The sequence below is a fragment of the Thalassospira sp. genome (genome assembly GCF_048059015.1).
Taxonomy (GTDB): Bacteria; Pseudomonadota; Alphaproteobacteria; order Rhodospirillales; family Thalassospiraceae; genus Thalassospira.
The window spans coordinates 173,015-288,013 of the sequence record NZ_JBLLNT010000006.1; the positions used below are offsets into that span (position 1 = coordinate 173,015).

Consider the following 114,999-nt stretch of genomic DNA (forward strand, 5'->3'; position numbering starts at 1 on the left):
TAAAGTGACGCATGATGACGAAAACGGACCCGTTTCCCGATCAGGGTACGGCCCGGCAATGCGGACCCCCGGCCTCCTGCGTGGAGACGATTTATGACTTCAAATACGCTCAAACTGAACCGTGCCGAAATCGACACGGACGCGACCGAGCAGTTCAAGGCACAGGCAAAACGCCTGCGCAAAGCCTTGGCCGCACGCGATGTATCGATCTCGCATGCCGGGTCGCTCGAACTTCTGGCCCAAAGCCACGGCTATCGCGATTGGAACACGGCGATTGCCATGGCACGTCGCAATATCCCGACCAATGTGTCAGACCTTGGCATTGGCAAACGCTTTGCCGGATCATATCTTGGTCATGCGGTGACCGGCCTGATCCGATCCATCAATGCGACTGCAACACCCGGTGTATTTCGGGTGGAGGTGCATCTGGATCATGCTGTGGATGTGGTGGAATCAAAACGCTTTAGCGGCTATCGCCAGCGCATCGCATCACGCATTAACGAGCATTGCGAACCGGTCCTGACCAACGGGACGCCCGGTCCCGGTCTTTCGATTGATCTGCTGCTGCGTGATTCTGATCCGCAGTGACGCGGTTTATCGATGCGATAAACGAAAAGTACTCCGGCAGCTTCAAGGTTGCCGGAGTTTTTTTAGCCGCCCGTCATGCTCATATGGCGACCGACGGCCGGCTTCTGGCCTTTGCGGTCGATGACGAAATCATGGCCCTTGGGTTTGAGGTCCATGGCAGCATCCAGCATTTGATCAAGCGCGCGCGGGTCGCCGGTGCGAAGGGCGGCGCGCAGGTCAACATGGTCTTCTTGGCCAAGGCACATGTAAAGCGTGCCGGTGCAGGTCACGCGTACCCGGTTGCAGCCTTCGCAGAAATTATGGGTGAGCGGCGTGATGAAGCCCAAGCGTCCGCCGGTTTCGGCCACCGTGGTATAGCGGGCCGGGCCCGGCGTTACGTATTGGGACGGGATCAGGGTGTATTCCTGTTCCAGACGTTCGCGCACGACGGTCAGCGGCAGATATTGATCGGTGCGATCACCATCAATGTCACCCAGCGGCATGGTTTCGATCAGGCAAAGATCAAAGCCCTCCTTACCGCACCAAGCGACAAGGCGTGACATTTCATCTTCGTTGAAATTGCGAAGGGCCACCGTGTTGATCTTGATGCGAATGCCAGCTTCCTTGGCAGCTTCAAGACCGGCGAGCACCTGTTCAAGGCGGCCACGGCGGGTGATTTCGGTGAATTTCTGGGAATCCAGACTATCAAGCGAGATGTTCAGGCGCTTTACACCAAGGCGGGCCAGATCATCGGCATAGGTGGCAAGCTGGCTGCCATTGGTGGTCATGGTCAGTTCATCAAGCGCGCCGGTCTTAAGATGGCGCGACAGATCGGAAATCAGATCCATGATGCCACGGCGTACCAGCGGCTCCCCACCGGTCAGGCGCAATTTGCGCACACCGCGTGTGATGAAGGCCGTGCAAAGCTGATCAAGTTCTTCAAGGGTGAGAACTTCGGACTTTGGCAGGAAGGTCATGTTTTCCGCCATGCAATAGGTGCAGCGGAAATCACAGCGGTCCGTTACGGAAACACGCAGGTACGAAACATGCCTGCCATATTTGTCGATCAGCGGTTTGGTCATGGCGTTGAACTAACAGCGTCCTGGTTCGCGGGGCGTTATATTTTTGTCATGCGACTGTCGCACAGCAAAGGGTCGTTTGACCAGAATGTTTAGATCGCGCGTTATCACCTTTCCGTCAGGTGAAAACGAACAAGCCGCGCCAGAAAAAACGGGCGCGGCTTTAATCTAGGTCGCTGTTGGGTAACCGCAAGGTAAATGCAGCTTATCCAGCGTGCTTTGCCATATCGGCATCGATCGATTTGATCACTGTGCGAAGGGTTGCGACATCTTCGCTGCCCATTTTGGCAACCAGTTCGGCGGCATGTTCGGGAACAGCCAACATCTCGCGGACATCACCAAACAGGGCATCAAGCAGGCGGATGCAGTGTTCTTCGGTGAATTCCCACGGGGTGTCGCCATGAACAAGGTTGTCATTGACCAGCTGCAGCAGCCATTTCTTGCGATGTTCGTAATCGCGGAAATGAAGCGCCATGCGGGCAAAGACCAGATTGATGCGGATCTTGACCGCAGGTTCCTTGCCAAGGTGATCCCAATATTCATACGGATCGCGCAGTTCGTCGTCTTCGTCGGCATGGGCTTCGATGATCGCGTGAATTTCGCGGTCAATTTCCTGAAGCATATCCATGCCGACCATCATGCGGATGACCTTGAAAAACGGCTGCAGGATGTTGCGCGACAGCGCGCCATGTTCCAGATCGCCTGCTTGGCTGCCTTCAAGAAGGTGGTCAAAGCGCGATACCAGCAAACGCCCGAACGGATCATGGCGGACAGCGGCATGTTCGCGGGCCTTAACAGATTCAAGGTCGCTTTCAAGTACGGCCCAGGCCCCGTCAAACAGGTCTTCCTTGTCGCGAAGGCCGTCAACCGCCTTCAGGATTTGTTCTTCGGTGATCGATCCGCCGTTGTTGCGCGCAAAATGCACAAGCCCTTGGGCAAAATGTTCCAGCACCGTAAACGCTGCGACATGGTGGCGTTGCTTGAAACTGTCACGTGGTGGTTTATTGGCTGCAATCATGGAGTTTCCAGACCTTCAATTAGACTGTTGCGCATCGGTCAGGCTCATCTATCTCGTCTGATAGGGGCCATTTTATACGCCGAATTCATTAACAATTCGAACTGAGCAATTCGTGTGCCAAGCAACGTCGTTTGGTGGTCGGCTGTCCGTCGATCGCCTATTCGTAACCGGCAGCAGCCTCGACGATTTCGAGAACCACATAGCGCGGACGAATGATCTGGCGACCGGCTTCTTCGAAATTGACCGCGATTCGGTCTCCGTCGACGGCCTGAATACGGCCAAGTCCCCAATCAGGCTGGTTGGGATGACGAACGATGGTGCCAGGGGTCAGCAGGAAATCCATGGGGTACTCTGTCTTTAAGGTAACTGGTCTATATATAAGCCGTTCTTGGCAAAGGTACAATTTGCCAGTGTATTTGCACCGGCCAAACAAGGTGCCAAAGAAGGGCAGGCGGCAAATTTTGCCGGGCAGTTTGGGCTTAATTTTCGCTGCCGCTAAATAAGCTCTTAACATATCACGGTCAATCTTGAGCCTTCCGGATCAACCCTTTGCGCGGCGGCCAGACCTGTGGTTGCGCGGTGATCGTCATTTCCATGACCAAAGGGTGATTGAGGGGTCGGGTATTGCGTTTTGGGGACGCAATGCAGTGAAGAAAAATCGAAATACCTTGGAGAACCCGCGTAATGGTTCAGGACATCGCCCTTGAAATGACGCTGATCGAGCTGATCAGTTCGCGCATTTGTCATGATCTTGTCGGTCCGGTCGGGGCCGTCAATGCCGGGGCGGAGCTGATGGGCGAAGACGGCGTTGCCGATGACGAGGCGCTTGCGCTGATGCGCAAAAGTGGCCTTGAAGCGGCACGGCGTCTGCAATTGTTCCGTCTGGCCTTTGGGCGGGCGGGTAACAGTGTCGATACCGCATCCATGCGCGACGCAGCAGCCCAGACCTATGCGGCCGAGGGCAAGGTAGACCTTGATTGGCCGAACCTTCCGATTGATCCATCGCATGGACGAGTCGTGCTCAACATGGTTATGCTCGCCCGTGAAGCCTTGCCATTTGGTGGCGATATCTCTGTTTCCTACGACTCCGGTCAAACAACAGTAATTGCTGAAGGAAAGCGCGCGGCTTTGCGACCGGAGGTTATGAACGTATTGGAAAAAGAAGTATCCGCCGATGCACTTGATCCGCGTACGGTACATGCGTTTTTCGTGCGGAATTTGGCTAATCGGACGGGTGGGGCGCTTTCTGTCTTGCAACAGGATGGAAATATTGCATTGATCTACGGATAAAAAATTGACCTGCGGGTCTGGTAATAACGTGTGCTAGCTTCTACGTAAGTAACCGATGTAGCATGTGTTTCTCGCCATCCGCGTGTAAATGGGAGTTCCAGTTCCGGCAAGCGAATGTCTGTTGGAGATTTGGAGGGGGTATATGGACGATCTATTAAGTGAATTTCTGACCGAGACTTCAGAAAGCCTTTCGACACTTGACGTCGAGCTGGTGAAGCTGGAACAGAACCCGAATGATCCGGACATTCTGTCCAACATTTTCCGTCTGGTTCATACCATCAAAGGGACTTGCGGCTTCCTCGGCTTGCCACGCCTCGAAGCGGTGGCGCATGCCGGCGAAAACGTCTTGGGGAAAATCCGTGATGGTGAATTGGTCGTTACTGCAGATGCGGTGACGCTGGTCCTTGAGTTCATCGATACGATTAAATATCTCCTTGGCGAGCTTGAACAGAACGAGGCAGAACCGGATGGCAATGATGCCGATCTGATTGCGCGTCTGAACCACTTCGCCGATACTGGCACGATCATGGGGGGTGCTGCACCAGCAGCCGAAGCCGCCCCGGCCGAAGAAGAACCGGCCGAAGAAGTGCCGATGACGGATGACGAAAAACTGCAGGCCGCATTTGACGCCGCAGAATACGATCCCGATTTCGTTGCACCGGACGAAACCCCGGAACCCGAAGAAAAGCCGGCACCGGCCCCTGCCGCTGCACCGCCTGCTGCTGCGAAATCACAGGCCGTTGCCGCGGCAAAGAAACCAGCCGAGCAGCCAAAGGCAGAAGCCCCGCGCGCAGAAGCCAAGGAAAGCTCGGTTGCAGCCCAGACCATTCGTGTGAATGTCGAGCTGCTTGAAAACCTTATGACGCTCGTTTCCGAGCTCGTCCTGACCCGTAACCAGCTCCTGCAGATGGTTCGTGGCAAGGATGACAGTGAATTCACCGTTCCGTTGCAGCGCCTGTCGCACATCACTACCGACCTTCAGGAAGGTGTGATGAAGACCCGTATGCAGCCGATCGGTAACGCTTGGGCGAAACTGCCGCGTATCGTTCGCGACCTTGCCCTTGAGATGAACAAGAAGATCGATCTGCAGATGATCGGTGCTGACACCGAACTGGATCGTCAGGTTCTTGAACTGATCAAGGATCCGCTGACCCACATGGTGCGAAACTCTGCTGACCATGGTCTGGAAGACATTCCGGGCCGTCGTGACGCGGGCAAGCCTGAAACCGGTACGGTTACGCTGAACGCGTATCACGAAGGTGGTCACATCATCATCGAGATTTCCGATGACGGTCGTGGTCTGAACCTTGAGCGTATCAAGGCCAAGGCAATTGCCAACGGGCTGACCACCGAAAGCGAACTTGAAGGTATGGGTGAACAGCAGATCCAGCAGTTCATCTTCAAGCCGGGCTTCTCGACCGCGGAAAAGGTTACCTCGGTATCCGGTCGTGGTGTGGGTATGGACGTTGTGCGTACCAACATCGAAAAGATCGGTGGTACGGTTGAGCTGAAATCGGTCGAAGGCCGTGGTTCGACCTTTATCATCAAGATCCCGCTGACGCTTGCCATCGTATCGGCTCTGATTGTCGAAAGTGGCGGCGAACGCTTTGCAATTCCGCAGATCAGCGTTCTGGAACTGGTTCGTGCATCGAACAATTCCGAACATTCGATCGAACGCATTCACGACACGCCGGTCCTGCGCTTGCGCAACCGTCTGTTGCCGCTGGTTACACTCAAGAAAATCCTTGGGCTTGATACCAGTCAGGAAAGTGACGATGCAGTCGATGAAGAAGCATTCATCGTTGTCGCACAGGTTGGTACCTATTCGTTTGGTATCATCGTTGACCGCGTCTTTGACACCGAGGAAATCGTGGTCAAGCCGGTCGCACCGATCCTGCGCGATCTGTCGCTGTTCTCGGGTAACACCATCCTTGGCGATGGTAGCGTGATCATGATCCTTGATCCGAACGGCATTGCGACCCGCACCGGCGAAATCACCGTTGGTGGTTCGCAAGGCGTGGAAGGCAAGGCGAAATCGGATGCTTCGGATCGCGAAACCACCTCGATGCTGGTCTTCAGGGCTGGTGGCAACGAAGTCCGTGCGGTTCCGCTGGCACTTGTTGCCCGACTTGAAGAAATCGATGTCGAGAATATCGAACATTCCAACGGTCGTCCGCTGGTTCAGTATCGTGGCAAGCTGATGCCGCTGGTCTTTATTGATGGCAGCTATCAGATGAAGTCCGAAGGACGTCAGCCGACCCTGGTCTTCCAGGATCGTGAACGTACCATGGGTCTTGTCGTCGATGAGATCGTCGATATCGTCGATGATGTTCTCAATGTCGAGTTGACCGCAGATCAGGATGGTCTGGTTGGTTCTGCCGTGATCGATGGCAAGGCAACCGATCTGATTGATGCCGGTTACTATCTTGAGCTGGCATTTAGTGACTGGTTCGGTACCGAAGACAATGGCGGCGAAAAGAAGCGTGTTCTTCTGATCGATGACAGTCCGTTCTTCCGTAACCTTCTGACACCGATGCTTTCGGTCGCCGGTTTCCGTGTGACTGCAGTTGAAAACGCAGAACAGGCCATGGAACTTAAAAACCGTGGTACACTGTTTGACGCGATCATCAGCGATATCGAAATGCCGGGCATGAACGGCTTTGAATTCGCCGAAGCGCTGCAGGATGACGAGCTGTGGGGTGAGGTTCCGATCATTGCCCTGTCCTCGCATACCAGCGAAGAAGATTTCGAACGCGGTCGTCAGGTCGGTTTTAGCGACTATGTCGCGAAGTTTGACCGTGATGCACTGGTCTCGACCCTCGTCCAGACCTTGAGCAGCATGTAATCGGGAGATAGTTTTATGAGCGATAAGAACGCACTCGTCCCGAGCCACGACAAAGCCGGTGCGCTTGACCTTGGCGGTGACAGCCAGGATTTCGTCACCGCGAATATCGGCAAACAGCTTTTCGGTATTCCGGTGCTGACGGTTCAGGATGTGCTTGGTCCGCAACGCATCACCCGTATTCCGCTGGCACCGCCTGAAGTTGCGGGTTCGCTGAACCTGCGCGGTCGTATCGTCACCGCAATTGACGTGCGCAAGCGTCTTGGTCTTCGTGACAAGGAAAGCGAAGATCCGGGCATGAGCATCGTTGTTGACCAGGGTGGCGAGCTTTATAGCCTGATGGTTGATCAGGTTGGCGAGGTTCTCAGCGTCCCGAAAAAGGCGTTCGAGCAAAATCCGGCAACCCTGGATCCGCGTTGGCGCGAATTCAGCGACGGCATTTTCCGCCTCGACAAGAAGCTTCTGGTAATTCTTGATGTTCCGCGATTGCTTGATTTTAATTCGTCCGTCAAGCAGGCTGGATAAATCGATTTTGCGGGCACGTAATGTGCCCGCAACTTGCCGTTGTGGCTTAACGACCTAAGTAAGCGAGAAGGAAGTCGATGAAGAGTTGTCTCGTCGTCGATGATTCGAAAGTCATCCGAATGGTGGCGCGCCGCATCCTCGAAGAAATCGGATTTGCGGTTGTGGAGGCAGTAGACGGACAAGAGGCATTGGAAAAATGCCTTGAATCCATGCCTGAGGCAGTTCTGCTGGACTGGAACATGCCAGTTAAAAGCGGAATTGAATTTTTGCGCGAACTGCGCGCAACGCCGGGAGGCGATGAGCCTGTTGTTGTGTTCTGTACAACTGAAAACGATCTGGAACACATTCAGGAAGCCATTACCGCTGGTGCGAACGAGTACATCATGAAACCGTTCGATAGCGAGATCATTCAGGCAAAGTTTGAACAGGTCGGCCTGATCTAGGCTGACCTGTGCTTCGCGCCTAGCCAGCCTTTTTAACTGATCTCCAGACTCAAGCGGGGACGCTGCCACGTGCAAGAGACGCCTACCCATTCGCCATACAAAGTCCTGATCGTGGACGATTCCGCCATTGTGCGCGGGCTCGTAACACGCATGATGACCGAAGACGAAGAAATCGAAGTCGTCGGCTCGGTCAATAATGGCGAAGAAGCATTGGCTGTGATGGAAGGCGGCGGCATCGAAGTCGTTGTTCTTGATATCGAAATGCCGGTGATGGACGGGTTGACGGCTTTGCCCAAACTGTTGGAAATGGATCCGACAGTCCGCGTGATCATGGCGTCCACGCTTACCAAGCGAAACGCCGATATCAGTTTCCAGGCGATGACATTAGGGGCTGTGGATTATATCCCCAAGCCAAGCTCATCAAAGGATCTGAATGTCGGCGAAGGTTTCCGCGCCGAACTTCTTGATAAAGTCAAAGCCTGGGCCGAACAGCGTCGCAAGATGCTTGAGGCAGAAGAAGCATCTGTGATGCCCGAAAGCCCGGCACCGGCCGAAGTGGCCGCGCCGGAGCCTGTTGATGTTGCTGATGCCGAACCTGCCAAGGACGGTGATGTATCTGGCGATGCTGGAGCCGGTACCAGTGATGGCAAGGCCGCAGCCTTTAGGGCTGAGATGTCGGTCGAACATCAGCAGCTTCACAAACAAGGTCGCATTCAGCGCAAACGCTTTACCGCAGAGCTGCGCCCGCGCCCGATGCAGCAGCATCCGCGCCCGCAATCCATGCAAATGCGTCAGATGCCCCAGCAGCCAGCCCCTGCACCGCAGGCACCAGCCGCTGCAAGCGCACCAAGTGAAACAACCGGTCCCGCAGCAAAGGCTGCTGCGACCACGGCCGCGACAAGCACCACAAACCGTTCATCAGCATCGCAACGCGATCCGGGTCGTTTGATCCGTGATGCTGCCGTTGCCGCAGGTGGATCGCGCACAAACACCGCAAGTGTCCAACGCAGCGCATCGGCAGCGCCTGTCGCACGGGTATCAGCCCCGGCGCAAAAGCGCGCCGCGCCAGCCGCACCTGCGCCGCAAAAGGCCGCACGTGCGCAACAGATGCGTGGTGGCAGTGCACCTGCACCGGCAAAGCGCCCGAATATGCGTGGCGCGGTTTCGTTGTTGCCGGAAAAAAGATTGAATGTTGAGGCGATCGCGATTGGCAGTTCGACCGGCGGGCCGCAGGCATTGTTTGAAGTGCTGCGCGGGCTTGTTGGTGTGCGTCAGCCGATCTTTATCACACAGCATATGCCAGCGACCTTTACCACCATTCTGGCAGAACATATTACGCGCCTGACCGGGCTTAAATGTCAGGAAGGGCAAAACAACATGCCGGTTGTTGGCGGGCAGGTTTATCTTGCACCGGGCGACTACCACATGACGGTTGAAGGTCGGGGTGGCTCACGCCATTTGATGTTGAACCAGAACCCGCCTGAAAACTTCTGCCGCCCGTCGGTTGATCCGATGTTGCGCAGTCTGGTGGCGAGCTATGGTGGAAATATTCTCACCGCGATACTGACCGGAATGGGTCAGGATGGTATGTTGGGCGGTCGCGACGTGGTGAATGCCGGGGGAATGGTCGTGGCCCAAGACGAACAAAGCAGCGTTGTATGGGGGATGCCAGGTGCGGCAGCACATGCCGGTATCTGTTCTGCGGTTTTGCCGGTTGGCGGAATTGCGGCCTATATCAAGAAATTTGCGGGGGGTCGGTAACCCATAATGATGAAGCCGGAAGACTTCGATTTCGTAAGCAGACTGATAAAGTCCAAATCCGGGCTCGTTCTGAGCGAGGATAAGACATATCTGCTCGAAAGCCGGCTGATGCCGATTGCGCGTAAGCGCGGCCTGAAAGATTTGACCGCACTTATCGGTGCGTTGCGCGGTGGTGACCGCAATCTGGTCGAAGAAGTCGTCGATGCAATGACGACCAATGAAAGCTTCTTCTTCCGCGATACCAAACCGTTTGATCAATTCCGCCATGTGGTTCTGCCGCACATGATCAAGGAGCGTGCCTCCAAGCGCACCCTGCGTATCTGGTGTGCTGCGGCGTCCTCGGGCCAGGAACCCTATTCGCTGGCGATGATCCTTGATGAATTTAAAACCCAGCTGGCTGGCTGGCGTGTTGAAATCATCGGCACAGACATTTCGCGTGAAATCCTGACCAAGGCACGTGCCGGTCTGTATTCCCAGTTCGAAGTCCAAAGGGGCCTTCCGATTGGTCTTCTGGTCAAATACTTCCAGAAGAAAGAAGACCAGTGGCAGATTTCCGCCGATATCCGTTCCAAGGTTCAATACAAGGAATTCAACCTTCTGGAAGATTTCCGCCCGCTTGGACAGTTTGACGTCGTCTATTGCCGTAACGTTCTGATTTATTTCGATCAGCCGACCAAAAGCGATGTTCTGGCCCGTATTTCGGCGCTGATGCCTGATGACGGTTTCCTGTTCCTTGGTGGTGCGGAGACGGTTCTGGGCATTTCGGACAAATTCAAACCGCTTGCCCGTCAACGTGGCATTTATCAGCTGAACCGTCCAGGCGCACCGGATGTCGATCTGACCGCGCTTGAAAAGGCGCAGGCTGGCGGTACGGCTGCTGCAAGCAGTGGGGCGGCCGCAGGTGGCTTTGCCTTCCCGAAACCAAAGCATATGCAAAATGCGGCTGGTACGGGTACGACCGGAACTGCTGGTACCACGGCACCGCGTCCGACAAGCACGACTGGTTTGGGCGCACGTCCGACCACAACCGGGCTTTCGGGATCAACCACGCGTCCGACAACGACCGGAACAACGGGCACGACAGGCAGCACCTATAGCCGCCCGGCAAATTCGACCGGCACCGGTTCGACGACCCGTCCGGGGAGCACAGGTACAACTGGCACAACGGGTAGTTCGTTCAGCAAGCCGTCAGGAACGACTGGTACAGGTTCAACGACCCGTCCGGGCACGACAGGAACAACCGGGACTACCGGTTCGACCTATCGCCGTCCACTGGGGACCGGCACCAGTGGAACACCGCCACGGCCAACGACAGGTACGGGAAGCACGAGTGGTTCATCAGGCACCACGCGCCCGTCCTCGACCTTTGACCGTTCACGTTTTGGCAAGCCGGACGACAAGAAGTAGCCGGCAGCCGGTTCTTGACCGACTGTTTTGTTAAACAAAAACGTCGGATAGAACCATGATCTCATCATCTGATAGCACAAATGCTTCACGCTCGGCGCTGACACAGCTTCAGCGCCGACGCAAGTTTGTGATCGCATTGTTCGCGGTGATCTTACTGTTTGCATTGCCATTGACCCATTCACTGGTAAGCGGGCCGCTCGCCCTGCATGAATGGGTTGAGGTTACGGGCCTTGGCATGATTGGCGTTGCGATCCTGGGGCGGGGTTGGTGCACGCTTTATATCGGCGGGCGCAAGGCGCAGTCCCTAACCGATGTCGGACCTTATTCGATCAGCCGCAATCCGCTTTATCTGTTCAGCTTTATCGGGGCGGCCGGCATTGGTGCACAAACCGGTAGCATGCTGATTGCGGTGCTTTTTGCCGCTGGTGCAGTTGCGATCTTTTTGCCGGTGATCCTGCGCGAAGAACGCGCGCTTGAGGAACTCTTTGGTGCGCCATTCATCCGTTACAAGGAACGTGTTCCGCGCTTTGGGCCTGCATTTTCGCGCTGGAAAGATGCCGACACCATCGAAGTGCGCCCGAAACTGGTGTGGCGCACATTACGTGATGGGCTGGTGTTCCTGATGTTCATTCCGCTGTTTGAAGCGATCGACTGGCTTCAGGCAGAAGGTTTTATTCACCCGTTAATTCATTTGCCGTGATCGGGTGAGCTCAAAAACAAAAACGCCCCGGTGCAGGCCGGGGCGTTTTTTGTGGAGCGGGCACTGTTGTCAGATCCATGCGCAAGATGCGCAAAGGACATGTCACGTGTCAGGCCGCAGCACTGTTGGTATCCGGGTCGCGCAGGACATAGCCCCGGCCCCAGACCGTATGGATGTAATTGTCGCCTTTGGTTGCAGACTGGATTTTCTTGCGCAGTTTGCAGACAAAGACGTCAATGATCTTGAGTTCCGGCTCGTCCATACCGCCATAAAGGTGGTTGAGGAACATTTCCTTGGTCAGTGTCGTGCCTTTACGCAGCGACAGCAGTTCAAGAATGCCATATTCCTTGCCGGTCAGATGCAGCGGCGACCCATCGACATCGACGGTGCGTGCATCCAGGTTGACGTTAAGCTTTCCGGTCGAGATCATCGATTGTGCATGACCACGCGAACGGCGAACAATCGCCTGAATACGGGCCAGTAATTCGACCTTGTCGAACGGTTTGGTCAGATAGTCATCCGCGCCAAAGCCAAGGCCTTTGACCTTGTCTTCGGTTTCGGTCAGACCTGAGAGGATCAGAACCGGCGTATCGACGCGTGCGTCACGCAAACGTCGGAGGACCTCATAACCGTCAATATCCGGCAGCATCAGGTCCAGAAGAATAATGTCGTAGTCGTAAAGCTTACCGATCTCGAGCCCATCTTCCCCAAGATCCGTCGTATCGATCACCATGCCTTCGGATTTCAGCATCAATTCGATGCTGTCAGCATAGGTGTTATCATCCTCAACAAGCAGCACCCGCATGTCTCTGCTCCGTTACAGTGTTCCGCAATTAGCCCGTGTTTATTCGATTATGCGACAAGCGCCCCAACGATTGTCGTTTGGGATTTGGATCCCCATTCCGTTAACGATACGTTGCTTTGCGACTCGTGGCAAGCAGGCGAGTCGCAACTTGTTAACTTTTTTTCGTCTCAAGAAGCGACTCGAGGGCGGAATGCGAGTTTTCCCAACGGTTTGCGGCGTTAACCAGACGGTCGCGCGCAAACAAAATTTTTGGCGTTTTGTCGTCTACACGGCTTTTTAATACCGGTTATGACAATATATTTGGTACGACGCGGCGCGATTTGCCACCCCTTCGCCACTCGGCGTTGCGAATTACCCGTGCTAGAATAACCAGGTTCCAACCGCAGGCTGAGAAGATCTGATACGTGTTCCAGATTGGTCGTAACATCATTGCCGAACTTCGTCGTATTCCTGACTATCGTGTTGTTGGGCGGGTCACGGCTGTGTTGGGGCTGCTTGTTGAAATTGGCGGTGTCGAAGGCGCACTGTCGGTTGGCGACCGTTGCAAGGTCAAACGCCGCGATGGCAAACCGGTCATTTGCGAAGTGGTTGGTTTCCGCAATGAACGCGCTCTTTTGATGCCGTTTGGCATCCTTGATGGCATTGGTATCGGCTGCGAGGTCGAACTGGGCGATACCCAACCGCAGGTCTATCCCGATGAAAGCTGGTTGGGGCGCGTGGTCAATGCATTTGGTGAGCCTGTCGACGGCAAGGGACCGCTGACCGAAGGAACGCGTGCGTATCCCATTCGCAACATGCCGCCATCGGCCCATTCGCGCCAACGCGTTGCTGGCAAGATTGATCTGGGCATCCGGGCGATGAATACGTTCCTGACCTGTTGCCGGGGGCAACGTATGGGCATTTTTGCCGGGTCGGGTGTTGGTAAATCCAGTTTGCTGTCGATGATGACGCGCCATACGACATCGGATGTGTCGGTTGTTGGTCTGATTGGCGAACGTGGCCGTGAAGCACGCGAATTCATCGAAGATGATCTGGGCGAAGAAGGTCTGCGCCGGTCGGTCGTTGTCGTGGCAACGTCCGATGAACCACCTCTGATGCGCCGCCAAGCGGCCTATATGACCATGGCTCTGTCGGAATATTTCCGCGATGTCGGGCGTGATGTGCTCTGCATGATGGACTCAGTCACTCGCTTTGCCATGGCACAGCGTGAAATCAGTCTATCGGTGGGCGAGCCACCTGCGTCCAAAGGTTATACTCCAACCGTCTTTGCCGAATTGCCGCGTCTTTTGGAACGTGCAGGGCCGGGTGGACCGGGGCAGGGATCGATCACGGGGCTGTTCACGGTCCTTGTTGATGGTGATGACCATAACGAACCGATTTCTGATGCGGTACGCGGTATTCTTGATGGCCACGTGGTGCTTGATCGCAGCATTGCCGAACAGGGCCGCTATCCGGCGATCAATATTCTGCGCAGCGTGTCGCGTACCATGCCCGGCTGCAACAGCGAGGAAGAAAACCAGATCGTTGCCCGCGCGCGTCAGCTTCTCGCAACCTATGACGATATGGCCGAACTGATCCGACTGGGTGCGTATCGTCAGGGAACCGACCCCAAGGTCGATGAGGCAATCCATTACTTCCCGCTGATTGAAGAGTTCCTCAAACAGCGTAAAACCGAATGCACACGCCTGAACGAAGGCTATATGGAGCTTGCTCGCAGGCTTGATCTTTTGGCACCTGAGCCCGAAGACCCGCGCATTGCCAAGGGGCTTCAATCCCAGCAAAACGCCGCACGTGCAGCCGCCGCTGCACCGCAGGCGGGTGCGATGATGGGCGATCGTCCCGCACCACCGCCGTCAACCGGGCCAACCGTCAACAGTCGATCCAAACGCGATGGCGGTCGGGACTTGAACGAAGCCAAACGCGCCCTTCGCCGCGAGAAGAAAGATGGCGGCTCGTAATTCCATGCGTGACATCTTCCATTCCGGTCAGGGGAGCTAACCCATGGCCAAGAATTTCAAGACACTTGTGCGGATGCGCAAATGGGCCCTTGATGAAAAGCAACGCGAACTGGGCGAGATGCTTGGTGTGCTGGGTAATCTTGAGGCCGAAAAGGCTGCCCTTGAACAGGCGATCATTGCCGAACAAAAGATCGCGGCAGAAAACCCGGAACTTGCCGGGTTTGCCTATGGTGGCTTTGCCAATGCGGTGATTGCCGAACGCGAAGCCATCACCAAAATGATCGCCGCCCAGGAAGAAAAAATCGACACCTTCCGCGATGTCGTCGCCGATGCGTTCAAGGAACTCAAAACCGCCGAGATCGCCGAACGCAACCGGGCTGATGCCGAACGCGCGGAAGAAGAAAAGAAAGAACAGGACGAGCTTGACGAGATCGGCACACGTTCGGCAACCCGCGATGATGGGCTTATTTGACGACTACGTTTGTAGTACTTGGGGTCGGACCTTCATCCAAAAGCTTTTCGATAAATGCCGCGATGTTGTTTTTAGCCGCGCCCTCGTTTGCCAACCTTAGTCGTTGAATTGCGAACGGCGAATCTCCGAACGTTGCGGTATGGCTCGCCGGTACCTCCTGATCGAAAACCACGCTTTCAGTGTTGTTATCGATCACTTCATATCGAATTCGGGTTTCGACAGTGAAATTGAGGCCGAACAAAGGTTGATCAACTTCAAGAAGCGTCGCGCGAACTTTGTAGTTGGAGGCGCCTTCATCTTCACCGAGAAGGCCTGCATTCTTTAACGAAGCGATCAACGCCTTCTTGAAGGCGTCGCTGCTGATCTCAGATGTCCACAAAGGGTTCGTCTCTTCGCCGCCATCGACGTGAGCAACAGTAATACTCCGATTCCAAGCCGAGTTCTCAGATTTGACCGTGTCGATGCCGTCTGTGACGACCATGTTTTGAAATTCGGCCGGAGATGCACAAGCAGTAAGAACTGCTAAAGCGCAAATTGAAAGGAGTTTCGTCAGCTGTAAATTCATTGTCCGCTATACCGTAAAATTAATGACCATTTTTTCGAAGTTTTTCTGATGTCTCAGCGGACTAGACAACAGCTTATCAACACGTTCAAGTGGAATTATGACAATTTTTTCTCGCTAAAGTTATTAGGCCGAAATCTTCACCCCGGTATCAATCCCTGTCACGTCGCGCAATTCATCGGGTGTGAGCGAAAACACGGTTTTGGGCGTGCCTGCGGCAAGCCAGATCGTGTCCTTTGCCAGAAGCTTTTCATCAATCAGAGTTTCAACCGGGTGGGCATGACCAAAGGGTGGAACGCCGCCAATGGCGTAGCCGGTATGCTCGCGGACCTCTGCCGCATCTGCCTTGCGGATCGACAATCCCAGAAGGCTTGCGACCTTGTTTAAGTCCACCTGATCCGCACCATTCATGATGATCAGGATCGGTCGGGATTTCTCGGTCATGAAGACCAGTGATTTGCCAATATCACTGATGTCACAGCCAATCGCATTTGCCGCATCTGCAGCCGATCGGGTGCCATCGGGAAACTCGAATACCTCGACATGGCCAAGGTTGTTTTCCTCGAACGCGTTTTGCAGGCATTGGGGCGGGGCAACTTTTTTCATCAGGCGTTCTCTTCTGCGCGGCGTTTGAGTTTGCGTTTGCGGTTCAAAAGATTAAGCGTTTCGACCGACAGGCTAAAGGCCATGGCGAAATAGATGTAACCCTTGGGCACATGGATTTCGACACCATCAAGAAGAAGCACAAAGCCAACCAGGATCAGGAATGACAAAGCCAGCATCTTGACAGAGGGATGCTTTTCAACAAAGTCGCCAATCGACTTGGCTGCTGCCAGCATCACAAGGACCGAGACAATCACCGCAATCACCATGATCGAGATGTGATCAACAAGGCCGACTGCGGTAATCACGCTATCAAGCGAGAAGATGATATCAAGCAGCATGATCTGCACGATGGTCATGGCAAAGCCTGACATGATTTTACCCGGTCCGTGTTCTTCGGGTTCGTCAATGGTGTGATGGATTTCCTTGGATGCCTTGGCGATCAGGAATAACCCGCCAACAATCAGGATAAGATCACGTCCGCTGATTTCCTGTCCAAAGGCACTAAATAGAGGGGTTGTGAGTTGCATGACCCAGGCAATCCCGGCGAGAAGCGCCAAACGCATGCCCATGGCCGCCAAAAGCCCGATCCGGCGTGCGGATGCTTGCTGATGTTGCGGCAGCTTGGAAACGATCACGGACAGAAAGACGATATTGTCGATGCCCAGAACAATTTCCAATGCGGTTAGGGTGGCAAGACCCATCCACATATGCGGATCGCTCATCCATTCGAACATGATTTGAACCCCAATACAGGTCTGGCGTGTGGTGGTGGCTTTTAACGCAACGGATTTATCGTGTGATTCATCGCACTCTAACGCAAGCGTGAATTGATTTTACCTTTCGAGTGCGGAAAAAATGACGATAACAAAATCAAACAACTAACCAAACTGATCCCCATATGTGACGGGAAGATGGTGGTTGGTCATCAGGTGAAAAGGATTGTCCGGAATGCGTTCAAAAATGCGCAGCTTAGTCTCAGCTTTGGCATTGGCCACAGGCGTTACCACCGCCACCGTTTCGGTTCCGGCCTTTGCCGATCCCGCACCTGATGTTGGCAATTGGCAATCGGTTCTTGATCAGGCGCATGGCCAAACCGTTTATTGGCATGCCTGGGGTGGGGAGCCGCGCATTAATGATTACATCGCCTGGGCTGGTGAACAGGTGCGTGAACGCTATGGCGTGGAAGTCGTTCAGGTCAAACTGACCGATACAGCCGATGCCGTGACCAAGGTTCTTTCGGAAAAGACCGCCGGGGTGAATGACGGCGGGGCTGTCGACATGATCTGGATTAACGGCGAAAACTTTGCCGCGATGAAGCGCAACGAGTTGCTGTTTGGTCCGTGGGCCGAAGACACGCCGAACTTTGCCTATGTCGATGTTGAAGGCAAACCAACCGTCATTAATGACTTCACCATCCCGACTGACGGTCTTGAAGCCCCGTGGGGCATGGCGCAGGTCAGTTTCTATTACGATACCGCCAAACATGATGATGTGCCTAAATCAGCACAGGAGTTGCTGGAATGGTTGGTCAAGCATCCCGGGCGTTTTACCTATCCGCAGCCACCCAACTATATGGGGTCGACATTCCTTAAACAGATTCTGACTGAACTGGTCGAAGATCCCAAAGTCCTTCAGCAACCAGCTGACGAAACCAATGCCGATGCGGTATTGGCGCCACTTTGGGGTTATCTTGAAGACCTGCAACCGCTTTTGTGGCGCAGCGGCCAGGCCTATCCGCAAAATGGTGCATCCATGCGTACCCTTCTTGCTGATAACGAGGTCGACATTGCGTTTTCCTTTAGCTCCGGCGAAGTGTCATCCGCAATCGAGGCGTTTGAAATCCCCGATACCGTGCGTTCCTACGTGTTTGATAGTGGCACGCTTGGCAATACCAACTTTGTTGCCATTCCCTATAACGCGTCAGCAAAGGCCGGTGCGGTTGTTCTGGCCGATTTCCTGATGTCCCCAGAAGCCCAGCTGCGTAAGCAGGACCCGCAATATTGGGGGGCTGATACGGTGCTTGCGATGGATAAGCTTCCGCAAGATATGCAAGATGCCTTTGCCAATCTTGATCTTGGCATTGCGTCCCTGTCACCGGCCGAGCGTGGCACGGTTCTGCCTGAACCGCATCCAAGCTGGATGTCGCTTGTCGAAACGGAATGGCAGAAGCTTTACGGCGTTGTGCAATAATCGCGCATGCTGCGATTTTTCCCGATCCTGACAATTGTGCTTATGATCGGCCCGGTATCTGCCGGGCTGATCGGCACTTTATTGCCTGCCTTCGGGATATTACCCGCCTTGGGGGGCGATCAGCTTAGTCTTGATCCATGGCGGATGCTGTTTGCCCAGCCGGGGCTTGGTTCTTCCATCCGGCTTTCATTGCTAAATGGCCTTTTGGCAACGGCGATTTCGGTTTCGATCGTTTTGCTGTTTTGTGCCGCATGGCAGGGCACGCGCATTTTCCGTGCGATGCAACGCATCCTGTCGCCAATTTTATCGGTGCCCCATGTGACGGCAGCATTTGGCTTGGCGTTCCTGATTGCGCCATCAGGCTGGATTGCGCGCGTGATTGCGCAATTCACCGGCTGGGAACGGCCCATTGATATCGCGATCATCCATGATCCGCTTGGTCTTGCCATGGTGGCCGGGTTGGTGACCAAGGAAATCCCGTTTCTGTTTCTCATGACACTGGCGGCCTTGCCACAGGCTGATACAGATCGTACAGCCCAGATCACGGCGACCCTTGGCTATGGTCGGATTGCCGGATGGTTCAAGGCAACCCTTCCGATCATTTATCGCCAAATTCGTCTGCCGATCCTGGCTGTTCTGGCCTATTCGACCTCGGTCGTTGATGTGGCAATGATTTTGGCACCAACCACGCCGCCGCCCTTGGCTGTGCGCATTCTTGGATGGTTGGCGGACCCTGATCTTAGTATGCGGTTTATGGCATCAAGTGCAGCTGTATTGCAGCTGATCCTGGTTGTGATTGCCATGGGCATCTGGATTGCAGGGGAAAAGGTTGTCGCTGTCCTTGGGCAGCACTGGGCCGAAGACGGGAATCGCTTCAAACGCGATATGGGCCTGCGTCAAACCGGTGCCATCTTGGCCATCATTGCCGCCGGCGCGGTGGTGCTTGGGCTTGTAATCCTGACGATCTGGAGTGTGGCGGGCTTTTGGGCCTTTCCCGATTTATTGCCGCGCGGGTTTAGCTTGCGCCTTTGGATGCGGGAATTTGGCACGATTGGATCGAACCTTTGGGCGACATTGTTGATTGGCATTCCGGCTGTTCTGATTGCAGTGGCGTTGGTGCTGGCGTGCTTGGAAAATGAAGTTCGCATGGGGCACGGACCGCGCAAACGTGCGATGTGGCTGATTTATTTGCCGTTATTGGTGCCGCAGATCAGTTTCATGTTTGGTCTACAGGTGTTTTTCACCCTGATCAATCTGGAACGGACATTAACCTCGGTGGTGCTGGCACATCTGGTGTTTGTCTTGCCGTATGTGTTTTTGTCGCTGTCTGATCCGTTCCGTGCACTTGATCCACGCTTTGGCCAGGCCGCCCTGTGTCTGGGCGCATCGTCTGCGCGCGTTTTCTGGAAGGTGCGATTGCCACTTCTGACGCGCGCGGTACTGACTGCCATGGCGGTGGGGTTGGCTGTGACGGTCGGGCAGTATTTGCCAACACTTCTGATCGGAGCCGGGCGGTTTGCCACGGTTACGACCGAGGCAGTTGCGCTGGCATCGGGCGGTGATCGCCGGATGATCGGGATTTATGGATTGCTGCAAATGGTGTTGCCGTTTGCCGGCTTTGCCTGTGCATTATTGATACCGGCATTTTTGTTCCGCCATCGGCGGGGCATGAATGCGCAAAGCAGGGGATGATGGATGCCTGATGGTATCAGAGTTGGGTTAGAGCTTCGCGATGTGCGCATTGCCCTTGATGGACGCGAACTGGTTGCGGTCGATCTGACCATTGCGCCGGGCGAAGTTGTGACCCTAATGGGGCCAAGCGGGTCGGGGAAATCCAGCCTGCTTGGGCATATCTGCGGGACCTTGCCCGACGCGTTTGATGTGAGCGGGCAGGTGGTGCTTGATGGTGCATCGCTTGATCGATTGCCGCCCCAGGATCGTCATGTCGGTATTCTGTTTCAGGATGATTTGTTGTTCCCCCATCTTTCGGTTGGCGGCAATCTGGCCTTTGCTTTGCCAGCATCGATCAAGGGGCGGGCCAACCGCCGCGAACGGGTTGAGAAGGCGCTTAAAAGTGCGGATATGGGTGGCTTTGCCGATCGTGATCCGGCGACCTTGTCCGGTGGGCAGCGCGCGCGTGTTGCCCTGATGCGGGTGTTGCTGTCAGAACCCTGTGCATTGTTACTAGATGAGCCGTTTTCAAAGCTTGATAGCGGCCTTCGCGATCAGATCAGAACATTTGTGTTTGATCTGGCGCGCAAGAATGGCCTGCCGACCCTGATGGTGACGCATGATCCAGAAGACGGGGAAGCCGCCGGTGGCCGGGTGATCAAGCTTGGTTAAATTGCACTGATGGCATGCATCAAATTTGCTGGTATCGGGCATGGATTGGCCCTATAGCATCTTACCGCAAAAGAATTGTCTTTGGGGCCGGGGCATCTAATACCGGTCCTGCGCGGCATGGAGTATGTCGTCAATGTTCCCAGAAGAAATGTTTGCCATCGTCCCGAATGCATTGGACGCAGCGACCTGCGATCGCCTGATCGACGGGTTTGCCCATGAAATGGATGAAGGCGGTTTGGTTCAGGGACAAAGCGCAAGCCATATCCGCCGATCAAAGATCACCTGGTTCAACGAAGAACAGGAACCGGTCGTATCGCGCCGTATCATTGATATGGTCGCTGATGTGAACCGCAATGTGTTTGATTTTTCGCTGACCGACTTTGCCGAAGATGCGCAGATTGCCTGCTATGCCGGGGATCAGCGCGGCCATTATGACTGGCACAGTGATGTTGGCGCATCCGAAGTCGCGCGGCGTCGCAAACTGACCATGGTGATCCAGCTTTCAGAACCCGATCAATATGAAGGCGGTCAGTTGCAGCTTAACCCGGCGGGCAACATCATTGATGCGCCGATGGAGCGGGGCTCGGCCATCTTCTTTCCGAGCTTTGTCTTGCACCGGGTTGCCCCGACGACATCAGGCGTACGTTATTCGCTAACCCAATGGGTGCATGGCAACCCGTTCCGCTAAGGGATAAGGTTAGTAACGCTCCAGCCGGTCAAGAAGACGCGGGTTGCCCCATTTGGGTTGACGGTCCTCAAGGGCGGTTTCGTGGTGGAAGATCTGATCATTGTCTGCGGTCTGTTTGTCCAGACGCAGGCTGATCCAGCGCGGGACCAGCTCGTTATTGAAATCTTCCATCAGCAGTACAGCCGCACTTTCGAAATTCTCGAACGCGATGCTTGAGACTTCGGCGTAATATTCCGCAAGGCTGTCGGTTTTCAGGATCAGACGGTCAGGCACATAGCGCAGCGTCATGCGCGCCGGGAAGACTTCCTTTGCCCCGGTCAGGTTGCTTTGCAACGTCACGACATAGTCGATCTGCGGGCCCGGATTTGGTTCGGTCAGGATCAGGTTACGACGTTGATAAATCTCAAGCATGTCTTCCAACCGTTCTAATCTGTTACAGAATATCAGGATACGCGTGTGACGCAGACAGGAAAAGCATTCATTTCAGGGCGATGACAGCGCGAAACTATGTTCGTAATCCTTGTTGTGGCACGATGACACCCCACTTGTAACAGGGATGAAATGTCACAAGGATCGACCATCAACGTGCAAAAACGCATCCTTCTGGCTGTGATGCTGTTGCTTATGTCCATCGGATTGGTTCCCACATCCGGTCAGGCAGAGGTTTTTCGTCTTGCGATCCTGCATGGCGATGTTGACGTGTTTGATTACGAAATCGGTGTCGTCAAACTTGCCCTTGAACATGCCGATGGGGATCACCAGCTTGAACTGGTTCTTTTGCAGGGAACCCCGCAGGATCGGTTGTTATTACTGATGGAGGAAGGGCGCGAAATCAACGTGTTCTTCACCGGCCATTCCCCGGAACGCGAACGTCAATATCTGCAGGTCGATTTTCCCATGACGCGCGGCCTTTTGGGCAATCGCATCTTTATCACCCGTCCGGATGTGGTGCCTGCCTTGTCACGGGTTAAAACGCTTGATGATTTAAAGGAATTTGCGGTGGGGTCGGGGACCGACTGGCCCGATACCAAAGTGTTCCGCGAGAACGGCTTTAACGTGGTTGCCAGCAGCTACGCCAATCTTTGGAATATGCTGGAAAACAACCGGTTTGATATTTTCAACCGTGGCCTTCACGAAGCCTTTGTCGAGATCAAGCAACAACAGGCCAAGGGCCGTGACCTTGTGATCGATCAAACGGTTCAGGTGATCTATCCGTTTGATTATTTCCTGTATGTGAACCGGGATGATCATGTACGCCGCGATATCTTGCAACAGGGGTTGGAACGCGCGCAGAAAAACGGGGCGTTTGATGCCTATTTCAATAATCACCCAATGATCAAACAGGTGCTTGAAGACAGCAAAGTCACCAAGCGCACGCAGTTCGTGATTGGGAATCCCGGCATGTCGCAGCGGTTGCTGGATTTGCCTGCCGAATATTGGCAGGTGTTTTAAGCTTCAATACCGTGATGGGAATTGGCGCCTGCTTCTTCAACGGCTGGGCCAATGTCCACAAAGCGCGATCCATCCTGAAACAGGATATGGCCGGTATATCCGGCAATCTGCAATGCCTCGCGAAAGATGCCACGAATGTCATCGCGGTTATGCGATTGCAGCGGATTTTCCGTTCGAATGATCAGATCAAACTTGCTGTCTTCGCCTTTGACCAATCCATCAAGCTGGGTGTGGCCAACCTGGCTAAAGGACAGATCCAGCAAGAAGCGCGTACCTTGATCATCCTTTTTATCCGGGTCGTCTTCGCGATCCCCGTGGCGCCAGCCCAGTTGCACCTGTTCGATCTTGTCGCCCATATTGAACGGCATTGCCATGACGCGCCAGCCATCGGCACGCTCGTCAGCTGCCATGGTGCGAAGCTGGGCGAAGTCACCTTCAAGTCGCTTAAGCCCACCGCCATCCATTTCCTTTAAGGCGGCAAGGCTATTGGCGGCACGATCACCAATCAGATTACGCAGATTGCCGCCCGGACCCGTCATGGCGGCAAAGAAGAACATCATGGTGGTGGTCAGTTTCGGACCGACTTGGGGCAAGTTATTTAACAACGTCATCGCAGCACCCGGATCATGCTGCTGAAGCGCGCTTATCGCTGTTTGCAGGCTGCTCCAATCCTTTGATAGGGCGGCGTTCTGACCACGCAAAATCAGATCGGCCTCGGTCATTGGCATAGAAGTCGCGACACGTCCGCTGCCTGCTGCATCAACGCTAAAGGAGAGTGTCGCACCGGTCGGGGCTGGAACCGGAAGCTTGATACCGACAATACCGGCAGATGTGCGAAGGGCGGTAAAGCCCTGCGGCAGCATGCGGGCTTCGGCACTATCAGGCGGAAGGACGGTACCTGTTAGCATCAGGGTGCCAGTTGGCAATGATCCCGCAGTCTGGGCCGCAATCGTCGGCGAAAGGCCCGCTGCGGGCGCAGCTGTGCTACCGGCGGCACCAGCTGCACCCGTGCCGCCAGCCAGAACATTTGCGGCCTGTTGCGCAGTCACGGTGCCTTGACCAAGGAAGATCACCTGTGTCTGGCTTCCGGCAGGCAATTGCGTGCCGTTGGGCATATTCAGGATAGATGTGGTAACGGCACTAAATGTCTGGCCCGGTGTCAGGGTGGTTGCGCTGACATTGCCACTGGCCAAGCCGGGGGATGTGCCCGCCGTCATGGTTTGCGGCAAAAGCTGCAGGCGCATGCCGTCAGCTGCCGTGTTACCGGAATTGGTCGTTGGAATTCGCGCCCAGATCAGATCGCCCAGATTACCCGGAAGCGGGGTGGGGACCTTGACCGTCACTTGGCCAAGGGCGGTGGCAAGGGTCAGCTGATTGCCCGATTGCGATTGCACTGATGCCTGAAGAAGGCTTTCGACCGGAAGCTTTGCCAGTGCTGCGGCAACCTGTGGCGAGGTTGCGGTGGTAACCGTTGCATTGACCTGTGCGGGGACAGAACCTTGTCCGCCGGCGCCACCTGCACCGCCCGCCGAGGCTTGCCCACCGACGGATGCGCCGGGTGATATGGCCTGTGGCGGGAGGGTCATGACGACTTACTCCTCAAGCAGGATTTGGGCGATGGCCTCTATATCGTGGGCGGCATCGCAATTCGGATGACGGGTCAGAAGCGGGGTCTGGTTGCGGATGCATTCCGAAACTCGCGGGTCAGCACGCACAACACCCAGAAGCGGCGGGGAAATCTTCAAGAAGCCCTCGCAAGCTTTGAGGAGCTTGTTATAGATCGCCTGACCTTCTTTTTTGTCCTTCGCCATATTGATCACCACCCGGATATCGGTTTTCGGGCGGGCCATGTGGGTAACCTTGATAAAGGCATAAGCATCGGTAAGGGCGGTCGGATCGCCATTGGTGATCACAATCACCGTATTGGCAAGACCGGTCATCTGACGGACACCCTGATCCACACCGGCACCAAGATCGATCAAGACCTTGTCGTATATACGGCCGGTCTGAATAAGATCGTCAGATAGCGCCTGCAGACGCGTTGCCGGAAGGTTGGCAAGGCTGCCCGAACCGCTGCGTCCGGCAATGATGTCAAAGCCGCCATCTTCAAAATGGGTCACGGCATCTTTTAAGCCAATACGCCCGGAAATAACGCCGCCCAGATCGTGTTTGGGCATCAGGCCAAGCTGGATATCAATGTTTGCCAGACCAAGGTCGCCATCAAACAGAAGGGTCTTGTGGCCTTCAAGCACCATCGCATGGGTCAGGGTAATGGAAAACCAGGTCTTGCCCACGCCGCCTTTACCAGACGCGACTGCAAGAACATTGCGGCCTCTGGTGCGCGGGGCATTTTTGGCTGTTGCATCAGACTTGGTAGTCATTTCACGACCTCGGAGAAGCTCGGTTTCGCGGTGTCAGCGCGATGGGACGGTATCAGAAGTTTTGCCAAGGCAAGGGGACTGAGCGCGGTTAGTCCGTCCGCAACCTGGGCTGTCATACTGACATTGCAAAGGGAAAGATTTCCTGAATCTGCACCATATAGCGCACCGCCAAGGCGGGCAGCAACATCCAGACGCGATATCATCACGCGCGTTGCGCCGCCATCGGCAAAGGCATTGGCGATATCAGCAGACTCATAGGCATCAATTCCCGCTGGATTAACCAGAATTGTTTCGCTTGGTATTGCCTTCATGAATTCACAAAGCGTGCCAATCTCTGTTCCCTTGTAGGGATTGCAGCTTGCGGTATCGACCAGGATGACATCGGCATCGCGGATTTCGGCAAACTGCGCCTTAAGCTCGTCAGGGGATTTGGCCAACAAAAGCTCGGCACGCAGGATTTTGGTGAACGCCATCAATTGCGCATTGCCACCAGCACGCTTGTAATCGGTTGAAAGAACGGTGACTTTCCGTTTCTTCATCACCGCACGCGCTGCGGTCTTGGCAACAGCAAGGGTTTTTCCCGATCCCGGTGGGCCGACAAAGGCCAAGGCACGCGGGGTGTTCTTTTCCGGCAAGGGCGCGAAATCAAAGATTTCATCAAGCGCGCCGGCCAAAAGTTGCTGTGCCGATGCCGCCGCGGTTTCGCGGGCCATCAGATCACAAAGCCGGATCCGCAACCGATCAGGCAAATTGTGCCGCGTCAGGGCAGCTTCTGCTACGTCCAGTTGTTCCTGAAGGGCAGGGGCCGGGCCGAAATCCTCATCAAGGTCAGGATCACGATCAAGCGCCGCTGTCAGACGTACACCACTTCCGGGAATATCTTGTGTCGAGACGATAATGGCATCAGAACCCATATGCTCTTTTACAAGCGCCATGGCCTCGGTCATGGTCGGGGCGGTAAAGGTCTTAAGACGCATCCAAGTCCCCCCGAATGTTGGTTGCCTGAGGCCGGGTGTATCGCATCACATCATTCATCATACCTGCCCCAGTGTTTTAAGCTGTGCCTTGGGATGAATTTCGTTTTGCGACATGACCACCGTGCTTGGACGGAAACGCTCAACGATCGAACGCACATAGGGACGGATGCCCGGGCTGGTTAGCAGGACCGGGCTTTCGCCCATCATGCCCAGCCGCTCAAACGTGGTGCGGACCTTGTTGATGAATTCCTGGAGCTGACTTGGCGGGATCGAAAGCTGTTTTTCCTCGCCCGAACCAACAAGGCTTTCGGCAAAGATCTGTTCCCACTGCGGTGACATGGTCACCAGCGGAATGACGCCATCCTGATTGGTATTCACATCCGACAACTGACGTGCAAGGCGCGAACGCACATGCTCGGTCATGAAGGTTGGATTGCGGGTGAAGGCGGTGGATTTGCGATGCCTTCCAGAATGGTCGGGAGGTCGCGGATCGACACGCGCTCGGTCAGCAGGTTTTGAAGAACGCGCTGAACGCCACCGACCGATACCTGACCCGGTACAATGTCTTCGACCAGCTTCTTCTGATCGTCATCAAGTTCATCAAGCAGCTTCTGGGTTTCTGCATAAGACAGAAGTTCCGGCATGTGGTCCTTGATGACCTCGGTAATATGGGTCGTGATCACTGTTTGCGGATCAACTACAGTATAGCCACGGAACATGGCCTCTTCCTTCATGCCCTGCTCGATCCACATCGCGGGCAGGTTAAAGGTCGGCTCCATGGTCTTTTCACCCGAAAGGGTAATTTCTTCGCCGCGCGGGTCCATCACAAGCAACATGTTCGGGCGCAAATCACCACGGCCTGCCTCGATCTCCTTGACGCGCAAAACATAGGTGTTGGCAGGCAGTTGCATGTTGTCCTGAATACGGACAGACGGCATGACAAAGCCCATATCACCGGCAAGCTGACGGCGCAGTGCCTTGATCTGATCTGTCAGTTTCTGACCGCGTTCGGTACTGATCAAAGACAACAAGCCATAGCCAAGTTCAAGCCGGACATAATCCATGCGAAGTGAATTGGCGATCGGTTCTTCGGGTGGTGGGGCGGCGGCTTCGGCAGCGGCCTGACTTTCTTTTTGCTGCTCCTGCGCAACTGCATCCTTCTGGCGCTTGCCCATGTAATAGGCGAGATAGCCAAGCCCGCAGGCAAGGCCAAGGAACCAGATCATCGGAATGCCTGGCAGAAGCGACATACCCGCCATCAGGGCGGCGGCAACGCCAAGGGCAGCCGGATAGTTACTGATCTGACCAAAGACAGCCTTTTCCGTTGCGCCGTCAAGACCGCCCTTGGTGACCAGAAGACCCGCTGCGGTCGATACGATCAGGGCCGGGATCTGCGATACCAGACCATCACCAACGGTCAGGATGGTGTACATCTCGGTCGCTTCACCAAGTGACAAGCCCATCTGCGCAGTGCCGATGATGATCCCGCCAACCACGTTGATGAAGGTAATCAGGATACCGGCGACAGCATCACCACGAACGAACTTCGATGCACCATCCATGGAGCCGAAGAAGGAGCTTTCATCTTCAAGTTCCTTACGGCGCGCCTTGGCCTGTTCTTCGTTGATCAGACCCGATGACAGATCGGCGTCGATCGCCATCTGCTTACCGGGCATTGCATCAAGGGTAAAGCGGGCCGCAACCTCGGCAATACGCCCGGAACCCTTGGTGATAACGACAAAGTTAATGATCACGAGGATGGCAAAAACGATAATCCCGATCACGAAGTTCCCGGAAATCAGGAAGCTGCCAAAGGCCTCGATCACCGCACCGGCTGCATGTGTGCCTTCGTGACCGTGGCCCAAAATCAGGCGCGTCGTTGCAATGTTCAGCGCAAGTCGTAATGACGTTGCCACAAGCAAGATGGTCGGGAACGAGTTGAATTCGAGCGGTTTCTGGATAAACAGCGACGTCATCAGAATCAGCACAGAGAAGCTGATCGACAATGCCAACATGAAATCAAGCAGCCATGGCGGCATCGGAAACATCATGACCACAAGGATCATGATGAAGCCAAGCGCCATGGCGATATCGCCACGTTTCATTGCCGAAGAAAGACGCGACTGCAGTGCGCCGAAGTTTACACCTCCGGGCGCACCGCCACCGGGGCCGTCCGAGCCGCCAGATCCTGTCGGTGTGATTTCTTGACCTTCGGCCATGGTGTCTGCTTGTTATCCTGTTGGTTGCTCTATGTCCGATGCGCCTTGTTCTTATCCCTTGATATGGGGCGCTTCCGACCGGATGTCATGTTCAGTCGTGACCGTCACCCGGTGCCGGAACGGCAAGTCCTTCGTCGCTATATTGACGCAGTTTGTTGCGCAATGTGCGGATGGAAATGCCCAGAATGTTTGCCGCATGGGTCCGGTTGCCAAAGCAATGCTTGAGCGTATCGATAATCAGATCGCGTTCAACATCGGCAACAGTTCGGCCGACCAATGCTGCGGTGACGGAGCTATCATTGCCTGAACTACCCGCATCCGCGCTACTGTCAGAATGGTCTTCCGATGCCGGTGCACTTGGTGCAGGTGTAGGCGCTGCTGCGGGCGGTGTCGGATTGGTTTGCTGATAGGCCGATGACGCCGCCCCATAAGCTGCGTTCGCATTGGCATAGGCCGAACTTGCGCGCGCTGGTGCAGCAGGTGCCGGTGCCGGGCTTGGTGCCTCTGGCGCGAGTTGGGTACGGGCGGGCTCACTGCTGCCCGATCCCGATAGCATGATGGCTTCCGGTCCGATTTCATCGGGGCCCGCGATCAGGACAGCACGGTGCATGGTGTTTTCAAGTTCACGCACATTGCCGCGCCAGTGATGGGACAGCAGACGCTGGATCGCAAGCGGGCTGATCGGGCGAAGCGGAACGTCGTTGGCTTCGGAATATTTCTTTACAAAGAACTCGGCCAAAACCGGAATGTCATCAGGACGCTCACGCAGGGACGGGATATCAAGATTGACGACATTCAGGCGGAAATAAAGGTCTTCGCGGAAATTGCCTGCATTGACTTCTGCCTCAAGATTGCGGTTGGAGGTCGCGAGAATACGGACATCAACCTTTACCGGGCTTTTGCCACCCAATCGGTCAATTTCCTTTTCCTGAATGGCACGCAGAAGCTTGGCCTGAAGGCGTACTTCCATTTCGCTGATTTCATCAAGCAAAAGGGTGCCGCCATTGGCTTCTTCGAATTTGCCAATCCGTCGGGCCTGTGCGCCGGTAAAGGCACCTTTTTCATGACCGAACAGTTCAGATTTAAGAAGGTTGTCGGGAATGGCAGCACAGTTCACTGCGACAAATGGTTTGTCGGCACGGTTCGATTTGCGGTGAACATAGCGCGAAATGATTTCCTTACCGGTACCGCTTTCACCTGTAATCAGGATTGATGCGGAACTATTGGCAACCTGGGACGCCAGACGAAGGGTTTCAGCCATGCGGGCATCGCGATGGATCAGCGCGTGGCTTTCCTCGGTCACGGCCTCGAAAATGGCGGCAATCAGGTCGGCTTCAGGGGGAAGGGGGATGAATTCCTGAGCACCTGCCTTTATCGCATTGACCGCGCCATTGACGTCATTGCCAATGCCGCACGCGACGACCGGGACAATGATCCGTTCATTTGCCATCGCATCAATCAGAGCGGCGACATCAAGGGCGATGTCAGCCATAACCAGATCAATCCGGTTGCCCGCACGCAGGATATTAAGCGCCGTCGTCACGCTTTCGGCCAACTGGACCGAAGCGCCGCGCGCCATTGCGATCTTGCTGGCTGCGCCTATCTGTCCGCCCAGTCCACCAACGATCAGTACCTGCATAGTCTCATCTCTTTCCGATCAGTTCCAACTAGCGCTGATATCCAACAGAAAGGCGGGACATCAGCACCATGGTATTCACGTTTACGATCAATCGAAATAGCTGACGCGTTTTGACGGCGGCAGGATCGAGTTGATCAGCATTTCCAGACGGCGCGGGTTTTCCTGACGCCCGATGGAAACGGCTCCGACCATATAGACCGAGTTCAAAAGTTCTTCGTCGCCCGAGTTACGCTCAAGCTTACCGGCAAGCGGCATAAAGACCATGTTGGCCAGAACCGCGCCATAGAAGGTGGTCAAAAGCGCAACAGCCATCGACGGACCGATGGATGAAGGATCATCAAGGTTACCAAGCATCTGCACCAGACCGATCAGCGTTCCGATCAGGCCCATCGCCGGGGCAACATCGCCGGCTTTACGCATGATGTTCGCACCTTTTTGGTGGCGACCGATTGTGGCGTTCATGTCTTTGCGCATGATGGCTTCGACTTCCTCGGCCGGTGTGCCGTCAACGACCAGTGACAGACCCTTCCAGAGGTATTCTTCGCTTTGCAGGCTATCCAGGTGGCCCTGCAGGGACAGGACGCCGCCTTTGCGGGCGATTTCGGCCAGCTGCAGGATTTGCAGGGCCGCGTCTGCCGGGTTGCGCGACTTGTGGAAGATCGTGCGCATCAGGATTTTGCCTGATCCGAGGAACTCACCAAGTGCAAAGCTGACAGCTGTAATCGCTGCCGTACCGCCGATAACAATGAACACCGAAGGAATATCGATAAATGCTGCTGGCGAACCCCCAAGGAAAATCGCAGCAATTACCAGTGCAAAACCAATGACCAGTCCCCCGACTGTCGCAATGTCAAACGACGTTTTAGTCCCCCCTTCGGCCATAGTCGCGTATCCTTTACTACGTTAGCTTTTCTCTGATTTGATGATCTCCGTCATGGTCACCCCAAGACGGTCTTCCACAACCACCACTTCGCCACGCGCGACCAGACGGTTGTTCACATAGATATCAATAGCTTCACCAACTTTACGGTCAAGCTCTACCACAGCACCACGACCAAGTTTCAGCAATTGGCTGACCTGCATGGTTGCTTTTCCAAGGACTGCTGAAACCTGGACGGGAATATCGTAGACGGCTTCAAGATCCTTGGAGGTCTTCATCTGCTCGCCACCACCGTCCGGTGCCGCGAGAAGTTCGGTTCCTTCGCCCTCTAGTTCGATTTCATCGTCATCGAGTTCCGAGAGTTCAAGATCGTCATCATCAGCCATTTTCGTCTCCTGCGTCTTTGGTTGGATGCTTCACAGCAGCCATTTCGTCAGCATCGTTCGGTTGTTCGTCAGCGACTTGCGTGGATTTTGTCTCTGACGCGGCGCCGGCTTGGCCAACAATTTCTGTATCTTCCTTCGGTTCTGGTGCCGATTGTGCGGATGCAGTTGATGGTTGGGCCTGTATTTCCGGGTTTTCCAATGTCTTGTCGGGTAGCACCATCCCATCATGAGTTGATGTTTGCACATTCCGTGCATCGGTGCCATCGCCTTCTTGCGGCTCGGCTACGGCCTGTGAAGTGGTACCTTCCGGCGCCTGTGGTGAATTTAGTAACTCAGCCAGTTCGGCATCCATGTCAGCATTGGTCGCAGACCCATGCGCTGGGGGTGCCGGTGGTGCATTTTGTGCCTCGTGCGGTTCGCTGGTTTGAGCAGAACTTGGCTGGGCAGACGGTTGCTGAGTTGCTTGTTCGGATTGTTCAGGAGGGCTCTGTGGTATGGCCGTTGGTTGTGCAGGCATGGCTGGACGTTCTTGGGGAATTCTGGACTCCTGAACTTTCTCATCGCCCATGTCGCTTTGCGACAGGCCATGTTCACCAGCATGCATACTCAATGCGTTATCAATGATCGCATTGATTTCAGACCAAACACGCCCACTGTCTCGCACGGCTGTCCCGTCGCCCCACGATACCTGACAATCACCAACTGCAACGTCGGGCTCACCAACGACGACAACCTTTCCAGAAAAGCCGCGCGAGACAGCGATGCGTTCCGCAGCTGAAGCAACTTCCTTTTCCAGATCCGGGTTGACCTTGATCATGACTTTGGGCGCATCAAACAGATTGGCAAGACATTGACGGACAATGTCTTCAATCTCAGTCAGTTGATATTGCTTGGACCAGGCCGGAGCCAATTTTCGAATAACGCCAAGTGCCACATGGATAGCATCTTCGTTGATTTTGGCGTTCGCACGTTTTTGCTGCTCGTCAATATGATCGAGTTTTACAGCGATTTCAGACTTAACATCACCAACAGCCTTTTCAAGTGAGGCCATGATTTCCTGGTGAGCCTGCTCAAAACCCTGCCGGTGGCCTTCCGAAAATCCTTGTTCGTGGGCTTTGGCTTCGGCCTCGGCCACCATCTGACTTGCTTGCTCTTCGGTGTAGATCGCCGGCGGCGGTGGGGGCGTGTCGTCTTTCTTCTTCTTTTTCTTTCTACCCAGTTCGTAATGCTCATCATCGTCGCCTGCCGAACGGATTACGTTGTCGGCATCGTCGAAACTCAGTGCAAAAGTGAACTTTTCAATGGCCGTCATATCGAATTGCTAAACTGCCTTAAGCGACAAAAGTTAGGCAGCCTGTAAGCTGCCAATGAGCCTGCGACTGCAAGGAATCTCAGCTTTCCTGATACAGCCAGTTGCGAATGATCGAAAGTGCTTCTTCCGGGTGCTTTTCGACAATCTCGCCGATCTTCTTGACCGACGATGCCTTAACGCGGCCTTCAACCTGCGACAGGTTGATCAGCTCTTCACCGTCATCCATACCAGGTGCCATCGGAACCGGTGCCGGGCCTTCAAGGGCCGGGGTTCCGTCAGCAGTCATGTCATCAGCCAAGAGCTGACGCTGTGCCATGTCTGCTGCACTTGGCAGGGTTTCGAACGCACGGGTAAGAAGCGGGCGAACCACCAGCAGGATGACGAGGATGGCAACGATGGCCAGAACCAGCATCTCTGCAATGCGGAAGATCTCAGCTTTATCAAGACCAAGGAACGTCTCGATTTCTTCATCCGGGAACAGATCGCCGGTATCGGCAAACTGCATGTTGATGACTTCTACCTGATCACTACGCTGGGGATCATAGCCAATGGCGCTACGGACAAGGGCAGCGATCTTTTCAAGGTCTTCAGGCGCACGCTCCTGATAAAGACGATCACCGTTTTCATCGGTGGTGTAGGTGCCATCAACCAGGACCGCGACCGTCACACGGGAAATCTCGCCGATTTCCTTGATCTGCGTGGTGGTGGTTTTGGAAATCTCGTAATTGACGGTTTCTTCTGAACGGTTTTCCTGGCTTTGCGTACCAGCACCACCTGCGCCACCAAAGTTGGCATCAGGCAGGTTGTTCTGAAGGGTGACCGGGTCGGTACCCTCGGTCTCCGAGTTGGTTGCGGTTTCTTCGATCGTTTGGCTGGAACGCACGACCCGTTCATCCGGGTTAAAGCGCTCATCAGCAGTCGTGATCTTGTTGAAGTCCATCTCGACCGAGACTTCTGCGCGCACTTCGCCATAACCCAGCGACCGCGACAGCAAATCTTCGATGGTATTGCGTAGGCGACTTTCGGTGCGGATGCGCATTTCATCAGCGGTTTGAGTCAGGAAGGTCGAAGATTGCTCTTCACCATCACCGCGCGCGAGCAAACGGCCGCGCTCGTCAATAATGGAAACCTTGCCCGGATCAAGTTGCGGAACAGCGGCCGCAACAAGGTGCTGAATGGCAACAACCTGTTCGGGTTTAAGTTCACCACCCGCCATTTTGACCGCGATTGATGCGCTGGCCTGCTGGGTTTCGCGTGAAAACATCTGCCGTTTTGGCAGAACCAGATGAACGCGCGCCTGCTGAATGGATTGAATGGATGCGATGGTGCGGGCCAGTTCCCCTTCAAGGGCGCGAACATGATTGATGTTCTGCTCAAAACTGGTGGCGCCAAAGCCATCTGCATTGTCAAAGACTTCATAACCAACCGAGCCGCCAGCTGGCAGGCCGCTTTCCGCCATCGAAAGGCGCATGCGGTTGACTTGGTCGCCCGGAACAAGAATTTCAGTACCGCTATTGAGCAGTTGATATTGAACTTGCTGTTCTTCAAGACGGTTCACAATCTGGCTGGCATCGGCCGGGTCCAGATCACGATACAGCAGTTCCATATTGGGGGCAGAAACACGCAGGATCAGGAAGGCAAAGAACACAAGCAGCAATATGCCTACACCGCCGACTGCCATCAGGCGTGTAGGTCCTAAACTCTTGAGTGTTTGTAACAAGCCGCCCACGTTCGACTGCTCCGATACGAAAATTTACCACTGTCCCCGATGCAGGTCGGTCCATACGGAATACGACCAGCATCTACAACGAATAGTTCTCCATGCTGAAGAACAGGTTAACAACCGGCAATTTTTGCCCAGTCGTCTGATTCAAATTCGTCAGTGATTTGAATCATTTGAGTCTTTGTAGATCGGGTTGGCCTGCACTTTATGTAGTGAGTCATGTGGCCAAAAAGAAGCCCGGCACAAGTGCCGGGCGAGTCTCTATTGATGCAATATGTCTCAAGGCGCGCTAACGCCCTGAGACAGATATCAATTACCGTTTGATACGGATCAGCTCGTCGAGCATTTCGTCAGTGGTGGTAATCGTTTTGGTGTTTGCCGAGTAGGCACGCTGTGTGACGATCATGTTGGTGAATTCTTCACCGAGATCGACGTTCGAGCCTTCAAGGGCAGAGGCCACAACGTTACCCGCACCGTTCAGGCCCGGTTCGCGCAGAAGGTAGTCACCGGATTCTCGGGTCTGGCGGTAAACGTTACCAGTGTGGTTTTCCATTTCATCGGGTGCTTCGAACGTTGCGATTGCTAGTTTGTAAACCGGACGTTTGACACCGTTGGCGAATTCGACCTGGAGGAAGCCTTCCTCCGTCAGGGCGTAGTTCACCATGGTACCAGCCTGCGCACCGTTCTGGTTGATGAAGTGGGTAGTGTAGTTGACCTGGTTGCCGTTGGCATCTGCACCGGCTGCAAACTGGGTGATACCGTTACCAAGACCGATCGTACCGAAATCAAGCGAGATGGTGCTGTCATCCGAACCGTTGGTCCATTCTGCGGTAATGTCTGCATCTGTCAGGTCACCGGTGGTACCAACCGTAACAGCACCGATGGTAGCTGCAACACCAGTGAAGGTCGAAAGGTTACCAGAACCGTCAAAGGTGATGATACCCGCCTGGATCAATCCGTTCGGGTGATCCGTGACGTCAAGTTCGCCAGTGGTCGTGTTGCCGGTAAGTTCGAAGCCCCAACGGTTTTGGCCCAGTTTGACAACCTGAAGGTTGACCGTATGAGCCGAACCAAGCGAGTCATAAATTGTAACTGGCATAGTGTTGTCTTCGGCGACAGTACCAGTTGCAAGGTTACCAGCAACATAGGTCGGCGCCAGCGTGCCCGGAACGCCCGGAACCGTGATTCCAGTTGCACTGAAAGGCGTGCCGGTGACGTTGGCAAAGGTAACGCCCTGGTCAGCAAATGCTGCCGTCAAGGTCAGGGTATCGTTGGTGCCCGTCGTCGTTGTCGTCGCAGCGATACCAGTTACAGCACTAATCGCAGTGGCGAGATCTTCGAGTGTATCGCCGGTGCTGATCGTGATGTTGGTGGTCGTACCGTTATGGGTAATCGAGAACTGGTCACCGTTGTTAATACCGGCCAGTGTGGTCAAGTCAGTGGTGTCATAATCCAGACCAGTCGTGGTCGACGTTGCTGTGCCGCCCGTTACCGCCGTCTCGTCGGCGTTAAGGTTTGCACCGAATTCGATCGAGGTCGTTGACGCTGCTGCGGTCAGGATCGAGTTGATGTCGAGAACCTGAAGATCGGTGACAGCAGAACTGTTGGACGTGGTTACGTTACCATTCGTGTCAAGCAACTGACCTTCGCGATCAGTCGCCCAACCCTGAACATAGTAACCTGCAGTGTTGCGCAGATAACCATCATCATCAGGTTTGAAATCGCCAGCACGGGTAAAGAACAGCTCGTCGTTGGTGCCCGGGTTCGCGTTATCACGGACAATGAAGAAACCATCACCGGAAATTGCGGCCGCAGTCGTCGACGAAGTTGCCTGAAGCAACCCCTGCTTGCTGATCAGCGCTGTCGGATGGAACCGCACACCACCTGGGGTGTAGCGGGTATCCGAAGCAGATTCAGTCACAAGGGTCGAGAAACGCCCGATGGTTCCCTTGTAGCCGATTGTGTTGAGGTTAGAGATGTTGTCCGAGATGACGCCCAGGTTCTGAGACTGCGCATTCAGGCCGGAAACACCGGAAATCATTGCACCAAAAAGGCTCATTTTTCTTCTCCTGCACTTACAGGGTGTTGATCAAATCCGGATGAATGCCCTTAGGCAGCTTCGTCCTGCTCGTCACTTCCGGAACCGTCACCGGCAGTGTCTTCTGTTCCGCTCGCACCGAGTTTCACGTTGGTGAGGGTGGAGAACGGAACGGAGACGTCACCGATGCGGAGATAAATGTCGTCATCGTCGATATCGACACTGTCGACAGAACCAATGATACCAATCGCGACAGAAGCGGCTTTGCCCTTCTCGTCCTTGAAGGTATCGCCGTTTGCAGCCAACGGTTTGACAACCAGCGTGTAGGCACCTTCGGCTTGTTCAACGCCGCTATTGTTTTTGCCGTCCCAGGTAAAGCTCTGGAGGCCGGAAACGTCGGTAAGTTCTTCAGAGTAGATCGTTTTGCCTTCCTGATCCTGGATCTGCAGCTGCAGACGCGGAACTTCTGGCGAAACGTTGTATTTGTATTTGAGCTCACCACCTTCTTCGAGCCAGTTGGTATCCCCAACGGCTTCGATTTCGGCACCGACATAAGACAGTGCGGAAAGCTGACGCTGCTGACTTTGCATCGCGATCAGGTTTTCAAGATTTTTGTTGCTCTGAATGCCTTGCTCAACCTGGGCGAACTGGCTCAACTGGTCGGTGAATTTGTCACTTTCCATCGGCGAGGTCGGGTCCTGGTTCTTGAGCTGTGTGGTCAGAAGCGTCAGGAACGTGTCAAAGTTCTGTGCCAGTTGGCTGGCCGAACTGCTTGACGCGGCGTTCGTATCTGACGCTGCAAGACCGACATTGGTCAGGGATGAAATGGCCATGGGATTGTCCCTCTACCTTTTCCTAAATCCGAATATCGACAAGGCCGTTGGGATTGATCCCATAGCCAATGCCAACATGTTCGGCGAGTTCGGCTCCGCTCAGGATGTCGCCGTCATCGGGGCTGCTGCCCTGATCGGCGGTCATCCGTGATTGGCCTTTGCCTTCCTGACTCTGGCCACCTTGATCTCTGTGTTCAAAGGTGAAGCTTTGACTGTCTGCATTCAGGCCGGCATCCTTAAGAGCCTGCTGCAATGCACGTGAGTCCTGGCGCAACATGTCCAGTGTCTCGCGTGTATCTGCCTGAATAACGCCCTGGATACGGCCATCGTGGCCGATCTCCATCTTCACATCCACGCGTCCAAGATGTTCCGGACGCAGCTGGACTGAAATCTTGTCAACACCGTCGCTTGCGGCGTTCTTGATCGAAACTGCAACTTGCTGCTGGACCTGTTGTCCCGGTGCCTGACGCGCGGTCTGCGCCGTTTGGCCACCGGTGTTGGTCTGATGCAGGCTGTTGGTGCTACCCGGCTGACCATTGGCGACCTGCGCTGTCGCCTCGGTGCCACCAGTTGCGGTTACACTCCCGTTCGCAGCAGTTGCTTGCGCTGCATTGGGATTGTTTTGCATGTTCTGTGCGCCAGCTGCGGCTGCCATTGCTTGCTGAGCTGCTTGGGCAGTTTGTGCCGGGTTGGCTGTAGCAGCTTGTGGCGCATTCCCGTTGGTCGACTGGCTGTTGGCAGTTGCATTGCTGATACCGGTGGCATCGGCCTTGGCTTTGCCATCACCAGTCATTGTGTCCATGACACGTGACAGGAATTGATCCGACGTTACATCATCCGTCGCTGCTGCTTCTGCACCATTAAGAGCCATCTTTGCCGAAGATGCGGCAACTGGTTGTGACAATGCGGTAGAATTCAGCAAGCCATTCGTGCTGGCTTGAGCGGCTTGTCCGGCAGCACCGTTTGCGTTCGCGGCATTCTGGGCCGCGTTTGCACCAGCAATTGGCTGATTGGCCGCGGCCTTGGCTTTTGCAAGATCAATTGCTGCTTGCGATCCCGGAAGCGGAACGGTCTGCGCCGGTTGATTTGGGTCTGCTGCGCCGTTCGGGTTTGATGCGACGACATTTTCATCAACTGACTGTTCCTCGGCGGCTGCAGATTGAGACTGTTCTGAACCAGATCCGTTGCCATCGTCATCATTGGCATGTGCTTCTGCACCATCGTTCTCGGAAGTGTCTGCGTTATCTGCATGCTGGGTATCACGATCCGAAACTTCTTCATCGCGATGGCCTGCATCCATATCACGGCTTTCGTCAGACGCATGATCCTCAATCTGGGCGTGATCGTCACGATCAGAACGTTCTGCACGGTGAGGCTCGTCATCACGGTAATCGTTCGAAGCGGAATAGTCCGCATCGTCGTGATCGGCAGGATTGTGCTTTTCATCCAGATCAGCGCGATTGTTATCCCACTTGCTCTGGGCAGATTTTGCCGCGTCATACTTGACCTGGCTGTTGCGTTCAGACCAATTGTCTGTGATTGATGCCATCAGGTCGCCAAAGCCCGAACCCTTGCTTTCGCTAGCGGTTGCGCCCGGAACAGAGACGGTCGGCATTATGCTGTTTGTAATCGCAGAGCTGTTCATGACTTCGGTCCTTATGGAAACAGTGTCAGAACATGTGCAATCGACGGGCCAGTTTTAAAAGTTAACGAAACCCTTAGATTTTCAGCATCTTACAGAAACGTATGGGTAAGGGGCAAAAAGTGCCGTCTCTTTTGACATTCAGGCGACGGCAAAAATGGACCAATGATCTTTGGCGCGTACGGTATATATGTTCATTTTTCACCAAAAAAGGCCTTCGCTTAAACGAAGGCCTTTTTCATGGAAGGTCACAATTCTGGGGGATTGCATTAAGCTGATATCGACAAGCCCGGCCGTGGCGGAGGAGAAGCCTCTGGCTCACTGACAATCGGTGTTCTGACAGGCTCCTTGGCTACTGTAGAGTTTGACTGCTGGGCAGAAATCACAGCCTGTCTCAACTCTCCGTCGCTTCTTTCAGCAAGTTCGGCCCAAGAATCCCGAAGGGGAGTCAACAATGTCACGACTTCTGCCGCAGCTTGGGCGTCGTTGTGTCTGTCGACATCCATTAATCTCAGCAGACAATGCGAATAGATTTGCTCGAGATTAGCCGCGATCTCTCCACCTTGCTCGGTATCAAGAGTATTTGAGAGGTGGGCTAGAAGCTCTTGCGCGCTGCAATTGGCATTGCAGCGGGCCTGAATATCATTGCGTTCGATAGCGTGTTGAGCTTCCTGCAAGCGGGATATGGTCTTTTCAAACAGCATGAACACCATCTTGGCGGGCGTCGCTGTGTTGACCTGTTGTTGCTTGTAAGTCTGGGCGGCGTGTTCGTTCATACGACACTCCTTGGTCTGCGGTGCGTCTCCATAGTGTGCATGTATGACAGAGAAATGTTAATTATTTTCTTTGCCAGCAGCCATCAACTCATCGAGAGAGCTCTGGATGTTTTTCATGCGAGCAAGTGCTGATTCCATTGCAATGAACTGATCCATAAGGACTTCTCGCTGTCGGGCAAGACGTTCATCGATACGGTCGACTTTCTCTTCGTACGAGGTGTTTTGCGTTTCCAGATCCGCAATAGCCTGAGTAAGGACGCCACTTTCTTCGTCCAACATAGAATCAAGTTCGAAGTAAAGTTGTGATCCTATGCCATTTGTTGTCGTAATGGTTGCTGCGTCTGCTGCGTTTTTATCGCCGCTGTAAAACAGACGAAGACCATCTTCGGTTACAAATGAAGAACCGGTTACTGTTGCGACCAAGCCTGCAGTCGTGACGCCGTTTTTCGTGACATCATATGTCACGCTGTTGATAGCACCTGCAGCTGCGTCAATAGTGAAGTCGTAGGTTGCTGCGCCAGTCTTGCTGCTAAAACCAGTCATTGTAACATCTGAATTATCCGATGTACTGCGGAACTGGAACAGCTCCATGACTTCGCTTGGGTTGTTCAGCAAAGCTTCATTCAACGCTGTTTCGTCGATCTCTAGAGTTTTCTCCAGGTTCGGGTCTTCACTTGCGCCATAGCCCAAGAATGTGATGCCGATTTCTGCAAGTACAGTGTAGTCATCTTTGCCAACCCGGTCCGTTACGCCATCGGCGAAGGTTCCTGCAATGGTCTGAAGGGCCAACTCAATGTTCTTGACGGCAGAGTTGCCCAAAAGAACAGAGTCTTCACCAGCTTCAAACGTCGCCGGATCGATATAGGTTTTTTCGTTGATGAAAGACTGGACCGCGTTATAGGCGTCAACAAAGTCAAGAATTGCGGACTTTGCCTGGTTAAGGTCCTGTTCGACTTCAATTGTGACCTTGGTACCGGGCTCTGCGTCATATAGGCTGACCGATAGGCCGTCGATGAGGTCCGAGAACTCATTTGAGCTTCGAGTGACAGCAATACCGTCAAGCTGGATTTGCGCATCATTGCCGTCGTCAATGACATTGGCGGCGTTAATGGTCGTCGGGTCGGTAAGGACACCAAGGTTTTGCAGGACTGCGCCAGTGTCGTCGCTAAACGACATACGGTTCACAACACCTTCTTCAGTAGATGTGAAGATAATCGTACTCTGCGTATCGGACACTTTGACCACAGAAGCCTGTACGCCAGTGCTGTCTTTGACGTTATTAATCTTGTCTCGGATGTCCTGCAGTGTATCACCAGCATTTACTGTGATCGTCGAACTGCCGGCACCGCCGGTGACAGTGAAGGTACCGGTTCCAGAGATGCCAGTGACGTCAGCACTGGCTGCAACAGCTTGGGTGGTGCTGGAGACCTTGTGCTTACTCGCAATTTGATCGATTTCGAAAGTGTAACTGCCTGTTTCCGCTGCATTAGTCGCGGAAACGCCGATCAGCGAACCTGCATCGGTTCCATCTGAAGACGCAAAGATCTGTTTGGACTCGAAGATGTTCTTCGAGTTGTCAAAACTTGTGGCTCCATAAAGGTTTGCCATCGAGTCTTTGAGCGTGCCAATGAGCGTTTGGAGGTCTTTAAGAGCCGTCAGCTTTTCGTCATTAGCTTCTATGCGTTTTTCAAGATTGTCAGCCGGAATGCGGCGCGCAGCAATCATCTTGTCTACGGTGTCAACGAAGTCAATGTTCGAAGACCCACCGGACAGCTGTACGCGACCGTTGTCACCAACATAGATATTGTTAAGATTCAGGCTGCTCATCGGTTTAGCTCCCTGGGCGCTAATCACTGGCAAAGTTTAGCGGCATTAGTGCGTATTTCAACTATTTAGCCGCAGCAAAAAACGTGCCGAGAGTGCCCAATCTCTTGGTTAAATTTCTTCGTCAACGATACTGCCAAGGAATTCCCGCATCTGGGAGAACAATTGTTGCAGTTCTTTCGACGGAAGTTCGCGGAGGACTTCGCCACTAGCGCGATCAGTTACCTTCGCTACGACGCGGCCCGTGTCTTGGTTGAAGTTCAGTTCAACTCGGGCATCGCCGTTAGAGATCTCCGGTATATCAAGGCTATCCAAAGCTTTCTGAAGTTTGGCAGCTTGCGTGTTGTCGTAAGACTTAACGCCAGAGTCTACAGAAGATACGGTTGTCTTCGGGGCAGTGATTGCGGGCGCAGAAGGGGCGGATACAGAAGCCTTGGCGTTCTGAGCCGGTGCATTACTGGAAGAGTATGTGCTGATAATTTCCATTTGACCCTCCTATGCCACGCTTGGCAAAGGATAAACCGGATATGAGGTGAGGGGAAGTCCCCTCACCTCAATTCGGATATCCGGATTACTGCAGGAGACGCAGAAGGTTCTGCGGCATCTGGTTCGCCTGAGCAAGCATCGCTACGCCAGACTGTACCAAGATCTGCTTCGAGGTGAATTTGGTCATTTCAGCTGCAACGTCGAGGTCCATCAGAGTTGAACGGGCCGATTTGTTGTTTTCCTGAGACGAAGCCAAGTTCTTAGCTGCAAAGTCAAGGCGGTTCTGGCCAACACCCACATTTGCACGTGCGGTCTGCAATGTATCGATTGCGGTATCAAGGCCAGCAATCGCAGCCTGTGCGCCTGCGAGCGTGCTGATATCAAGAGCAGCAACCCCAAGAGCAGCAGAGCTAACCGACGTCAGGTTGAAGGTCAGACGGTCAACTGCCGCGTTGTTGCCTGCGCCGATCTGGTAGGTCAGGGAAGCCGGACCAGTTTGTGCCGCAACATCAAAGGTGTTGTTGGCGGTGATATCAGTACCAAACGCAAACGCGGAGTTCAGAGTCAGCGTGATGCCAAGAGCGCCAAACTCAACGTCAGCGGTCTGCGCACCCGTCAGAGCGGTCACACCAATGTCATCCAAGTCAATGGACTGCGAGAAGTTCGCCTGGTTGGTGTTGGTCAGCGTCATGGTGTTGGTGGCGTTGTCGAAGGTGATCGAGATCGTATCCGCAGCAACAAGGCCAGCGTCGCTGTTGATTTTGAATGCTGCAATACCGTCGGCAGCTTCAATGTTCGTACCAACAGCCGTCGGGTCCACACCAAAGGTGGTCTGGCCAGAGAGCAACTGAACGCCGTTGAACGAGGTAGAGTCAGCGACGCGCGAAACTTCGAGGTCAAGTGCTTGGAATTCGTCGTTCAGGAAGCCACGTTCAGTGGTGGACAGGTTGTCAGAAGCTGCCTGAACAGCCAAGGTCTTCATACGGGTCAGAACGTCGTTGATGGTGGACATACCGCCGTCAGCGATCTGCAGCATCGAGTTGGCCTGACCAACGTTAACCGTCGCTGTTTTGAGGGCTTCAACTTGGGAGTTCAAACGAGCGCCGATTGCCATCGAAGCAGCATCGTCACGTGCAGAAACAACGCGCGAACCAGAAGACAGCTTTGCGAGGGAGCGAGTCGCCATTTCATCAGAATTGCTCAGGTTACGGTGAGCAACGTTGGCGGCATAGTTGGAAATGATATTAAGAGCCATTTTATTTCTCCTACATGGATAGCTCAGAACAACTCAGTGCTGTTCGAGGACTGGCACATCGCCAGACTTGTCGCCCGATAGATCTTCCTGATCAAAGACGACTGGTGTGTTAGTAAATGAAATATACTGATGTATGGGGTTGTTGTCTATAAAAAAGTGAATAAAAAATTAATCAATAATTACAATTGGTTGGCGTGGGCGCGGTGCCGATGGTGCGATGTTTTGGTTGAGGAATGTTGGCAGGAATGACGGTATTTGGATCAAAACTCCAATGTTTTGCGAATTGAACTTCTCGCTTGAGCTCGCGTTTGGGTGGGGACTTACATTGGAAATGAAAAAGGGAGAGCTCGTTTCCAATCTCTCCCCTAAGTCTAAAATGTCCCAGTCATTGGCTGCTTGGTAACTGCCATTAGCCCTGCAGGAGACGCAGAAGGTTCTGCGGCATCTGGTTGGCTTGGGCGAGCATGGCTACGCCAGACTGAACAAGGATCTGTTTTGACGTGAATTGTGTCATCTCGGCAGCAACGTCGAGGTCCATCAGGGTGGAGCGAGCTGCTTCGTTGTTTTCCTGCGAGGATGCCAGGTTCTTGGCCGCAAAGTCGAGGCGGTTTTGACCAACGCCGACATTTGAGCGCGCTGTCTGAAGAGTGTCAATCGCGGTATCAACCCCTGAAATCGCCGCCTGGGCACCCGCAAGGGTACTGATATCAAGAGCAGCAACACCAAGAGCAGCAGAGCTAACCGACGTCAGGTTGAAGGTCAGACGGTCAACTGCCGCGTTGTTGCCTGCGCCGATCTGGTAGGTCAGGGAAGCCGGACCAGTTTGTGCCGCAACATCAAAGGTGTTGTTGGCGGTGATATCAGTACCAAACGCAAACGCGGAGTTCAGAGTCAGCGTGATGCCAAGAGCGCCAAACTCAACGTCAGCGGTCTGCGCACCCGTCAGAGCGGTCACACCAATGTCATCCAAGTCAATGGACTGCGAGAAGTTCGCCTGGTTGGTGTTGGTCAGCGTCATGGTGTTGGTGGCGTTGTCGAAGGTGATCGAGATCGTATCACCCGCAACAAGGCCTGCGTCGCTGTTGATTTTGAATGCTGCAATACCGTCGGCAGCTTCAATGTTCGTACCAACAGCCGTCGGGTCCACACCAAAGGTGGTTTGACCGGAAAGAAGTTGAACGCCGTTAAAGGAGGTTGAGTCAGCGACTCGCGAAACTTCAAGGTCAAGCGCTTGGAATTCGTCGTTCAGGAAGCCACGTTCGGTGTTGGAAAGGTTGTCCGACGATGCCTGAACGGCCAGCGTCTTCATACGGGTCAGAATGTCGTTGATGGTGGACATGCCGCCATCTGCAATCTGAAGCATCGAGTTTGCTTGTCCAACGTTTACGGTCGCAGTTTTGAGGGCTTCAACCTGGGAGTTCAGGCGAGCGCCAATTGCCATGGAAGCCGCGTCGTCACGGGCAGACACAACGCGCGTACCCGACGAGAGTTTGGCGAGCGAACGAGTTGCCATGGTGTCAGAATTGCTCAAGTTGCGGTGAGCAACGTTGGCTGCATAGTTAGAAATGATATTGAGAGCCATCTTTCTATTCCTACTTGGGTTGCGCGCGGCGATCTGTCATTTGTCACCGAAGCTTTCCTGAAGTGCACCAGGCATACAAAATTGGTGCAATCCATCGCTCAGAAGGCACTTCTGAACATAAGTCTACAATCTGAAGGATATTTACGCAAGAGGTGTGCCAGTTTCTTCGATCATGGTTGGGCGCTTCTTTGTGTTTATTTCTGGATGTTTAAGCCATTGGTGCAGTTAACTCAGCAAAATTTGCCGATTAAGTTGCCCGGTAAATCTTACCGGGACGGCTTTCGACACCAGAACTGGTACATCCCTCTAAAGGTATCGGGATAGCGCTCTTCAAACTTGTGCCAAAGGTCGAGTTCGATGCTTTTGGCGCAAGATGGGTGTTCTTTCCGGAACTGGACAAGTGGTTGGGGGGTCGGGGTCTCAAAGCCAATAAACTCAAGTTTCAATTTCTTGAGAGCATCGGAAATTTCCGGGATGGTGAATCGATGCTCTTGCACGTGAAAAATGAGGTCTCTGCATGGGCTAAGACTATAGAAGTCACCTCTCATGCAGAGTTGGATCAGTTTTGGGTCCCCTTGTTCGGCAGCAGCAATAATATCCTGCCGGCATTTGCGCATTTGGTCAGGGGTGGAGCCATAACCGCCTTTTTCAATGAATTCTCTTCCCGCAATGATGTCCGGTCGGCCCTTTTCGCTGTAAAGGCCAATCTTCATTAGTCCACCAGGGCGCAAGATATTCACCAAAACGCTCCAGCCCTTAATTGGGTCTGCCATATGATGAAGAACTCCACCACATTCGATGACATCGAATTGTCGATCCAATTTTTCAAGCTCAAGTATGTCGCCCTGAATGTAGTCAATATTGCTGACGTTCATTTCACGACTTTTGCGCAATGCATAAGACAGGCTGCTCAGGCTGAGGTCGACTGCCACCAAACTTGTGTTGGTGAAACGCGAGGCTGCTTGAATTGCGTGTTGCCCTGTTCCGCAACCAGCTACAAGGGTTTCCAGTTTTGCGGGCGGAGTATAACCTTTAAGATCAAATGACAAAGGTGCTGAGCAAAGAACCTCTTTGATTGGTTTGGCTGTCAGCTTGGAAGTATGAATCCATCTTGGGTATGGATTTTCTTCGTATTGCGCGCGAACTGTCTGAGATGTGGGGTCGGCAATTTCAGACAAAGTAGGAATGGTCTCGCCGAGGGCTTTTTCTGTTGCCGGGGCTGTGATCTGCAAATCAAAAACAGCGGACGCTGAGCTGTTTTTGGACGGATACTTGATCAAGCTGTTCCAAGAAGCAGCCTTAAGCGGCACGTAGCAGCCGATCAGCATCCACAAAGTTTCTTGAACTTCAATGCCGCTACTAAGTTCGGTTTCAACCTTTGATATCAGCTTCTCGAGTTCGGCACGTTCTTCATCTTCGATGAAGTAAGCATACTCATTAATGAAGCACTGATGTGCAAGTGCTGCGATAAACGCGTGCTCGTTTGAGAGGCTTTCGTCACGCGATGCTTTGGACAAAAGAGCTCGGCGCATACCTGTGAGTAGACGCTCTACGCGCAGATCGGCAACCGGGACCCGTTTTAGCAAGCTAATGAAAAGGTTGGAGCCGACGATGTTCCGGACTTGGTTCAGTAGGTCGGGGCCGTCGGGAAGATCTGCTGAGTGATCCAGAAGGTCTGCAAATTCCTTTCGATGGCGCAAGGCGCTGACGATGGGGAACATCAATGATGCGGGTGAGAGATCAGTCTTTTCCAGCAGTCGCAGCAGCGATGTTTCCAAGTTGTCATTCGTCTCAGTGAAGGTCATTCCGGCAACGCAGTCACTGAATGCAGACCAATGGCGATCTTCGTCAGGCGCCATGTTTACTGCTTGACTATGCAGTTTGATGGCTTCCTGGTAGCGAGACAATAGCTGCAAGGTTATGCCCAGTGACGTGAGAATGTCAGCATCCATCGGCGCAAGCGCATTTGCTTTCAGGTAGGCCTGTAGCGCATTCTCATAGTTTTGCAGCTTCGACCAGAGATCACCAATCGCCTTGTGTGCCTCAAGATTATTTGGGGCCAGATCGACGGCCTTCTGGTAGCATTGCAGGCTTTCGTCGAGCTTTTCGGTCGTTGCCAGAAGGGCGCCAAGGTTCTTGTAGGCTGCAGCGTAACTTGGTTTGATCGATATCGCTCTGCGATATGCTGCCTCAGCCGCTGCGTTGTTACCCGACGCAAAAAACGCGACGCCGAGGTTGTTGTTTGCTTCTGCATTTTGCGGAGAAACGGAAAGCGAGCCCCTAAGAAAATCTATTGCTTTCTGGTGGTTGCCGGATTGAAGAAAAGCAACTCCCAGCAAGTACATTGCTGTCGGCTGTTGGGGATCAATCGACAGGACACGGGAATAAATCGCGACGGCATTCGTCAGATCACCAGCTGCATGGAGGCCACGCGCAGTGACTAAAAGTTCCTGTATCTCATCATTTCCGATCGGCGCTCCTGCCGGCGGAGAATTCACATTCGAACTTGGGTGCGGACTGTTTTCTTTCTTGTCGCCTGACGGGCTGTCGCTTTTTTTCATTGTCTAGTTTTACAGGTCAAGCTGCACTGGATAGCGATCATTGTGCATAACATGCTGCCATGCAACTTGGCGTCCAGTATCAACGATGATCGGCGCGCGAACATTCGTCGACATTTTTATGCCTTTGCCGCCCGGGGCGCTTCGGATCGTAACGACCATCAGGATAGCCATATCCGAAGGTGTAATCGCCAAACTTTTTTGGGCGACCATCAAATCCTTGTCATCGTAAATCTCGCTTTCCATGTTGTAAGGGGCAACAAAGAAAGAAAGGTTTGCGTCTGTCAGGCTTTGATAAAGCTTAAACTGATCAAGTGCGGCGTTTGGGATGTTGGCCAGTCCGAATACATGGTGGTCAGGGAACCCTAGCAGCCCCACTGGCATGTAGATGCCCTTGTCCCAGCTGAATTCGATGTCTCCAAAGCGTGTTTCCACTGTGACGGATTCAGGTGTCTCGTTGTCTGCGACGTTTTCGGTTTCCATACCCGCAATTCTCCGGAGGTCGAACGTTATAATAAATGTTCAGCGTCAGGTTTAGGCTCTTTGCATCCTAACTTTACGCTTTTCAATTCAAAAGATAATTACCGCAAATAGTTAGCTAAAGATAAATCTGCAGCTCTAGAAATCGAAATAAAGCTGGCTTGCAATGCTGTTTCATACTGGGAAAGCTCAGCAAGTGTCAGCGGCACATCAACCGTTTCAATGTCGCTGATTGCTTGGGATGCGAACACTTTGAAGTCTTCGTGGCGGGCTTCAAAACGCTCAATATTCGAGATATCCAGTCCGATTTGCCCTTGTACGTTCGGCAAGTCCTCAATCGCTTCGGAAATATAGCCCATGGCAACCACAAGCGCATCTTCATCTTCTGTTGCTGCCATCATTCCCAGTCCCTGAATCAGTTTCTGGAAAGAAGGATTGTCAGCCAAAATGCCGTAGGAGACATTGTACTCGTCATCTACACGTACATCCAAGATTTGCTTGTCGCCGTTGTAGTAATCAGTATCTATCCTTGGGTTCGGAATCTTTTCCATTCCCAGCACAGTCAGCAGGTCACCAGTCCCTGTCTCGGTGATTGTGATAGATCCGTTGCCGACATTCTCAATATTGAGGCGGTTAGTGTCTGAGTCTCCCAAGCCGCGCAAGGACGCAATCGCACGGTTTGTTGTCACACTGTTGATTGCATCAAGAATATCCGAAATGTCGTCCGTCGCTGCGTTATAGTTGACCGTCGACGTGGAGCTATTGCCATTTACATCAGTGCTTACAATTTGAAGCTGCCCGGTTGTAACGCTCAGACTTGCCAGCGTTGTGGAGCCTGTGAGGTTGTTACTGTCGTCGCTGATGTAGTTATCCGGTGCCGACATTTTTTCCAAGTCAACGGCGGGCTCTTCCGACCGGCCTCCTGAAAAAAGATATCTTCCGTCAAGACTGGTGTTGAGGAGGTTTGCAACCTGCTGCAGGGCTTGAGTGGCCTGGCCGCGTACGTTTACATCGCCAGCTTGCTGTGCAGAACTTGCCTGAATGAGGAGTGTCTTCATCTGCGTAGCGATGGTTATCATGCTGTCTACAGCGGTTTCCATGCTTTGCAAGCGCAGTTTAGCCTGCGTTGTGTTACGCAGATATTGTTCCGCACGGGTGTACTCGCCTTCAAGATTCAAAAGGCGCTGCGTGCTATTGGCAATGCCAGCATAATCACGCGATTTGTAACCACTCGAGGACTGGTTTTGAAGATCAGTCACGCGTGCTGCATTTCGGATCGCAAGATCCGAAAGAAGGGTATGGTTCGTATATGTTGCGACACGCGTTACCATGATGCTCTCACTTTCCTTTGCTCATTTTAAACTGCATTGAGCAATGCATCAAACATATCTTCAACCGTGCTGATAACTTGGGCTGATGCCGTATACGCACGCTGAAAGATAATCAGGTCTGACATTTCTTCGTCAAGGTTGACGCCAGCTTCGTTCTGAATTCGAACGCTCAAGTCTGTAACCAGGTTTGATTGAAATTCGAACGAGCTCTCTGCAACCTGTGTTTTGGTTGCAGCGGTTGCAACGATGCCTGCGGCGTAATCAGTCAGTGAGGTGCGCTCACCAGACAGACCGCCAGCAGCTTCAAAGTTGATGTCCGAGCGTTCAAACGCGTTACTGATTGCGAGTGCTGAGCTGTTGTCGCCTTCGTGAACGCCAAAGTTGATCCCAAGTCCAATCACTGTTGTCAAAGCGTCCGCATTCGGAAGTCCGCTGTCACTGAAGTAAAAAGCATCACCATCTGCGTCCACGACATTCAGTTTGTAGCCACCAATTTGGCTGTCAAATACAACTGCTGCTGTAATGTTGTTGTCAGTCAGTGTCGCACTATTATTGATGCTGTCTGCAATATCCTGCAGCGATGTGTTACTGTCATATGTGATGTTAACGTCGGTAAAGTCACCACTTACAGTCAATGTATAGTTGAGCGGAGGGGGAACCAGCGGCCCGAGGTTCGGAATTGCCGAATTTGGGTCAACGACTGCAGTAGACGTCGCATAGGTGTCTGCGTTCATCTGGCCACGAACAATACGCGACGGGTCATTTTGAATAGCGGGAGCAACGTTCATATTGCCGGCCAAGTTCGGCTGATCTTCGGTGAAGCCGATTTTTGTCGCCAAAGTCCCAGAGTCATTAATTGTGATGTTGGCTGTATAGTCAATGACCAAGCGGAAGCGATCACCGTCCTCGACCAGGAACGCCGTTTCCTCAGCTGCAGCGGCTGTCATGCCAGCGCCTTGAAGAGCCGTACGAATGCTATCTCTGATGTTCTCGAGTGTGTCTGTCGCTGTGTAGTTAACGGTGATACCGCCTACCAGAACGCCACTTCCTGCTGTGATAGTGAATGAGCTTGCTGTTGCGCCAATCGCCGTCGTCGAGCTTGATTGCGGTGCGGACGTAATCGTGTCAGCGCTTTTGGCTGTTGCAATGAAATCGTTCAAACCGAAATAGTGCGACATGCCCTGCTGGCGGCCGTCACTGGTCGTAATCTGGCTGTCCAGTTCATTGATCGCGACGCGGTTGCCATTCTGGCCTTCGATCACCAATTTGTTATCGACCAGCGACGCAGTCAGGTAAGTGCCTGCGTCTGAGCTGTTGATTGCGGTGATTATCCCTTGGACTGTTGCTGGAGTGGTTGGCAGGGTGATGTCTGCGTAACTGTCGGTCGCGACAAGATTGCCGTCTGCATCAAGTGCCGCTACCCTGAACGCACCTGTAGCGGTCAGCGGGTCACTGGTTGCAACTGTGCGATTGCCAGAAAGGTTCGCGGGGGGCGGAAAGGCCGTGCCCTTATTGTGTTCTTCATTGATCGCATCACGAAGTTCACCGGCCAGTTCATTGATCTGGTCGTTCAGTGCCGGGATTTCAGAGTCGCGCATTTCAAACAGGCCCTTCAACGTACCTGTGCGCAGTGTGTCAGTGATGTCCGTGCCACCAAGTGATATGCCAGATCCGCCAGTGCCAGGCTCAAAGCCGGCGGTCTGGGTGAATGTCAATTCACTGGGGGTGCGATCAAGAAGCGTGTTCGCGCCATTGGCCGAATAGATCACCATCGAGCCGTCACTACGTGTGAAAGTCGTTATATCGATAATCTTGGCGAGCTCATTCAGCTTCTGATCACGTTGATCTTGCAACTCAGTTGTTGGCTGGCCAAGGTTTTTGAGGCGAATAATGCCGGTATTGAGATCTGCAATCTCGCTCAGCAACGAGTTGGCAGAGTTGACTTCATCGGTAATCTGATCATCGATGTCGTCGCGCATGTCTTGGAGCTGGCTTGAGAGCTTTTCAAACGATTCCATGACCTGAATTGCGCTTTCAATCGCCTCGATGCGCGGTGAGTTCTGGTCTGGTGTTACGCCCAGCTGTTCAAACGCATCTGCAAGATCGTTGATGCGCTGGCTGATCGCTGCAGTAGATTGCGGCGTGCCAAACAAAGTCTGAACGCGTTGGAAAAACTCAAAACGTGCTTCCTCACGGCCTGCCTTGCCAAGGTCAACGCGTAGCTCGCGAACCAGACCTTCGTTGACGTTGCGGTAAATGTCGGCCACTTGCGAACCGGCACCAATACCGTCAAGGGTCAGGGTTTCCTGACCGGCGATCTTTTTTGAATAGCCAGCAGTGTTCACGTTCGAGATGTTCGACGACGTGATCGCAATGCGGGACTGGGCCGTGTTAAGGCCAGAGATCGCTGTGTTGAGTGCCTGGGTAAGTGACATGATACGCGCCTTTACTCTTAGAGCGTTTCATTGACGCTATATGCGCCACCGGTTTTGTTCATCGTGCGTCCATAACCGCCGAGCGATGCTTTGCTGGTTTTGGCAGAACGTGTGTAGGTCGTGCAGTCTTCCTTCGACTTGTCATTAACTGCGCGAACAATCGCCTGAACCATGCGTTCGTTGGTCGCCTTTGCCGCCTGAAGCACATTCATGTTGCGGCGTGCTGCTTCCTGGAATTCTGCCTGGAGCGCACGAAGTTCGGCGCGGTCTTCTTCTGGCATGGCGCGGAGTTCTTCACCGCGGCCACGAAGTTTGACGACGATCTGCTCATATTGCATCGACAGGGCAGATTTTTCCGACAGGAACTGCTCATATTCATCTGAGGTCAGTGACCGCAAGCCCGTTGTTTCACGTTCCAGCAGGGACATCAGGTCATAAGTCACACTTTTCAGTTCGGTAACCAGATCTTGGGTGGTCATTTTTTACCCCTCCTGGACTTTGAGGATTTCGCGTGTAACAGCATCTGCAATTCCGATGCCACCCGCGTGGGTCATCTCTTTGGCGTATTCTTCGACCAGCATCGAACGCATCATGGTTTCGCCGTGGCCACCACCAAACGTCTCGTTGGTTTCGATGCCTGCAAACATATGGCTCAGCATCTGGCCAAGAAACATCGATTCAAATTCTTCACCGGCTTTTCGCGCTTCGGCCTCGGTCTTGATGTGACCATCGGTAAGCGAATTCATCCGCGCGGCGATGTTGTTCTGTGATCCGTATTGTGCGCTGGCCTGGGCTTGCGCCATCAATGCGGTGGAGCCGTCGGTCATCATCACATCACCTCGATTTCAGCCTGAAGGGCGCCAGACGTCTTGATTGCCTGCAAGATCGTGATCATGTCGCGCGGGCCAACGCCAAGGCTGTTTAAGCCATTAACAAGTTCCTGCAGGCTGACACCGCCATCCATGATCCCGAGCTGATTGTCGTCTTCTTCATCAACTTCGATGTTGGTGCGGTCGACCGTCTGCGTAGTGCCGGTTTCCGAGAAAGGCGACGGTTGCGAAACCTGCTGGCTTTCGGTGACGCGGATGGTCAGGTTGCCTTGGGCAATCGCAACGCGGTTGATGCGGACATTCTCGCCCATGACAATGGTGCCTGTGTTTTCGTCAATCACCACACGCGCGATCTGATCGGGCTCAACACGGAGCTGTTCAATATCGGTCAGAAGGGCAACGACGTTTTGTTCGTAACGCTCCGGAATGGCCAGGCGAACAGTACCCGGGTCACTTGCGCGTGCAGTCACTTCACCAAGGTAGGCATTAATTGCATCGGACACGCGCCGTGCGGTGGTGAAATCCGGGTTGCGCAGGATCACGGACATGTCCTGCATGGAATTTAGGTTAAAGTCGATTTCACGCTCAACAATCCCGCCATTGGCGATACGTGCAGAGGTCGGAACGCCTTTGACAATCGTTTCCGCATCGCCACCGGCCGAGAAACCGCCAACCGCAAGGTTGCCCTGGGCCACAGCATAAACTTCGCCATCCGCACCAACCATCGGGGTCACAAGGAGCGTACCACCCTGAAGGCTTTCGGCCGTGCCGATCGCGCTGATGTTAACGTCAATACGTGCACCCTGACGCGAAAATGGCGGCAGGGTTGCGGTTGCCATAACGGCTGCAATGTTATCTGATTCAAGGTCTTCAATCTGTTCGCGGACATTGATACCCAGTCGTTCAAGCATGGCGACCATGCTTTGACGGGTAAATTCTGCATCGCCCAGATCATCGCCGGTACCGTTCAAGCCAACCACAAGACCATAGCCAACCAGCATGTTGTCACGTACGCCTTCGAAATCGGCGATGTCCTTGATACGGGACTGTGCGTGTGCCGGGGCAGGGGCAAGCTGCGTCAGGGCGAGCATACCCAGTGCGACTGTCATCGTCGCTTTGCGTGCTATTTTGCCAAGACCTGTGATCATACTTTTCATTCCGCTTTACTTTGGGATGCATGGCATCCGGCAAATGGGCGATGGATATGTTCAATCGCGTTACCCGACACATTAGCGAAAATCGTGCCAAGTTCGGGGGAACCTGGATGTCTCCATACTCTTCGCCGGATTCCTTGCATTCCTGCGGTTTGGCTCAAGCCCTGCTGGCACATTTGGCGTTGAACCACCGCAACCCGGCATTTTTTTCCCGTTGCGCGCTTGCCGGGATTAAGGGAGACTCATGATATGCAATCCCATCAGGCATGGCCTTTATCGGCCATGTGGTGATCGGCCTTGGTTTCACAGGCGATCAGATTGCATATGAATATTGCTTGAGTTTACCACAATAGAACGGAAACGGGTCATGAAGGTTAGCGGTTCCAAGGCTGCCGGTACGAGCGGATCATCCCGCAAAAAAGCGACTGGTGGGTCTGGCGGTAGCGGTTTTGCCGATACCATGCGTTCACTTGACTTATCTGGTGGTGCAAGCGGTTCGGGTGGGGTGCATAGCACCGGCTCGGTCAGTGCGCTTGATGCATTGCTGGCTCTTCAGCAAAGTGGCGATGCGCTGGACTCCCCGAAGAAGGCCGCGATGCTGCGCGCCAAAAGCCTGCTTGAGCAACTTGAAGCCGTTCGCGACGGTTTGCTAAGTGGTCAGCTATCTGGTGACCGATTGAAGCAACTTGTCGGTCTTGTCGATCAGCAACGCGAAGCAATTGACGATCCTGAACTTTCTGCGGTTCTTGACGAGATTGACATGCGTGCGCGCATTGAGCTTGCGAAACTGGAAGTTTCAGGGCTCATTTGATAGTTAAATTTGCAGTGTTTTACAGTGAAAAATCGCAGATTTCTGCCGGTTAGAGCGTAAATCAGGATTTATTTGTTCAATCGGCTTGCACGCTTGGCGTGCTCCCTCTATATTGCCGCGCGATCGATGAGTCCTGTATAGAGGGCATACATGACTATCACTTTACCACCTGACTATCGTCCTGCAGAGGACGAAGAGTTCATGAACCCGCGCCAGCGGGAATATTTCCGGCAGAAACTTCTGACCTGGCGGGCAGAGCTTTTGCACAAATCTTCGGAAACATTAGCGAACCTGCAAGATGGCGGGCTCCAAGAGCCGGATCTGACCGACCGTGCGTCGGCTGAAACTGATCGGGCGCTTGAGCTGCGTACACGTGACAGGGCGCGCAAGCTTATTTCAAAAATTGATGCTGCTTTGCGTCGAATTGAAGACGGATCTTATGGTTACTGCGAAGAAACCGACGAGCCGATCAGCTTGAAAAGACTTGAAGCTCGTCCGATTGCGACACTGAGCATTGAAGCTCAGGAACGCCACGAACGGATGGAGCGCACACGCCGCGACGATTGATCGCGACGGGTGTAAAAAAGATAGAGGATCAGGCAAAGCCGATCCCGGTCATGCAATGACATGGCATAGTGGGAGATTGCTGGTTAGGGATAGCCAAGATCTAAAGCCCGGCCGTAAAGGTCGGGCTTTTTCCGTTTCTGAGCCATGATCAAATGCAAAAAGACCACCCGTAGGTGGTCTTCTATACGTGTCGCTCTGACTGACAGGAACCCAGAAGCAGGATCAGTCAGGAATGCGATATTTGCTTAGAACGGCAGGACAATATCGAGGATCTGGCTGCCATAGCGCGGTTGCTGAACATCCGAGATCGTCCCGCGTCCGCCGTAGGAAATACGTGCTTCTGCAATCTTGTCGTAATCAACTTCGTTCGCAGAGCTGATATCTGCAGCACGGATCACACCAGCAATCTGGACTTCACGAACTTCGCTGTTCACGCGGATTTCCTGACGGCCATGAATGACATAGTTTCCGTTCGGCAAAACCTGAATTACAAGGGCTGCGACACGAAGGCTGATCGCCTCTGTACGGTCGAGTGTGCCATTGCCGCGGTTTGACGAGTTGCTGTTCATGCCGACCATTGCTGTGGGGTCAATTGCTTCGGGCAATACGCCGGTCAGTTCGGCTTCAAGGCCAAACAGGTTTGGAACGGCCAAGTCCTCGGAATTCGTGCGCGACCGCAAAGTGTTGTTCGACAGGTTGGCATTGTCGGACATTTCGACAACGACCGTCAGGATGTCACCGACCTGATTGGCGCGCTGATCCTTGAAGAAGGATCTGGCGCCGGAACGCCAAAGCGAGTTCGGATTGCGTTCCGCGACCTGTGGTGCGGGCATCGGCAAGCTGACCGGGCGATAGTTTTCCGACTGTGTCGGGTTATCGATGCTCGAAAGCCTCGGCGGTTCGCCAACTTCTGAAAGTCGCTTCATTGCGTTGCAGCCAGAAAGCAGTGCGGTGGCACCAATCAATCCGCTGACAAGGGCGATGCGTCGCCAAGAAATTTGTCTGTTTTTACCGGGCATAAGTTCCTCCTGGGTTCCTGCGGTTATCTTCGCAAGGATCGTGCCAGTTATTGGCATGAAATAGAGGAAAAGCTTGCCGGGTACCGGGGTGGCAGTTTTGTTGGGTTTACTGGGACATCGCAGGCAAAGCGCGGACTTCATTTTCCGCAACAACTTCGACCTGGATCGTCTTGTTACTTGTTTGGTTCATAACGCGAATAACATCGCCTTTTGAGCCATTTTCAAGCGCCTTGCCACGTGCAGTCAGTGACATATTGGCGGTTACAAGGCGGATGGTGACCAAAGATCCGCGGCGAACCAGGATCGGGCTTGTAAAATCACGGAACATCAACGGTTCGTTTGGATTGGTCGGGCGAATGATTTCCTTGCCAATCACGTCATTAATGTCTCGGATCGCGCCATTGGGAACCCGTTCGCTGCGGAAATCACGGTATTCAACCTGATCAGGGCGGATAATGCTGCCGCGTGATACCGGTTCCACCAGAACCGGTATGGTCGAAAGCGGGTAATATTTGCCGCTGATGCGATAGGTGCGCTGCTGGGCTGTACGGGCACCGGTCGTGACACTGGCGACAAACCGCTGGGTGCGTGAATTGATCTCGACCGAGCTGACATCGATTTCGTTCGAGGCATCGGTTGGCAGGTGAATTTGCAGATTTTCACTTGATAGATCAATGGTGAACGGACGTGGCACACCCTGCTCGATCATGGCGACTTGAATGGCGTCGCGGATTTCATCCATCGTGATGGTTTGGCTGGCGCGTGTCACGAGAACCTGATCAGCTGTCGTGCGCGGACGCCAGTTGATGTTGTTGCGCTGGGCAATGCCATAAAGCCAGCGATAATCGAGAACAACCTGCTTGCCCGGTTGCGGCGCATGGGCCACGGCGATATCAGCCTGCTGCGGGTCAATGCCGGAAAATAGATCCCCAAGCGTGACATACTGCCCGTCAACCAGTGTTTCCGGTTTCAGCAGGATCGTTGCCGCTGGTTGCTGAGCATTGTTGCGCGAATTGAACCCTTGCGAGGATTGCGCATGTGCACCGCCGCCAAGAAGGCTCATGCCAGATACAGCAGACAGTATCGCGAGCGAGAGGATTATTTTCTTTATCTTCATGCGCCTACTATACCACGGAACGGTATACATCGCGTAAATACAGTTTGCGCAAGTTCGCGATATATATGACCGCGACTTGCGCAAAATCAAAGCCTGTATCAGCGCCTTGCATTATCGCAGGTTGCTGACTGCGCTCATCATCTCGTCAGTGGTCGAGATTGATTTGGAATTCATTTCATAGGCACGCTGTGCCTTGATCAGGTTGGTGATTTCCTGAACCACGTTAACGTTCGATGATTCAAGATATCCCTGCTGAACGGTACCGTAACCAACCGCACCAGGTGCGCCGGTATTTGCCTGACCAGATGCTTCGGTCTCAAGGAACAGGTTGTCACCAAGGGCGTCAAGGCCCGGCGGGTTGATGAAGGTGGCAAGCTGAATCTGGCCCAGGTTCTGAAGGGCAACCTGACCATCAATTTCGGCAAAAACTTCACCATTGGTGTTGATTGTGACCGAGGTGGCGTTGGCCGGAACCGTAATCCCCGGCTGAACAGCATAACCATCCTTGGTGACCAATGCGCCGTTCGCATCAAGTTTGAGCGTACCATCGCGGGTATAGGCAGTTTCACCACTCGGCAGGTCAATCTGAAGGTAACCGCGGCCCTGAATGGCGATATCAAGCTCGTTCTCGGTTAGGGTCAGTGTGCCCTGACCCATGTAACGACCGATTGCAGCCGTTTTAACACCAAGACCAACCTGAACACCTGTCGGAACGATGGTGCCAGTATCAGAAGATGGCGAACCAGCGCGGCGCATATCCTGATAAAGCAAATCCTGAAATTCCGCGCGCTGGCGTTTATAGCCAGTGGTGGTCATGTTGGCGATGTTGTGCGACGTGACGTCCACGTTGGTGGACTGGGCCTGCATGCCCAACGCGCCGATATCAAGTGACCGCATCTGTCTTCTCCTTCGATTGCGCAAACCATTGCGCTTGAATTCTCATATGGTCGGGGGCAGCAGCCGATTAGGCGCGAACATCCCCGAGTTTGCTGATCATGTTGCGCTGGCGCTCGTTTTCACTTTCGAGCGACCGCGTAACGGATTGATACGTGCGAAGAACATCAATCATCTGCGTCATGGCGCTGATCGGATTGACGTTGGATTTCTCAAGTGCGCCCTGAACAATGCCGGGGTTTTCAACGATTTCGACATCGACTTCATATTCGCTGCCGTCATCGTCCAGTTCCACCGGTGCGCGATAAAGGGTGTCACCCGTGACGATCATTCTCTGAACGTTATCAACGGTAACAACCTGCAGCTTACCGACTTCGCCAATATCGGTGGAAACCGTGCCGTCACCCTTGATTTCGATCTGGCCATCCGCCTCGTTAAAGAACATCGGCTGCCCCGCATCGCTCAGGACCGGATAGCCATCATTGGTGATCAGCTGTCCGCCCGGGTCGAGGGTAAAGTTACCGTTGCGGGTAAATTGCGTACCTGTCGGGGTCTCGACCGCAAAGAACATGTCAGGCTGGCTAAGCGCCACATCAAGCGGTCGGTTGGTATGTTCAATATTGCCCACCGTCGTATTGCGGTACTGGGAAATATCCTGAACCAGGGAAATCTCGCGTTCTCCACGAAATGGGGCATCGCGGTTTTTCGCGACCCAATCGGTGAACATCATGCGCTGTTCTTTGTAACCGGTCGTGTTCATGTTTGCCATGTTCTGCGACAAGTTATCCATCATGCTGCGAAGCGTCTTCTGACGGGACAGCGCAATATATGATACGTTTTCCATAGTCGATTTCCCTTTGGGGGCTGTAACTTCCCCAGCAGAAATGCGAATGGCGTGCCAATTCATTTATCATATTGAAAATTAACACTAAAATGTAAGTTCGGCATTTGTTGCCGGGCATGATCCTGGTGATTTACCCAGAGAGTTCGTTTCGTGAAGCCGCTTGCTGGAAAAAGTTTTCCGAGTGCGATGATCCTGATCTGGTTTAAGTCGAACAGCGTTCATTCGAAGCGGCAATTTATTCCGATCACACTTCGGCAGGCCTTTTACCGCAGATGCTGCGATATCAAATATAAGGGATATCAAAAGTTAATCCGGCTTTGGATTGGTTAGAGGCTTCAAGCGCAACGGATTTTTAACATGATAGCGTTATGGCTTTTAATCCGGCACAGTGTTTGCTGAATATACCGGGATGGTATGACGACAGAACCTTAAGCGCGGGAAATTGCGAAGAGATGGGCGACGAAGTCGACGAAATAGAAATGGACTCTGGTGGCGGTGGCCGAAGCAAGAAGATGCTGGTCGTTGTCATCTTGCTGGTATTGCTTCTGCTGGGCGGTGCGGCTGCGGCCTATTTCACAGGGCTGTTGCAGCCGGTGATTGATATGCTCACGGGCGGTGATGGTACGCAAACCGAGGAAGTCATTTCTGAAGACTTAATCGAAGACGCGCCCGGCGTTCCCGAAAATGTCGGTTTTGTCGATTTGCCAGAAATTCTGGTGAACCTGAATACAAGTGGTGGCAAACAAAGCTATCTGAAAATTCGGGTAAGTCTGGAAGTCAATGATCAGGCGATGCTGCCGCAGGTCGAACAGATGATGCCGCGCATTGTTGACAACTTCCAGGTTTACCTTCGGGAATTGCGCCCCGAAGATCTGTCCGGATCCGAAGGCATGTTCCGACTGCGTGAAGAATTGTTGATCCGCGTCAGTGCTGCCGCGAAACCGGCCAAAATTAACGACGTTCTGTTTAAGGAAATGCTGGTACAATAAGCTTGTAGCAGTGCGAATGCCAAACTCAGGAAGCAATCGCAAATGGCTGATGAAGACGATGATGATGCTCTCGCCGCTGAATGGGAAGCCATGGCGGGAGACGGGGATGGTGGAGACGACGGCGGCGAGGATATGGCCGCCGAATGGGAATCCATGCTCGGCGATGATGACGGTGACGATGGCGGCGGTGACGATATGGCCGACGCCATGGGCGGCGGCACATCTGCGCGCGTTCTGAACCAGGACGAAATCGATAGTCTTCTTGGCTTTGACGATGGTTCGGGTGCAGGCGACCAATCGGGTATTCAGGCGATCATCAACTCGTCGATGGTCGCCTATGAACGACTTCCGATGCTCGAGGTCGTGTTTGACCGTCTCGTGCGTATGATGTCGACCTCACTGCGTAACTTTACGTCTGATAACGTTGAAGTGTCGCTTGATAACATTCTGTCTTTGCGTTTCGGTGATTATCTGAACTCGATCCCGCTGCCCGCCATGCTTGGCGTATTCAAGGCTGAGGAATGGGATAACTATGGCCTGCTGACGGTTGACTTAGCGCTGATCTATTCGATCGTGGACGTGTTGCTTGGTGGTCGTCGTGGTACAGCGGCAATGCGTATTGAAGGCCGTCCTTACACGACGATCGAACGTAACCTTGTCGAACGTATGATCCACGTGGTTCTGGGCGATCTTTCGGCGGCGTTTGACCCGTTGAGCCCGGTAACCTTCCGGTTCGAGCGCCTTGAAACAAACCCGCGTTTTGCCACCATTGCCCGACATGCGAACGCCGCAATTGTTGCGAAGCTTCGCATCGATATGGAAGACCGTGGTGGTCGGCTTGAGCTTCTGATCCCTTATGCGACGCTGGAGCCGGTTCGTGAGCTTCTGCTGCAGATGTTCATGGGTGAGAAGTTCGGTCGTGACTCCATTTGGGAAAACCACCTCGCAAATGAACTGTGGCAGACCCATGTTAACCTGTTAGCAGTGCTTGACGAACAGGTGATGGCGCTGGGCGATGTGATCAATCTTGAAGTTGGTAACCGTCTGGTCCTTAATACCGGTCCGACGTCACCTGTCGAAGTACGCTGCGGTGATGTTCCACTGTTCAAGGGGTTGATGGGGCGCAAGGGTGACAGGATCGCAATTCAGGTTCGAGATCGCGCGCGCATTAACGAGGAAGAGAAGTAATGGACTTCGCGTTCTATCTGGATCTGGTGATGATCGTGCTGCTGGCAGCAACGATCGTCTATGCGATTATCCTGAACCGCAAGCTTGCGGCGTTTCGTCGTAGCCGCGAAGACATGCAGAATTTTCTGACCGCGTTTAATGCGGCCAACGAACGTGCGGAAACCTCGATCACGGCGCTAAAGGAAATGGCCGAGCAATCGGGCGAGAAGCTGCGTGAAGATATCGAAAAAGCCGGTGCCTTGAACGAAGATTTGACCTTCATGGTCGATCGCGGTGAAAGCATCGCCAATCGTCTGGAAAAGGCCGCCAGTGACGTTAATGCCGGTCGCCGTACATCTGGCGCAGCATCGGTTAAGGTCGATGATGCGCCAAGTGTAAATGCGCCGAAGAAAGCCGGTGCAGGCGGCCTTGGTGGTATGATGCGCGCGGTCAAGGATCGTCCCGATATCATTGATGATCGCGATACGGTGGGTGTTGAAACCCGAGCCGAAGAACTTGCCGCACGTATGATGGGCGAGATCGAGCGCGGATCCAAAGGCCCGGCAGATGACAATTATGACCGCGATTATGATCGTGATTTCGATCGCGAGGAGCCGTCACTGGGCAATGGATCAAGCGGGTCTGACTTCTATGATCAGGATGAAGATGCCGGTCGATCTGAAGCAGAACGTGAGTTGCTCGCAGCCCTTCGCTCTGTCCGCTAGGGACTTTGAAACGAGATTGCCGTATCTTTCGCGGCCTTGAGATTATGAGTTTTCTTTTTATCTAAAGAGTGTGACGTCATTCTGATAGAATAACGAGAAATCAAGCGAGAAGGAGCATAGGCACAAAGTGCCGTAATGCTTGGGTGAGTGAATGTCTGGTGTGCGTATTTTGCCGTTGGTCGTTTTGGTCGGCCTGATGGTTTTGTCGATGCGGGTGGTCAACCTGTTTTCGGGTGGATCGGGTGACACCGAAACCGTTCAGAAAACCGGTGTGAGCATGGTGCAAATGGCGCAAGCACAAGCACCGGCGACCGAACCCACCGCTGAAGAAGCTGCGACCCCTGAAAATGGTGATCCGGGGCTGGATGATCCGGCTGGCATGACCATGGAGGGGGATGTGTCTGACGTGCCGCCAACGCTTGGTGGCGATCCCACCCTGTTTACCCAGGAAGAGATTGATCTGCTTCAGAACCTTTCCGTGCGCCGTGGTGAACTTGACCGCAAGGAGCAACGCCTTGATGAGCGCGAAAGCCTGATCGCGGCCGCAGAAGCACGTATTGATGCCAAAATCGAAGAAATGAAATCCTTGAAGTCAGCCATCGAAGGTTTGGTTGAAACCAAGGAAGTCCAAGAAGACGATCGCATCAAGAAGCTGATCAGTGTCTATGAGAAGATGAAGCCAAAGGATGCAGCGCGCATCTGGAATGATCTTGATATGGATATCCTGCTGCAGGTTGCCTTGGGTATGCGCGAGGCAAATACCGCTGCCGTGCTGTCGCAGATGACCCCGGATCGTGCGCGCGCTCTGACCGCTGAATTGGCCTATAAACAAGACATCAACATGCTGCCATTGCAATAGGCGGCAAAATGACGAAGAATTGCCGGTGCGATTGTCGTTTCATCAGTGACCGAACTGGCAATTTAATGAGAAGAGCCAATGTGATGGCGGGGTTTGATATTGGGTTAAAAACCTTGATTAACCAATATTAAATATGTACATCACGATTATGTAGGGGCCTTGTCACATCGTATAGGATACCGTGACAAGGGTGGGAGATCAGATAGCTGATGGAGTTGTGAATGGCCGTCGATCCGAATATGCCGATCCTGATTGTGGATGATTACAAAACGATGTTGCGTATCATCCGTAACCTTCTGCGGCAGCTCAACTTTACGAATATTGAAGAAGCAACCGATGGCAGCATGGCGCTTCGCAAGCTGCGTGAAGCTCCGTTCAGTCTTGTTATTTCTGACTGGAACATGGAGCCGATGACGGGCCTTCAGCTTTTGAAGGAAGTCCGCGCTGATGCCAAGTTGAAGGACCTTCCCTTCATCATGATTACTGCTGAAGCCAAGACCGAGAACGTTGTCATGGCGAAAAAAGCAGGCGTATCCAATTACATCGTCAAGCCGTTCAACGCTGAAACGTTGAAGGGTAAAATGAAGACGGTTATTGGTGATTTCTGATCAGGAGCGCGGGGCATCAGTCCCGCGATACCGCTATGTCCAAAGCGTCCAAGGACGAACTTCGGAAGCTGTTGAACGATCTTCGCAAGCGACTTGAAGGCGATGATCTGAAAGTTGAGCAGCTCTCTGAGCTGATGGATCAGCTTTCACGCTTCATGGGTGAAAAGCCGACCGAAGACCAGCAACGCCTGTTTGGCGAACTTGACGAGCTTTCCGGCATCATTCGAAAGATGAAATCGGAAATCGCGTCACTCCGTCCGGACGATATCAAGGCTGAATACATCCCGAACGCCACCGATGAACTCGATGCGATTGTGGATGCAACGGCCGGGGCAACCCATGAAATTCTCGATGCGATGGATACGCTTGAGGAATTCGCAGGATCCCTGCCGCCAGAACAGGCCGAGATCATTACCAACGCCACCATGCGCGTCTATGAAGCCTGTAACTTCCAGGATATTACCGGACAGCGTACGACCAAGGTCATCAAGGCGCTTAAATCTATTGAAGAGCGTGTTGAAGGTCTGGTTACTGCATTTGGTGACGAAATTGCCAAATATGCTGCTGCTAATCCGAGAAAGAAAAAAGAAGCCGAAGGCGAAGAGGCTCTGCTGAACGGTCCACAGCTTGAAGGCAAAGGCGTTTCACAGGCTGACATCGACGCGATGTTTAACTAAGTGGCGTTGACATGGCGGAGATAGAGGACGACGGACCTACACCACCAACACCCCCTGCGAACGGGGCTGTGGCGTTGTTTCTGGCGCTCTATCTTCTGCTATTGGCCTTCTTCATTCTGCTCAATACCATCTCGACCTTTGAAGAGGTCAAAACCCGCGAAGTGCAGGAAAGTTTATCCTCTGCCTTTGCGGCTATTCTTCCGCCAACGACCAGTCTGCAAACCGTGACCTCAATCGAAGGTCCGGTTGTAGCAGCTGAAGACACCCAGGAAAAACTTGGTCATTTGTTTGATACAGCGATCAAGGTCGTCCGTGTCGAGGTGATCCAGCCCGGCAAGCTGATGGAAATCATCATGCATGTCGATCAGCTGTTTGATCCCAATTCAATCCTGATCCGCGAAAGACAGGCAAACTTCATGGAACAGCTGGCAGAGGTGCTGGCCGATGAAGAAGGCTATGCGTCTTACGATATGGAAATGGTGATGGGCAGTCAGCTTGGTTCCAAGGGCACGATTGAAATCGAAAACAACCTTCAGATCGCGCGTGCAGGTTCATTCGCCCGCGAACTGATTGATGTCGGTGCGCCACAAGATCATCTCTATGTCGGGATTGATCCGGGTGCAGACCCGTTTATTGCGACCTTCCGTTTCTTCTGGAACTTCGGGCCAAAAGAACCGCCTGAGCCGATCGAACGGACATCCAATCAGCCGACGCTGACGCCATCAGGCAATGGTTCCTCTGGTGGTACGAACGGTGCTGCGCCGTCAGCCGGGCAATTTATTCCCCAGCGCATGAGCATTCCGCTGCCCGGTGCGAAATCAGCCTGTTGTTAATCAGCCGATCCCGCTCGGCCCGCAAGCCGGGGGAGGTGGCTGATGAGTGACGAAATCAAACGCGATAACAAACCAAGTGGGCCGCCGGTTTGGATGCTCAGCCTTGCGGATTTGATTTCGCTGCTGCTGACCTTCTTTGTGATGCTGTTTGCCATGTCCAAGGTCAAGATTGACCGTTGGGACGAGGTTGTGGATGCGCTTTCACAAAGCATCAAGCCATCACCAAAAGAAGAAAGCGACGAGCCTGTTGCCAATCTCAATATTCCGCGTGTTTATCGCAAACCTGCGATGAATCTTGATTACCTGAGTGCGGTGATCGACGACGCGATTGATGACAACCCGGTTCTGGGCGATGCGCGCATGTCGCGTGATGCAGATAAATTGGTGATTTCGCTGCCCGGTGATATCTTGTTTGTCGCAGGAAGCTCGGACATGACGCCGAAGGCGCAACAGGCCTTGTTCGTGTTGGGCGGGGTGTTGCGAAACATCGGTAACCGAATTGGTGTCCAGGGGCATACAGACCCGCGTCCGTTAAGCGGTCGGGGACAATATGCATCAAACTGGGAATTGTCGCTGGCCCGTGCCGGAGCCGTCGCGAACGAATTAAAGCGATCCGGTTACACAGATTACATAAATATTTACGGATTTGCGGCATCAAGATACGACCAGCTTCCCAAACTCCTCGATGAGGAGGCGCGATTTACAATGGCGCGCCGGGTCGACATTGTAATCGAGCCTCATAGCGGAAGCGGGATCGGAGGCACGTAAGTATGGCGAAACTTGCCGTGCGCGTCCTGCTGGCGGTTGCTATTGCGACCTCCACGGCAATCATTTTGCCTTACAGCGGTACGCGTCCAGCAACGGCCCAGGTTGTGGATCCTGTTATTATCCGCTCCGGGCTGCATAACGGCTATGGACGAATTGTTCTGCAATGGAACAAGCCGGTCAATTACAGCGCTGAAATCATCGGCGACCAGCTTGTTGTGCGTTTTGACGAACCTTTGGTCGCCTCCTTGCGCGGCGTTTTAAACCCGGTTTCCAAATATATCTCTGATGGCTTCTTTGATCCGGATGGGCGCACCATCGCCTTTGTGCTGAGCGATGATTACGAAGTGCGCGCTTTCAATGTCGGCAGCAACGTCGTGCTTGATATCCTCGATAAACCGCAAGCAGCACCGGCACCAACGCCCGCCCCACCTGCGCCGCGTCAAGCATCTGACAGCCCGCAAATTGCCCCTGCACCGACAACACCTGTCGAGACGGTCGCAAGCCCGCAAGACACCGCGGATGTCAGAACACTTGATGTCCGCGTTGGACGTCATCCGACATTCTATCGTCTGGTGTTTGATTGGCCGAACCGCACTGATTATGCGCTTGAGGGTGATCAAGGATCACAAACCATCGCCTTTAATGCACCGGCAAGAATTGATGCGACCGATATTTCCCGTCGCCTGCCTGAAGGTGTCCGGATCACACAGGGCAGTTCCAGCCCCTTAGACGTGGTGGTCGAAACCATGCCTGCGCGTCAATTGCGCCATTTCCGGTCAGGCAACAAGGTCGTTGTTGACATCATGGGCGCACAGCGCGCACCTGCGACAACAGCTGCGGAGCGCCGTTCTACAGCGCCACAGACCGGATCAACCACCAGCGCGCCAACACCCCCTGAAAGTGCCGCACCTGCAGCACCAACCGCTCCGTCCGCACCACCTGCGACGCAGAGCGCAGATGCGCCATCAACCGAACCTGCAACTCCGGTCGTTGACGAAAACCTTGATCCAACCTCGCCAGAAGCATTGGCGCAGGCCGCAAATGCGCAAGCTGCTGCTAACCGTGACACAACAGGTGATGGTACCCCGGCGGTGCGTGAAAGCATTGGCGACCTGCCTGTCACGGTCCAGCAGACCACGACAGAGCTGACCCTTGGTTTCCCGTTTGGTCAGGATGGTGGTGCAGCGGCTTGGTCACGCGCAGGCTTTTTGTGGCTGGCGTTTGATGTGCGTGCAAATCTCGACATGGACACGGTTCGTCAGGAAGCAGCACAGATCGTTGGTGTGATCGAACAAATCGATAGCCCGTACGCCACCATTGTTCGCATGACCATTCCTGAGGGCATTGGCCTTTATACGACACGGTCAGGTGCTGGCGATTGGAGCATTACCTTGCAACAAGGGCGTATGCAGCCGGTTGAAAAGCTTGGGCCGTCGATTGAGCTTGATGAGCAGACCCGCGCACGCCTGATTGTGCCGCTCGAAGATGTTGGTCCGATCATTCCGATTGATGACCCCGAGGTCGGCGATACCCTGCGTGTTGTCACCACGACCCAAAGTGGTTATGGCATCGAAGTTGCCCTGCGCTATCCGGAATTTGAAGTTCTGCCTTCGGTTCAGGGCGTCGTTGTTGCTCCGATGAATGACAGTGTTCAGGTCGCAGACCGTGATGACGGGCAGGCGGTGATTGTCACCGCTGCGGATGGTCTTAACATCTCGCCAGAAGGCGCGCGTCTTTTGGCATCCGCCACAGGTGTTCGTGCAAGTACCGGGGATGGCCGCGAAGGTCTGATCTTTGATCTTGATGATTGGCGCCGTGGTGGACTTGATAATTTCAGCCGTACCATCCGCCAATTGCGTGGCGATATTGCCGAAAGTGGCGATGAACACCGCAACAAGGCGCGTATTGAACTGGCGCAATATTACCTTGCCAATGGTCTGGGACCAGAAGCCGATGCAGTTGTTTCCGCGATGGAAGGCGACGATCCGCTGATTGCCCAGAAACTTCAGTTCCGTGCGCTTAAGGCTGCGGTGAAGTTTCTTGATCGCGAATATGCCGAGGCAGAGCGTCTTCTTGACGATGAACGCCTGCGTGCCATTCCGGAAATGCGCCTGTGGCGCGCTGTGACGCTGGCCGCGCGCGGGCGACCGAATGAAGGCGCGCGCGACCTGCTTGAAAGCGTGCATATCCTTGATTACTACCCGCCGGAACTTCTTAGTCGACTTGGCCCGCTGGCAACCGAGCAGGCCTTGATTGTTGGCAATCCGGAAGCGGGTATGGACCTAATCGAAAAGATGCTGGTCACCCCGGGCTTGAGTAAATCCAAGATCATGGATGTTCAGTATCTCAAGGGTATCTTTGAAGAAGAAGCGGGCGAGCTCGAACAAGCGGTCGCGACCTGGGATCAGGTGGCTGAGGGTGATAACCGCAAGGCCCGCGCACATGCGATCTTTGATCGTACTGAACTTCTGATGCGCCTCGAACGCCTTACGACCGAAGACGCGATTGATCAGTTGCAGAAACTTCGCTTTGCATGGCGTGGTGATGCGTTCGAGATGGCGTTGCTTAAACGTATTGGCGAACTTCAGATCGAAAACAAGGACTTCCGTGAAGGCCTCAATACCCTGCGTCAGGCGGCAATCTTCTTCCCGAACCGCCCGGTGGCAACCGAAGCCACCGATATGATGCATACGACCTTTGAGAACCTCTATCTGGGTGACGAGATCAATAACATCTCGGCGATCAAGGCGATTGCACTTTATGACGAGTTCCGCGAGTTGACCCCGGCAGGTGAAAAGGGCGATGAGCTTATTCGCAAGCTTGCTGATCGTATGGTCGATGTAGAGCTGTTTGAACGCGCTGAGGAACTGTTGGAGCACCAGGTCGACTTCCGCCTTTCCGGCGTCGAAAAGGCCCGTGTTGGTGCGCGTTTGGCCCTTGTTTACCTGCTTGATAGCAAGCCCGAAGAAACCATTCGCGTGATTGATGCGACCGAAGATCCCGGTGTGTCCGAGGAACTTGCAACCCAGCGCCGCCAACTGCGTGCACGCGCCTTGCTTGATACGGATCGCGGCGTTGAAGCCATTGCATCGCTTGAAGGCGATCTGTCGCGCAATGCCGAATTGCTGCGTGTTGATCATTACCGTGAAACGCGGGACTACATGTCTGCGGCTGAAACTTTCCAGCGTCTGGTTGGTGAAGACCCGATTGATGAAACCGGCACCGTTTCGGACGAGCGGGGGCATTATCTGCTGAACTGGGCGGTCAATCTTGCCATGGCAGGGCAGGAACGCACACTTAATATGCTTAAGCGTCGCTATGGCGATGCCATGGCACAAGGCCCCTATGCTCAGGCATTTAGCCTGATCACGTCATCCCCGACACAAGGGTTGATCGATTATCGCACGCTTGCGGACAAGGTTGACGAAGTAGAAGACTTCCAAGGTTTTCTCGCAACCTATCGTGATCAGTTGGAAAAATCGCAGCTTAGTGCTATAAATTAACCTTCGATAAATGTATCGTGGCACCGATTTCGCGTAAAAGCGGGCTTAGTGCCCAGTATCTGTTGGGTTTTTACAGGGTAAAGAGTGTAGTGCTGTGATGGATCGTGCACTTAAAATGGTCTATTACGATGAAGCAAATGTCGAAAAAGACATTTTTGCCCAGCTTTCGCTTGCCCAAAAGCATTTCCAGGGCGACGGGATGCCGCGTGATGAGTCCGCGACCCGCCGCATTCTTGACCAGAATTCACCGCCAAAGCCGTGCGTTTGCGGCCGTTTGCTATGGCTATATGCGTTCCAAGGGACTCGGCGTTGGCGAGGATCTTGGCGAAGGTCAGCAATGGTACCGTGAAGCCGCCTATTGGTTCCACGAAGAAGCCTCTGCTGGTGGATCGATCTCGGCCAACAATCTTGGATATCTTTATGCCAAGGGCCTTGGTGTTCAGGAAAACGCCGAAACAGCAGCGCATTGGTTTGAAGAAGCGATTGAATTCGGCTCGGTCGCAGCCCTTTATAACCTTGGTGTTTGCTATCTGAACGGCTGGGGCGTTCCCCAGGATGACGAGAAGGCAATTGAATATTTCGAACGCGCGAGCGAGTTGAACGACCCGTCCGCTGCCAGTGTTCTTGCCTATCTGTATCTTGAAGGACGCGGTGTGCGCCGTGATCCATCCAAATCATTTGAATACAACATGCGTGCGGCCCGTGCTGGCAGTGTCGAAGCGGCATCTGCCCTTGGCTACGCCCTTGGTGTTGGTCTGGGCGCTGAACGCAATATCGCCGAAAGCATCAGCTGGTTTGAACTGGCCGCAAGCGAAGGTGACGCTTATGCGCAGGCCAACCTTGCGATGTATTTCTGCCATTCATCGGATCTCAAGCTGTTTAACCGCGGCTGGACGATGTTGACGCATGCCTGTGATCAGGGCGACGTTTCTGCGAAATATCAGATGACGCAAATCCTGATTTTTGGCGTGCCCCATCGCGAGCCGGATTATCCAAGCGCGCTTGATCTGGCGATGGATTTAGCCGAGCTTGGCCATCCCGGTGGTTATCACCTGATCGGGGTGATGTATGAACATGGTCTGGGTGTGCCGGTTGATATGATCCGTGCTGCGACTTGGTATGAACGCGCCGCTCGTAAGGGATCGGCAAACGGTCAGGCCGCCCTTGGTCGTCTTTATGCGATTGGAAGCGGTGTCGAGCAGGATAATGTCCTTGCCTATTACTGGCTGCGCATGTCCGCTCCGACAGAAGGCAGTCAGGCGCAGCGCGAAATGGGCGCGATCCATGCCCGCATGACCGATCGTGAACGCCAGACGGCGGAAAAATACGTTGCTGATAATCCAGGTCCGCGTCGCGGGAGCTTTGGCCTTAAACCGCTTGAGCAGGATGTTTTCAAAACCGGCCGCCGCAAAGGTTGAGCACGGGAAAGCTGGGCGCAAAGCCCAAGTCTAGGGAATGAAGAAGCCGCCAGCATATGCCTGGCGGCTTTTTTTGATATGAGCATCCCAGATGCGGTCGCTAATTTCCGAAACTTTCGACAAGCGACCCTGCAATCAGATACCAGCCATCCACCATCACAAAGAAGATCAGCTTGAATGGCAGGGAAATGATCACCGGTGGCAGCATCATCATACCCATCGACATCAGGATACTGGCCACCACCATGTCAATGATCAGGAACGGGATAAACAGCAAGAAGCCGATCTCGAACGCGCGGCGCAATTCACTGATCATAAAGGCCGGGATCAGGGACCGCAGCGGAATGGTTTCAGGCGTCGTAACTTCAACACCGGCCAGATTGACAAACAGCTGAAGATCACGTTCGCGCACCTGTGTCATCATGAAATCATGAACCGGGCGGACGGATCGTTCGAACCCTTCAAACTCGTCAATATTGCCGTTGATCATCGGCTGCAGACCTTCGTCCCAGACGCGTTCCAAGGTCGGCATCATGATGAACAGGGTCAGGAACATCGCAAGGCTGATCAGAACCTGGTTTGGTGGCGACTGCTGAATGCCAAGGGCGGTCCGCAAAAGGCTCAAAACCACAATGATACGGGTAAAAGACGTCACCATCATCAGGATGGCAGGTGCGATGCTCAGAACCGTGATCAGACCGATCAACTGAATCAAGCGGCCAGATGACGTCACACCGGGCCCATCGCCCAGATCAAAATTGAATGTCTGTGCCTGAACCGTGTCACCGCCAGCAAGGATCGCGATCAAGGGGATCAGCGACCAGATCGCGCACAGCGTTAACCAGCGCGGTGCGCGCCAGCCGGTCCTGGCCGGTTTGGTCATCTCAGTGCCGGGCATCGAGGTGTTCTGATCGCTCATGCAGGCGACTTCCTGTCATTCGTCTCCACGGCGTCATCCGCGGTGTTTGTTATATCTGCGTTGGGGACCGCGTCCTCAAGTCCGTTCAGATCATCTGTGCTGATCAGATCGGTAAAGTGGGTGCCAATATTGCGCTCAATGACCGTGTCACCGGTCGGGCCCAACATCACCAGATGTTCGGTATCATCGCGCTTAAGCAGGACAAGGCGGCGTTTGGTATCAACGGGAATGACTTCAACCACCGAAAGGCGGCGTTTAACGCCCCGTCGGTTGATGTTGCGCGCACCCGGGACAAAGCGGCGTGCCAGCAAGGCAAACACACCAATGATCCCCAATACAAACAAAAGGGCGGCAACAAACCGGAAATAGGCGCTTAGTTCCATCAGGTAGCTTTCCCCGTGAACAACCTGTTTGGATCACCCGGTTCCTGTGCCATCTGGCGCGGCGACCGGCGATCTTGCAGTTCTGTTTAACGTGCCACGGGCATGCAGGCAAGCTGTGACACGTCCAAGGATAATGCCCGGCACGTTTGAAATCAGCCAGTTAAGCCTAATTCCACCGGCGCAGGTTACTTCGTGCGTGCTGCCTGCGCATAGGCGTTGGTCGCCTGCGCGGTGTTGCTGATACCGCGCAGCTGGCGCTGGATATCGGCATATTCTTTTTGCATGTGGCTCTCAAACTGACCCAATTCATCGGTCAGGGCTGCGAGAAGCGGGGCGACTTCCTGGCGCTGGGCCGGGCCCATGGAGCGCGCCTGATCACATAGATCAGCAATGCGGCTTTCAAGGGCGGAAAGTTCCACCACCTTGCCATCTTCAAGGTACCGCTGGCTGGTCCGGATCAGGGACAGGACGCGTTTGAGATCCTTTTTGAACTGATCGGGCATGAATTGTTCAGGGCTCATGATTGGTCTTCCCCGTTTCGATCATTTGATGTTGCCGCCATGACCTGATCGGTTGGATCGGAATGGCTGCGTGACGGACCGCCGTAAATCCGGTTGATCCGATATATATAGTTCAAAATTTCGGCGACGGCGGCAAAAGCCTCCAGCGGGATTTCGCTTTCGACATCCACTGCCATCAGAATTTCTGTCAGATCACTGTCTTTACGGACCTTGATCCCGTTGGCAAAGGCAACTTGCAAAATCTGTTCCGCAACGCTGCCTTCACCCTTTGCACTCAATGTCGGGGCATTGTCCCGCCCATGCTGATACCGAAGTGCGACCGCCTTTTGGTCGTGCGTACCGGGCGCTGCAAGATTTTCCGTCTTGCTGGCCGGGGTATCGGTAATGTCAAAGGTGGGCTTTTTCCCGCTCATCCGGTCCTTCAATTCAGGACGTGTTGCCGTGTCTAATGGGCTTTCTGCCCAAACAGCGTCGACCATAGAACAAAGATGGTCAACAAATCGTTGTTAACGCACCATGTCCGGATCAAAGCCGATAATTCATAAAACAGGGTTGAGAGCAGATCGGGTCATGATCCTGGCTACCTGCCCAGATAATGACGGTGCCTGAATGCAGGCAGAAGGGGCGGGCCGTGGGATATCAGCATCGGCTGACTTGGCCCGGTGATTTTACTTTTCGCCGGCGTCTGCGTCAGCGTCGCTTTCTTCTTTGTTGGTGTCCTTGGCCGGGCTGCCAACACCTCCCAGATGGCGAATGATGTCTTCGCTGACTGCCGCAGAACGGTTTTCGTCCTGAATGCGGTCATAGAGTTCGCGTCGAAGAACCTGAACATCTTCGGGGAAGGTGAAGCCAAGCTTTACGGTCTTGCCACGGACCTCAACGACGGTGACTTCGATATTGTCGTCAATGACAACGGAGTCGCCAACTTTTCGTGTGAGATAGAGCATGCAGTGTCCCGGTTTCGATAGATGACAAAACTAAATTTGTCAGACCGGCTCAATATGCCCGCTTTCAAACGCGGGGTCTAGTACCCGCAGTAATGCAAATGAAATGTGGGCAAATTCAAAGTGCTTTTCGGTTTTGGCACGGCACATGCATTTCTTTTGGCAGGATCAGACGGGGCGGCAAATTCAGCCTAAACGATGATCCCGGTCCCAACGGGGCGTGACGTTAACTTCGGCTTTACCCGCGCCATCAATACTCGGCAGTGCGAGACAAGGAGCAGGAAATGGATATCGGCAAACTTGGCATGTTCGCCAACATGAAAGAAAAGATGGACTGGCTGACACAGCGCCAGGAAGTCATTGCGCAGAATATCGCCAACTCCGATACGCCGAATTACCGCGCCAACGATCTTAAGGAATTCGACCCGAAAACCATCGGCCGCGACCGCCAGTTCATCCTTGCGATGCAGGCGACCACGCCGGGCCATAGTCAGGGTCTGAACAAACCGCAGAACTTCAAGGACGAAGAAGTGCGTAAGAACTATGAAGTCGCGCCGGGCAAAAACGCCGTCATCCTTGAAGAACAGATGGTTAAAATGAACGAGAACCAGGTCGATTATCAGACCATGACCCGTTTGTACGCAAAGCAGAAATCCATGTTCATCTCGGCCCTTGGCCGCGTGTAACCCGTAAGTAGAGAGTTAGAAAAATGGAACTTTACAAGGCTTTCAAAATCTCTGCTGCTGGTATGCGTGCTCAGGGTACGCGTCTTCGGATCGCTGCAGAAAACGTTGCCAACGCGGACAGCTTGCCGACCGCACCGAACCAGGACCCGTATCGCCGTAAACTCCTGACTTTCAAGAATGTCATGGACCGCGAAGTCGGTGTAGAGATGGTCAAGGTCAATAAGGTAATGCCTGATCGCTCCGATTTTGGTATGAGATACGAACCAAGCCATCCGGCTGCCAACGATCAGGGCTATGTTCAGACCCCGAACGTTGAAACGCTGGTCGAAATGATGGATATGCGCGAAGCACAGCGTTCCTATGAGGCCAACCTCAATGTGATCCAGTCATCGCGCAGCATGTTGCTTAAGACCCTTGATATCTTGCAGTAAGCATTCGATATCTTGGGGACGGACGACGTTTAAGGATTAAGACCGATGGTTGCCAGCTTCAACGATGCCATTTCTGCCTACCGCAATGCGGCTGCGGGCAAGACGAATACCGTTACGGAAACCGTAACCGGCACTGGCACATCTGTGAACCCGGGGGAAAGTTTTGCCGACATGGTCAAGGGCGTGGCACATAATGCACGCGAAACCATGACTGTCAGCGAACAGATGACCCAAAAGGCCATCACCGGTGATGCGGAACTCCACGAAGTGGTCACGGCGGTATCGGCGGCCGAGGTTACCCTGCGTACCGTGGTCTCGGTTCGTGACAAGGCCGTTGAAGCCTATCAGAGCATTCTCAACATGCCGGTCTGATCGGTGTGAAGCCTATTTGATGCGCAAGCCGTACGATCATCGTGCGGCTTTTTGCTTTTAAGTCCCGCCTCAAAGAACCATTTGATAATGCAGGAAATCATGGCGTTCCCCGTGACATATCCTGTATGAAGGACAAGGGCGGATAATGATCGCCCATGTGACGAGATCGCGACACAGGAAGACCCGATGGATCAAGCTGAAATCATGGACGTGGCCTATGACGCGGTGTGGACACTGCTCAAAGTAACCACGCCGTTGATGTTGATTGCGCTTGGTGTCGGTCTGATCATCGCATTGTTCCAGGCACTCACCCAGATTCAGGAAATGACCCTGACCTTCGTGCCAAAGATCCTGGTGATCTTTATCGCCCTTCTGGTCCTGTTACCGTGGATGATGACCGAAATGATCGAATTCATGGGCCGAATGGTCGACCATTTCATTGGCTTGCCCAATTAGCGACGAAACCGGGGCGCATTCTTTGCGCATGACGTAAGGCAGTCGAAGACAGCATGGATCTTCAAGAACTACTTACCCTGAATGTTTATGTCGTCCTGATGAGTTTCGCCAGGGTGGGGGCGGCCTTTGCCTTCATGCCGGGCATTGGATCGCGCGCGGTTCCGGCCCGTGCACGCCTGTTATTTGCCTTTTGGGTGGCGATTGTGATTTCACCCTTGGCAGGGCCTTTGTTTCCGCCCCAACCGGCGGATGCACCGTCTTTGCTGCTTGCCCTTGGTTATGAAATCACGGTCGGGCTGTTCTTTGCGCTGTTTGCCCAAGTGATGATGGCGGGCCTTCAAACTGCCGGGTCAATTATTGCCTATCTGTCCTCGATGGCGAACGCCTTTACCGCCGACCCGCTTTCTGGTGCGCAAAGTGCGGTCACGGGTAACTTCCTGCTGCAAGTTGGGCTGGTTTTGATGTTTGCCACCGGGATGGATCACCTGATGATCCAGGCCATTTTTGAAAGCTACACGCTGTTTCCGCCCGGCGGAGTCTTGCCGGTTGGTGATATGAGCGAGTTTTTTGCCAACGCGATCAATGACAGCTTCACCATCGCCGCCCAAATGTCGGCACCGTTCCTGATTGTGGCTTTGTGCCTGCAGATTGCCTTGGGTTTGCTCAATAAGCTGATGCCGCAATTGCCAGTATTCTTTGTCGCCATGCCGGTTCAAATCGGTCTGGCGCTGGTATTGTTGACCTTGGCCCTGCCATCCATGATGATGGTCTATCTTGCATATTTCGAGAACGGGCTTGAGGCGTTTCTCAATCCGTAGGGTGATTTCGGGCGTAGGCGTGCCCCAGATCGCCAAACATGGGTTTGCCAATGGCAGAAGAAGACGACAGCCAAAAGACAGAAGACCCCACAAGTAAAAAGCTTGAGGACGCGCGAAAGAAAGGTCAGGTGCCGGTTTCCAAGGAAGTCGGTAACTTCATGATCCTGTTCGGCGGTGGTCTTGTCATGACCATGATGGGACCCGTCATGGCCGAAGGCGTGCGTGATCTGTCTCTGGCTTTCATCGAATATCCCCATCGCATTGATGTCAGCTTGGCGGGCATGCCGGACCTGTTTGAGAACGTCATTCTTGGCATGCTTTGGGTGCTGGGTATCCCGTTTGTGTTGCTGGTGTTTTTTGCGGCGGCCGGGCATCTGGTTCAAAACGGCATTGTGGTGGCAATCGATCGCATCGAACCAAAACCTGAAAAGCTCAATCCGTTAAAGGGTCTCAAGAACCTCTTTTCGATGAAGAGCATGGTCGAGTTCATCAAGAACGTCTCCAAGATCATTCTGGTTGGCGTGGTTCTGTCTTTGGTGATCATCCCCGAACTGGTCGATATCGAGCTGTATCCACAGCTTTCCCTTGGTCTGACGCTTGAGCGTTTGTACGACATGATCGTGATTTTGCTGATTGCGACCATCTCCTTGACGGCGGTGATTGCCGGGCTCGACTTTGCCTATCAGCGCTATGAATTCAACAAGCAGATGAAAATGTCCAAGCAGGAGATCAAGGACGAATACAAGCAGACCGAAGGTAGCCCGGAAATCAAGGCCAAGGTCCGCCAGATCAGGATGGAACGCGCCCAGCAGCGCATGATGTCAAACGTGCCAAAGGCCGACGTTGTCATCACCAACCCGACGCACTTTGCGGTTGCCCTGCAATATGATGTCGGCGCCATGGCGGCCCCTGTTTGTGTCGCCAAGGGCCAGGACAATATCGCGCTTAAAATTCGTGAAGTCGCCGAAGAACACAATATCACGATCATGGAAAACCCGCCGGTTGCCCGCGCACTGTTTGCCACGGTTGAAGTCGATCAGGAAATCCCGCCAGAACACTATAAGGCCGTCGCCGAGATCATCTCCTTCGTGTTCCGCCAAAAAGGCAAGAAGCTCGGCTGATTGCGCCAGCCTCCCAGTTTGGATCTGCATTACCGCCAAATTGTGCCTAGTTTGGCATTCCAATAATTTTTGATTGCAACGATCCAGATCAATCCCTGTATCCGCCAAATGTTGTATTGCACAATTATGGTTTTCAAATAAAACCATAGATACTATACATATGGTTTGAATTTGGTTTTTGCCGGTGCCGCATGTTGCGCGGGTTGATAGGAATAAGTTTATGAACTTAAGGATTTCCGGGCAAATTGCCCTGTCAAACGCGATCATCGTCGTGATGCTGATTGCGGTAGCCATTGGTATAGGTATCGTGAATTCCGATGGCCGCCGTGCGACGCATGAGGCTGCTGCAATCGGCGTGGTTGCCAGCACGGATATCCCTGAACTGATCAAGGCGATTGAAGATGCGCGATACAACATCGTTCAGGTGCAGCAGTGGCTGACCGACATCTCGGCAACTCGTGGGCTTGATGGACTTAATGACGGCTTTGACGAGGCCGAAGCCGCCGCCAAGGGGCTTGCTGTAAACCTCAAAGATGCCGAAGCACTTGCCACCAAGCTTGATCAGCCCGATCTGGTTAAGGCCCTTTTGGGTGTAAAAGCCGCATTCCCGGCATTTTATTCCGCCGGCAAGACCATGGCGCAGGCTTATATCGACGGTGGTCCTGCCTCTGGCAACAAGATGATGTCGAGTTTCGATGAAGCAGCCGACGCGATGTCGGAGGCCTTGGATGATGCTGTAACGAAGACCGAGGATTACGCATCTTCGGTCGAAGCCGAACTGGTTGAAAAGCTTGTCGGTCTTGAAAACAACGTTCAGTCGATCTTCATTCTGACCACTGTTGTCACCATCGCATCAATTATTGTTTGTGCGCTGATTGCCTGGGTGATGCATCGCCGTATTTCAAAACCGGTGTCGGAGAGTGTCGGCATGCTGGCACAGCTGGCCGATGGCCGATATGACATGACGCTGAGCCAGTCTACCCGGACCGACGAAATCGGCGATCTTGTGCGCGTGATGCATGTGTTCCGTGAAACCGGTATGAACAACGTCAAAATGCGCGAACAGCAGGAAGCCAACCGTCTTAAGGCGGAACAGGAACGCCAGCAGTCGTTGATGCAGATGGCGGAGCGCGTTGAAAGCGAAACCCGCCGTGTGGTCGAAACCATTTCCGGTCAAACCAACGAATTGGCCGGTGCGGCCCAGCGTATGTCAAAGTCTGCCGACCTTGTTCAGGGCAATTCGCAAACCGTGGCCGCGGCGTCTGAGCAGGCCCTGGCAACTGTTGAGGCCGTTGCGGGTGCAGGTGATCAGCTCAATTCATCGCTTGGTGAAATTAACGGTCAAATCGCGCGTGCCAATCGGGTAAGTGAAGACGCCGTTGCCGCAAGCCGGTCAACAGAAGAAACCGTTTCCCAACTGGCTGATAGTGTGCGTGGCATCGGCGAAGTGGTTGAACTTATTTCGGGCATTGCCGAGCAGACCAACCTTCTGGCGCTGAACGCAACGATCGAGGCTGCACGTGCTGGTGATGCGGGCAAGGGCTTTGCGGTTGTGGCACAAGAAGTCAAAAACCTTGCGACCCAGACCAGCCGTTCGACCGAGGAAATCACCCGTCAGATCGCGGAAATTCAGGCCGTCACGGACACTGCCGTTCAGGCCGTGGCAACGATTGCCGAGAAAATCCACGAAATGGATGAAGTCTCGACCGCAATTGCGGCCGCAGTCGAAGAACAAAGTGCGGCTACCTCGGAAATCGCACGCAATGTGAATGAAACCGCGTCTGCGTCGCGCGAAGTTTCCAGCCGCATCAGCGAAGTCTCCGCCGAGGCATCCGGCACCGGTCGCCTGGCATCCGAAGTTGGTGATCTGGCCGACAAGGTCGCCGCAGCGGTGCGCGACCTGCGTCAGGTTCTGGTGGAAGTTGTTCGTACCTCGACCTCTGATGTGGATCGCCGAACATCAAAACGCCATCCATCCAAGGCCGATATTGCCTATAGCTATGGTGGGAAATCCCTGCGCGGTCGTCTTGAAAACGTCTCGGAAAAGGGGGCGCTTCTGGTCACAAGCGATAGTGTTGCTGTTGGTGGCAAGATCGAGATCGATATGCCAGGCATCAGCAAACCCGTTCGCGCAACCATCCGCAACGTCACCAATGACAATGTCAGTGTCGAATTTGATGGCACGACGCTTGATGACGGCCAGATCAGACGTTTGGCAAGCTAACGCCACGCGGCGCAGCCTGCATGTGCTGACTGTTTGCTAAAAAATCTTTGTGAAAGGCAGGGCCGTTCTGGTGCCTGCCTTTCGTGCATTTGGAAGATGGCGTGATATCTGGCGAACCGGGGGGATCAAACTTGCCGGTAGCCAGTCGGGCGATAAGCAGCTAAAAGTATAGACTATTTTGATAAGTTATTGTCGTTAAAGGCGGTCGCGTGCTGTTTCGGGGGCTCATCCTTGCTGTAAGTGTCGCATTTCTTGTGTTTGTCTTTGTCCTGATGGATGTTCTGGCAAAGGCAGGCCTTGATGCGCGTCTGATGTGGATCATCGGTGCCATGGTCACCGGTGTGGCGATTATTGCCGTTGCTGCATTGTCGCTTTCCGCACGTTGGCGAAATGGCGGGCATGACGAACTGGCACCGCTGGTTGCGGGCCTTGCCAAATCCGATATCGGTGTGGCGTTGATCGATGCCTATGGCCGCACGATCTATGCCAACCCGGCCTTTCCCCAGAAACTCGGTATCGAACCGGGATCAGACATGCTTTCCGCGCTTGAAGCGCGCCTGTCGTTCCTTGGGATCGGCAGTGACGAGCTGGCGGAACTCCGCACGCGCGCCATGCGCGGCGAAGGCGGGCAGATGTTTGTTGATCTGTCGCGTTCAGAAAAATTCGAAGCGACTGATGATGCCGCAAGCGAAGATGCTGGCGATGAAACCGCATCTGATGCCGATGCAGATGATGCCTCTTCCAAGTCTGATGCGCCTGATCAGGATGCATCTTCGAACAGCAGCGCAGCACTGCGTATTTCTGTAACTGCGGCCAATGCGCGCGCCGGTCAGATGCTTTGGACGGTCGATGGTGTGGATGGTGAACTTCTGGCTGATGGCGGTTCATCACTTCTGATCGCGCCTGAAGAAAGCCAGCCGACCTTTGCGCTGAGCGCACCGCAGGCAGCCGAAATGGCATCGAACCTTCCAGTCGCGGCTGCCGCAGGCGGGTTTGAGCATGCCGATCAGATGATTGAACGTCTGCCGGTCGGGGTCTGTGGTCTGGATGAAGAAGGCCGCATTCTTTATCTCAACCGTCGTCTGGCCAGCTGGCTGGGTGGAGAGCCCGAAGACTTTAACAATGGATCGGTCGAACTAGCTGATCTGATTGTTGGTGACGGCATCAATGGCGAAGTCAAATTCAAGGTCGCCGGTGGCGAGCCGATCCGCTGCTTTGTCACCCATTCGATCAATGCGCCGGGCACTGGCCCTGTGCGCAGTCAGGCCGTGATCTTCCCTGATCCGATGCCGGCTCATGAATGGGAACATGCCCTGGCAGAGACAGAACGTCGGGTGCGCTGGTTCTTTGATGAAAGCCCGCTTTCCATCGTTCTGGCCGATATGTCGGGCACTGTTACCGATGCCAACCGCGCATTTATCGTTACGGCGGGGCAGAACCACGCAAATGTTGTTGGTCGTTCGATCCTTGAGCTGATCCTGCCCGAAGACCGCGACGAAGTGGCACGCTATCTGTCCAAGGCCGTTATGGGTATGGGCAAGGGGGGTCAGATCGAAGCCCGCCTTGCCGGTGCACGCGGTGTGGCAGCGCAAATTTATCTGCAACGTGTGGCGGGCCGTTCGGGTGAAGCCGGTGCGTTGCTTCTGAACTTCCTTGACACGACAGAACAGAAGAACCTTGAGGAACAATTTGCCCAGTCCCAGAAAATGCAGGCTGTTGGTCAGCTTGCCGGTGGGGTGGCGCATGACTTCAATAACCTTCTGACCGCGATGATCGGCTTCTGCGATCTTCTGCTGTCGCGCCATGGGCCGGGTGATCCGAGCTTTGCCGACATCATGCAGATCAAACAGAATGCCAATCGTGCTGCCAATCTTGTCCGGCAGCTCTTGGCGTTCTCGCGTCGTCAGACATTGCAGCCAAAAATCATCAACATCACCGATGCGCTGGCCGAGATGTCCAATCTGCTGCGCCGCCTGATTGGTGAGAAGATCGATCTTAAGGTCAGCCATGGCCGCGACATCGGCCTTGTAAAAGTCGACCCGGGTCAGCTTGATCAGGTCATCATCAACCTTGTTGTGAATGCGCGCGATGCCATGGCGGGCGAGGGCGGAACGCTCACGGTTCAGACCAGTTCCGAAATCGTTGATGAACCGACCGCGACCGGCACTGAAGTCATCCCGCCGGGCGATTATATCGGCATCAAGGTCACCGACACCGGCATTGGCATCCCCAAAGACAACCTGACCCGCATTTTCGAGCCCTTCTTCTCGACCAAGCAGCGCGGCGAGGGCACTGGTCTTGGCCTGTCCACGGTTTATGGTATCGTCAAACAGACCGGTGGCTTTATCGCGGTCAACAGCGAAGAAGGCAAAGGCACGACCTTTACCATCTATCTGCCGCGCTATGAGGCGTCCGAGGCCGAACTTGCCGAAACCCAGGCCGTGATCGAGGAAACCCCGTCACGTGATCTGACCGGAACGGGCGCGATCCTTCTGGTCGAGGATGAAGACGCGGTGCGGACCTTCGGCGCACGTGCACTGCGCAGCAAAGGCTACGACGTGCTTGAAGCCAATAATGGCGACAACGCGCTTGAGGTGCTTAATAACACCGACAAGACCATCGACCTTGTAATTTCGGACGTGGTGATGCCGGGCATTGATGGCCCGACGCTTGTGCGTATGCTGCGCGAGAAGAAGCCGGAACTTAAAGTCATCTTTATCTCGGGCTATGCCGAAGATACCTATCGCGACGAGCTTGATGAAGAAAACGGCGTGCATTTCCTGCCCAAGCCGTTCTCGCTCAAGGACCTCGCGACCAAGGTCAAGGAAGTCTTGTAGGGCTGGTTTTAGGCGGGCGTTTTGTCCGTCAATGACTAGCCCGCGAGATAAAAGACCGATCCGCCGTAAAGACCCAACACGGCAACACTTTCCCAGCCGATATTGGCAATACCGCGCCGTTCGCGGTTGAGCATGCCCAACAGCAATACTCCGCTCATCAGGATGACCAGCGCGATGGTAAAGACGTGCTGATCGCTAAAGGCGGCATAGATCGATCCATCGCGATAGGCAAAATCGGATGCGGCTAAAAACAGAACATCAAACGCATTTCCACCAATGATGTCGCCCACCGCCAGATTGACCGCGCCGATGCGCACCGCCGCAATGGCGGAAACAAATTCCGGGAAGGATGTTGAAACTGCGGTCAGGAAGGTACCCACGGCCGTTTCACTGATCCCGGTTACGGCAACGATCGCAAGACCAGCCTGCCCAATGACATGACCGGCAAGAGCGGTCAGCAGGGCAAAGGCAAGAAATTCTGCCCAAAGCCGGACTGTGCTTTCGGGATGGTGATCAGCACCATCATGTTTTGCGTCTTCTTCGGTCAGATCCGTCTTCTTGGGATGCCACATCGGCTCATCACGAATTTCCGACAGCAGGTTCAGACCAAACCCATAAATGATAAACAGCAAAATAGACGCCGGGTGAATGTGAAAAACCATCCATTCCGGCCCGGCATAGGCCAAAAGCGGTATTGAAAGCATGCTAAGCAGCAAGGTGGTTTGCGCAAGGCCGGTGGCACTCGCCGCGGCATGTTCAAGATTGCCCTTGCGATAAAACAGATCAGCAATCGCCAGAAACGTTGTCTGTGCTGCAATCCCGCCAAGTGCGTTCCCAATCGCAAGGTCGGTATGTCCTTGCCATGCGGTGGTGACCGATAAAACACTGCCCGGCAGGCTGGTTGACATGCCGACAAACAGCGCACCCGCGATGATTTGGCCCATGCGGGTGCGCTCGGCCAGTTTGACGGCAATGCCGGCAAGGCGCGTTCCGGCAAAACCAATGATCAATGTGCAGACCGCAAAGGTCGCGATAATGACGGTAAGTGATTGTTGGCCAAGGTCAAAGGGCATGTGTTGCGTTCCATCATCAATGATGCCAGCAGCCACGCCCAAAGTTTATACCTTCAACAGGGTGCTGCTTCTTATGTAACACCATGAAACGGCGCTTGTTCCCCGCGCGCCCGGACGGGGCCAAGGCGCCTGTTGTCAGGCGCCTTGGCTTTTGGATCAGGCCGCAATGTTTTCATCGGTCGGACCGAAGAATTCATAATGGATGCGATCAGTTTCAACACCGCGCGCGGCCAATTCATTGACCATGATGCGCAGGAACGGCTTTGGCCCGCACAAATAGAAATCGGCATTATGAAATGGCGTGTTGGCCGAAAGCCATTCAGGCGAAATATAGCCATCCTGATCATGGGTTTGGCCACAGACATCCTGCGTCGTTGGATTGCTGTAAAATGTCATGACCGACATCTTGCCGTGTTGTTTGGCGATTTGGCGGACATGCTTGTCCATTGCGTGGGTTTTGCTGTTAAGCGCGCCATGAACATAATAGGTCTCGATATCGGGATAGTGCGCGCCGATGGTTTCGGCCATGCTGACCATTGGCGTCAGGCCAACACCAGCCGATAACAGAACAACAGGGCGTTCAGGTTCATCTGGCAAGTAGAAGTCACCAGCCGGTGGTGTCAGTTCAATTACATCACCAATCTGCGCGACCTCATGCAGGAATTGTGATCCGCCTTGGCCGTTTGGTTCGAGTTTTACCGAAATCCGGTAGTGATCATTGTTGGGCGCGCATGAAATCGAATAGTTCCGCTTGATCACGCGCCCATCTTCAAGCGCAAGCCGCAGCGTCAGATACTGCCCCGGTCGATGTGCCACGACCGGCAGGTTGTCGATAGGCGACAGTGTGAAGGACGTGATGACATCGCTTTCGGAATGTTTGGCCGAGATCATGAATTTCCGCCATCCGTTCCAGCCGCCCTTGCTGCTTTCAAGGCTTGTGCGAATGTCGGCTTCCCGATTGATCAGGATGTCGGCCAGAAACCAATATGCTTCACCCCACGCGCCAAGGATTTCATCGGTGATATCGGGGGCAAGGACTTCTTCGATTGCGCCAAGAAGGGCGCGGGCAACATATTCGTAATGCTCTGGCAGGATGTGATAGCCGATATGTTTATGCGCGATACGCTCCACGACTGGCACCAGCGCATCAAGCTTGTCGATATTCTGGGCATAGGCAATCAGGGCAGCGGAAAGTGCGTGCACCTGTGATCCGTTTTCACCCTGGTTCGAGTGATTGAAAAGTGCGCGGATATGATCGTCCTGGAACAGTTTGCCATACATCACTTTGGTGATGTCGCGCCCCCGTGCGGACAGGGCCGGGACGGTTGATTTCACCAGTTCAATGGTACGGGCAGAAAGGGGGTCTGACATGACGGTTCTCTTTTCAGGCTGTGATTAAAGACAAGGGTAGCGGTTCGGCACTTTGGGATAAGTGCCGGTGGTGGTCGCGATGGGGAGTGCAAGCTTGGTTAGGTGTCGTTAACGTGCTTGTGCGGATGATCGGGGATGGTGCGGGGGGAGTGGCAAGGGATCGGCATGCTGATGCCCGTGACAGGGCTCATACATTACGGCGATCAAGCGGGCTGAAATGCGCCGGGCCTTTGTTTGCATGATCATGGCGATCTCAGGCGCGATCATTTCGTTTGTCGTGGCGGTCCAGATTTCCAGCCAACGATCAAACATGGTCGGGGTAATGCGATCGGAATGCAGGTTATGCATGACAAGCGGATTTCCCTTATAGCGGCCCGATGCCAGCATCAGGGATGACCAGAAGTCTTCAAGCCGGGCCAGATGTTCGGGCCAATCATCGACAATGTCATTAAAGACCGGGCCCAGTTCGGGATCCTTGCGGACGCGTCCATAGAAAACGGAAAGCAATTCTGTGATGCGGTGCGGGGGCAGTTCATCAGGTGGTTTCATGGGAGCCTCTTAATAAGTATTCTAAATGCATATATTCCCATAAATATGCATTGTAAATACCTATTTTATCGCAATGCGGTATCTTGTGCGATGAACCGTTCTAATGAACTGATATAATGGGAGTTATTCTGAGTTCAGACTGGCCAAAAGATCAAACATGCCGCTCTGCCGTTTTATAACATCGGCCAAAGTGTACTGATCCAGGCACTTGAAAAACAACTCTTCAGCTTCCTTCAGAACGGAAGCAAGGCCACACGCAGCGGCCAAACGGCAATTGCCATGATCATCGCGCATGCAGTCAACCAAGGCCGTCTGGCTTTCGAGCTTGCGCACAAGCGTGCCGATACAGACCTGATCCGCATTTTGGGCCAAGGCGATCCCACCGCTGCGCCCGCGGATGGTTTCGATATAGCCCTCATTGGAAAGCCACTGGGTGACCTTCGCCAGATGGTTATATTTCGCATCATGAATGGCGGCAATTTCGCGCGTCGACATCAGGCGCCCATTGGCGGTCGCCAGATGCATCATGACCCTAAGCGCATAATCGGTGAAACGGTTTAACTGCATGAATTCATTCTACAGATCAAAATGCGTATTTGAAATGCAAATAATATGACTTTTCCAACGAAACCGCATTTTTCACGCAATTGACATCTGCTAATTACAGTTCGGGCGCTGAATATTCCTCGGCCACCATGTCGGTGAACAGCCGCACCTTCGATGACAGATGCCGGGTCGGCGGATAGATCACCTGAAGGCAGGTTTCCGGCAGGGTGTAATCTTCCAAAAGCTTTACCAGGCGTTTGTATTTGAACGCATCGCGCAGCGCATATTCCGGCAATACGGTGATGCCCAAGCCGTTTTCAACCCAGACCATCAGCGCTTCCATATTGTTGGTTTTCATCGCATTGCCCGGCCTGATTTCCACCGGACCGGTGTTCGTTTGATACACCCAGTTTCGAACACGGTTGCGGTCGGCATAGACCAGCAAATTATGATCGCGAAGATCAGCGGGCGTTTCGGGAATCCCGTTTTGTTTTACATAGGCCGGTGACGCGCAGGTCACGTATTTCAGCGTCGCGATACGGTGATCAACAAGGTTGGTTTCATCATCCGGGCGGGCAATTCGGATGATTAAGTCATAACCATCGGCCACCGGGTCCACCAACCGTGTCTCCAGATCCATTGAAACCGTAACATCGGGATAGGTCTTAACAAAGTTCGCCACGGTCTGGGCGAAATTGATCCCCTGAAACGGAAGCGGCGCACTGATCCGCAAATGGCCCGATGGTGTTGCCGATGTCGAGGTCACGGCATCGTCAATTTCCTCAAGATCATCAAGCACGCGGCGTGCGCGTTCATAATAAACCTGTCCGGTGCTGGTCGGCGCGACACTGCGTGTGGAGCGTTGAAGCAACTGCGTATCAAGCCGTTCTTCCAGTCCCATGATCAATCGGCTGACAGTGGAGCGCGGCAGGCGGGTCGCACGCGCCGCTGCAGTGAAACCGGAATTCTCAACAACAGCAACAAAGGCGCGGAGTTCGGCGAAACGGTCCATGTTTATTTGTCTCAAATTTGGGATAATTTGTCTCTAAATAGCATAATTGTTTCAAATTTGGAATGTGCGATTATCTCCTCATCACCCGAGCAGAGAACAAACCGGGTGGGGATCACAGGACAAAATCTACGTTTTAAACAGGAGCCGTATCATGTCGAAACTTGAACTTCTTACCCCGCAGAACTCGCAGATCATCTTCATCGATCACCAGCCGCAGATGGCATTCGGTGTTCAGTCCATCGACCGTCAGGTCCTTAAGAACAACACCGTCGGTCTGGCGAAGGCTGCCAAGATCTTTGATATCCCGACCACGATTACCACGGTCGAAACCGAAAGCTTCTCTGGCCACACCTATCCGGAACTTCTGGCGGTTTTCCCTGAAAACCCGCTTCTGGAACGCACTTCGATGAATTCCTGGGATGACCAGAAAGTTCGCGATGCACTGGCTGCCAATGGTCGCAAGAAGGTCATTGTATCGGGCCTCTGGACCGAAGTTTGTAACAACTCCTTTGCGTTCTCGGCCATGCTTGAAGGCGACTATGAGATCTACATGGTTGCTGATGCTTCGGGCGGTACGTCGGTTGATGCGCATAATTATGCGATGGACCGTATGGTTCAGGCCGGTGTCGTGCCGGTAACCTGGCAGCAGGTTCTTCTGGAATGGCAGCGCGATTGGGCACGCCGCGACAGCTACGATGCAGTCATGGCGTTGGTTAAGGAACATTCCGGTGCCTATGGCATGGGCGTCGATTACGCCTACACCATGGTTCACAAAGCACCAGAGCGTGTTGAGCACGGCCCGCGCATTGCGCCGAAGGCAGCTTCCTGATCGGTACAAGGAGCGCGGCGGATATCCCAATCTGCCGCGTTTTTTCTTTCGAGGCCCTATGTCACGTCGAATTCTTGACGTCGTTTCCAAGCGAAGGGGCACACTGATCACGTGTGCGTAAACGACGGGTGTGGGGCTTTGCGTTGAAAGGTCACACGCATGAAACGCCGGACATTTCTTCAGGGTGCCTGCGCAAGCACAGCACTCAGTGCACTACCCATCACACATATTGGGAGTACCGAGATGAGCAAGACCGCCGAAACAATCATCCACAACGCCCGCATCACCACACTTGACCCAAAAAACCCCGAAGTTGATGCCATCGCCATTGCCGGTGGCAAGGTACTGGCCATCGGCTCTGAAGCCGAAATGCGCAAGCTCGCAGACGCCAAAACCAAAATGATCAATGGCGGTGGACGCCGTGTCATTCCCGGTCTGAATGACAGCCACACCCACCTCATCCGTGGTGGATTGAACTTCAATATGGAATTGCGCTGGGAAAATGTGCCGTCAGTCGCTGATGCCCTGCGCATGCTAAGGGCACAAGCGGCCGTCACACCCGCCCCGCAATGGGTGCGCGTCGTTGGCGGCTGGTCGGAATTCCAGTTTGCCGAACGCCGCCTGCCAACCCTTGATGAAATCAATGCCGCCGCCCCTGAAACGCCGGTCTTTATCCTGCATCTCTATGGGCAGGCATTGCTTAATCAGGCCGCAATCAAGGTGCTTGGTTTTGGTAAAAACACACCAAACCCGCCAGGTGGTGTGATCGAAAAGGATGCCAAAGGCAATCCAACCGGTCTTCTTCTGGCCAAACCGTCGGCTTTGATCTTGTATTCGACGCTTGCCAAGGGGCCGAAACTTCCGATCGACGATCAGATCAATTCAACCCGTCACTATATGCGTGAAATGAACCGTCTTGGCATTACCAGCGTCATTGATGCTGGCGGTGGCGGGCAAAACTACCCCGATGACTATGACGTCATTCAACGCCTGCATGATGATGATCAACTGACCGTGCGCATTGCCTATAACCTGTTTGCGCAAACGGCCGGTAAGGAACTCAATGATTACGAACGCTGGGTCGAACTGACCGAGCCGGGGGCGGCAAGCGATATGCTGCGCATGAACGGGGCGGGTGAAAACCTGGCCTGGTCGGCCGCAGATTTTGAAAACTTCCTTGAGCCGCGCCCGGATCTGGCACCAGTGATGGAAAGCGAACTAGAGCCGATTGTCGAATTGCTGGCCGATCGTGAATGGCCGTTTCGAATTCATGCGACCTATGACGAAACCATCGACCGGTTCCTGGGCGTGTTTGAACGCGTGAATGGCAAGAATCCGTTCAAAACCCGCTTCATCATCGACCATGCCGAAACCGTTTCCGAACGCAATATCGAACGGATCAAGGCATTGGGCGGCGGCATCGCCATCCAGCACCGCATGGCGTTCCAGGGCGAATATTTCGTTGATCGCTATGGCAAGGATGCGGCAATGGCGACCCCGCCGATTGCCAAGATGCTTGAACATGGTTTGCCGGTTGGGGCCGGAACGGATGCGACGCGTGTTGCGTCCTATGACCCATGGGTTGCGCTTTATTGGTTGACGACGGGCAAGACTGTTGGGGGCATGTCGCTTTATGACAATGACAATGTTCTGGATCGTGAAACGGCACTGATGCTCTGGACCAAGGGGTCGGCATGGTTCTCGGGTGAAGCGGACGTCAAAGGAACGCTTATGCCGGGGCAATATGCCGATCTTGCGGTTCTGTCTTCTGATTACATGGCTGTCGCACCCGAAGAAATCCGTCGGATCAATTCGGTGCTGACCATGGTGGGTGGCAAGGTGGTCTATGGCGAAGGCAATTATCAAAGCCTGTCGCCGGAACTCCCGCCTGCGTCGCCATCCTGGAGCCCGGTTTTGCATCATCAAAGCCCGGCCCAGCGCCCCGAAGCACACAAGCATGAACGCGCCTGTCATGACGGGTGTTCGCACGGTTGTGGTGTTCATGGCCATGATCACGGCATTGCCTGGAATAATCCAATCCCGGTCGCGGATAGCAAATCCTTCTGGGGTGCGCTGGGTTGTTCCTGCTTCGCGGTTTAGGGGGCGAGATGATGAACATTTCCCCCTATGTCCTGTCACTCGGGATCGGGCTTGGTGTTGGCGTGATTTATGCGCTGCTTGGCACCAGATCCCCGGCACCGCCTGTCATCGCCCTTCTGGGATTGCTTGGCATGTTGGCCGGTGAAACTGCGGTGAACTGGGCCAAGGACAGAATGTCGGTTCAAGAAGCTGCCGCCCATTGCCTGCATGGCAAATCGTTTGGTGTGGTGGCGAAGGACAGTGCCGCAAGTAACACATGTGCCGTGACGCCGGAAAATAAACAGTCCTGACATCGGCTGATGCGCCGGGCCAAATCAAACCGGACCGGCGCATCAATCCCCTTCATCAAACGCAGATCAGGAAGCAGTTATCATGAACGAGACGCAAACACTTCAAACAGGGCCATGGTCGCCGTTCCGCCATCGTGCGTTTGCCTTTTTATGGATCGCAACGGTGGTCTCGAACATCGGTACATGGATGCATGATGTCGGGGCCGGGTGGCTGATGACCGAACTCTCGCCATCGCCGTTGGTGGTCGCAATGGTGCAGGCAGCAACGACTTTACCGGTATTCCTTTTTGCCATCTTTGCCGGGGCGCTGGCCGATCTTTTGGATCGGCGCAAGCTTTTGATTGTTGTGAATATCATCATGGCATTTCTGGCGACCGGGCTTTCGGCACTGGTGTATCTTGAGCTGGTCACACCGCCAGTTCTGATCCTGATCACGTTTTTGATGGGGACCTGTGCGGCTTTGATGGCACCGGCCTGGCAGGCGATTGTGCCGGGCCTTGTTGCCAAGCCGCGATTGGGTGCGGCCATTGCCCTTAATTCCATGGGCATCAATGTCAGCCGTGCGATTGGTCCGGCTTTGGCAGGCTTAATCATTGTCACGGTCGGGCTGTTCGCGCCCTTTGCCTTTAACGCGATCAGCTTTGTCGGCATTCTGATTGTGCTGTTTTTCTGGAAACCAGAACAGGCTTCCCATTCCATGCCGCGCGAACGGGTGTTTGGCGCCATGCGGGCCGGGCTTCGCTATGTGTTTAACAGCCCGCCTGTGATTGCGACCCTGATCCGTGCGGTGGCGTTCTTCATCTTTGCCAGCGCCTATTGGGCGATGTTGCCACTGATTGCCCGCGAAGTCCTTGATGGTGGCGCGCAGCTTTATGGTGTGTTGCTCGCAAGTGTCGGGGCGGGGGCCGTCATAGGTGCCGTGATCCTGCCGAAAATCAAGGCGCGCCTTGGTGCGGATAAAACCGTTGCCGGGGGCACAATCGGGACGGCCTTGGTGATGGCAAGCTTTGCAGTTGTTCAGGTGCCTGCTGCGGCGGTCATTGCATCCTTTATTGCCGGGGCGTCGTGGATTGCGGTTTTGTCATCGCTGAATGTTTCGGCGCAAACCGCCTTGCCCGATTGGGTGCGTGCACGCGGTCTTTCGGTGTTCCTGACATTGTTCTTTGGCGCGATGTCTGGCGGCAGCATGGTTTGGGGGTGGGTTGCCGATCAATATTCCATCGAAGCTGCCCTGATTGCGGCGTCCATTGGGGCCATCATCCTGATGTTTGCGACCATGCGTATTGAGCTTAATCAAGGGGCCGATCTTGATCTTGCGCCATCCATGCACTGGCCCGAACCTGTGGTGCGTGATGCGTTGGAAGTCGATCGTGGTCCGGTGATGATCCGCATTTCCTATCGCATCAATGCCGAAGACCTGGATGAATTTCGCGCATTGATGGCCCAGATGCGCAAGGCCCGCAAACGCAACGGCGCCTATCACTGGGAACTTTACGAAGACAGTGGGATTGATGGCCTTTATGTCGAAAGCTGGTCCGAAGGATCATGGGTCGAACATCTTCGCCATCATGAACGGGTCACCGGTGCCGACCGCGACGTGCAGGTCAAGGTCAATGCCCTGCATCGCGGCGATGAACCGCCGGAAGTTCAGCATCTGATCGCAAGCCACGAATAATCGGCAAGCGTCGAGATATTGCAAAACAGGCCGATACTGCGTTGATGCATGCACAACGTGATATCGGGTTGTTTTTATTATAATAATGCAATTAATGGTTGCCGGGCTAGCCAAACGTGAATTTGCGCATTAAGCTCCACGCCAAACAGATCGAAACAAGGTCTGGATGGGACAAAATAATAATAAAATCCTGTCGTGGGGAATCAAATGGCGCGTGGGTCAAAACCCAAAACCGTCCGTAACTGCGTGACGGTACTCATCATTGTTTTGGCGGTGTTTTTATCCATTCGTCTGTTGCCAGCAGCACATGCGAATGACGATAGCTGTTTGCGCATCGCCCTGCCCGAAGCAACCCAGGACGCCTTTGGTCTTGAGATCTATCGCGAGGTCATGAGTAGTGTCGGCCTGTGCGTCGATCCGATCACGATGCCAAACGCGCGCGCCGTGGTCGCCATGCAGGCGGGCGAGGTTGATGGTGTTTTTGCTGTTCTTGATGAATTTGCCGATCATGTCGATGTGCCGGTCATTCGCGGTCATGTCCTGGTCGGGAACCCCGACGGGCTTCTTGTTGTCCGCAAAGAAACAGTCACGGCTTTGTCAGAGCTTACCACCCAATCAATTGGTGTCTGGCTCGGATCAACCTGGTCAGAAGAATTGCTTTCAGGTTATGGCAATATCGTGCGCTGTCCCGGTGGGCCGGACATGATGATGAATATGCTCAGGCGTGGTCGGATTGACGGTATGCTGATCAACAGCTTCTCGCTTGAGATGCTTGGCGGCGCGCCCGAGGGCTTTATAACAATCCCGGTACGCAAGCTTCCGGTCAGAAGTTGGCTTCAAGCCAAACATAGCGATCTGATGCCGCAATTTGACCAGGGAACCGAACTGTTTCGCGACAGGATCATCGCGTGGCGTGCGCGCGCGCAATAGGCGATTTATCATCCCTTACATCATTATATAATACCTTCTGCGCGTATGGCTTGCGGGTGCGGTGCGGCACGCACTTTTAATTCAGTAAATCAATTCATGGCGTTAGTGCGCTATTTGAAATGCTGCACTGTTACTAAGGGTTTTCCGTACGTATAGGGGGGCTCACAAGCGCTTGCGCTTCTTGCAAAGCTCGCCCTATAGTTTTTTCCACAACGGCAAAAATGCCGACCAAAAAGACGATAATGAATATGACCCGACCGCACTTAATGACGGCGGGCACATCAGGAAGGCTAAAGCAGTTCTGCCGATTTTCGGATCGTGTGGGATTGTGACTTGGGGGTGTTAACCATGGCGCTGAAAAAGCCCACAGGGATTCTGCGATCCTGTATGGTTGCTGTCATTTTATTGGCAGCATTGATACTGTCGTTTGAATTGCTGCCTTCGGCCAAGGCCGAAGAAGAAATTTGTCTGAAGATCGCATTTCCCGAAATGCAGGATCATGACCGCGCGGCGGAGCGATATCGCCGGGCGATGGCCAAGGCCGGTCTATGTGTTGATACGGTTTGGCTTCCCAACAAGCGCACAGCAAATTCCTTGCGGCGCGGGGAAATTGACGGCGTGTTTGCCGGTGTCTCAACATTTCGAACCTATGTCGGTATGAACCTGGTCCACGGCCCTGCTGTCGGCGAGTTCAAGGGCGTTCTGGTAACCGCAGACAGCAACATCCGGAAAATCAGCGACCTTCGCCATCAGGATATTGGTGTATGGCTGGGGGCTGATTGGGGTTTGCGTGAATTGTCGCCCTATGCCGATATTGTCACGGTTCCGGGCGGGGCAGATATGATGATGCGCATGATGCAGGAAGGCCGTCTGGACGGTGTTCTGATCGATGACAATTCATTGCTGCAAACCGGCGGGGTTCCCGATGGCTATCACGCGATCGAGGTTGAGACGCTGACCAATTACAGCTGGCTTCGCAAGGAGTTTGAACCGCTTCTGCCGCGTTTCAATCACGGGACGGACATCTATCGCACAGCGCTTGAAACGCTGCCAGAAACGGAATCCTGATTGCCTGTTTTATGTCGGGTGCAAATTGAACTTCAATTGCACCAACGCCATGTAAAATGATGGGCAAAGCAGGAGCAACCCGTATGGCTGTATTTGGCATGCTGCGTGAAATTGTGATTGGTGGTGCATTGCTGTTTTCTGCACCGGTCGCATACGCAGATGATTGCCTGCTATTCGGGGCCACCGAAGATATTCTTGGCCATCAGGTTGGTCAGAAATTCACCGAAGTTCTGGCCACCCAGAATATCTGTGCAAAGATGTCCTATCTGCCTGCAGCCCAGTCAGAACGTATGTTTATCAATGGTCAGATTGATGGCGAGTTGATGCGCGTGATCAATTTTGGCGATTATGAACTGCTCGGCATGTTGCGGATTCCGATCCCGGTGATCGAAGGTGAGGGGCTTTTGGTCAGCTACGACCCAACCCTTCAAACCATCAAGCAGATGAATGGCCGCGCACTTGGCGTTTTGCGCGGCATGGAATGGCAGCTTGATATCTCCGGGACCTATGAAAACATCATGATCCTGCCCAATTACGAGATCATGGTCGATATGCTGATCGGCGGGCGGGTTGATGCCATCCTGATTGACAGCCAATCTATTCGTCAATTCGCAGGCAGGCTTGATAGTGCCGCCATCACCATGTTGATGCGCCGCAATGTCTTTGCCTGGATCCGGCCCGAACACAGACGGCTTTTGCCCGCCATCTCTGATGCCCTGCAGGAATTCCATGCAAGCGGTGGCAGCTTCTTTGAACAGACGCAGTAAGCTGCCATCCCGGCTATCTCAAGAAATCAGAAAACGTCGCTTTCAGGCTTGTTGATCTGTTTGGTCTGGGCCTGTTCGATCACTCCTTCATGGCCGCGATGGGTGATATCAATCGGCTCCCCGGTATGATGTTCCGGGCGTACGCGGCCAAAATAATCCGAAAGCTGTTTTGCGACACCTTCGGGGGCTGTGATTTGGCGCAGCGTAAAGCTGTGGCCCAGACGATCGGTAATGTGTAGATCGCCATAATCAAAGATATTGCCAATCACGCTTTTGCTGATCTGGGTTGATTTGATGGCTTCAAAGCCACGGTCATCCTGATCCTTGCGCAGAACGCCGCTTCTGGTGACGATCCGGTTATTGGTAATCACACGCTCAAAGAAAAACAGATCGCGTATGGCTGTGATCGGCAAAAGGATGCTGTCCATCGCAGCCCGGGTTGAAACCCCCAGCGCACGGCGAATGATTTTCCAGACAATCATGATGCCTGCCAAAATCAGACCGATCAGCGCGAACGAGAAAACGAACTCGTATTCTTCCCAAATCTGGTCAAGGGCGGCAAAGGCTTCTGGTCCGGTCAGAAGGCTTTTGAATTGCGGCATCAGGAAATCGTAAATCTCGCGCCAGTGATAGGACGCATAGATGAGCGCCGCAATCCAGATGATCTTGATTGCGCCGGGGATCAGGATCGAGACGGGCGAGATCGGCAAATCCATGATCACGACTTCACCATCATGAAGATGGCGGCGAATACCTTTGAACGGTTTGCCGTTTTGATCGTCCTGACTGGCCTTGCTCATCTTCGCGTCCTTGTTGTCTTGTTTTCATGAACATACGGCGGTGCACAGAAATCGCAAGCAGTTGCAGTCATCTGATGCCTGACGCGATAATTCAGATTGCAAACAGATGCGAAAATGCGCTTATGGGGAATGGCTTGCCACCGCGGCCAAATGCCGGATCCAACCGGCAATGAAATAACAACAGGAAACGCGCCCCATGTTCCCCCTGATTGGCGAGGCTGCCGCCTTAACTGCTGCGCTCTGCTGGGCGAGCTCCAGCATGATCTTTTCCAATATCGGCGGAAAGGCCGGTGCGCAAACGGTCAATCGCGGGCGTCTGGCCTGTTCGATCTTTTGTCTGACCGTGCTGCACTGGGTATTGGAAGGCCAACCCTGGCCCAATGCGGTGACCTGGGAACAGTTCGGCTGGTTATCACTTTCATCCGTGCTTGGTCTTGTGATCGGCGATGCGATGCTGTTTCAGGCGTTTGTCATGATTGGTGCCAGACTTTCGATGCTTTTGATGTCGACCGTGCCGATCATGGGCGCTGTTTTGGCATGGGTTCTGTTTGATGAAACACTCCATCCGCTTGAAATCACCGGCATTGCCTGCGGGGTTGGCGGGGTTCTGATTGTTATTCTGGGTAAAAAGGGCCGCCCGGTCGGGCTTGAGGGCCGCAACTATATTGTCGGCATTCTGTTTGGCCTTGGTGGTGCGGTCGGGCAGGTGGCCAACCTGATCACGGCGAAATATGCGCTCATTGATGGCTATTCTGCATTATCCGCGACATGGATCAGAACATTGGTCGCGGTGATCGCCATGTGGGGATTGGCGGTAATTCTTGGCCGTGTACGCCGTACAGTGACGGCCTGTATCGCCCCGGATGTGGGCAAGTGGCTGTTGCTTGGTGCCTTGATCGGGCCTGCGATTGGTGTGTGGCTTTCGATGTTGGCGGTACAAAACGCCAATGTCGGGATTGCATCCACCCTGATGGCATTGCCGCCGGTTTTGCTGATTGTCTATGAAGGGGTGATCATGCGAAAACCGGTCGGCCTGCAGGCTGTTATGGGCACCTGTCTTGCCTTTGCCGGGGTGGCACTAATTTTCTTAAGCTGATGGCGTGGGTGTTGCGTTTTGAGCAGCGCGTTTGCGCCACAGGAACAGCCCGCCAAACAGATTGGCCAGCAAACTAAACCCGAACAGGATTTCCACCCAAATCGGCAGATCAACCAGATCTGCTGTGCCGCTTAATCCGGTTTGTGTGTGCGGCGGAGCATCATCCTTGGCAGTTGGCACATAACTTAACTGCACGATATGCCCCATACCGTCCGCGACCTTGATCTGCCATTCCAGATCGATCTGGTCAGCCGATTGCGGTGGCAGGCCAAAGGCAAAATGACCGGTTCGGTCTGTTCGGGCCTTTTGCCAGGTTTTTCCATCCGGGCTGGTGACGACGACTTCGGCAAAAGCCATTGCGCTACCGTCCGTATAGCCAAACCGGTACAGGATAGTTTTTGCCGAACTGTCGATCTGCCAACCCGCCCCATGGGCAAGGGCGGGGGCTGGTCCGCCAAATGGCAGGACCAGCATGACAAGCAGCCAAAGCGCAAATGCACGTGACATCAAGCTTAGCCCTGATCGCCCACATTAAAGGTCAGTGTCGCGCGCAGGTTATGCATCCGTACACCTTCCTCGGCATCATTGATGTCGGTGGCAACCCGCACAATCCAAAGGCCCGGTGCAGAAATGCGAACCTTGGCAATACCGCTTCCGCGCTCATCGCTAAGCGTCTCGCTATAATAGGCCCAGGAAGACGGGGTTTCGGTAAAGCCGGCATAGGTTGCAAGAACCGTGGTCGTTAGCGGTTGACCATCCAGCAGAATCTGGAATTCGGCGTCCGAACCAATGGCGGTTTTGCGCGGATCGGCAAGTGGCACGATTTCAAGCTTGTTGCCCAACGCCGTGGTCACCACACCATCATTGCTCGATGCTCCGATCAGGTGTTTGGAAAACTTCTCATAACGTGATGCGGTGATGGCATCTGAATGCTGATCAAGACCACCCTCTTTCCAGCCATCCGGCGTCTGTGACCAGACCACCGGCAGGCGATGGGTGCCAAGCCATGCGGCCTGATCGGGATAGGCAAAGGTTGCAATCAGGCGCGGGGCGTCTGGATCTGTTGTCACCTCAAGTGCTGTTTTCTGATCAGAGGTGATCAGGTTTGCGCTTACATGTTTGATCGCTTCGGCTTCTTCTGGCAGGCCGAACTGATGGGTGGAATCCATCCTTAGTGTGATCGCATCACCGGGCTTGGCGGTGGTTGGCGTTGTGCTGGCGATGAATTCATGCGCACTTGCCACACCGCCTAAAAGGCACCCGGTCACACCAATTATCAGTGCGCGTGCGAACTTTGATTGAAACATCTGCTATCCTTTGGGAAATTAGGTCTGTAAAAATTACCGTATGAACTTTTCAAAATTGTTCATACGAGTCAAGCTGATGATTCTGAAAGGGAATTGAGATGACCCGTGTAACTGTATCCATCGAAGATGATCTGATGGAGGCGTTTGACGCCTTCCTCGATGCACGTGGTTACACCAACCGGTCCGAAGGGTTCCGCGATCTGATCCGTGAAAAGCTTCAGAACACCAAACTTGATGAAGACCCGAACGGGGTTGGCATTGCCGTTCTGAATTACGTTTATGACCACGAAGAACGCATGCTGGCATCCCGGTTGATGAGCACCCAGCACGAACATCACAACCTGACGGTCTCGACAGTTCATTTTCACATCGATCATGACACCTGCCTTGAAAGCGTGACGCTGCGCGGCAAACTTGATGAAATTCGTACCTTTGCTGACAAGGTTTTGGCGCAACCCGGTGTCCGCCACGGGCAGCTTTATACTGTTCCCGGTGAGCTCCATGTCGAAACCCATCATCACGGCGAAGATGGCCACGCACATACCCACGAACATCTGAAAATCACCACCTGATCAGAGTGCATTGATCGTGTCGATTGCCCAAACCCGGCCAGAGATGGTCGGGTTTTTGTGTTTGCGACCAAGAAAATCTCACCTGCGCAAATGAGAACAAACTTGCAACATCCAAAATTTTATGAGAGTGTTCGCATTATGTTCTACGAGCCTGTTACGTTAATCTGCGTCGTTTTGCCGAAGACCTCCTTCGATCCTGCAAGGAATGATTTGCAGAGCGTAGCGGGGCTACGGTCAAAAAACATGACGCAGCAGGGGCGAAGGAAGTCTCGGCCCTCTGGGTTTGTGTTTGACGCCGTTTCGCGGTGTTACACCGTTTGACCGATGCGCCGCATCGCTCTGCACGCAGTGCCTAGCGAAACGGCGTCAAACACAAACAAAATCGAGGCAGATTAACGTAACAGGCTCGAATCGTTCTGCTGACGTGTACAGGATTTTCAATCTGTTAGGGCAGCAGGTTCTTCTAGCGGTGGCGTTCCGCATTTAGGTCCGGGGAACCGCCTGCGTTGCATCCTACCCGGCCCTGTGGAATAAGAGAGTTCGAGCAATGATTTAGACCGCGCTGCATTTGGTGGATAAGGATACTATGGATAAGCAGAAGGCACTCGAAGCCGCCCTTGGGCAGATCGAACGGGCATTTGGCAAAGGTTCGATTATGAAGCTGGGTCAGCGGGAAAGCGCCGTTGATATCTCCGCAATTTCAACCGGATCACTTGGTCTTGATATTGGACTGGGCATTGGTGGTCTGCCGCGTGGCCGTATCATCGAGATTTATGGCCCGGAAAGTTCGGGTAAAACGACCCTGGCCCTGCACACGATTGCCGAAGCTCAGAAGCTTGGCGGTACCTGTGCATTTGTCGATGCGGAACACGCACTTGATCCGGGCTATGCCCGCAAGCTTGGTGTCAATACCGACGAACTTCTGATTTCCCAGCCTGATGCAGGTGAACAGGCGCTTGAGATCGCCGATACGCTGGTGCGTTCCGGTGCGATTGATGTTCTCGTGGTTGACTCGGTCGCGGCCCTCGTTCCGCGTGCGGAACTCGAAGGTGAAATGGGCGACACCCATGTTGGTCTGCAGGCGCGCTTGATGAGCCAGGCGCTGCGTAAACTGACCAGCTCCGTTTCGCGTTCGAACTGCATGGTCATCTTCATCAACCAGATCCGTATGAAGATTGGCGTGATGTTCGGAAGCCCGGAAACCACGACCGGTGGTAACGCGCTTAAGTTCTATGCTTCTGTTCGTCTCGACATTCGCCGTATCGGTCAGATCAAGGATCGTGACGAAGTCGTTGGTAACCAGACGCGCGTCAAGGTCGTCAAAAACAAGATGGCACCGCCGTTCAAGCAGGTTGAATTCGACATCATGTATGGCGAAGGCGTTTCCAAGATGGGTGAAATCCTTGATCTTGGTGTGAAGGCCGGCATCGTCGAGAAATCAGGTTCGTGGTTCTCCTATAACTCGACCCGTATCGGTCAGGGCCGCGAGAACGCCAAAACCTTCCTGCGTGAAAATCCGGAAATGACCAAGGAAATCGAAACCAGCATTCGCGAAAGTGCGGGTCTGATCGCCGAAGCCATGACCAATATGAGCGAAGACGATCCGGTCAATGACGATTGATCTGATTGATTTTTCGAAATAATTTCAAAGGGCGGGGTGCATGTGTATCCCGCCTTTTTCGTTTCGCATGCTTGATGCGAATGCCACCCAAAGACGGAGCCCCACCCGTGATTACGTGTTATCTGAAATACATCATCGACAGCCACAAAATCCCTGAATTTGAAACCTACGCCAAACGCTGGATCCCGATCGTCAACCGGATGGGCGGCACCCATCACGGCTATTTCCTGCCCCATGAAGGGGCCAGCAACGTGGCCTACGCCCTGTTCAGCTTCCCGAGCCTTGCCGAATACGAAGATTACCGCAATCGCATGGCCGATGACGCCGAATGTCAGGAAGTTCTCAATATGGAAGTCCAAAATCGCAGCATCATTTCCTATGAGCGCAGCTTCATGCGCCCGGTTCTCGACTAACCAGCACCCGCACTGAAATAAAAGCCCGGCTGGTTCCAATCCGCCGGGCTTTTACATGGTTGCCTGTTGCTGCCACTGACTGGGCGTTTTGCCGGTGATGCGCAGGAATTCGCGATTGAAGTTCGACTTGGTGTTAAAGCCGCTGGTGAGCATCGCTGTGGTCACATTCTGCCCTGCACCAAGTTCCGCGCAGGCATGCTCAATGCGGTATTTGTTGATATAGCGCGACACGTTTTCACCCGTAACCGCATTGATCGCGATTGAAACCTGTTTCAGCGGATAACCAAGCCGTCGTGCCATGCGCGCCAGGGTCAGGTCAGGATCAAGATAAAGCTTCTCGCGCCGGACCATTTCATCAAGTGCAGCCATGATGTCAGCGACAGGAATATCGGTTTCGATCTTGGGTGCTACTGGGGCAATTTCAGCTCCCTCATTGCCCTCATCATCTCGCGCGATTGCAATGTCGGGGGACAGCGCCAAAAAGCCGATGGCGAGTAAGGCCAGCGATGAGAAGATGCTAAGAATGATGCCCGGTGCGGTAGCGGCACCCACCTGTAGGGCAATCGATATCAGCGCATCACTAAACGCCGATATGATCAGGGCCGCCGCAATCACCCGCCAGATTAGCGCTGGGACCGGTCCCGCCGCCAAGCGCGTATGGGCAAGATCGTTGCCTTGGCGATGCAATGCTAAAAGAATGGCCGACGCATAACCAACAAATATCCCGCCCAAAAGCGGATCTATCAGCATGGGGGCAAACAGCACCACCGCAATCATCGTGATGGGTGCCAAAAGATGCCAAAGGTCGGTTGCCTGAAAATGCGGCCGAATGCCCCCCTCCAGGAATGCGACCCATGCCAAGGCCGGGATGATCGATGCTGTAACCGGCTGCACAAGGCGCAATTCAAGCACACCGTAATAATGCACCAGCGACACCGTGATGCTTTGAACCGCACAGGCCAGCAAAAGCGCGCCCAACAGCCGCGACGTTTCTGCAAACAGCACGGATCGGACAAACACAAAGCCCAACAACAGGGCAACGATCATGGGAACGGGCAGTGCAATCATGGCGGTGGCGGCATTTCCCAATCAGATGGTGCGAAAACCGGTTTTGCACGTCCTTAAACCGGTTCGAGGACGCGAACGATCGCAAAACAGGTGCAATTTCAAGCCGGTGAAGCTTAAAACACGGATTGAAATCATGAAACATGTAACTTCTGCCCTGACCGTCGCCTTTGGCCTGTTTGCCGGTCTGTCTTCTATCCCGGCGCATGCCGGTGGTGACCTTGCCGGATATGATCGCTTTGATGTTGATGCGGCCCATCGTTCTCGTCCGCTGGCGGCGTCAATCTGGTATCCGGCGGATACGTTTATCTATCGAGCACCGGTCAATAAAAGTGCGATCTGGAAAAGCATCGATGCCTATATCGGGGCGGCGATTGAACCGGGTAAGCATCCCTTGGTTGTTCTGTCGCATGGATCAGGCGGGAACATGGATGCGATTGGCTGGCTGTCATCCGAGCTGGCCATGCGCGGTGCCATGGTGCTTGCGGTCAATCATCCCGGAACGACTTCTGGCGACTCATCACCGCGCCGCACGACGGAGCTTGGCGTGCGCGCCAAGGACATCCATGCGGCCCTAGATCAGGTTCTCGAAAACCCGGAATTCGCGCCCTATATCGATACCGACCAGATCGCCGCAGCCGGTTTCTCACTGGGCGGGACAACGGTTCTGAACCTTGCCGGACTGCGCTTTGATCGCGATACTTACCGCGATTACTGCCAGACGTTTGGCAACAGCGTTCAGGATTGCGCCTTTCTGGCAAAGGGCGGTGTGCACATGGATCAGTTGCCAGATGGTTTTGAGGCGGGCGGCAAGGATCCCCGCATTTCCAAATTTATCGCCATCGAAGCGGGCATGACCTTTGCGGTCAATGATGCAAGCATCAAGGATATCGATCCTGACATGTTGTTCATCCGGCTGGGTAAGGAGCATGGCTGGAAGGCCGCGGACATCTCTGAAACCGGCAGTGGGTTACGCGCCAAACTCGGCAATCCGCGCTACGCCGTTTTTGCCCCGGCGAACCACCTGACATTCCTTGGTGAATGTGTACCCGGGGCTGCGGAACTGTTGGCAAAGATGGAAGATGATCCGATCTGTTCGGACCCGGAGGGATCTGATCGTGCGCAAATCCATCGCCAGATCATTGATGAAATCAGCACATTTCTGTCGCTTGCGCCCAAAGCATCCTGATCCCGAATTGAACGAGATGGAGGCAGCCTGTGGCGGTTGCCTCCATGCTTTGGTCACGTGCCCCAAAATGATCACGATTGCCCATAAGTCTTTTGAAATACAGCTTTTATTTTGGCTTCAGTACGCCAAAAATTCCGTCAAAACAGAAGGTTGCTGGAACAATTCATAGTTGTTGCCGTTTGAATTCCTGTGAGCACCACATCATGAGCAAACAGGAGAACAAAAATGTCGAACCTGACGAAAAAGATTCTGGCGATCCTGATGATTTCGGGCATGGGCCTTGGCCTTGCTGCCTGTGAAACCGCCGAAGGCTTTGGCGAGGACGTCGAAGATGCCGGTGAAGCCATTCAGGACAGCGCTTCCTGATCGGGCTAACCCCGTTCACTTCATAATCGCAGGAGTAACATCATGTTAGGTTGGGCCGTATTTTGTCTGGTCCTGGCACTGATCGCCGCCATTCTTGGCTTTGGTGGTCTGGCCGGAACCTTTGTTGGCATCGCCAAGCTTCTGTTCTTTGTCTTTATCGCGCTGTTTGCGATTTCGCTTCTGGTCAATGCACTGCGCGGCCGTCGTCCGCCAATGTAACGACGTAAAAGACAAGGCTCGGGCAAAAGATATCAGACTGCAGAAAGAAGGACGCCATCACGGCGTCCTTTTTGCGCATCCGGGAATTCGATATCGGTTGCATGGACGTGATCCAAACGCCAAAATATGCCTATAAACAACAACACGGGCGATTTGGCGCCCGATGATAGTCGGAGCAAACAGAAAGCATGTCTGTAATCGCAAAACGTCTTTTGGCCATGATGATGGTTGTCGGGTTTGGCTTGGCACTGGGCGCGTGCGAAACCGCCGAAGGCTTTGGCCGTGATATGGAAAATCTCGGCAAAACCATTCAGGACAGTGCTAGCGACTGAGTTTCACAGTTGACGAAGCTTGAAACCACCTAAGCCTTTTAGACAAAAAGGTGCACAAAAAAAGGAATAGCATCATTTCAGCAAACGCAATCATTCGTGAAAGCGCTCAGGGTATGTCCTCGGAGCAATTTGACGATAATTTTTTGCAAATAAGTCATTTTAAGAATTATCCGCAGATGTTGCCATTCGTTGGGCAAGGTTTTCCAGTTGCGGATGGACGAGGACTTCTACTGGTTGCGGAGAGCCATTATTTTCCCCGAAGTAGCACTGTTCATAAAAGTGCTCAATATTGGTACGAAGGCAACCAATTTAACCTTTCTTGTTGCGAGAGGAAGTGGATAAATACGAGGAAGATTTTGAGTAAAGAAAATGGGATCTGGCCAGCTGCAGGACATGCTATTTACAGAAATTTGAACGCGGCAATGATCAAAGCCGGATGGCATGATTGCAAAAACGCGTTTACCTATTTTTCCTTTATTAATGCTTATCAACGCCCAGCCGAGTATGGGCAGTCGATCAAGGCAGCGGAACAGGATATAAGGCTATCTCAGCGCATTTTGGAGCAAACCATATCGATCCTGAAGCCTGCTGAAATTATCTTTGTTTCAGCGAAGGCATTTAAGCGCTTTTCTTTGTCGATTGATCTTAAGACACACTGTATCCCTCATCCAGCCTCGATCTGGTGGAATAGACATTCAAAAAAGTATTGTGGGACAGGACAGCAAAGGTTTGTCGACAGACTCCGTATTTCCAAGAGCGTTATGTAGTGAAAATGTGAGATTTGTGAGGGAATGCTGTTATGGCTGACTGGACAGGGCAGGGCCGAGCCGCTAAATAGGGCAGTCCATCCGCCAGAATGGCGGGTGCCTTTATTCCGCGTTTTCCGGGTTGGAGAGATATGCAGACCGTTAACGATATCCGCACCACGTTTCTGGAGTTCTTCCGCAAGAACGGCCATGAAGTCGTTTCCTCCAGCCCGCTGGTGCCGCGCAATGACCCTACCCTGATGTTCACCAACGCAGGGATGGTGCAGTTCAAGAACGTTTTCACCGGTCAAGAGCATCGCGATTATTCACGCGCGACCACCTCGCAGAAATGCGTGCGTGCCGGTGGCAAGCATAACGACCTTGAAAATGTCGGTCACACCGCGCGCCATCACACCTTCTTTGAAATGCTCGGCAACTTCTCGTTTGGCGACTACTTCAAGGAAGACGCGATCGAGTTCGCCTGGAACCTGATCACCAAGGAATACGGTCTTCCCAAAGACAAGCTTCTGGTCACCGTCTATCACACCGATGACGAAGCCCACGGCCTTTGGAAAAAGATCGCCGGTCTGACCGATGACCGCATCATCCGCATCCCGACCTCTGATAACTTCTGGTCGATGGGCGATACCGGTCCGTGTGGTCCGTGCTCGGAAATCTTCTTTGACCATGGCGATCACATCTGGGGTGGCCCTCCGGGCAGCCCGGAAGAAGACGGCGACCGTTTCATTGAAATCTGGAACCTCGTCTTCATGCAGTACGAGCAGATGGCAAATGGCGAGCGTGTAGACCTGCCAAAACCATCGATCGATACCGGCATGGGGCTTGAGCGTATTGCTGCTGTCCTTCAAGGAAAGCACGACAACTACGACATTGATTTGATGCGCGCGCTGATCGAAGCATCGGCTGATGCGACCAATACCGATCCGGATGGTCCGCACAATGTGTCGCACCGCGTGGTTGCCGACCATCTGCGTTCGACCAGCTTCCTGATTGCTGATGGTGTCCTTCCGTCCAATGCCGGTCGCGGTAACGTTCTGCGCCGTATCATGCGCCGCGCGATGCGCCATCTGCACATGATCGGAACCCAGGATCCGGTGATGTATGAACTGGTCCCGGCACTGGTTCGCAAAATGGGCGGTGCATTCCCGGAACTGGTCCGTGCACAGGCACTGATCGAAGAAACCCTTAAGCTTGAAGAGCAGGGCTTTAAAACCATGCTTGATCGCGGTCTCAAGATGCTTGATGACGCGACTGATGGCATGGAAGCTGGCGCGACCCTTTCGGGTGATGTTGCCTTCAAACTTTATGACACCTATGGCTTCCCGCTTGATCTGACGGCTGATGCGCTCAAAGAACGCAAAATCGGCATCGATGAAGACGGTTTCTCGACCGCCATGGAAGAACAGAAGGCCAAGGCACGTGCCGCATGGTCGGGTTCGGGCGAAGCCGCGACCGAAGAAGTCTGGTTTGATATCAATGACCGTGATGGCGCGACCGAATTCCTCGGCTATGAAACCGAAACCGCCGAGGGTGTTGTTACCGCACTGATCAAGGACGGTGCCGAAGTCAAAGCCGCATCTGCTGGTGATGATGTTGCCGTTCTTGCCAACCAGACCACCTTCTTTGGTGAGTCCGGTGGTCAGCAGGGCGATACCGGTGTGATCAAAACCGAAAACGGCGCGATCATTGAAATCACCGACACCCAGAAAAAGCTCGGTGCCCTGCATGTGCATCTTGGCAAAGTCGTCGAAGGCGAGGTCAAGGTTGGCGATGCGGCTGAATTCCGTGTGGATCATTCCCGTCGCTCGTCGCTTCGTGCCAACCACTCGGCTACCCACCTGCTGCATGCTGTCATGCGCAAGCATCTTGGTGATCACGTCACCCAGAAGGGTTCCTTGGTCGCAGCGGATCGTCTGCGCTTTGATATCTCGCATCCGAAGGCCGTAACGGCCGAGGAAGCAGCGGTGATTGAGGCTGACGTTAACCGCCTGATCCGCGAAAACAGCGAAGTCTCCACCCGTCTGATGACCCCGGATGAGGCGATTGAGCTCGGCGCGATGGCGCTGTTTGGTGAAAAATACGGCGATGAAGTCCGCGTTGTGTCGATGGGCCTTCCGGAAAGCAACGAACACGCTTACTCGCTTGAGCTTTGCGGTGGTACGCACGTTAAGCGCACCGGCGATATCGGCATGTTCAAAATCGTATCCGAAGGTGCGGTTTCAAGTGGTGTTCGCCGTATCGAAGCCCTGACCGGTGCGGATGCAGCCAACTACATGTCAGCCCGTGAAAACGTTCTGGCCTCGGTCGCAGCCGATCTTAAAGCTGTTCCCGAAGACGTCCCGGCACGTGTGAAGGCATTGCAGGAAGAACGTCGTCGTCTGGAACGCGAAGTATCGGATCTGCGCAAGAAGCTCGCAACGGCCGGTTCCGGCGGTGCTTCGGGCGGTGATGCATTCAAGGAAGTGAATGGCGTGAAACTCGCCCTTCGCGCGCTTGATGGCATCCCGGCCAAGGAACTCAAAGGCATGGTCGATGAACTGCGCGATCAGATGGGGTCAGGTATTGTCGCACTGGTTTCTGGTGATGGTGGCAAGGCCTCCATCGTTGTCGGCCTGACCGAAGACCTGACCGCGAAATTCAGCGCGGTTGATCTTGTCCGCATCGGCGTTGATAAGCTCGGCGGCAAAGGCGGCGGTGGTCGTCCGGACATGGCTCAGGGTGGTGGTTCCGACCCATCCCAGGCCGATGCCGCACTGGCTGCCATCGAGGCGCATGTCGCTGGCTAAGCGACCATGAGACAAAAAGTCTGATTATAAAAAGGGCCCCAATCGGGGCCCTTTTCTTTTGTCTGATGAATGCGCGCGGATCAGTTTTGGATTGATTTTGGTGTACGTGGTCGCATGATGCGCCAACCCAAATTCATGCCTGCTGCAGCGATCAGGATGGCGATAGCGCCGATGATCTGGCCCATATCGGGGCGATAGCCAAAGGCAATCAGATCAACAACGATTGCCACCACCGGATAGATGAAGCTGAGTGATCCTTGCAAATGGGTCGGCAGTTTTTGAACTGCGCCATACATCAGCACATACATGATCCCAGTATGCACAACGCCAATCGTGATCAGGGCGCTCCAGCTTGCGGTTGTGTTTGGCAGATCGTGCAATTTCGCAAACGGTGCCAGCATCAAAATGCCAACACAGACCTGCACAAGGGCAATCAAATGTGGTGGTGTGCCCGAGAGTTTCTTCGTGATGATGGCCGCCGTCGCCCAAAAGAATGCCGCACCCAGCGCCATCAGAATGCCGCCCGCATAATCACTACCACCCACGCCACCACTTGGCTTTCCGGCAATGATCAGAAGCAATCCGCCAAAGGCAATGCCAAGCCAGATGAACTTGTTTGCCGTCAGTTTCTCGCCAAAGAAAACGGCACCAAACAGGACCAGCATGAAAGGCTGCGTGTTATAGACTGCAGTTGAGACTGATATTGATGCCATCGAATAGGACTGAAAAAGCAGATACCAGTTCGTAACGATCGCAATCCCGCCAAAGGAAGCCCAAAGCAGCATGCGCATATTCACAAGCCCGCGCAAAAGCCCCATCGCGCCACAGATCACCAAAAGTGCGGCCGCGCCAAATACACAGCGCCAGAAAACCACATCCATCGCCGGGCGGTCTGACATGACAACAAACCAGCCAATGGTGCCAAGGATTGTCATGGCAGCGGTCATTTCCGCCGTACCGCGCAATTGTTCATTCATCGGAAGCTCCGTCCAAAACGCTTGATCGGATTACTTTCCGCTTTTTACTGCGTGTTTTACATGGCTTGAGAAAGGTGGTTTCCCCATGTAGCCTGTTTAATCAAAGCTATTTGCGGAAATTTCCGGGATTTGTAAGGTCATGGATGAAATCGATCAGAAGATTTTAAAAATCCTGATGCGCGATGCCCGCATTTCGCAAAAGGAACTGGCGGCCAAAGTTGGCCTGTCTGCACCTGGCGTCGCAGAACGTGTGCGCAGACTTGAAGAACGTGGCGTCATTCGCGGTTTCACCATTGATGTTGATCCCGAAGCCTTGGGCTACCCGCTTCAGGCTATCGTGCGCATTCGCCCGCTACCCGGAAAGCTGCATATCGTTCAGCAGCTTATTTCCGAAATCCCGGAATTTGGCGAATGTGACAAGGTGACCGGCGAGGATTGCTTTGTTGCGCGGCTTTACATCCGTTCGATGAAAGAACTGGACGGTTTGTTGGACCAGATCGTTGATAAGGCAGAAACCAACACGGCAATCGTCAAATCAAAGCCGGTTGAACGACGCATGCCGCCGTTATCGGCCAAATAAGGCTTATACCAGCGGCAAAAAGATATCCGTAATCGCCTCGTGTGCCGCGACGTCGGGATAGAACGCCACGCGCTGGAAAAACAGCGGGAAGTCGCGGGTGGTTTCACCGCTTTGGGGCAGCCAGTCGCGGTAAAGCCTAAGCGCACTTTCGCCCAGCATCTGGTCACTGCCGATATGGCGCAGTCTGGCGCATCGCCCGGCCGGGATGGTCAGGGAATAAAGGCCCGTGGCTGCATCATCAGCAGTTAGCTTTTGGTTGGTGGCAACCGCCAGTCCCATTCGGAAATCTTCGGGCGGGGTATCATCGGGATTGCACCAGATGATGTTAAACGTCGCATGCTTTGACGGATGCAGATGATGTGTTTTGCGCCAGGCGATGAAGCTCTGGATGGTTTCTCCGATCCGCTCAGGCGGGCCGACATGATCAAGGCATGCGGTCTCGGTTTTGGGGAAATCAAGAATGGTGACATCGGCAGTTTGGGTGGTTGGCATGGTGCTTTTCCTGACCTGATCAAGCATGGCATAGGGCTTTTGCCAATCATCCCAGTTGGGCTTTGCCCGGAACTCGGTCGGGCTTTGATCATGGATCTGGCGAAAGGCGCGTGCAAAGGCCTCTGGCCCCTCATACCCGGCATCAAGTGCGATCTGAAGCACCGGTGTATTTTTGCGAAAGGCAAGGGTGTGGGCGGCACGGCGCATGCGGATCAGGCGGATATACTGACTGACCGCAATGCCAAACAGGGCGGTGAATTGCCGATGAAAATGAAAGGGTGAGTAGGCGGCAATACTTGCCAATTCCTCGACCGGAAGCGGTTGGTCAGCATGATCATCGATATATCGGATCACCCGATCAAAGCGCTTTTGTAAATCGGTTTTCATCGTCGCGTTCACGGTATCTTTCATCCTTTGACCAACGGGTGTCCTGGCAATTTGGTAATGCCTGTGATCTTGCCTGGGTCTGCGCGCCAATACCTGACCGATCTTGCGGTATTAATCAGAAATCATCGCGTCTGGTGGATGTCGGGTGGCAAAGGCGGCCAATTCATCGATAAAGACCCGCTGGCGTTTGGGCATGAATTCGGTGTCGTGCCAGACGACATAGAAATCGCGCATCTCGGTCTTCCAATCGGGCATGATCGGCACCAGCGCGCCGGATTTCAAATGATCAGCAATGATGTTATGGGCGAATAACCCAATGCCATGACCCGCGCGCACCATATGGATGGCAAGCTCCATCTCATCAACATTGAACCGGCCATGGGCGGCAATGCTTTCCTCGGCCCCGGTTTGCGGATGATAAAACCGCCAGGTTAGAAGCGGGCGCGATATGATCATGTCATGATTGGCCAGATCATCAGGTGACGTTGGGTTGCCACGTTCAGCGATATAGCTTGGTGCGGCACAGGGCACCAGCCACGTGCCGGCAACCCGTCGTGCCATCAGGGAATTTTGCGTCTGCTTGCCAACCCGGATTGCGACATCAAAGGGAAAGTCTTCTTCGGGCAGCAGCGCATTGGAAAGCGTTAGGTGCAGATCAATGCGCGGATAGCGTTTCATGAAATCAGAAAAGAATTCCGGCAGCCAGTAATTGGCCAGATTGACCGGAAGGGCCAAGCGCAAAAGCCCGACGCATTCGCTTTGGCGCTGATCGATTTCTTCAAGCTGCAACGATAGCTCGGCCATGATCGGATTGATCCGGTCGTAATATTCCTTGCCCGCCTGGGTCAGGGTAAAGCCGCCACCACCGCGCTCCAAAAGCTTTGCACCAAGGGCAGTTTCAAGCTTCTGCAAACGGCGGCTGAGTGTTGCGACCGGGATGCGCATCTGCACCGCACCACGGCGCAGGCTCCCGGCTTCGACAAGGCGGGCGAAGATCGCCAGATCATCAAGATGATTTAGGTGTTCCATTTTTGAGAATTTCTATTTCAATAATTTGATCTATTCCCAAAAACAAGAATAGGGAATGTTTGGTGTCAATGACAGACCAAACTATGAGGACGCTTATGTTTCCCCCTCAAATGCAACGCTTCGTGTTTTCGTTTTTCATGTCGCTTTGGCTGTGCTTCCTGATGACCGGGATAGTCACACTGATCAATACCGGCATTGATGCGAACTATCCGGTGCGCTGGGCCAATGCCTTTATCGTCGCATGGCCGATTGGTTTTACCCTTGTTCTGCTCAGTGCCGGAACGGTGGGCAAAATCACATCACGCCTTGTGCGACAGACAGCCTGATAGACAAACTTTCTGATCCCCCGGTCGCGCCACCAAGCGATTGAAACAGGCCCGGTGTAACATCGCCGGGCCTGTTTTTTCATGTCAGACATCTGGGTTTTCAAGGGCTTGGCTAAATGCCGAGCAACCCGTGAGTGTTCGCGTGACCCTCCCATGCAAAATGGTTGCTTGTTGATTTTCAAAAAATGAACCAAATTCGATTTTACGTCATAAATGATCCATCAGATGGAAGATCGATTGACCATGGTCGCGCAAAACCGCATGGAAAAACGCCAGAAACGCGAAGAACTGATCCTTGACGGGGCCGGTGAACTGATCGCTGATCTCGGCTTTTTCGAGCTCAAGATGTCCGATCTGGCCCGGACCTGCGGCATTTCGGTCGGCACTCTTTATGGCCATTTCGCCAGCAAGGAAGATCTTCTGATCGGGCTGGCCGTTATGGCCGGGGCAAAGCGCGCTGAGAAATTTGACATTGCGCGCAATCACGATGGCAGTGCGATTGAAAAATACATCATCGCCAATCTGCTGGATCTGAGCTTTTCCATCGAACATCCGCAATTGTTCGAGGCCGAATATCTTGCCCTTGCGCCATCGATCTGGAAACGTGCTACCTATGCCCGTCATCAGGCCCAGCTTGATCAGATCAATGCCATCACCACCATGTTTCAGAACTTCCTGACCGAAGGCGAGGCCGAGCTTGGCATTGCGTCCGATATGACCAGCCGCAGCCGTAACCTTAATCTTGGCAGTTGGGGGTTGGGATACGGGATCAATGTTTTGGTGCTGTCGGAAATCACCGATCGCCATTACGGGCAGGAGCTTCGCAAAAATGCGCTCAATATCCTGTGTGATGGTCTGGCCGATCTTATGATTGGTGCGGGTTGGCAGGTTGACGATGCCCGTCAAAAGGTCCGCGCACTTGCCGCCCAATATGCCGTCCCCGATATCCGTTTTACCGGATTTTAGGCATCCACCATCGCCCCGAGTTCTCGCACCTATACCCTCGCACCACCACAGCGAACTAACACGATAAACGCCCCACGGAGTACCCCATGTCGCAGGAAAACAAGGCAATGTCGGCAGTCTTTATGACTGTCCTGTTTGGCTTTGCCGGTTTCAGTCTTCCTTACCCGGTTTTCGGCCCGATGTTTTTGAAACCCGAACTGGGTTTCCTTGATCCATCCGTGCCCGAACAATACCGAACGATCCTTTTGGGTGTTGCGATGGCGCTGTATCCGATCGGGCAGTTTATCGGGGCACCGTGGCTTGGGCGTCTATCGGACAAGGTCGGGCGCAAGCCTGTTTTGATGGCATCCCTTTTTGGGGCGGCCAGTGGCTATATCGTGGTTGCCATCGGGGTGGCCAATGCCAACCTGCCAATGGTGTTGATTGGCCGGTTTGTGTCGGGTCTGTGCGAAGGCAATATGGCGATTGCCCAATCGATCGCCTCAGACATCAGCAAGCCTGAAAACAAGGTTCGTAACTTTGGCCTGATCACGGTTGCGATCAATGTTGGCTGGATCATTGGTCCGTTGATGGGCGGCTTTTTCTCCGACCCGTCTATTCATCCGTCCTTTAACGTTTCCTGGCCGTTCTTCTTTGCTGCGGGCATGTATGGCTTCAACCTTTTGGTCGTGGCCGTCATCCTGCATATCCCGGAATATGCCCGCCGTCGTGGCCGGGCGAGTGATGATGAAGCCGTGCCGACCCGGTCGGTTTGGGCGACCCTGACTGACCCGGTATTGTTGCCGGGCTATGCGGTGTCGTTCTTTAGCTACGTCGCGATCTATTTGTTCTTCTGCTTCTTTGGGGTTTACCTCGTGCAGAATTACGACGTGACCAGCAGTTTCCTTGGCATGTGTTCTGCCATCATATCCATTCCGCTGATCCTGGCCGGACTGACGGTGGAACGTGCGCAGCGTCCGATGGGCTTGCGCGGTGTTGCCATCCTTGGCCATTTGCTTCTGGCGACTGGTCTTGTGACCTTTGTTCTGCCCGAAGGTCTGGTGTGGATTTTCGTGCCGATGTGTCTGGCGGCATTCGGGATTGCATGGTGTGAAGTTACCACCAGTCTTTTCATCTCCAACGGCGCAGGTGCACATGAGCAGGGACAGGCACTTGGCATTTATCGCTCGGTGCATGTTCTTGCAGAAGCTGCCGCCGTTTTGATGGGCGGTGTGTTGGCGGGGCTTAACAGTGACTTACCCTTTATCGTTGGTAGTGTTGCCTCGCTGATTTGCGTTGTTGGCATTCTGGGCTGGGTTAAAAGCCGTTCTGCTGAACCGGCTGGAGCGAAGGCAACGGCCTCCGCCAGCTGATCACAAAGACATTACGCCTCATAAGCAAACGCCCGCGTCACATGCGCGGGCGTTTTGCGTTTCAGTCTGGCTCTGATCAGATCGCGACTGGTGTCAGCGCCGCATGATTTATGAGTGCTGTTGCCTGATCGCTTCCCTTGCGCTTGGCATCGGGAAGTTTTGCCAGCTCATCGGCAAGGGCGCGGATGTCTGCAAGGTCGTCGATCTCATCACAAATCTCCATCACCCGACCCCAGATCGCGTCATGATCCATGCCGCCCATCACAGTCAGGGCAATGGCACGGTTAAGCGTTGCCTGGGTGTGTTCCGGGTCTTGCGACAGGATTTGCTCAAATGCCTCGAACGCTGCGATCAAATGGCCCTCGCGCAGATTGATCACACCCAGATCGTTTGATGCAGTCAAGGAGGATGGATCAATGCGCAGAAGCTGCTCCACCGCGCGACGTTCGCTTTCGATATCGTCATTCGCCCGATGGCAGGCCGCCATCAGCCGGTGAATGGTTTCTGATCCCGGATTATGATGTCCTGCGGTTTGAAGGGCAGAAAGTGCAGCTTCATTGCGCTCAAGCGCCAATAGGGCCTGACCGCGGAGCGTAAGCAGTTCCGGGTCGGTCGGGTTGGTACGAAGCACGATATCGACATGGTTAAGCGCCGCACGCGGATCATCATTTTGCAAAAGCGCGCGTGCAATGTGATGCAGGCAGTCTTCATGGCCCCCATCAGATTGCAGCACGGTGCGATATTCGCCGAGTGCTTCGACAATCGAACCTTTTTCATGGAGTGCACGCGCCAAGCCAAACCGCACGTCCAGATTCTCCATATCTTCGCCAAGTGCCTGACGCAGCATATTGATCGCCGCATCAAACTGTCGCCTTTTCAGGGCTGCAAGCCCCATATCAGAAAAGGACATTGCATTCATCGGTAGTCTCCCAATCCATAACGGTTCCGTTGATCGGACCCTTAGATTTATCGATTAACGATGGGATTATAGTGCCCGAACCGTTCATTACCACCCTTATGTCATATGGGGATGGGAAGGTTTGGTTACGCGGTAGGATATCTTAAAACGCAAAAGGCCCCGGCGCGTGCCGAGGCCTTTGAATGCATCAATAAGGCAGCATAATTTAGAGCATCAATCCAGATAGGTTGCCCGAATGAGGTCTTCTTTTTCTTTCGACCATGAGATGACGGTCTCTAGATTGCTTTTCCAAAGCTCCGTTCCAAACTGACGATCATACGTAAAGGCTTCTTTGGGTTCGAAGTCCGGGAGCATCTCCTGAGCGGATTGGCGAAAATCAAAGCCGTATGCCACATTCAGAAACTTGTTTTTGCGCACCACGCGATAGAACGAATAAAGCATTGTCTCAGGGCGCTTGATGTTATGCGTCGTAAGGTAGCTTTCCGTCTGACTGAAGTGAGCCTGTTTCGCTGCTGCAAAGTCGGTGTCGAGTTCCTGAACACGCACGCAACCTTGGTTGCCAAATTCCTGATTTGAGGACTTCTCATGATACAGGTCCCCTTGCTCTGCATCACACGAACCAGTTGCGATAAAGCCGTAGCGCATACCTGTTTCTAAAGCTGTCGAATAGAAAACAAGACCGTCAAGCTTGTTGTCTTGGCCGATACGGCCCAGCACGACCGAGCCGAATGCTTGATAGCTATTATTGCGGTCGATTGTTTTCCCCATAACGGTCCAGTTTCCTGGCGGCAAATAGATTTCACCTTGCTCCGAGGAGATGTTGCCGGAAACGACGGACCCGACAGGCATTTCAGTTTCAAATTTATCGACAGCAGTAACGCAACCGGCCAGTAATGCCGCAGTTGCTAGAACGACGAGTTTTTTGATCATTATGTGTCCCTTTCCTCACGTCTGACATTGGTTTTAAGTGTCTGTAAGGAAAGGGTAAACTATCCAAAGAAAGAGGGAGGTGCTCCATCGGATAGGTTGAGTTGTTGTGATCAGTCAAAGAAACGACTGGTTAGCGATGCTTCATAGGCGCGCGCCCATTCAATGACAGTTTCAAGATTTCGTTCGCGTGCTTCATCGGAATGGGCAGATTGAAATGGCACGGATTGCGCCGGTGCATAGTCGGGGATCATGGCGTTCGCACGCTGGCGGAAATCAAAACCATAGCTTACCGAGATCGCCTTGCTGTCATTGGCGAGCCGGAAGGTGGCAAAATACAT

The 114,999-nt window shown here is 53.8% G+C and carries 110 protein-coding genes and 2 pseudogenes (1 of these 112 running past the window's edge); 56 read left to right on the forward strand and 56 right to left on the reverse strand.

The window, feature by feature from the left end:
• Nucleotides 1-93 precede the first annotated feature (93 nt).
• Complete coding sequence (locus ACMZ66_RS10115) at nt 94-588, forward strand: glyoxalase superfamily protein (protein ID WP_416936970.1); 495 nt, start codon at nt 94-96, stop codon at nt 586-588.
• A gap of 62 nt (nt 589-650) precedes the next feature.
• Here the strand turns inward: ACMZ66_RS10115 and moaA are convergent, their stop codons facing one another.
• The 3 genes from moaA to ACMZ66_RS10130 all read right to left on the reverse strand — a co-directional run bounded on the left by moaA (nt 651) and on the right by ACMZ66_RS10130 (nt 3,007).
• Complete coding sequence (gene moaA / locus ACMZ66_RS10120; RefSeq protein ID WP_416936972.1) at nt 651-1,649, reverse strand: GTP 3',8-cyclase MoaA; 999 nt, start codon at nt 1,647-1,649, stop codon at nt 651-653.
• A 202-nt stretch (nt 1,650-1,851) separates the two neighbouring features.
• A complete protein-coding gene (locus tag ACMZ66_RS10125) occupies nt 1,852-2,664 on the reverse strand; it encodes a hypothetical protein (protein WP_416936974.1) in 813 nt (270 codons plus the stop codon).
• Between the two features lie 157 nt (nt 2,665-2,821).
• Complete coding sequence (locus ACMZ66_RS10130; protein WP_114103264.1) at nt 2,822-3,007, reverse strand: DUF3553 domain-containing protein; 186 nt, start codon at nt 3,005-3,007, stop codon at nt 2,822-2,824.
• Between the two features lie 341 nt (nt 3,008-3,348).
• Between ACMZ66_RS10130 and ACMZ66_RS10135 the strand changes: the two genes are divergently transcribed.
• From ACMZ66_RS10135 to ACMZ66_RS10165, 7 genes and pseudogenes are all read left to right on the forward strand, one after another.
• On the forward strand, nt 3,349-3,954 hold the full coding sequence (locus tag ACMZ66_RS10135) for a histidine phosphotransferase family protein (RefSeq protein ID WP_416936976.1): 606 nt from the start codon (nt 3,349-3,351) through the stop codon (nt 3,952-3,954).
• Nucleotides 3,955-4,096: 142 nt separating this feature from the next.
• Nucleotides 4,097-6,799: a chemotaxis protein CheW gene (locus ACMZ66_RS10140; RefSeq protein WP_416936978.1), complete on the forward strand. Its 2,703-nt coding sequence runs from the start codon at nt 4,097-4,099 to the stop codon at nt 6,797-6,799.
• A gap of 15 nt (nt 6,800-6,814) precedes the next feature.
• Nucleotides 6,815-7,321, forward strand: coding sequence for a chemotaxis protein CheW (locus ACMZ66_RS10145; RefSeq protein WP_416936980.1), 507 nt, complete (start codon nt 6,815-6,817; stop codon nt 7,319-7,321).
• A 77-nt stretch (nt 7,322-7,398) separates the two neighbouring features.
• Complete coding sequence (locus ACMZ66_RS10150; protein ID WP_416936982.1) at nt 7,399-7,764, forward strand: response regulator; 366 nt, start codon at nt 7,399-7,401, stop codon at nt 7,762-7,764.
• A 69-nt stretch (nt 7,765-7,833) separates the two neighbouring features.
• A complete protein-coding gene (locus tag ACMZ66_RS10155; RefSeq protein WP_416936984.1) occupies nt 7,834-9,525 on the forward strand; it encodes a chemotaxis protein CheB in 1,692 nt (563 codons plus the stop codon).
• 9 nt (nt 9,526-9,534) lie between these two features.
• Nucleotides 9,535-10,344 (forward strand): annotated as a pseudogene (locus ACMZ66_RS10160) (CheR family methyltransferase); the annotation flags it as partial.
• Nucleotides 10,345-10,987: 643 nt separating this feature from the next.
• Nucleotides 10,988-11,632 (forward strand): methyltransferase family protein, encoded by a 645-nt coding sequence (locus tag ACMZ66_RS10165; protein WP_416936986.1) that lies wholly within the window; start codon nt 10,988-10,990, stop codon nt 11,630-11,632.
• Between the two features lie 109 nt (nt 11,633-11,741).
• On the opposite strand, the gene ctrA is transcribed toward ACMZ66_RS10165, so the two are convergent.
• Nucleotides 11,742-12,437 carry a response regulator transcription factor CtrA gene (gene ctrA / locus ACMZ66_RS10170; RefSeq protein ID WP_068518026.1) on the reverse strand — a complete coding sequence of 232 codons (696 nt, stop codon included), beginning with the start codon at nt 12,435-12,437 and terminating at the stop codon, nt 11,742-11,744.
• A gap of 404 nt (nt 12,438-12,841) precedes the next feature.
• On the opposite strand from ctrA, the gene fliI reads away from it, so the two are divergent.
• Nucleotides 12,842-14,395, forward strand: coding sequence for a flagellar protein export ATPase FliI (gene fliI, locus ACMZ66_RS10175; protein ID WP_416936988.1), 1,554 nt, complete (start codon nt 12,842-12,844; stop codon nt 14,393-14,395).
• A 43-nt stretch (nt 14,396-14,438) separates the two neighbouring features.
• Nucleotides 14,439-14,867, forward strand: a complete 429-nt coding sequence (locus ACMZ66_RS10180) for a hypothetical protein (RefSeq protein ID WP_416936990.1) — start codon at nt 14,439-14,441, stop codon at nt 14,865-14,867.
• Here ACMZ66_RS10180 and ACMZ66_RS10185 read toward each other — a convergent pair.
• The 3 genes from ACMZ66_RS10185 to ACMZ66_RS10195 form a co-directional block, all read right to left on the reverse strand.
• Nucleotides 14,860-15,432, reverse strand: coding sequence for a hypothetical protein (locus ACMZ66_RS10185; protein WP_416936992.1), 573 nt, complete (start codon nt 15,430-15,432; stop codon nt 14,860-14,862). The genes ACMZ66_RS10180 and ACMZ66_RS10185 overlap by 8 nt on opposite strands.
• A gap of 123 nt (nt 15,433-15,555) precedes the next feature.
• Entirely contained in the window at nt 15,556-16,035 is a 480-nt protein-coding gene (locus ACMZ66_RS10190; protein ID WP_416936994.1) for a YbaK/EbsC family protein, read from the reverse strand.
• Complete coding sequence (locus tag ACMZ66_RS10195; protein ID WP_416936996.1) at nt 16,035-16,769, reverse strand: TerC family protein; 735 nt, start codon at nt 16,767-16,769, stop codon at nt 16,035-16,037. The genes ACMZ66_RS10190 and ACMZ66_RS10195 overlap by 1 nt, the downstream gene beginning before the upstream one ends.
• A 226-nt stretch (nt 16,770-16,995) precedes the next feature.
• On the opposite strand from ACMZ66_RS10195, the gene ACMZ66_RS10200 reads away from it, so the two are divergent.
• The 4 genes from ACMZ66_RS10200 (at nt 16,996) to ACMZ66_RS10215 (ending at nt 21,256) form a co-directional block, all read left to right on the forward strand.
• Nucleotides 16,996-18,225, forward strand: coding sequence for an ABC transporter substrate-binding protein (locus tag ACMZ66_RS10200; protein WP_416936998.1), 1,230 nt, complete (start codon nt 16,996-16,998; stop codon nt 18,223-18,225).
• Nucleotides 18,226-18,231: 6 nt separating this feature from the next.
• Complete coding sequence (locus ACMZ66_RS10205; RefSeq protein WP_416937000.1) at nt 18,232-19,917, forward strand: ABC transporter permease; 1,686 nt, start codon at nt 18,232-18,234, stop codon at nt 19,915-19,917.
• Between the two features lie 3 nt (nt 19,918-19,920).
• Entirely contained in the window at nt 19,921-20,568 is a 648-nt protein-coding gene (locus ACMZ66_RS10210; RefSeq protein WP_416937002.1) for an ATP-binding cassette domain-containing protein, read from the forward strand.
• A 133-nt stretch (nt 20,569-20,701) separates the two neighbouring features.
• Nucleotides 20,702-21,256, forward strand: coding sequence for a prolyl hydroxylase family protein (locus ACMZ66_RS10215; RefSeq protein WP_416937004.1), 555 nt, complete (start codon nt 20,702-20,704; stop codon nt 21,254-21,256).
• 9 nt (nt 21,257-21,265) lie between these two features.
• Here the strand turns inward: ACMZ66_RS10215 and ACMZ66_RS10220 are convergent, their stop codons facing one another.
• Nucleotides 21,266-21,667 (reverse strand): hypothetical protein, encoded by a 402-nt coding sequence (locus tag ACMZ66_RS10220; protein ID WP_416937006.1) that lies wholly within the window; start codon nt 21,665-21,667, stop codon nt 21,266-21,268.
• A gap of 150 nt (nt 21,668-21,817) precedes the next feature.
• Here ACMZ66_RS10220 and ACMZ66_RS10225 point away from each other — a divergent pair, with 150 nt between their 5' ends.
• Entirely contained in the window at nt 21,818-22,708 is an 891-nt protein-coding gene (locus tag ACMZ66_RS10225) for a substrate-binding periplasmic protein (RefSeq protein ID WP_416937008.1), read from the forward strand.
• Here ACMZ66_RS10225 and ACMZ66_RS10230 read toward each other — a convergent pair.
• From ACMZ66_RS10230 to ACMZ66_RS10345, 24 genes and pseudogenes are all read right to left on the reverse strand, one after another.
• Nucleotides 22,705-24,294 (reverse strand): hypothetical protein, encoded by a 1,590-nt coding sequence (locus ACMZ66_RS10230; RefSeq protein WP_416937010.1) that lies wholly within the window; start codon nt 24,292-24,294, stop codon nt 22,705-22,707. The genes ACMZ66_RS10225 and ACMZ66_RS10230 overlap by 4 nt on opposite strands.
• Before the next feature lie 6 nt (nt 24,295-24,300).
• Nucleotides 24,301-25,089, reverse strand: a complete 789-nt coding sequence (locus tag ACMZ66_RS10235; protein WP_416937012.1) for a MinD/ParA family protein — start codon at nt 25,087-25,089, stop codon at nt 24,301-24,303.
• Complete coding sequence (locus tag ACMZ66_RS10240; RefSeq protein ID WP_416937014.1) at nt 25,086-26,066, reverse strand: GTP-binding protein; 981 nt, start codon at nt 26,064-26,066, stop codon at nt 25,086-25,088. Before ACMZ66_RS10240 ends, ACMZ66_RS10235 begins: the two co-directional genes overlap by 4 nt.
• Nucleotides 26,067-26,123: 57 nt before the next feature.
• Nucleotides 26,124-28,285 (reverse strand): annotated as a pseudogene (flhA, locus tag ACMZ66_RS10245) (flagellar biosynthesis protein FlhA).
• A gap of 91 nt (nt 28,286-28,376) precedes the next feature.
• The gene (locus ACMZ66_RS10250) at nt 28,377-29,924 is read right to left on the reverse strand and encodes a sigma-54-dependent transcriptional regulator (RefSeq protein ID WP_416937016.1); all 1,548 of its coding nucleotides are present in this window, start codon (nt 29,922-29,924) and stop codon (nt 28,377-28,379) included.
• A gap of 87 nt (nt 29,925-30,011) precedes the next feature.
• Nucleotides 30,012-30,806, reverse strand: a complete 795-nt coding sequence (locus ACMZ66_RS10255) for a motility protein A (RefSeq protein WP_416937018.1) — start codon at nt 30,804-30,806, stop codon at nt 30,012-30,014.
• A 21-nt stretch (nt 30,807-30,827) separates the two neighbouring features.
• Entirely contained in the window at nt 30,828-31,190 is a 363-nt protein-coding gene (gene fliN / locus ACMZ66_RS10260; RefSeq protein WP_416937020.1) for a flagellar motor switch protein FliN, read from the reverse strand.
• Nucleotides 31,183-32,502 carry a hypothetical protein gene (locus ACMZ66_RS10265; protein WP_416937022.1) on the reverse strand — a complete coding sequence of 440 codons (1,320 nt, stop codon included), beginning with the start codon at nt 32,500-32,502 and terminating at the stop codon, nt 31,183-31,185. Before ACMZ66_RS10265 ends, fliN begins: the two co-directional genes overlap by 8 nt.
• A gap of 79 nt (nt 32,503-32,581) precedes the next feature.
• Complete coding sequence (gene fliF, locus ACMZ66_RS10270; RefSeq protein WP_416937024.1) at nt 32,582-34,183, reverse strand: flagellar basal-body MS-ring/collar protein FliF; 1,602 nt, start codon at nt 34,181-34,183, stop codon at nt 32,582-32,584.
• 355 nt (nt 34,184-34,538) lie between these two features.
• On the reverse strand, nt 34,539-36,284 hold the full coding sequence (locus ACMZ66_RS10275; protein WP_416937026.1) for a flagellar hook protein FlgE: 1,746 nt from the start codon (nt 36,282-36,284) through the stop codon (nt 34,539-34,541).
• A gap of 50 nt (nt 36,285-36,334) precedes the next feature.
• Entirely contained in the window at nt 36,335-37,096 is a 762-nt protein-coding gene (locus tag ACMZ66_RS10280; protein ID WP_416937028.1) for a flagellar hook assembly protein FlgD, read from the reverse strand.
• Between the two features lie 22 nt (nt 37,097-37,118).
• Complete coding sequence (locus ACMZ66_RS10285) at nt 37,119-38,741, reverse strand: flagellar hook-length control protein FliK (RefSeq protein WP_416937030.1); 1,623 nt, start codon at nt 38,739-38,741, stop codon at nt 37,119-37,121.
• 266 nt (nt 38,742-39,007) lie between these two features.
• A complete protein-coding gene (gene fliS / locus ACMZ66_RS10290) occupies nt 39,008-39,514 on the reverse strand; it encodes a flagellar export chaperone FliS (RefSeq protein ID WP_416937032.1) in 507 nt (168 codons plus the stop codon).
• 57 nt (nt 39,515-39,571) lie between these two features.
• Nucleotides 39,572-41,341, reverse strand: coding sequence for a flagellar filament capping protein FliD (fliD, locus tag ACMZ66_RS10295; RefSeq protein ID WP_416937034.1), 1,770 nt, complete (start codon nt 41,339-41,341; stop codon nt 39,572-39,574).
• Between the two features lie 108 nt (nt 41,342-41,449).
• Complete coding sequence (locus ACMZ66_RS10300) at nt 41,450-41,824, reverse strand: flagellar protein FlaG (protein ID WP_416937036.1); 375 nt, start codon at nt 41,822-41,824, stop codon at nt 41,450-41,452.
• Nucleotides 41,825-41,909: 85 nt separating this feature from the next.
• On the reverse strand, nt 41,910-43,079 hold the full coding sequence (locus ACMZ66_RS10305) for a flagellin (protein ID WP_416937038.1): 1,170 nt from the start codon (nt 43,077-43,079) through the stop codon (nt 41,910-41,912).
• 409 nt (nt 43,080-43,488) lie between these two features.
• A complete protein-coding gene (locus tag ACMZ66_RS10310) occupies nt 43,489-44,661 on the reverse strand; it encodes a flagellin (RefSeq protein ID WP_416937040.1) in 1,173 nt (390 codons plus the stop codon).
• Between the two features lie 266 nt (nt 44,662-44,927).
• Nucleotides 44,928-47,222: a tetratricopeptide repeat protein gene (locus tag ACMZ66_RS10315; RefSeq protein ID WP_416937042.1), complete on the reverse strand. Its 2,295-nt coding sequence runs from the start codon at nt 47,220-47,222 to the stop codon at nt 44,928-44,930.
• 9 nt (nt 47,223-47,231) lie between these two features.
• Entirely contained in the window at nt 47,232-47,702 is a 471-nt protein-coding gene (fliW, locus tag ACMZ66_RS10320) for a flagellar assembly protein FliW (protein WP_416937044.1), read from the reverse strand.
• Between the two features lie 98 nt (nt 47,703-47,800).
• A complete protein-coding gene (locus ACMZ66_RS10325) occupies nt 47,801-49,030 on the reverse strand; it encodes a flagellin (RefSeq protein WP_416937046.1) in 1,230 nt (409 codons plus the stop codon).
• Nucleotides 49,031-49,056: 26 nt separating this feature from the next.
• Complete coding sequence (flgK, locus tag ACMZ66_RS10330) at nt 49,057-51,465, reverse strand: flagellar hook-associated protein FlgK (RefSeq protein ID WP_416937048.1); 2,409 nt, start codon at nt 51,463-51,465, stop codon at nt 49,057-49,059.
• A gap of 17 nt (nt 51,466-51,482) precedes the next feature.
• Nucleotides 51,483-51,944, reverse strand: coding sequence for a hypothetical protein (locus tag ACMZ66_RS10335; protein WP_416937050.1), 462 nt, complete (start codon nt 51,942-51,944; stop codon nt 51,483-51,485).
• Between the two features lie 3 nt (nt 51,945-51,947).
• Nucleotides 51,948-52,292 (reverse strand): rod-binding protein, encoded by a 345-nt coding sequence (locus ACMZ66_RS10340; protein ID WP_416937051.1) that lies wholly within the window; start codon nt 52,290-52,292, stop codon nt 51,948-51,950.
• Nucleotides 52,293-52,294: 2 nt separating this feature from the next.
• On the reverse strand, nt 52,295-53,443 hold the full coding sequence (locus ACMZ66_RS10345) for a flagellar basal body P-ring protein FlgI (RefSeq protein ID WP_416937053.1): 1,149 nt from the start codon (nt 53,441-53,443) through the stop codon (nt 52,295-52,297).
• Between the two features lie 373 nt (nt 53,444-53,816).
• On the opposite strand from ACMZ66_RS10345, the gene ACMZ66_RS10350 reads away from it, so the two are divergent.
• Entirely contained in the window at nt 53,817-54,260 is a 444-nt protein-coding gene (locus ACMZ66_RS10350; RefSeq protein WP_416937055.1) for a flagellar assembly protein FliX, read from the forward strand.
• 150 nt (nt 54,261-54,410) lie between these two features.
• On the forward strand, nt 54,411-54,827 hold the full coding sequence (gene dksA / locus ACMZ66_RS10355; RefSeq protein ID WP_416937057.1) for an RNA polymerase-binding protein DksA: 417 nt from the start codon (nt 54,411-54,413) through the stop codon (nt 54,825-54,827).
• Nucleotides 54,828-55,072: 245 nt separating this feature from the next.
• Here the strand turns inward: dksA and flgH are convergent, their stop codons facing one another.
• The 4 genes from flgH to ACMZ66_RS10375 form a co-directional block, all read right to left on the reverse strand.
• Complete coding sequence (gene flgH, locus ACMZ66_RS10360; RefSeq protein ID WP_416937059.1) at nt 55,073-55,846, reverse strand: flagellar basal body L-ring protein FlgH; 774 nt, start codon at nt 55,844-55,846, stop codon at nt 55,073-55,075.
• A gap of 106 nt (nt 55,847-55,952) precedes the next feature.
• A complete protein-coding gene (flgA, locus tag ACMZ66_RS10365; RefSeq protein ID WP_416937061.1) occupies nt 55,953-56,963 on the reverse strand; it encodes a flagellar basal body P-ring formation chaperone FlgA in 1,011 nt (336 codons plus the stop codon).
• A gap of 111 nt (nt 56,964-57,074) precedes the next feature.
• Nucleotides 57,075-57,860, reverse strand: coding sequence for a flagellar basal-body rod protein FlgG (gene flgG, locus ACMZ66_RS10370; protein ID WP_416937063.1), 786 nt, complete (start codon nt 57,858-57,860; stop codon nt 57,075-57,077).
• Between the two features lie 67 nt (nt 57,861-57,927).
• Nucleotides 57,928-58,701: a flagellar hook-basal body complex protein gene (locus ACMZ66_RS10375; RefSeq protein ID WP_416937065.1), complete on the reverse strand. Its 774-nt coding sequence runs from the start codon at nt 58,699-58,701 to the stop codon at nt 57,928-57,930.
• A 452-nt stretch (nt 58,702-59,153) separates the two neighbouring features.
• Here ACMZ66_RS10375 and ACMZ66_RS10380 point away from each other — a divergent pair, with 452 nt between their 5' ends.
• The 10 genes from ACMZ66_RS10380 (at nt 59,154) to ACMZ66_RS10425 (ending at nt 70,248) form a co-directional block, all read left to right on the forward strand.
• Nucleotides 59,154-59,690, forward strand: a complete 537-nt coding sequence (locus ACMZ66_RS10380; protein ID WP_416937067.1) for a flagellar basal body-associated FliL family protein — start codon at nt 59,154-59,156, stop codon at nt 59,688-59,690.
• A 42-nt stretch (nt 59,691-59,732) separates the two neighbouring features.
• On the forward strand, nt 59,733-60,878 hold the full coding sequence (gene fliM / locus ACMZ66_RS10385) for a flagellar motor switch protein FliM (protein WP_416937069.1): 1,146 nt from the start codon (nt 59,733-59,735) through the stop codon (nt 60,876-60,878).
• Entirely contained in the window at nt 60,878-61,582 is a 705-nt protein-coding gene (locus ACMZ66_RS10390) for a DUF6468 domain-containing protein (protein ID WP_416937071.1), read from the forward strand. Before fliM ends, ACMZ66_RS10390 begins: the two co-directional genes overlap by 1 nt.
• 151 nt (nt 61,583-61,733) lie before the next feature.
• The gene (locus tag ACMZ66_RS10395) at nt 61,734-62,441 is read left to right on the forward strand and encodes a MotE family protein (protein ID WP_416937073.1); all 708 of its coding nucleotides are present in this window, start codon (nt 61,734-61,736) and stop codon (nt 62,439-62,441) included.
• 221 nt (nt 62,442-62,662) lie between these two features.
• The gene (locus ACMZ66_RS10400; protein WP_114098493.1) at nt 62,663-63,049 is read left to right on the forward strand and encodes a response regulator; all 387 of its coding nucleotides are present in this window, start codon (nt 62,663-62,665) and stop codon (nt 63,047-63,049) included.
• 35 nt (nt 63,050-63,084) lie between these two features.
• The gene (locus tag ACMZ66_RS10405) at nt 63,085-63,726 is read left to right on the forward strand and encodes a protein phosphatase CheZ (RefSeq protein ID WP_416937075.1); all 642 of its coding nucleotides are present in this window, start codon (nt 63,085-63,087) and stop codon (nt 63,724-63,726) included.
• Between the two features lie 11 nt (nt 63,727-63,737).
• A complete protein-coding gene (locus ACMZ66_RS10410; protein ID WP_416937077.1) occupies nt 63,738-64,559 on the forward strand; it encodes a hypothetical protein in 822 nt (273 codons plus the stop codon).
• 42 nt (nt 64,560-64,601) lie between these two features.
• Nucleotides 64,602-65,327, forward strand: a complete 726-nt coding sequence (locus tag ACMZ66_RS10415) for an OmpA/MotB family protein (RefSeq protein ID WP_416937079.1) — start codon at nt 64,602-64,604, stop codon at nt 65,325-65,327.
• Nucleotides 65,328-65,329: 2 nt separating this feature from the next.
• Entirely contained in the window at nt 65,330-68,830 is a 3,501-nt protein-coding gene (locus ACMZ66_RS10420) for a hypothetical protein (RefSeq protein ID WP_416937081.1), read from the forward strand.
• Between the two features lie 209 nt (nt 68,831-69,039).
• Nucleotides 69,040-70,248 carry a tetratricopeptide repeat protein gene (locus tag ACMZ66_RS10425; protein ID WP_416937083.1) on the forward strand — a complete coding sequence of 403 codons (1,209 nt, stop codon included), beginning with the start codon at nt 69,040-69,042 and terminating at the stop codon, nt 70,246-70,248.
• Between the two features lie 100 nt (nt 70,249-70,348).
• Here ACMZ66_RS10425 and fliP read toward each other — a convergent pair whose 3' ends face one another.
• The 5 genes from fliP to csrA form a co-directional block, all read right to left on the reverse strand.
• Nucleotides 70,349-71,131 carry a flagellar type III secretion system pore protein FliP gene (gene fliP, locus ACMZ66_RS10430; RefSeq protein ID WP_416937211.1) on the reverse strand — a complete coding sequence of 261 codons (783 nt, stop codon included), beginning with the start codon at nt 71,129-71,131 and terminating at the stop codon, nt 70,349-70,351.
• 32 nt (nt 71,132-71,163) lie between these two features.
• Nucleotides 71,164-71,550, reverse strand: coding sequence for a FliO/MopB family protein (locus tag ACMZ66_RS10435; RefSeq protein WP_416937085.1), 387 nt, complete (start codon nt 71,548-71,550; stop codon nt 71,164-71,166).
• Nucleotides 71,551-71,735: 185 nt separating this feature from the next.
• Nucleotides 71,736-72,071 carry a hypothetical protein gene (locus tag ACMZ66_RS10440; RefSeq protein ID WP_416937087.1) on the reverse strand — a complete coding sequence of 112 codons (336 nt, stop codon included), beginning with the start codon at nt 72,069-72,071 and terminating at the stop codon, nt 71,736-71,738.
• Entirely contained in the window at nt 72,068-72,484 is a 417-nt protein-coding gene (locus ACMZ66_RS10445; protein WP_416937089.1) for an EscU/YscU/HrcU family type III secretion system export apparatus switch protein, read from the reverse strand. Before ACMZ66_RS10445 ends, ACMZ66_RS10440 begins: the two co-directional genes overlap by 4 nt.
• 255 nt (nt 72,485-72,739) lie before the next feature.
• Nucleotides 72,740-73,018: a carbon storage regulator CsrA gene (gene csrA, locus ACMZ66_RS10450; RefSeq protein ID WP_416937091.1), complete on the reverse strand. Its 279-nt coding sequence runs from the start codon at nt 73,016-73,018 to the stop codon at nt 72,740-72,742.
• A 281-nt stretch (nt 73,019-73,299) separates the two neighbouring features.
• Between csrA and flgB the strand changes: the two genes are divergently transcribed.
• The 8 genes from flgB to ACMZ66_RS10490 all read left to right on the forward strand — a co-directional run bounded on the left by flgB (nt 73,300) and on the right by ACMZ66_RS10490 (nt 81,960).
• The gene (gene flgB, locus ACMZ66_RS10455; protein ID WP_416937093.1) at nt 73,300-73,701 is read left to right on the forward strand and encodes a flagellar basal body rod protein FlgB; all 402 of its coding nucleotides are present in this window, start codon (nt 73,300-73,302) and stop codon (nt 73,699-73,701) included.
• Nucleotides 73,702-73,724: 23 nt separating this feature from the next.
• Entirely contained in the window at nt 73,725-74,132 is a 408-nt protein-coding gene (flgC, locus tag ACMZ66_RS10460) for a flagellar basal body rod protein FlgC (protein ID WP_416937094.1), read from the forward strand.
• 45 nt (nt 74,133-74,177) lie between these two features.
• Complete coding sequence (gene fliE / locus ACMZ66_RS10465; RefSeq protein WP_416937096.1) at nt 74,178-74,504, forward strand: flagellar hook-basal body complex protein FliE; 327 nt, start codon at nt 74,178-74,180, stop codon at nt 74,502-74,504.
• Nucleotides 74,505-74,690: 186 nt separating this feature from the next.
• On the forward strand, nt 74,691-74,960 hold the full coding sequence (gene fliQ, locus ACMZ66_RS10470) for a flagellar biosynthesis protein FliQ (protein WP_033068899.1): 270 nt from the start codon (nt 74,691-74,693) through the stop codon (nt 74,958-74,960).
• Nucleotides 74,961-75,013: 53 nt separating this feature from the next.
• Entirely contained in the window at nt 75,014-75,778 is a 765-nt protein-coding gene (gene fliR, locus ACMZ66_RS10475) for a flagellar biosynthetic protein FliR (RefSeq protein WP_416937098.1), read from the forward strand.
• Nucleotides 75,779-75,828: 50 nt separating this feature from the next.
• Entirely contained in the window at nt 75,829-76,899 is a 1,071-nt protein-coding gene (gene flhB, locus ACMZ66_RS10480; protein ID WP_416937100.1) for a flagellar biosynthesis protein FlhB, read from the forward strand.
• A gap of 220 nt (nt 76,900-77,119) precedes the next feature.
• On the forward strand, nt 77,120-79,123 hold the full coding sequence (locus tag ACMZ66_RS10485) for a methyl-accepting chemotaxis protein (RefSeq protein ID WP_416937102.1): 2,004 nt from the start codon (nt 77,120-77,122) through the stop codon (nt 79,121-79,123).
• A 209-nt stretch (nt 79,124-79,332) separates the two neighbouring features.
• Entirely contained in the window at nt 79,333-81,960 is a 2,628-nt protein-coding gene (locus tag ACMZ66_RS10490) for an ATP-binding protein (protein WP_416937104.1), read from the forward strand.
• A 35-nt stretch (nt 81,961-81,995) separates the two neighbouring features.
• Here the strand turns inward: ACMZ66_RS10490 and ACMZ66_RS10495 are convergent, their stop codons facing one another.
• The 5 genes from ACMZ66_RS10495 to ACMZ66_RS10515 form a co-directional block, all read right to left on the reverse strand.
• Nucleotides 81,996-83,069 (reverse strand): sodium:calcium antiporter, encoded by a 1,074-nt coding sequence (locus tag ACMZ66_RS10495; protein WP_416937106.1) that lies wholly within the window; start codon nt 83,067-83,069, stop codon nt 81,996-81,998.
• 120 nt (nt 83,070-83,189) lie between these two features.
• The gene (gene hmpA / locus ACMZ66_RS10500; protein ID WP_416937108.1) at nt 83,190-84,404 is read right to left on the reverse strand and encodes an NO-inducible flavohemoprotein; all 1,215 of its coding nucleotides are present in this window, start codon (nt 84,402-84,404) and stop codon (nt 83,190-83,192) included.
• Between the two features lie 108 nt (nt 84,405-84,512).
• Entirely contained in the window at nt 84,513-84,953 is a 441-nt protein-coding gene (locus tag ACMZ66_RS10505; RefSeq protein WP_416937110.1) for a group III truncated hemoglobin, read from the reverse strand.
• Nucleotides 84,954-85,076: 123 nt separating this feature from the next.
• Nucleotides 85,077-85,520 carry an RrF2 family transcriptional regulator gene (locus ACMZ66_RS10510; protein ID WP_416937112.1) on the reverse strand — a complete coding sequence of 148 codons (444 nt, stop codon included), beginning with the start codon at nt 85,518-85,520 and terminating at the stop codon, nt 85,077-85,079.
• Nucleotides 85,521-85,614: 94 nt separating this feature from the next.
• Nucleotides 85,615-86,511, reverse strand: a complete 897-nt coding sequence (locus tag ACMZ66_RS10515) for a LysR family transcriptional regulator (RefSeq protein ID WP_416937114.1) — start codon at nt 86,509-86,511, stop codon at nt 85,615-85,617.
• A gap of 151 nt (nt 86,512-86,662) precedes the next feature.
• On the opposite strand from ACMZ66_RS10515, the gene ACMZ66_RS10520 reads away from it, so the two are divergent.
• From ACMZ66_RS10520 to ACMZ66_RS10550, 7 genes are all read left to right on the forward strand, one after another.
• Nucleotides 86,663-87,340: a hydrolase gene (locus ACMZ66_RS10520; RefSeq protein WP_416937116.1), complete on the forward strand. Its 678-nt coding sequence runs from the start codon at nt 86,663-86,665 to the stop codon at nt 87,338-87,340.
• Between the two features lie 243 nt (nt 87,341-87,583).
• Entirely contained in the window at nt 87,584-89,440 is a 1,857-nt protein-coding gene (locus ACMZ66_RS10525) for an amidohydrolase (protein ID WP_416937118.1), read from the forward strand.
• 8 nt (nt 89,441-89,448) lie between these two features.
• On the forward strand, nt 89,449-89,730 hold the full coding sequence (locus ACMZ66_RS10530) for a DUF1427 family protein (protein WP_416937120.1): 282 nt from the start codon (nt 89,449-89,451) through the stop codon (nt 89,728-89,730).
• Nucleotides 89,731-89,812: 82 nt separating this feature from the next.
• Nucleotides 89,813-91,405: an MFS transporter gene (locus ACMZ66_RS10535; protein WP_416937122.1), complete on the forward strand. Its 1,593-nt coding sequence runs from the start codon at nt 89,813-89,815 to the stop codon at nt 91,403-91,405.
• Between the two features lie 207 nt (nt 91,406-91,612).
• On the forward strand, nt 91,613-92,335 hold the full coding sequence (locus tag ACMZ66_RS10540) for a substrate-binding periplasmic protein (RefSeq protein WP_416937124.1): 723 nt from the start codon (nt 91,613-91,615) through the stop codon (nt 92,333-92,335).
• Between the two features lie 348 nt (nt 92,336-92,683).
• Entirely contained in the window at nt 92,684-93,403 is a 720-nt protein-coding gene (locus ACMZ66_RS10545) for a hypothetical protein (protein ID WP_416937126.1), read from the forward strand.
• 83 nt (nt 93,404-93,486) lie between these two features.
• Nucleotides 93,487-94,170 carry a hypothetical protein gene (locus tag ACMZ66_RS10550; protein WP_416937128.1) on the forward strand — a complete coding sequence of 228 codons (684 nt, stop codon included), beginning with the start codon at nt 93,487-93,489 and terminating at the stop codon, nt 94,168-94,170.
• Between the two features lie 26 nt (nt 94,171-94,196).
• On the opposite strand, the gene ACMZ66_RS10555 is transcribed toward ACMZ66_RS10550, so the two are convergent.
• The gene (locus ACMZ66_RS10555) at nt 94,197-94,970 is read right to left on the reverse strand and encodes a PH domain-containing protein (RefSeq protein WP_416937130.1); all 774 of its coding nucleotides are present in this window, start codon (nt 94,968-94,970) and stop codon (nt 94,197-94,199) included.
• A 196-nt stretch (nt 94,971-95,166) separates the two neighbouring features.
• Here ACMZ66_RS10555 and ACMZ66_RS10560 point away from each other — a divergent pair, with 196 nt between their 5' ends.
• The gene (locus ACMZ66_RS10560; protein ID WP_416937132.1) at nt 95,167-96,066 is read left to right on the forward strand and encodes a DMT family transporter; all 900 of its coding nucleotides are present in this window, start codon (nt 95,167-95,169) and stop codon (nt 96,064-96,066) included.
• Here the strand turns inward: ACMZ66_RS10560 and ACMZ66_RS10565 are convergent.
• Together ACMZ66_RS10565 and ACMZ66_RS10570 are read right to left on the reverse strand one after the other, a co-directional pair.
• Nucleotides 96,058-96,573: a hypothetical protein gene (locus ACMZ66_RS10565; protein WP_416937134.1), complete on the reverse strand. Its 516-nt coding sequence runs from the start codon at nt 96,571-96,573 to the stop codon at nt 96,058-96,060. The genes ACMZ66_RS10560 and ACMZ66_RS10565 overlap by 9 nt on opposite strands.
• A gap of 5 nt (nt 96,574-96,578) precedes the next feature.
• The gene (locus ACMZ66_RS10570; protein ID WP_416937136.1) at nt 96,579-97,373 is read right to left on the reverse strand and encodes a DUF4198 domain-containing protein; all 795 of its coding nucleotides are present in this window, start codon (nt 97,371-97,373) and stop codon (nt 96,579-96,581) included.
• 98 nt (nt 97,374-97,471) lie between these two features.
• On the opposite strand from ACMZ66_RS10570, the gene nikR reads away from it, so the two are divergent.
• From nikR to ACMZ66_RS10585, 3 genes are all read left to right on the forward strand, one after another.
• Complete coding sequence (gene nikR / locus ACMZ66_RS10575) at nt 97,472-97,945, forward strand: nickel-responsive transcriptional regulator NikR (RefSeq protein ID WP_416937138.1); 474 nt, start codon at nt 97,472-97,474, stop codon at nt 97,943-97,945.
• Nucleotides 97,946-98,531: 586 nt separating this feature from the next.
• On the forward strand, nt 98,532-99,566 hold the full coding sequence (recA, locus tag ACMZ66_RS10580; RefSeq protein ID WP_416937140.1) for a recombinase RecA: 1,035 nt from the start codon (nt 98,532-98,534) through the stop codon (nt 99,564-99,566).
• Between the two features lie 107 nt (nt 99,567-99,673).
• Nucleotides 99,674-99,979, forward strand: coding sequence for an NIPSNAP family protein (locus tag ACMZ66_RS10585; protein WP_416937142.1), 306 nt, complete (start codon nt 99,674-99,676; stop codon nt 99,977-99,979).
• 51 nt (nt 99,980-100,030) lie between these two features.
• Here ACMZ66_RS10585 and ACMZ66_RS10590 read toward each other — a convergent pair whose 3' ends face one another.
• The gene (locus tag ACMZ66_RS10590) at nt 100,031-101,047 is read right to left on the reverse strand and encodes a helix-turn-helix domain-containing protein (protein ID WP_416937144.1); all 1,017 of its coding nucleotides are present in this window, start codon (nt 101,045-101,047) and stop codon (nt 100,031-100,033) included.
• A gap of 133 nt (nt 101,048-101,180) precedes the next feature.
• On the opposite strand from ACMZ66_RS10590, the gene ACMZ66_RS10595 reads away from it, so the two are divergent.
• From ACMZ66_RS10595 to alaS, 6 genes are all read left to right on the forward strand, one after another.
• Nucleotides 101,181-102,233, forward strand: a complete 1,053-nt coding sequence (locus ACMZ66_RS10595; protein ID WP_416937146.1) for an alpha/beta hydrolase family protein — start codon at nt 101,181-101,183, stop codon at nt 102,231-102,233.
• Between the two features lie 225 nt (nt 102,234-102,458).
• On the forward strand, nt 102,459-102,599 hold the full coding sequence (locus tag ACMZ66_RS10600; RefSeq protein ID WP_416937148.1) for an entericidin A/B family lipoprotein: 141 nt from the start codon (nt 102,459-102,461) through the stop codon (nt 102,597-102,599).
• A gap of 42 nt (nt 102,600-102,641) precedes the next feature.
• On the forward strand, nt 102,642-102,818 hold the full coding sequence (locus ACMZ66_RS10605; RefSeq protein WP_416937149.1) for a DUF1328 domain-containing protein: 177 nt from the start codon (nt 102,642-102,644) through the stop codon (nt 102,816-102,818).
• Nucleotides 102,819-103,006: 188 nt separating this feature from the next.
• Nucleotides 103,007-103,150 (forward strand): entericidin A/B family lipoprotein, encoded by a 144-nt coding sequence (locus tag ACMZ66_RS10610; RefSeq protein ID WP_416937151.1) that lies wholly within the window; start codon nt 103,007-103,009, stop codon nt 103,148-103,150.
• Nucleotides 103,151-103,506: 356 nt separating this feature from the next.
• Nucleotides 103,507-103,917: a hypothetical protein gene (locus ACMZ66_RS10615; protein WP_416937153.1), complete on the forward strand. Its 411-nt coding sequence runs from the start codon at nt 103,507-103,509 to the stop codon at nt 103,915-103,917.
• A 131-nt stretch (nt 103,918-104,048) separates the two neighbouring features.
• Entirely contained in the window at nt 104,049-106,703 is a 2,655-nt protein-coding gene (gene alaS, locus ACMZ66_RS10620; RefSeq protein ID WP_416937155.1) for an alanine--tRNA ligase, read from the forward strand.
• 80 nt (nt 106,704-106,783) lie between these two features.
• On the opposite strand, the gene ACMZ66_RS10625 is transcribed toward alaS, so the two are convergent.
• A complete protein-coding gene (locus tag ACMZ66_RS10625; RefSeq protein ID WP_416937157.1) occupies nt 106,784-107,680 on the reverse strand; it encodes a DMT family transporter in 897 nt (298 codons plus the stop codon).
• Between the two features lie 139 nt (nt 107,681-107,819).
• On the opposite strand from ACMZ66_RS10625, the gene ACMZ66_RS10630 reads away from it, so the two are divergent.
• Nucleotides 107,820-108,260 carry an Lrp/AsnC family transcriptional regulator gene (locus ACMZ66_RS10630; RefSeq protein WP_416937159.1) on the forward strand — a complete coding sequence of 147 codons (441 nt, stop codon included), beginning with the start codon at nt 107,820-107,822 and terminating at the stop codon, nt 108,258-108,260.
• Nucleotides 108,261-108,263: 3 nt separating this feature from the next.
• Here ACMZ66_RS10630 and ACMZ66_RS10635 read toward each other — a convergent pair whose 3' ends face one another.
• Nucleotides 108,264-109,151, reverse strand: a complete 888-nt coding sequence (locus ACMZ66_RS10635) for an AraC family transcriptional regulator (protein WP_416937161.1) — start codon at nt 109,149-109,151, stop codon at nt 108,264-108,266.
• 99 nt (nt 109,152-109,250) lie between these two features.
• On the reverse strand, nt 109,251-110,168 hold the full coding sequence (locus ACMZ66_RS10640; RefSeq protein WP_416937163.1) for a LysR family transcriptional regulator: 918 nt from the start codon (nt 110,166-110,168) through the stop codon (nt 109,251-109,253).
• A gap of 95 nt (nt 110,169-110,263) precedes the next feature.
• Between ACMZ66_RS10640 and ACMZ66_RS10645 the strand changes: the two genes are divergently transcribed.
• The 3 genes from ACMZ66_RS10645 to ACMZ66_RS10655 all read left to right on the forward strand — a co-directional run bounded on the left by ACMZ66_RS10645 (nt 110,264) and on the right by ACMZ66_RS10655 (nt 112,812).
• A complete protein-coding gene (locus ACMZ66_RS10645; RefSeq protein WP_416937165.1) occupies nt 110,264-110,494 on the forward strand; it encodes a DUF2798 domain-containing protein in 231 nt (76 codons plus the stop codon).
• A gap of 225 nt (nt 110,495-110,719) precedes the next feature.
• Nucleotides 110,720-111,460, forward strand: a complete 741-nt coding sequence (locus ACMZ66_RS10650; RefSeq protein WP_416937167.1) for a TetR/AcrR family transcriptional regulator — start codon at nt 110,720-110,722, stop codon at nt 111,458-111,460.
• Between the two features lie 86 nt (nt 111,461-111,546).
• Nucleotides 111,547-112,812: an MFS transporter gene (locus tag ACMZ66_RS10655; protein WP_416937169.1), complete on the forward strand. Its 1,266-nt coding sequence runs from the start codon at nt 111,547-111,549 to the stop codon at nt 112,810-112,812.
• A 76-nt stretch (nt 112,813-112,888) separates the two neighbouring features.
• On the opposite strand, the gene ACMZ66_RS10660 is transcribed toward ACMZ66_RS10655, so the two are convergent.
• The 3 genes from ACMZ66_RS10660 to ACMZ66_RS10670 all read right to left on the reverse strand — a co-directional run.
• A complete protein-coding gene (locus tag ACMZ66_RS10660) occupies nt 112,889-113,731 on the reverse strand; it encodes a tetratricopeptide repeat protein (RefSeq protein ID WP_416937171.1) in 843 nt (280 codons plus the stop codon).
• 213 nt (nt 113,732-113,944) lie between these two features.
• Complete coding sequence (locus ACMZ66_RS10665) at nt 113,945-114,661, reverse strand: hypothetical protein (RefSeq protein ID WP_416937173.1); 717 nt, start codon at nt 114,659-114,661, stop codon at nt 113,945-113,947.
• A gap of 110 nt (nt 114,662-114,771) precedes the next feature.
• On the reverse strand, nt 114,772-114,999 hold the 3' end of the coding sequence (locus tag ACMZ66_RS10670; protein ID WP_416937175.1) for a hypothetical protein. Its footprint extends 375 nt past the window's final position; only the last 228 of its 603 coding nucleotides appear in the window; its start codon lies off the right edge, out of view; it ends in the stop codon at nt 114,772-114,774.

Bases quoted from the DNA above. Each gene is read 5' to 3' on its own strand.
- ACMZ66_RS10115 (WP_416936970.1), top strand. From the start codon at position 94: ATGACTTCAAATACGCTCAAACTGAACCGTGCCGAAATCGACACGGAC.
- moaA (WP_416936972.1), bottom strand. From the start codon at position 1,649: ATGACCAAACCGCTGATCGACAAATATGGCAGGCATGTTTCGTACCTG.
- ACMZ66_RS10125 (WP_416936974.1), bottom strand. From the start codon at position 2,664: ATGATTGCAGCCAATAAACCACCACGTGACAGTTTCAAGCAACGCCAC.
- ACMZ66_RS10130 (WP_114103264.1), bottom strand. From the start codon at position 3,007: ATGGATTTCCTGCTGACCCCTGGCACCATCGTTCGTCATCCCAACCAG.
- ACMZ66_RS10135 (WP_416936976.1), top strand. From the start codon at position 3,349: ATGGTTCAGGACATCGCCCTTGAAATGACGCTGATCGAGCTGATCAGT.
- ACMZ66_RS10140 (WP_416936978.1), top strand. From the start codon at position 4,097: ATGGACGATCTATTAAGTGAATTTCTGACCGAGACTTCAGAAAGCCTT.
- ACMZ66_RS10145 (WP_416936980.1), top strand. From the start codon at position 6,815: ATGAGCGATAAGAACGCACTCGTCCCGAGCCACGACAAAGCCGGTGCG.
- ACMZ66_RS10150 (WP_416936982.1), top strand. From the start codon at position 7,399: ATGAAGAGTTGTCTCGTCGTCGATGATTCGAAAGTCATCCGAATGGTG.
- ACMZ66_RS10165 (WP_416936986.1), top strand. From the start codon at position 10,988: ATGATCTCATCATCTGATAGCACAAATGCTTCACGCTCGGCGCTGACA.
- ctrA (WP_068518026.1), bottom strand. From the start codon at position 12,437: ATGCGGGTGCTGCTTGTTGAGGATGATAACACCTATGCTGACAGCATC.
- ACMZ66_RS10180 (WP_416936990.1), top strand. From the start codon at position 14,439: ATGGCCAAGAATTTCAAGACACTTGTGCGGATGCGCAAATGGGCCCTT.
- ACMZ66_RS10185 (WP_416936992.1), bottom strand. From the start codon at position 15,432: ATGAATTTACAGCTGACGAAACTCCTTTCAATTTGCGCTTTAGCAGTT.
- ACMZ66_RS10190 (WP_416936994.1), bottom strand. From the start codon at position 16,035: ATGAAAAAAGTTGCCCCGCCCCAATGCCTGCAAAACGCGTTCGAGGAA.
- ACMZ66_RS10195 (WP_416936996.1), bottom strand. From the start codon at position 16,769: ATGTTCGAATGGATGAGCGATCCGCATATGTGGATGGGTCTTGCCACC.
- ACMZ66_RS10200 (WP_416936998.1), top strand. From the start codon at position 16,996: ATGCGCAGCTTAGTCTCAGCTTTGGCATTGGCCACAGGCGTTACCACC.
- ACMZ66_RS10205 (WP_416937000.1), top strand. From the start codon at position 18,232: ATGCTGCGATTTTTCCCGATCCTGACAATTGTGCTTATGATCGGCCCG.
- ACMZ66_RS10210 (WP_416937002.1), top strand. From the start codon at position 19,921: ATGCCTGATGGTATCAGAGTTGGGTTAGAGCTTCGCGATGTGCGCATT.
- ACMZ66_RS10215 (WP_416937004.1), top strand. From the start codon at position 20,702: ATGTTCCCAGAAGAAATGTTTGCCATCGTCCCGAATGCATTGGACGCA.
- ACMZ66_RS10220 (WP_416937006.1), bottom strand. From the start codon at position 21,667: ATGCTTGAGATTTATCAACGTCGTAACCTGATCCTGACCGAACCAAAT.
- ACMZ66_RS10225 (WP_416937008.1), top strand. From the start codon at position 21,818: ATGTCACAAGGATCGACCATCAACGTGCAAAAACGCATCCTTCTGGCT.
- ACMZ66_RS10230 (WP_416937010.1), bottom strand. From the start codon at position 24,294: ATGACCCTCCCGCCACAGGCCATATCACCCGGCGCATCCGTCGGTGGG.
- ACMZ66_RS10235 (WP_416937012.1), bottom strand. From the start codon at position 25,089: ATGACTACCAAGTCTGATGCAACAGCCAAAAATGCCCCGCGCACCAGA.
- ACMZ66_RS10240 (WP_416937014.1), bottom strand. From the start codon at position 26,066: ATGCGTCTTAAGACCTTTACCGCCCCGACCATGACCGAGGCCATGGCG.
- ACMZ66_RS10250 (WP_416937016.1), bottom strand. From the start codon at position 29,924: ATGCAGGTACTGATCGTTGGTGGACTGGGCGGACAGATAGGCGCAGCC.
- ACMZ66_RS10255 (WP_416937018.1), bottom strand. From the start codon at position 30,806: ATGGCCGAAGGGGGGACTAAAACGTCGTTTGACATTGCGACAGTCGGG.
- fliN (WP_416937020.1), bottom strand. From the start codon at position 31,190: ATGGCTGATGATGACGATCTTGAACTCTCGGAACTCGATGACGATGAA.
- ACMZ66_RS10265 (WP_416937022.1), bottom strand. From the start codon at position 32,502: ATGACGGCCATTGAAAAGTTCACTTTTGCACTGAGTTTCGACGATGCC.
- fliF (WP_416937024.1), bottom strand. From the start codon at position 34,183: ATGGCAGTCGGCGGTGTAGGCATATTGCTGCTTGTGTTCTTTGCCTTC.
- ACMZ66_RS10275 (WP_416937026.1), bottom strand. From the start codon at position 36,284: ATGAGCCTTTTTGGTGCAATGATTTCCGGTGTTTCCGGCCTGAATGCG.
- ACMZ66_RS10280 (WP_416937028.1), bottom strand. From the start codon at position 37,096: ATGGCCATTTCATCCCTGACCAATGTCGGTCTTGCAGCGTCAGATACG.
- ACMZ66_RS10285 (WP_416937030.1), bottom strand. From the start codon at position 38,741: ATGAACAGCTCTGCGATTACAAACAGCATAATGCCGACCGTCTCTGTT.
- fliS (WP_416937032.1), bottom strand. From the start codon at position 39,514: ATGAACGAACACGCCGCCCAGACTTACAAGCAACAACAGGTCAACACA.
- fliD (WP_416937034.1), bottom strand. From the start codon at position 41,341: ATGAGCAGCCTGAATCTTAACAATATCTATGTTGGTGACAACGGTCGC.
- ACMZ66_RS10300 (WP_416937036.1), bottom strand. From the start codon at position 41,824: ATGGAAATTATCAGCACATACTCTTCCAGTAATGCACCGGCTCAGAAC.
- ACMZ66_RS10305 (WP_416937038.1), bottom strand. From the start codon at position 43,079: ATGGCTCTTAATATCATTTCCAACTATGCCGCCAACGTTGCTCACCGT.
- ACMZ66_RS10310 (WP_416937040.1), bottom strand. From the start codon at position 44,661: ATGGCTCTCAATATCATTTCTAACTATGCAGCCAACGTTGCTCACCGC.
- ACMZ66_RS10315 (WP_416937042.1), bottom strand. From the start codon at position 47,222: ATGAAAAAAAGCGACAGCCCGTCAGGCGACAAGAAAGAAAACAGTCCG.
- fliW (WP_416937044.1), bottom strand. From the start codon at position 47,702: ATGGAAACCGAAAACGTCGCAGACAACGAGACACCTGAATCCGTCACA.
- ACMZ66_RS10325 (WP_416937046.1), bottom strand. From the start codon at position 49,030: ATGGTAACGCGTGTCGCAACATATACGAACCATACCCTTCTTTCGGAT.
- flgK (WP_416937048.1), bottom strand. From the start codon at position 51,465: ATGTCACTTACCCAGGCACTCAACACAGCGATCTCTGGCCTTAACACG.
- ACMZ66_RS10335 (WP_416937050.1), bottom strand. From the start codon at position 51,944: ATGACCACCCAAGATCTGGTTACCGAACTGAAAAGTGTGACTTATGAC.
- ACMZ66_RS10340 (WP_416937051.1), bottom strand. From the start codon at position 52,292: ATGACCGACGGCTCCACCGCATTGATGGCGCAAGCCCAGGCCAGCGCA.
- ACMZ66_RS10345 (WP_416937053.1), bottom strand. From the start codon at position 53,443: ATGATCACAGGTCTTGGCAAAATAGCACGCAAAGCGACGATGACAGTC.
- ACMZ66_RS10350 (WP_416937055.1), top strand. From the start codon at position 53,817: ATGAAGGTTAGCGGTTCCAAGGCTGCCGGTACGAGCGGATCATCCCGC.
- dksA (WP_416937057.1), top strand. From the start codon at position 54,411: ATGACTATCACTTTACCACCTGACTATCGTCCTGCAGAGGACGAAGAG.
- flgH (WP_416937059.1), bottom strand. From the start codon at position 55,846: ATGCCCGGTAAAAACAGACAAATTTCTTGGCGACGCATCGCCCTTGTC.
- flgA (WP_416937061.1), bottom strand. From the start codon at position 56,963: ATGAAGATAAAGAAAATAATCCTCTCGCTCGCGATACTGTCTGCTGTA.
- flgG (WP_416937063.1), bottom strand. From the start codon at position 57,860: ATGCGGTCACTTGATATCGGCGCGTTGGGCATGCAGGCCCAGTCCACC.
- ACMZ66_RS10375 (WP_416937065.1), bottom strand. From the start codon at position 58,701: ATGGAAAACGTATCATATATTGCGCTGTCCCGTCAGAAGACGCTTCGC.
- ACMZ66_RS10380 (WP_416937067.1), top strand. From the start codon at position 59,154: ATGGGCGACGAAGTCGACGAAATAGAAATGGACTCTGGTGGCGGTGGC.
- fliM (WP_416937069.1), top strand. From the start codon at position 59,733: ATGGCTGATGAAGACGATGATGATGCTCTCGCCGCTGAATGGGAAGCC.
- ACMZ66_RS10390 (WP_416937071.1), top strand. From the start codon at position 60,878: ATGGACTTCGCGTTCTATCTGGATCTGGTGATGATCGTGCTGCTGGCA.
- ACMZ66_RS10395 (WP_416937073.1), top strand. From the start codon at position 61,734: ATGTCTGGTGTGCGTATTTTGCCGTTGGTCGTTTTGGTCGGCCTGATG.
- ACMZ66_RS10400 (WP_114098493.1), top strand. From the start codon at position 62,663: ATGGCCGTCGATCCGAATATGCCGATCCTGATTGTGGATGATTACAAA.
- ACMZ66_RS10405 (WP_416937075.1), top strand. From the start codon at position 63,085: ATGTCCAAAGCGTCCAAGGACGAACTTCGGAAGCTGTTGAACGATCTT.
- ACMZ66_RS10410 (WP_416937077.1), top strand. From the start codon at position 63,738: ATGGCGGAGATAGAGGACGACGGACCTACACCACCAACACCCCCTGCG.
- ACMZ66_RS10415 (WP_416937079.1), top strand. From the start codon at position 64,602: ATGAGTGACGAAATCAAACGCGATAACAAACCAAGTGGGCCGCCGGTT.
- ACMZ66_RS10420 (WP_416937081.1), top strand. From the start codon at position 65,330: ATGGCGAAACTTGCCGTGCGCGTCCTGCTGGCGGTTGCTATTGCGACC.
- ACMZ66_RS10425 (WP_416937083.1), top strand. From the start codon at position 69,040: ATGAGTCCGCGACCCGCCGCATTCTTGACCAGAATTCACCGCCAAAGC.
- fliP (WP_416937211.1), bottom strand. From the start codon at position 71,131: ATGACCAAACCGGCCAGGACCGGCTGGCGCGCACCGCGCTGGTTAACG.
- ACMZ66_RS10435 (WP_416937085.1), bottom strand. From the start codon at position 71,550: ATGGAACTAAGCGCCTATTTCCGGTTTGTTGCCGCCCTTTTGTTTGTA.
- ACMZ66_RS10440 (WP_416937087.1), bottom strand. From the start codon at position 72,071: ATGAGCCCTGAACAATTCATGCCCGATCAGTTCAAAAAGGATCTCAAA.
- ACMZ66_RS10445 (WP_416937089.1), bottom strand. From the start codon at position 72,484: ATGAGCGGGAAAAAGCCCACCTTTGACATTACCGATACCCCGGCCAGC.
- csrA (WP_416937091.1), bottom strand. From the start codon at position 73,018: ATGCTCTATCTCACACGAAAAGTTGGCGACTCCGTTGTCATTGACGAC.
- flgB (WP_416937093.1), top strand. From the start codon at position 73,300: ATGGATATCGGCAAACTTGGCATGTTCGCCAACATGAAAGAAAAGATG.
- flgC (WP_416937094.1), top strand. From the start codon at position 73,725: ATGGAACTTTACAAGGCTTTCAAAATCTCTGCTGCTGGTATGCGTGCT.
- fliE (WP_416937096.1), top strand. From the start codon at position 74,178: ATGGTTGCCAGCTTCAACGATGCCATTTCTGCCTACCGCAATGCGGCT.
- fliQ (WP_033068899.1), top strand. From the start codon at position 74,691: ATGGATCAAGCTGAAATCATGGACGTGGCCTATGACGCGGTGTGGACA.
- fliR (WP_416937098.1), top strand. From the start codon at position 75,014: ATGGATCTTCAAGAACTACTTACCCTGAATGTTTATGTCGTCCTGATG.
- flhB (WP_416937100.1), top strand. From the start codon at position 75,829: ATGGCAGAAGAAGACGACAGCCAAAAGACAGAAGACCCCACAAGTAAA.
- ACMZ66_RS10485 (WP_416937102.1), top strand. From the start codon at position 77,120: ATGAACTTAAGGATTTCCGGGCAAATTGCCCTGTCAAACGCGATCATC.
- hmpA (WP_416937108.1), bottom strand. From the start codon at position 84,404: ATGTCAGACCCCCTTTCTGCCCGTACCATTGAACTGGTGAAATCAACC.
- ACMZ66_RS10505 (WP_416937110.1), bottom strand. From the start codon at position 84,953: ATGAAACCACCTGATGAACTGCCCCCGCACCGCATCACAGAATTGCTT.
- ACMZ66_RS10510 (WP_416937112.1), bottom strand. From the start codon at position 85,520: ATGCAGTTAAACCGTTTCACCGATTATGCGCTTAGGGTCATGATGCAT.
- ACMZ66_RS10515 (WP_416937114.1), bottom strand. From the start codon at position 86,511: ATGGACCGTTTCGCCGAACTCCGCGCCTTTGTTGCTGTTGTTGAGAAT.
- ACMZ66_RS10520 (WP_416937116.1), top strand. From the start codon at position 86,663: ATGTCGAAACTTGAACTTCTTACCCCGCAGAACTCGCAGATCATCTTC.
- ACMZ66_RS10525 (WP_416937118.1), top strand. From the start codon at position 87,584: ATGAGCAAGACCGCCGAAACAATCATCCACAACGCCCGCATCACCACA.
- ACMZ66_RS10530 (WP_416937120.1), top strand. From the start codon at position 89,449: ATGATGAACATTTCCCCCTATGTCCTGTCACTCGGGATCGGGCTTGGT.
- ACMZ66_RS10535 (WP_416937122.1), top strand. From the start codon at position 89,813: ATGAACGAGACGCAAACACTTCAAACAGGGCCATGGTCGCCGTTCCGC.
- ACMZ66_RS10540 (WP_416937124.1), top strand. From the start codon at position 91,613: ATGGCGCGTGGGTCAAAACCCAAAACCGTCCGTAACTGCGTGACGGTA.
- ACMZ66_RS10545 (WP_416937126.1), top strand. From the start codon at position 92,684: ATGGCGCTGAAAAAGCCCACAGGGATTCTGCGATCCTGTATGGTTGCT.
- ACMZ66_RS10550 (WP_416937128.1), top strand. From the start codon at position 93,487: ATGGCTGTATTTGGCATGCTGCGTGAAATTGTGATTGGTGGTGCATTG.
- ACMZ66_RS10555 (WP_416937130.1), bottom strand. From the start codon at position 94,970: ATGAGCAAGGCCAGTCAGGACGATCAAAACGGCAAACCGTTCAAAGGT.
- ACMZ66_RS10560 (WP_416937132.1), top strand. From the start codon at position 95,167: ATGTTCCCCCTGATTGGCGAGGCTGCCGCCTTAACTGCTGCGCTCTGC.
- ACMZ66_RS10565 (WP_416937134.1), bottom strand. From the start codon at position 96,573: ATGTCACGTGCATTTGCGCTTTGGCTGCTTGTCATGCTGGTCCTGCCA.
- ACMZ66_RS10570 (WP_416937136.1), bottom strand. From the start codon at position 97,373: ATGTTTCAATCAAAGTTCGCACGCGCACTGATAATTGGTGTGACCGGG.
- nikR (WP_416937138.1), top strand. From the start codon at position 97,472: ATGACCCGTGTAACTGTATCCATCGAAGATGATCTGATGGAGGCGTTT.
- recA (WP_416937140.1), top strand. From the start codon at position 98,532: ATGGATAAGCAGAAGGCACTCGAAGCCGCCCTTGGGCAGATCGAACGG.
- ACMZ66_RS10590 (WP_416937144.1), bottom strand. From the start codon at position 101,047: ATGATTGCACTGCCCGTTCCCATGATCGTTGCCCTGTTGTTGGGCTTT.
- ACMZ66_RS10595 (WP_416937146.1), top strand. From the start codon at position 101,181: ATGAAACATGTAACTTCTGCCCTGACCGTCGCCTTTGGCCTGTTTGCC.
- ACMZ66_RS10600 (WP_416937148.1), top strand. From the start codon at position 102,459: ATGTCGAACCTGACGAAAAAGATTCTGGCGATCCTGATGATTTCGGGC.
- ACMZ66_RS10605 (WP_416937149.1), top strand. From the start codon at position 102,642: ATGTTAGGTTGGGCCGTATTTTGTCTGGTCCTGGCACTGATCGCCGCC.
- ACMZ66_RS10610 (WP_416937151.1), top strand. From the start codon at position 103,007: ATGTCTGTAATCGCAAAACGTCTTTTGGCCATGATGATGGTTGTCGGG.
- alaS (WP_416937155.1), top strand. From the start codon at position 104,049: ATGCAGACCGTTAACGATATCCGCACCACGTTTCTGGAGTTCTTCCGC.
- ACMZ66_RS10625 (WP_416937157.1), bottom strand. From the start codon at position 107,680: ATGAATGAACAATTGCGCGGTACGGCGGAAATGACCGCTGCCATGACA.
- ACMZ66_RS10630 (WP_416937159.1), top strand. From the start codon at position 107,820: ATGGATGAAATCGATCAGAAGATTTTAAAAATCCTGATGCGCGATGCC.
- ACMZ66_RS10640 (WP_416937163.1), bottom strand. From the start codon at position 110,168: ATGGAACACCTAAATCATCTTGATGATCTGGCGATCTTCGCCCGCCTT.
- ACMZ66_RS10645 (WP_416937165.1), top strand. From the start codon at position 110,264: ATGTTTCCCCCTCAAATGCAACGCTTCGTGTTTTCGTTTTTCATGTCG.
- ACMZ66_RS10650 (WP_416937167.1), top strand. From the start codon at position 110,720: ATGGAAGATCGATTGACCATGGTCGCGCAAAACCGCATGGAAAAACGC.
- ACMZ66_RS10655 (WP_416937169.1), top strand. From the start codon at position 111,547: ATGTCGCAGGAAAACAAGGCAATGTCGGCAGTCTTTATGACTGTCCTG.
- ACMZ66_RS10660 (WP_416937171.1), bottom strand. From the start codon at position 113,731: ATGAATGCAATGTCCTTTTCTGATATGGGGCTTGCAGCCCTGAAAAGG.
- ACMZ66_RS10665 (WP_416937173.1), bottom strand. From the start codon at position 114,661: ATGATCAAAAAACTCGTCGTTCTAGCAACTGCGGCATTACTGGCCGGT.